This window comes from Mesorhizobium sp. M0296 (assembly GCF_040321675.1).
Lineage (GTDB): Bacteria > Pseudomonadota > Alphaproteobacteria > Rhizobiales > Rhizobiaceae > Mesorhizobium.
The window spans coordinates 1-110,359 of the sequence record NZ_JAMYRZ010000001.1 but is presented as its reverse complement, the minus strand read 5'-3'; the positions used below and the strand labels follow the sequence as shown (position 1 = coordinate 110,359).

At 62.1% G+C, this 110,359-nt stretch carries 109 protein-coding genes, 1 tRNA gene, 1 pseudogene and 1 riboswitch (1 of these 112 cut by a window edge); of the genes and pseudogenes, 54 read left to right on the top strand and 57 right to left on the bottom strand.

Annotated elements, in window-relative coordinates; translation table 11 throughout:
• Positions 1–1,009, top strand: the 3' portion of a protein-coding gene (locus NKI97_RS00555) for an ABC transporter ATP-binding protein (RefSeq protein WP_352743791.1). The gene continues 74 nt to the left of window position 1, outside the view; the window shows 1,009 of its 1,083 coding nt (coding positions 75–1,083); the start codon falls outside the window, past its left edge; its stop codon occupies positions 1,007–1,009.
• A gap of 22 nt (positions 1,010–1,031) precedes the next feature.
• Here the strand turns inward: NKI97_RS00555 and ugpC are convergent, their stop codons facing one another.
• The 4 genes from ugpC to ugpB form a co-directional block, all read right to left on the bottom strand.
• Positions 1,032–2,099: a sn-glycerol-3-phosphate ABC transporter ATP-binding protein UgpC gene (ugpC, locus tag NKI97_RS00550; protein ID WP_352832116.1), complete on the bottom strand. Its 1,068-nt coding sequence runs from the start codon at positions 2,097–2,099 to the stop codon at positions 1,032–1,034.
• Positions 2,100–2,106: 7 nt separating this feature from the next.
• Positions 2,107–2,955, bottom strand: a complete 849-nt coding sequence (ugpE, locus tag NKI97_RS00545; RefSeq protein ID WP_352832113.1) for a sn-glycerol-3-phosphate ABC transporter permease UgpE — start codon at positions 2,953–2,955, stop codon at positions 2,107–2,109.
• 8 nt (positions 2,956–2,963) lie between these two features.
• Positions 2,964–3,848 carry a sn-glycerol-3-phosphate ABC transporter permease UgpA gene (gene ugpA / locus NKI97_RS00540; protein WP_023677936.1) on the bottom strand — a complete coding sequence of 295 codons (885 nt, stop codon included), beginning with the start codon at positions 3,846–3,848 and terminating at the stop codon, positions 2,964–2,966.
• An 81-nt stretch (positions 3,849–3,929) separates the two neighbouring features.
• Complete coding sequence (gene ugpB / locus NKI97_RS00535) at positions 3,930–5,240, bottom strand: sn-glycerol-3-phosphate ABC transporter substrate-binding protein UgpB (RefSeq protein ID WP_352832110.1); 1,311 nt, start codon at positions 5,238–5,240, stop codon at positions 3,930–3,932.
• 306 nt (positions 5,241–5,546) lie between these two features.
• Here ugpB and NKI97_RS00530 point away from each other — a divergent pair, with 306 nt between their 5' ends.
• The gene (locus tag NKI97_RS00530; RefSeq protein WP_352832109.1) at positions 5,547–7,979 is read left to right on the top strand and encodes a bifunctional diguanylate cyclase/phosphodiesterase; all 2,433 of its coding nucleotides are present in this window, start codon (positions 5,547–5,549) and stop codon (positions 7,977–7,979) included.
• Between the two features lie 2 nt (positions 7,980–7,981).
• Here the strand turns inward: NKI97_RS00530 and tlpA are convergent, their stop codons facing one another.
• Positions 7,982–8,665: a thiol:disulfide interchange protein TlpA gene (gene tlpA, locus NKI97_RS00525; RefSeq protein WP_352832106.1), complete on the bottom strand. Its 684-nt coding sequence runs from the start codon at positions 8,663–8,665 to the stop codon at positions 7,982–7,984.
• A gap of 35 nt (positions 8,666–8,700) precedes the next feature.
• On the opposite strand from tlpA, the gene argH reads away from it, so the two are divergent.
• The 3 genes from argH (at position 8,701) to lysA (ending at position 11,663) form a co-directional block, all read left to right on the top strand.
• Positions 8,701–10,101 carry an argininosuccinate lyase gene (gene argH / locus NKI97_RS00520; protein ID WP_352832104.1) on the top strand — a complete coding sequence of 467 codons (1,401 nt, stop codon included), beginning with the start codon at positions 8,701–8,703 and terminating at the stop codon, positions 10,099–10,101.
• Positions 10,102–10,172: 71 nt separating this feature from the next.
• Positions 10,173–10,379, top strand: a complete 207-nt coding sequence (locus NKI97_RS00515; RefSeq protein WP_023677931.1) for a hypothetical protein — start codon at positions 10,173–10,175, stop codon at positions 10,377–10,379.
• 15 nt (positions 10,380–10,394) lie between these two features.
• Positions 10,395–11,663, top strand: coding sequence for a diaminopimelate decarboxylase (lysA, locus tag NKI97_RS00510; RefSeq protein ID WP_352743783.1), 1,269 nt, complete (start codon positions 10,395–10,397; stop codon positions 11,661–11,663).
• A 10-nt stretch (positions 11,664–11,673) separates the two neighbouring features.
• Here lysA and NKI97_RS00505 read toward each other — a convergent pair whose 3' ends face one another.
• Entirely contained in the window at positions 11,674–11,976 is a 303-nt protein-coding gene (locus NKI97_RS00505; RefSeq protein WP_352646661.1) for an ArsR/SmtB family transcription factor, read from the bottom strand.
• A gap of 63 nt (positions 11,977–12,039) precedes the next feature.
• Here NKI97_RS00505 and NKI97_RS00500 point away from each other — a divergent pair, with 63 nt between their 5' ends.
• Positions 12,040–12,981 (top strand): threonine/serine dehydratase, encoded by a 942-nt coding sequence (locus NKI97_RS00500; RefSeq protein WP_352832101.1) that lies wholly within the window; start codon positions 12,040–12,042, stop codon positions 12,979–12,981.
• 212 nt (positions 12,982–13,193) lie between these two features.
• Positions 13,194–15,809 (top strand): TIGR02302 family protein, encoded by a 2,616-nt coding sequence (locus NKI97_RS00495; protein ID WP_352745410.1) that lies wholly within the window; start codon positions 13,194–13,196, stop codon positions 15,807–15,809.
• Between the two features lie 72 nt (positions 15,810–15,881).
• Here the strand turns inward: NKI97_RS00495 and NKI97_RS00490 are convergent, their stop codons facing one another.
• The gene (locus tag NKI97_RS00490) at positions 15,882–16,739 is read right to left on the bottom strand and encodes a LysR substrate-binding domain-containing protein (protein WP_023677927.1); all 858 of its coding nucleotides are present in this window, start codon (positions 16,737–16,739) and stop codon (positions 15,882–15,884) included.
• A 223-nt stretch (positions 16,740–16,962) separates the two neighbouring features.
• Between NKI97_RS00490 and NKI97_RS00485 the strand changes: the two genes are divergently transcribed.
• Positions 16,963–17,913, top strand: a complete 951-nt coding sequence (locus NKI97_RS00485) for a DMT family transporter (protein ID WP_352832098.1) — start codon at positions 16,963–16,965, stop codon at positions 17,911–17,913.
• Positions 17,914–17,931: 18 nt separating this feature from the next.
• On the opposite strand, the gene NKI97_RS00480 is transcribed toward NKI97_RS00485, so the two are convergent.
• The 3 genes from NKI97_RS00480 to NKI97_RS00470 all read right to left on the bottom strand — a co-directional run bounded on the left by NKI97_RS00480 (position 17,932) and on the right by NKI97_RS00470 (position 19,518).
• Positions 17,932–18,303: a response regulator gene (locus NKI97_RS00480; RefSeq protein ID WP_352452458.1), complete on the bottom strand. Its 372-nt coding sequence runs from the start codon at positions 18,301–18,303 to the stop codon at positions 17,932–17,934.
• Between the two features lie 196 nt (positions 18,304–18,499).
• Positions 18,500–19,042 (bottom strand): hypoxanthine phosphoribosyltransferase, encoded by a 543-nt coding sequence (hpt, locus tag NKI97_RS00475; RefSeq protein WP_254816654.1) that lies wholly within the window; start codon positions 19,040–19,042, stop codon positions 18,500–18,502.
• A gap of 185 nt (positions 19,043–19,227) precedes the next feature.
• Positions 19,228–19,518: a hypothetical protein gene (locus NKI97_RS00470; RefSeq protein WP_352452459.1), complete on the bottom strand. Its 291-nt coding sequence runs from the start codon at positions 19,516–19,518 to the stop codon at positions 19,228–19,230.
• 236 nt (positions 19,519–19,754) lie between these two features.
• On the opposite strand from NKI97_RS00470, the gene ftsE reads away from it, so the two are divergent.
• From ftsE to NKI97_RS00455, 3 genes are all read left to right on the top strand, one after another.
• Entirely contained in the window at positions 19,755–20,414 is a 660-nt protein-coding gene (ftsE, locus tag NKI97_RS00465) for a cell division ATP-binding protein FtsE (RefSeq protein WP_352832094.1), read from the top strand.
• Positions 20,407–21,390, top strand: coding sequence for a cell division protein FtsX (locus tag NKI97_RS00460; RefSeq protein WP_352452460.1), 984 nt, complete (start codon positions 20,407–20,409; stop codon positions 21,388–21,390). The genes ftsE and NKI97_RS00460 overlap by 8 nt, the downstream gene beginning before the upstream one ends.
• A 262-nt stretch (positions 21,391–21,652) precedes the next feature.
• A complete protein-coding gene (locus NKI97_RS00455) occupies positions 21,653–22,243 on the top strand; it encodes a YdcF family protein (RefSeq protein ID WP_502898855.1) in 591 nt (196 codons plus the stop codon).
• 29 nt (positions 22,244–22,272) lie between these two features.
• Here the strand turns inward: NKI97_RS00455 and NKI97_RS00450 are convergent, their stop codons facing one another.
• Positions 22,273–22,893 (bottom strand): pyridoxamine 5'-phosphate oxidase family protein, encoded by a 621-nt coding sequence (locus NKI97_RS00450; protein ID WP_352540196.1) that lies wholly within the window; start codon positions 22,891–22,893, stop codon positions 22,273–22,275.
• Between the two features lie 131 nt (positions 22,894–23,024).
• On the opposite strand from NKI97_RS00450, the gene NKI97_RS00445 reads away from it, so the two are divergent.
• Positions 23,025–23,933: a LysR family transcriptional regulator gene (locus tag NKI97_RS00445; protein WP_352832091.1), complete on the top strand. Its 909-nt coding sequence runs from the start codon at positions 23,025–23,027 to the stop codon at positions 23,931–23,933.
• A gap of 107 nt (positions 23,934–24,040) precedes the next feature.
• Positions 24,041–24,841 (top strand): lysophospholipid acyltransferase family protein, encoded by an 801-nt coding sequence (locus NKI97_RS00440; protein ID WP_352832088.1) that lies wholly within the window; start codon positions 24,041–24,043, stop codon positions 24,839–24,841.
• 27 nt (positions 24,842–24,868) lie between these two features.
• Here the strand turns inward: NKI97_RS00440 and NKI97_RS00435 are convergent, their stop codons facing one another.
• Both NKI97_RS00435 and NKI97_RS00430 read right to left on the bottom strand, forming a co-directional pair.
• Positions 24,869–25,489, bottom strand: coding sequence for a LysE family translocator (locus tag NKI97_RS00435; protein WP_352832085.1), 621 nt, complete (start codon positions 25,487–25,489; stop codon positions 24,869–24,871).
• A gap of 78 nt (positions 25,490–25,567) precedes the next feature.
• Positions 25,568–26,515, bottom strand: coding sequence for an aldo/keto reductase (locus NKI97_RS00430; protein WP_352832082.1), 948 nt, complete (start codon positions 26,513–26,515; stop codon positions 25,568–25,570).
• Between the two features lie 345 nt (positions 26,516–26,860).
• Here NKI97_RS00430 and NKI97_RS00425 point away from each other — a divergent pair, with 345 nt between their 5' ends.
• A complete protein-coding gene (locus NKI97_RS00425) occupies positions 26,861–27,841 on the top strand; it encodes a quinone oxidoreductase family protein (protein WP_352745399.1) in 981 nt (326 codons plus the stop codon).
• A gap of 45 nt (positions 27,842–27,886) precedes the next feature.
• On the opposite strand, the gene NKI97_RS00420 is transcribed toward NKI97_RS00425, so the two are convergent.
• Positions 27,887–28,420 carry a gamma-glutamylcyclotransferase gene (locus tag NKI97_RS00420; protein ID WP_352452467.1) on the bottom strand — a complete coding sequence of 178 codons (534 nt, stop codon included), beginning with the start codon at positions 28,418–28,420 and terminating at the stop codon, positions 27,887–27,889.
• Positions 28,421–28,534: 114 nt separating this feature from the next.
• Here NKI97_RS00420 and NKI97_RS00415 point away from each other — a divergent pair, with 114 nt between their 5' ends.
• On the top strand, positions 28,535–29,536 hold the full coding sequence (locus NKI97_RS00415) for a DUF2125 domain-containing protein (RefSeq protein ID WP_352452468.1): 1,002 nt from the start codon (positions 28,535–28,537) through the stop codon (positions 29,534–29,536).
• Between the two features lie 133 nt (positions 29,537–29,669).
• On the opposite strand, the gene NKI97_RS00410 is transcribed toward NKI97_RS00415, so the two are convergent.
• Positions 29,670–30,605 carry a prephenate/arogenate dehydrogenase family protein gene (locus NKI97_RS00410; protein ID WP_023677912.1) on the bottom strand — a complete coding sequence of 312 codons (936 nt, stop codon included), beginning with the start codon at positions 30,603–30,605 and terminating at the stop codon, positions 29,670–29,672.
• Between the two features lie 6 nt (positions 30,606–30,611).
• A complete protein-coding gene (gene hisC, locus NKI97_RS00405) occupies positions 30,612–31,721 on the bottom strand; it encodes a histidinol-phosphate transaminase (protein ID WP_352832078.1) in 1,110 nt (369 codons plus the stop codon).
• A 138-nt stretch (positions 31,722–31,859) separates the two neighbouring features.
• Positions 31,860–31,937, top strand: a riboswitch (SAM riboswitch).
• Positions 31,938–32,029: 92 nt separating this feature from the next.
• Between hisC and metX the strand changes: the two genes are divergently transcribed.
• Complete coding sequence (gene metX / locus NKI97_RS00400; RefSeq protein ID WP_352832075.1) at positions 32,030–33,199, top strand: homoserine O-acetyltransferase MetX; 1,170 nt, start codon at positions 32,030–32,032, stop codon at positions 33,197–33,199.
• Between the two features lie 115 nt (positions 33,200–33,314).
• Complete coding sequence (gene metW / locus NKI97_RS00395) at positions 33,315–33,929, top strand: methionine biosynthesis protein MetW (RefSeq protein ID WP_023677909.1); 615 nt, start codon at positions 33,315–33,317, stop codon at positions 33,927–33,929.
• Between the two features lie 25 nt (positions 33,930–33,954).
• Here metW and NKI97_RS00390 read toward each other — a convergent pair whose 3' ends face one another.
• Positions 33,955–34,275, bottom strand: a complete 321-nt coding sequence (locus NKI97_RS00390; protein ID WP_352452471.1) for a DUF1330 domain-containing protein — start codon at positions 34,273–34,275, stop codon at positions 33,955–33,957.
• 236 nt (positions 34,276–34,511) lie between these two features.
• Between NKI97_RS00390 and NKI97_RS00385 the strand changes: the two genes are divergently transcribed.
• Together NKI97_RS00385 and NKI97_RS00380 are read left to right on the top strand one after the other, a co-directional pair.
• Positions 34,512–35,258, top strand: a complete 747-nt coding sequence (locus NKI97_RS00385; RefSeq protein ID WP_352452472.1) for an SDR family NAD(P)-dependent oxidoreductase — start codon at positions 34,512–34,514, stop codon at positions 35,256–35,258.
• Between the two features lie 42 nt (positions 35,259–35,300).
• Positions 35,301–36,326 carry an RNA polymerase subunit sigma-70 gene (locus tag NKI97_RS00380; protein WP_352832072.1) on the top strand — a complete coding sequence of 342 codons (1,026 nt, stop codon included), beginning with the start codon at positions 35,301–35,303 and terminating at the stop codon, positions 36,324–36,326.
• Positions 36,327–36,344: 18 nt separating this feature from the next.
• On the opposite strand, the gene NKI97_RS00375 is transcribed toward NKI97_RS00380, so the two are convergent.
• The 3 genes from NKI97_RS00375 to NKI97_RS00365 all read right to left on the bottom strand — a co-directional run bounded on the left by NKI97_RS00375 (position 36,345) and on the right by NKI97_RS00365 (position 39,958).
• Positions 36,345–37,151 (bottom strand): DUF1194 domain-containing protein, encoded by an 807-nt coding sequence (locus NKI97_RS00375; RefSeq protein ID WP_352451214.1) that lies wholly within the window; start codon positions 37,149–37,151, stop codon positions 36,345–36,347.
• Positions 37,152–37,227: 76 nt separating this feature from the next.
• Positions 37,228–39,060, bottom strand: coding sequence for an ABC transporter ATP-binding protein/permease (locus tag NKI97_RS00370; protein ID WP_352451213.1), 1,833 nt, complete (start codon positions 39,058–39,060; stop codon positions 37,228–37,230).
• A 127-nt stretch (positions 39,061–39,187) separates the two neighbouring features.
• The gene (locus NKI97_RS00365) at positions 39,188–39,958 is read right to left on the bottom strand and encodes a class I SAM-dependent methyltransferase (RefSeq protein WP_352451212.1); all 771 of its coding nucleotides are present in this window, start codon (positions 39,956–39,958) and stop codon (positions 39,188–39,190) included.
• Between the two features lie 98 nt (positions 39,959–40,056).
• Here NKI97_RS00365 and gloB point away from each other — a divergent pair, with 98 nt between their 5' ends.
• Positions 40,057–40,824, top strand: a complete 768-nt coding sequence (gene gloB / locus NKI97_RS00360) for a hydroxyacylglutathione hydrolase (RefSeq protein ID WP_352451211.1) — start codon at positions 40,057–40,059, stop codon at positions 40,822–40,824.
• Between the two features lie 21 nt (positions 40,825–40,845).
• Positions 40,846–41,274 (top strand): cupin domain-containing protein, encoded by a 429-nt coding sequence (locus NKI97_RS00355; RefSeq protein WP_352451210.1) that lies wholly within the window; start codon positions 40,846–40,848, stop codon positions 41,272–41,274.
• Between the two features lie 5 nt (positions 41,275–41,279).
• Here NKI97_RS00355 and NKI97_RS00350 read toward each other — a convergent pair whose 3' ends face one another.
• The 3 genes from NKI97_RS00350 to NKI97_RS00340 are packed head-to-tail and all read right to left on the bottom strand — an operon-like array spanning position 41,280 to position 43,669.
• A complete protein-coding gene (locus NKI97_RS00350; protein ID WP_352832069.1) occupies positions 41,280–41,948 on the bottom strand; it encodes a lysoplasmalogenase family protein in 669 nt (222 codons plus the stop codon).
• Positions 41,948–42,835 carry an aromatic amino acid exporter YddG gene (yddG, locus tag NKI97_RS00345; protein WP_352451208.1) on the bottom strand — a complete coding sequence of 296 codons (888 nt, stop codon included), beginning with the start codon at positions 42,833–42,835 and terminating at the stop codon, positions 41,948–41,950. The genes NKI97_RS00350 and yddG overlap by 1 nt, the downstream gene beginning before the upstream one ends.
• A 42-nt stretch (positions 42,836–42,877) precedes the next feature.
• Positions 42,878–43,669 (bottom strand): DUF3108 domain-containing protein, encoded by a 792-nt coding sequence (locus NKI97_RS00340; RefSeq protein ID WP_352451207.1) that lies wholly within the window; start codon positions 43,667–43,669, stop codon positions 42,878–42,880.
• Positions 43,670–44,281: 612 nt separating this feature from the next.
• Here NKI97_RS00340 and rpmB point away from each other — a divergent pair.
• The 3 genes from rpmB to NKI97_RS00325 all read left to right on the top strand — a co-directional run bounded on the left by rpmB (position 44,282) and on the right by NKI97_RS00325 (position 46,071).
• Complete coding sequence (gene rpmB / locus NKI97_RS00335; protein ID WP_006328411.1) at positions 44,282–44,578, top strand: 50S ribosomal protein L28; 297 nt, start codon at positions 44,282–44,284, stop codon at positions 44,576–44,578.
• A gap of 82 nt (positions 44,579–44,660) precedes the next feature.
• A complete protein-coding gene (locus NKI97_RS00330; protein ID WP_352832066.1) occupies positions 44,661–45,341 on the top strand; it encodes a queuosine precursor transporter in 681 nt (226 codons plus the stop codon).
• Positions 45,342–45,396: 55 nt separating this feature from the next.
• Positions 45,397–46,071, top strand: coding sequence for a polyamine aminopropyltransferase (locus tag NKI97_RS00325; RefSeq protein ID WP_352451205.1), 675 nt, complete (start codon positions 45,397–45,399; stop codon positions 46,069–46,071).
• 57 nt (positions 46,072–46,128) lie between these two features.
• On the opposite strand, the gene NKI97_RS00320 is transcribed toward NKI97_RS00325, so the two are convergent.
• From NKI97_RS00320 to NKI97_RS00295, 6 genes are all read right to left on the bottom strand, one after another.
• Entirely contained in the window at positions 46,129–46,614 is a 486-nt protein-coding gene (locus NKI97_RS00320) for an SRPBCC family protein (protein WP_352832063.1), read from the bottom strand.
• Complete coding sequence (locus NKI97_RS00315) at positions 46,611–46,979, bottom strand: ArsR/SmtB family transcription factor (RefSeq protein ID WP_352451219.1); 369 nt, start codon at positions 46,977–46,979, stop codon at positions 46,611–46,613. The genes NKI97_RS00320 and NKI97_RS00315 overlap by 4 nt, the downstream gene beginning before the upstream one ends.
• Before the next feature lie 188 nt (positions 46,980–47,167).
• On the bottom strand, positions 47,168–48,193 hold the full coding sequence (locus NKI97_RS00310) for an esterase-like activity of phytase family protein (RefSeq protein ID WP_352745362.1): 1,026 nt from the start codon (positions 48,191–48,193) through the stop codon (positions 47,168–47,170).
• Positions 48,190–50,088 (bottom strand): cobaltochelatase subunit CobT, encoded by a 1,899-nt coding sequence (cobT, locus tag NKI97_RS00305; protein WP_352743737.1) that lies wholly within the window; start codon positions 50,086–50,088, stop codon positions 48,190–48,192. Before cobT ends, NKI97_RS00310 begins: the two co-directional genes overlap by 4 nt.
• An 11-nt stretch (positions 50,089–50,099) precedes the next feature.
• Positions 50,100–51,086 (bottom strand): cobaltochelatase subunit CobS, encoded by a 987-nt coding sequence (gene cobS / locus NKI97_RS00300; protein ID WP_352451201.1) that lies wholly within the window; start codon positions 51,084–51,086, stop codon positions 50,100–50,102.
• A 123-nt stretch (positions 51,087–51,209) separates the two neighbouring features.
• The gene (locus NKI97_RS00295) at positions 51,210–51,839 is read right to left on the bottom strand and encodes a J domain-containing protein (RefSeq protein ID WP_036238769.1); all 630 of its coding nucleotides are present in this window, start codon (positions 51,837–51,839) and stop codon (positions 51,210–51,212) included.
• 133 nt (positions 51,840–51,972) lie between these two features.
• Between NKI97_RS00295 and NKI97_RS00290 the strand changes: the two genes are divergently transcribed.
• A complete protein-coding gene (locus tag NKI97_RS00290; RefSeq protein WP_352832059.1) occupies positions 51,973–52,275 on the top strand; it encodes a BolA family protein in 303 nt (100 codons plus the stop codon).
• Positions 52,276–52,278: 3 nt separating this feature from the next.
• On the opposite strand, the gene NKI97_RS00285 is transcribed toward NKI97_RS00290, so the two are convergent.
• From NKI97_RS00285 to NKI97_RS00270, 4 genes are all read right to left on the bottom strand, one after another.
• On the bottom strand, positions 52,279–53,049 hold the full coding sequence (locus NKI97_RS00285; RefSeq protein WP_352832558.1) for an alpha/beta hydrolase: 771 nt from the start codon (positions 53,047–53,049) through the stop codon (positions 52,279–52,281).
• Between the two features lie 76 nt (positions 53,050–53,125).
• The gene (locus NKI97_RS00280) at positions 53,126–54,022 is read right to left on the bottom strand and encodes an HlyC/CorC family transporter (RefSeq protein ID WP_352745351.1); all 897 of its coding nucleotides are present in this window, start codon (positions 54,020–54,022) and stop codon (positions 53,126–53,128) included.
• On the bottom strand, positions 54,019–55,161 hold the full coding sequence (gene aroB / locus NKI97_RS00275) for a 3-dehydroquinate synthase (protein ID WP_352832056.1): 1,143 nt from the start codon (positions 55,159–55,161) through the stop codon (positions 54,019–54,021). Before aroB ends, NKI97_RS00280 begins: the two co-directional genes overlap by 4 nt.
• Positions 55,158–55,760 carry a shikimate kinase gene (locus tag NKI97_RS00270; RefSeq protein ID WP_352457618.1) on the bottom strand — a complete coding sequence of 201 codons (603 nt, stop codon included), beginning with the start codon at positions 55,758–55,760 and terminating at the stop codon, positions 55,158–55,160. Before NKI97_RS00270 ends, aroB begins: the two co-directional genes overlap by 4 nt.
• Before the next feature lie 158 nt (positions 55,761–55,918).
• On the opposite strand from NKI97_RS00270, the gene NKI97_RS00265 reads away from it, so the two are divergent.
• From NKI97_RS00265 to NKI97_RS00245, 5 genes are all read left to right on the top strand, one after another.
• Positions 55,919–56,068: a hypothetical protein gene (locus tag NKI97_RS00265; protein WP_023677884.1), complete on the top strand. Its 150-nt coding sequence runs from the start codon at positions 55,919–55,921 to the stop codon at positions 56,066–56,068.
• A complete protein-coding gene (locus tag NKI97_RS00260; RefSeq protein ID WP_352832053.1) occupies positions 56,065–56,982 on the top strand; it encodes a site-specific tyrosine recombinase XerD in 918 nt (305 codons plus the stop codon). The genes NKI97_RS00265 and NKI97_RS00260 overlap by 4 nt, the downstream gene beginning before the upstream one ends.
• A gap of 99 nt (positions 56,983–57,081) precedes the next feature.
• Positions 57,082–58,032, top strand: coding sequence for an acetyl-CoA carboxylase carboxyltransferase subunit alpha (locus tag NKI97_RS00255; protein ID WP_352451195.1), 951 nt, complete (start codon positions 57,082–57,084; stop codon positions 58,030–58,032).
• A gap of 212 nt (positions 58,033–58,244) precedes the next feature.
• Entirely contained in the window at positions 58,245–59,570 is a 1,326-nt protein-coding gene (locus NKI97_RS00250; protein WP_352832556.1) for a L,D-transpeptidase family protein, read from the top strand.
• Between the two features lie 5 nt (positions 59,571–59,575).
• Entirely contained in the window at positions 59,576–59,851 is a 276-nt protein-coding gene (locus NKI97_RS00245) for a sulfurtransferase TusA family protein (RefSeq protein ID WP_352745344.1), read from the top strand.
• Positions 59,852–60,045: 194 nt separating this feature from the next.
• Here the strand turns inward: NKI97_RS00245 and NKI97_RS00240 are convergent, their stop codons facing one another.
• The gene (locus NKI97_RS00240) at positions 60,046–61,173 is read right to left on the bottom strand and encodes a CobW family GTP-binding protein (RefSeq protein WP_352745341.1); all 1,128 of its coding nucleotides are present in this window, start codon (positions 61,171–61,173) and stop codon (positions 60,046–60,048) included.
• Positions 61,174–61,177: 4 nt separating this feature from the next.
• Complete coding sequence (locus tag NKI97_RS00235) at positions 61,178–62,356, bottom strand: D-alanyl-D-alanine carboxypeptidase family protein (protein ID WP_352451217.1); 1,179 nt, start codon at positions 62,354–62,356, stop codon at positions 61,178–61,180.
• Between the two features lie 270 nt (positions 62,357–62,626).
• On the opposite strand from NKI97_RS00235, the gene NKI97_RS00230 reads away from it, so the two are divergent.
• On the top strand, positions 62,627–63,790 hold the full coding sequence (locus NKI97_RS00230) for a M20 aminoacylase family protein (protein ID WP_352832050.1): 1,164 nt from the start codon (positions 62,627–62,629) through the stop codon (positions 63,788–63,790).
• A 72-nt stretch (positions 63,791–63,862) separates the two neighbouring features.
• Here NKI97_RS00230 and NKI97_RS00225 read toward each other — a convergent pair whose 3' ends face one another.
• From NKI97_RS00225 to NKI97_RS00210, 4 genes are all read right to left on the bottom strand, one after another.
• A complete protein-coding gene (locus tag NKI97_RS00225) occupies positions 63,863–64,006 on the bottom strand; it encodes a glycine zipper domain-containing protein (protein WP_352832047.1) in 144 nt (47 codons plus the stop codon).
• A 41-nt stretch (positions 64,007–64,047) separates the two neighbouring features.
• Positions 64,048–64,338: a hypothetical protein gene (locus NKI97_RS00220; protein ID WP_352832045.1), complete on the bottom strand. Its 291-nt coding sequence runs from the start codon at positions 64,336–64,338 to the stop codon at positions 64,048–64,050.
• Positions 64,339–64,473: 135 nt separating this feature from the next.
• On the bottom strand, positions 64,474–65,004 hold the full coding sequence (locus NKI97_RS00215; RefSeq protein WP_352754600.1) for a hypothetical protein: 531 nt from the start codon (positions 65,002–65,004) through the stop codon (positions 64,474–64,476).
• Between the two features lie 121 nt (positions 65,005–65,125).
• A complete protein-coding gene (locus NKI97_RS00210) occupies positions 65,126–65,452 on the bottom strand; it encodes a DUF1330 domain-containing protein (protein ID WP_023677873.1) in 327 nt (108 codons plus the stop codon).
• 173 nt (positions 65,453–65,625) lie between these two features.
• Between NKI97_RS00210 and NKI97_RS00205 the strand changes: the two genes are divergently transcribed.
• From NKI97_RS00205 to NKI97_RS00195, 3 genes are all read left to right on the top strand, one after another.
• Positions 65,626–66,318 (top strand): winged helix-turn-helix transcriptional regulator, encoded by a 693-nt coding sequence (locus tag NKI97_RS00205; protein ID WP_352832042.1) that lies wholly within the window; start codon positions 65,626–65,628, stop codon positions 66,316–66,318.
• 47 nt (positions 66,319–66,365) lie between these two features.
• Positions 66,366–66,442 (top strand) — tRNA-Arg (locus NKI97_RS00200).
• Between the two features lie 1,064 nt (positions 66,443–67,506).
• Complete coding sequence (locus NKI97_RS00195) at positions 67,507–68,895, top strand: UDP-N-acetylmuramoyl-tripeptide--D-alanyl-D-alanine ligase (protein WP_352451188.1); 1,389 nt, start codon at positions 67,507–67,509, stop codon at positions 68,893–68,895.
• Between the two features lie 374 nt (positions 68,896–69,269).
• Here the strand turns inward: NKI97_RS00195 and NKI97_RS00190 are convergent, their stop codons facing one another.
• The 5 genes from NKI97_RS00190 to NKI97_RS00170 all read right to left on the bottom strand — a co-directional run bounded on the left by NKI97_RS00190 (position 69,270) and on the right by NKI97_RS00170 (position 77,070).
• On the bottom strand, positions 69,270–70,475 hold the full coding sequence (locus NKI97_RS00190) for a TadE/TadG family type IV pilus assembly protein (RefSeq protein WP_352574895.1): 1,206 nt from the start codon (positions 70,473–70,475) through the stop codon (positions 69,270–69,272).
• Between the two features lie 175 nt (positions 70,476–70,650).
• The gene (locus NKI97_RS00185) at positions 70,651–71,076 is read right to left on the bottom strand and encodes a hypothetical protein (protein ID WP_352451186.1); all 426 of its coding nucleotides are present in this window, start codon (positions 71,074–71,076) and stop codon (positions 70,651–70,653) included.
• Between the two features lie 714 nt (positions 71,077–71,790).
• Positions 71,791–74,097: a CapA family protein gene (locus tag NKI97_RS00180; protein WP_352745327.1), complete on the bottom strand. Its 2,307-nt coding sequence runs from the start codon at positions 74,095–74,097 to the stop codon at positions 71,791–71,793.
• 311 nt (positions 74,098–74,408) lie between these two features.
• Positions 74,409–74,873 (bottom strand): hypothetical protein, encoded by a 465-nt coding sequence (locus NKI97_RS00175; protein ID WP_352745324.1) that lies wholly within the window; start codon positions 74,871–74,873, stop codon positions 74,409–74,411.
• A gap of 46 nt (positions 74,874–74,919) precedes the next feature.
• Positions 74,920–77,070: an ATP-grasp domain-containing protein gene (locus tag NKI97_RS00170; protein WP_352745321.1), complete on the bottom strand. Its 2,151-nt coding sequence runs from the start codon at positions 77,068–77,070 to the stop codon at positions 74,920–74,922.
• 576 nt (positions 77,071–77,646) lie between these two features.
• Here NKI97_RS00170 and NKI97_RS00165 point away from each other — a divergent pair.
• The 9 genes from NKI97_RS00165 to NKI97_RS00125 all read left to right on the top strand — a co-directional run bounded on the left by NKI97_RS00165 (position 77,647) and on the right by NKI97_RS00125 (position 89,338).
• A complete protein-coding gene (locus NKI97_RS00165; protein ID WP_352745318.1) occupies positions 77,647–79,290 on the top strand; it encodes a hypothetical protein in 1,644 nt (547 codons plus the stop codon).
• Positions 79,291–79,386: 96 nt separating this feature from the next.
• Positions 79,387–80,994, top strand: a complete 1,608-nt coding sequence (locus NKI97_RS00160; protein ID WP_352832037.1) for an ATP-binding cassette domain-containing protein — start codon at positions 79,387–79,389, stop codon at positions 80,992–80,994.
• Positions 80,991–82,316, top strand: coding sequence for an HlyD family type I secretion periplasmic adaptor subunit (locus tag NKI97_RS00155; protein WP_352451180.1), 1,326 nt, complete (start codon positions 80,991–80,993; stop codon positions 82,314–82,316). The genes NKI97_RS00160 and NKI97_RS00155 overlap by 4 nt, the downstream gene beginning before the upstream one ends.
• Positions 82,317–82,386: 70 nt before the next feature.
• A complete protein-coding gene (locus NKI97_RS00150) occupies positions 82,387–82,575 on the top strand; it encodes a hypothetical protein (protein WP_352832035.1) in 189 nt (62 codons plus the stop codon).
• A 92-nt stretch (positions 82,576–82,667) separates the two neighbouring features.
• The gene (locus NKI97_RS00145) at positions 82,668–83,765 is read left to right on the top strand and encodes a cupin-like domain-containing protein (protein ID WP_352451178.1); all 1,098 of its coding nucleotides are present in this window, start codon (positions 82,668–82,670) and stop codon (positions 83,763–83,765) included.
• A 530-nt stretch (positions 83,766–84,295) separates the two neighbouring features.
• Positions 84,296–85,135 carry a D-alanyl-D-alanine carboxypeptidase family protein gene (locus tag NKI97_RS00140; RefSeq protein ID WP_352745311.1) on the top strand — a complete coding sequence of 280 codons (840 nt, stop codon included), beginning with the start codon at positions 84,296–84,298 and terminating at the stop codon, positions 85,133–85,135.
• Positions 85,136–85,686: 551 nt separating this feature from the next.
• The gene (gene dctP, locus NKI97_RS00135) at positions 85,687–86,805 is read left to right on the top strand and encodes a TRAP transporter substrate-binding protein DctP (protein WP_352451176.1); all 1,119 of its coding nucleotides are present in this window, start codon (positions 85,687–85,689) and stop codon (positions 86,803–86,805) included.
• Between the two features lie 109 nt (positions 86,806–86,914).
• A complete protein-coding gene (locus NKI97_RS00130; protein ID WP_352745305.1) occupies positions 86,915–87,964 on the top strand; it encodes a TRAP transporter small permease subunit in 1,050 nt (349 codons plus the stop codon).
• Positions 87,965–87,967: 3 nt separating this feature from the next.
• A complete protein-coding gene (locus tag NKI97_RS00125; RefSeq protein WP_352451174.1) occupies positions 87,968–89,338 on the top strand; it encodes a TRAP transporter large permease in 1,371 nt (456 codons plus the stop codon).
• 168 nt (positions 89,339–89,506) lie between these two features.
• On the opposite strand, the gene NKI97_RS00120 is transcribed toward NKI97_RS00125, so the two are convergent.
• Positions 89,507–89,629, bottom strand: coding sequence for a hypothetical protein (locus tag NKI97_RS00120; RefSeq protein WP_352832030.1), 123 nt, complete (start codon positions 89,627–89,629; stop codon positions 89,507–89,509).
• A 71-nt stretch (positions 89,630–89,700) separates the two neighbouring features.
• Between NKI97_RS00120 and NKI97_RS00115 the strand changes: the two genes are divergently transcribed.
• The gene (locus NKI97_RS00115) at positions 89,701–90,696 is read left to right on the top strand and encodes a hypothetical protein (RefSeq protein WP_352451216.1); all 996 of its coding nucleotides are present in this window, start codon (positions 89,701–89,703) and stop codon (positions 90,694–90,696) included.
• Between the two features lies 1 nt (position 90,697).
• A complete protein-coding gene (locus tag NKI97_RS00110) occupies positions 90,698–92,173 on the top strand; it encodes an FAD-dependent oxidoreductase (protein WP_352832027.1) in 1,476 nt (491 codons plus the stop codon).
• A gap of 24 nt (positions 92,174–92,197) precedes the next feature.
• Here NKI97_RS00110 and NKI97_RS00105 read toward each other — a convergent pair whose 3' ends face one another.
• Together NKI97_RS00105 and NKI97_RS00100 are read right to left on the bottom strand one after the other, a co-directional pair.
• The gene (locus tag NKI97_RS00105; RefSeq protein ID WP_352451172.1) at positions 92,198–92,668 is read right to left on the bottom strand and encodes a YbhB/YbcL family Raf kinase inhibitor-like protein; all 471 of its coding nucleotides are present in this window, start codon (positions 92,666–92,668) and stop codon (positions 92,198–92,200) included.
• 49 nt (positions 92,669–92,717) lie between these two features.
• On the bottom strand, positions 92,718–93,155 hold the full coding sequence (locus NKI97_RS00100; RefSeq protein WP_023677864.1) for a DUF2267 domain-containing protein: 438 nt from the start codon (positions 93,153–93,155) through the stop codon (positions 92,718–92,720).
• A 279-nt stretch (positions 93,156–93,434) separates the two neighbouring features.
• Here NKI97_RS00100 and NKI97_RS00095 point away from each other — a divergent pair, with 279 nt between their 5' ends.
• Positions 93,435–93,914: an Hsp20/alpha crystallin family protein gene (locus NKI97_RS00095; protein WP_352471471.1), complete on the top strand. Its 480-nt coding sequence runs from the start codon at positions 93,435–93,437 to the stop codon at positions 93,912–93,914.
• Between the two features lie 87 nt (positions 93,915–94,001).
• On the opposite strand, the gene NKI97_RS00090 is transcribed toward NKI97_RS00095, so the two are convergent.
• On the bottom strand, positions 94,002–94,430 hold the full coding sequence (locus tag NKI97_RS00090) for a CBS domain-containing protein (RefSeq protein WP_023677862.1): 429 nt from the start codon (positions 94,428–94,430) through the stop codon (positions 94,002–94,004).
• A 296-nt stretch (positions 94,431–94,726) separates the two neighbouring features.
• Here NKI97_RS00090 and NKI97_RS00085 point away from each other — a divergent pair, with 296 nt between their 5' ends.
• The 5 genes from NKI97_RS00085 to NKI97_RS00065 all read left to right on the top strand — a co-directional run bounded on the left by NKI97_RS00085 (position 94,727) and on the right by NKI97_RS00065 (position 100,735).
• Complete coding sequence (locus NKI97_RS00085) at positions 94,727–95,443, top strand: phosphoribosyltransferase (RefSeq protein WP_352471473.1); 717 nt, start codon at positions 94,727–94,729, stop codon at positions 95,441–95,443.
• 11 nt (positions 95,444–95,454) lie between these two features.
• Positions 95,455–96,132 carry a dienelactone hydrolase family protein gene (locus NKI97_RS00080; protein WP_352451169.1) on the top strand — a complete coding sequence of 226 codons (678 nt, stop codon included), beginning with the start codon at positions 95,455–95,457 and terminating at the stop codon, positions 96,130–96,132.
• A 122-nt stretch (positions 96,133–96,254) separates the two neighbouring features.
• Entirely contained in the window at positions 96,255–96,755 is a 501-nt protein-coding gene (locus NKI97_RS00075) for a DUF6496 domain-containing protein (protein ID WP_352451168.1), read from the top strand.
• A 310-nt stretch (positions 96,756–97,065) separates the two neighbouring features.
• Positions 97,066–98,013 (top strand): arginase family protein, encoded by a 948-nt coding sequence (locus tag NKI97_RS00070; RefSeq protein WP_352832022.1) that lies wholly within the window; start codon positions 97,066–97,068, stop codon positions 98,011–98,013.
• A gap of 190 nt (positions 98,014–98,203) precedes the next feature.
• Positions 98,204–100,735, top strand: coding sequence for an NAD-dependent epimerase/dehydratase family protein (locus NKI97_RS00065; RefSeq protein WP_352832019.1), 2,532 nt, complete (start codon positions 98,204–98,206; stop codon positions 100,733–100,735).
• A gap of 512 nt (positions 100,736–101,247) precedes the next feature.
• Here NKI97_RS00065 and NKI97_RS00060 read toward each other — a convergent pair.
• The 5 genes and pseudogenes from NKI97_RS00060 to betI form a co-directional block, all read right to left on the bottom strand.
• Entirely contained in the window at positions 101,248–102,042 is a 795-nt protein-coding gene (locus NKI97_RS00060) for an inositol monophosphatase family protein (RefSeq protein WP_352451165.1), read from the bottom strand.
• A 155-nt stretch (positions 102,043–102,197) separates the two neighbouring features.
• Complete coding sequence (locus NKI97_RS00055; protein ID WP_502901445.1) at positions 102,198–102,311, bottom strand: SDR family oxidoreductase; 114 nt, start codon at positions 102,309–102,311, stop codon at positions 102,198–102,200.
• Between the two features lie 50 nt (positions 102,312–102,361).
• Positions 102,362–102,553, bottom strand: a pseudogene (locus tag NKI97_RS00050) (aspartate aminotransferase family protein); the annotation flags it as partial.
• 12 nt (positions 102,554–102,565) lie between these two features.
• Positions 102,566–103,864 carry a flavin monoamine oxidase family protein gene (locus NKI97_RS00045; RefSeq protein ID WP_352451164.1) on the bottom strand — a complete coding sequence of 433 codons (1,299 nt, stop codon included), beginning with the start codon at positions 103,862–103,864 and terminating at the stop codon, positions 102,566–102,568.
• 76 nt (positions 103,865–103,940) lie between these two features.
• Positions 103,941–104,657, bottom strand: a complete 717-nt coding sequence (gene betI, locus NKI97_RS00040) for a transcriptional regulator BetI (protein WP_502895733.1) — start codon at positions 104,655–104,657, stop codon at positions 103,941–103,943.
• 113 nt (positions 104,658–104,770) lie between these two features.
• Between betI and NKI97_RS00035 the strand changes: the two genes are divergently transcribed.
• The gene (locus NKI97_RS00035; protein WP_352451221.1) at positions 104,771–104,989 is read left to right on the top strand and encodes a hypothetical protein; all 219 of its coding nucleotides are present in this window, start codon (positions 104,771–104,773) and stop codon (positions 104,987–104,989) included.
• Positions 104,990–104,991: 2 nt separating this feature from the next.
• Complete coding sequence (locus tag NKI97_RS00030; RefSeq protein ID WP_352451162.1) at positions 104,992–105,252, top strand: hypothetical protein; 261 nt, start codon at positions 104,992–104,994, stop codon at positions 105,250–105,252.
• Positions 105,253–105,294: 42 nt separating this feature from the next.
• Here NKI97_RS00030 and NKI97_RS00025 read toward each other — a convergent pair whose 3' ends face one another.
• From NKI97_RS00025 to NKI97_RS00010, 4 genes are all read right to left on the bottom strand, one after another.
• The gene (locus NKI97_RS00025; protein WP_352451161.1) at positions 105,295–106,353 is read right to left on the bottom strand and encodes a dipeptidase; all 1,059 of its coding nucleotides are present in this window, start codon (positions 106,351–106,353) and stop codon (positions 105,295–105,297) included.
• Between the two features lie 188 nt (positions 106,354–106,541).
• The gene (locus NKI97_RS00020) at positions 106,542–106,841 is read right to left on the bottom strand and encodes a GNAT family N-acetyltransferase (RefSeq protein ID WP_352451160.1); all 300 of its coding nucleotides are present in this window, start codon (positions 106,839–106,841) and stop codon (positions 106,542–106,544) included.
• Entirely contained in the window at positions 106,834–107,469 is a 636-nt protein-coding gene (locus NKI97_RS00015; protein ID WP_352451159.1) for an alpha/beta hydrolase, read from the bottom strand. Before NKI97_RS00015 ends, NKI97_RS00020 begins: the two co-directional genes overlap by 8 nt.
• Before the next feature lie 10 nt (positions 107,470–107,479).
• On the bottom strand, positions 107,480–108,412 hold the full coding sequence (locus NKI97_RS00010) for a VOC family protein (protein ID WP_352451158.1): 933 nt from the start codon (positions 108,410–108,412) through the stop codon (positions 107,480–107,482).
• 224 nt (positions 108,413–108,636) lie between these two features.
• Between NKI97_RS00010 and NKI97_RS00005 the strand changes: the two genes are divergently transcribed.
• A complete protein-coding gene (locus NKI97_RS00005) occupies positions 108,637–110,214 on the top strand; it encodes an alkaline phosphatase family protein (protein ID WP_352451157.1) in 1,578 nt (525 codons plus the stop codon).
• The last annotated feature ends 145 nt before the right edge of the window (positions 110,215–110,359 follow it).

Here is a 110,359-nt window from a genome sequence, read left to right as displayed (position 1 = left end):
CGTGGCCAGCGGCAGCCGTACGGCAATCGTCGGGCCGTCCGGTTGCGGCAAGACCACCTTGCTGCGGCTGATCGCCGGCTTCGAGGCGCCGGACCAGGGCCGCATCGTGCTTGATGGCGAGGTGCTGGCCGATGGCGACACGGCCGTGCCGGCGCATCGCCGCGGCATCGGGCTGGTGGCGCAGGACGGCGCTCTATTCCCGCATCTGAGCATCGCCGCCAATATCGGCTTCGGCATGGGGCGTCACGAGGAAAAGCGCAGTGAGCGCATCGCCGAGCTCGCCTATGTCGTCGGGCTGGACAAAGGTATCCTGAAGCGCCGTCCGCACGAACTCTCCGGTGGCCAGCAGCAGCGCGTCGCGCTCGCCCGCGCCATGGCCATGAAGCCGCGGCTGATGCTGCTCGACGAGCCGTTCTCGGCGCTCGACACCGGCCTGCGCGCCTCGATGCGCAAGGCCGTGGCCGAGCTCCTTGAAACCGCCGGCATCACCACCATCCTGGTGACCCACGACCAGGCCGAGGCGCTGTCATTCGCCAGCCAGGTCGCGGTGATGCGCGACGGCAAATTCTCGCAGGTCGGCACGCCGCGCGAGCTCTATTTCAAGCCGAAGGACAGGATGGTCGCCGAGTTCCTTGGCGACGCCATCGTCCTGCCGGCAAGGATCGCCGATGGCTTCGCCATCTCGCCGCTCGGCCGCATCGCTGTCGACAGCTCGGAGCGGCGCGACGTCGCCCGCATCATGCTGCGGCCGGAGCAGGTGTTGCTGAAACGCACATCGCGTGAAGGCATGTCCGGCACGCCGGACATGCTGTTCGGCGAGGTGACGGATTCGGAGTTCGCCGGCTCGATGTGCACCATCGCGGTGCGTCTGTTGAACAGCCCCGATCCGCCCGACGCCGCCGCCATCGGCAATACGCCGTTGATCCTGCGCAAGCCGGGCATGGACGCGCCGGCGATCGGCGAGATCGTCCGGCTGACCGTGTCGGGCAAGGCGCATGTGTTTGCATGAACGGTTTTGCGCAAGGCCGACTTCAATCGACCCGTTTGCCCGCCTGATCGAACCAATGCAGCTTTTCGGACCTGGCCACGACGCGCAATTGGTCGCCTGGCTTGGCGCTGGCGCGGCCTGAGACGCGCACCACGATGCGGCTGCCGGCTGCCACGCAATGGAGAAAGCTTTCGGCACCGACCGGTTCGACCGCTTCCACTGTTGCCGGCAGCGCGAGCGCGCCGGCCGGCGCCTCTGCCGCGAAGGTGATGTCGGCGTCCTCCGGACGAAAGCCTAGTGTCACTGCCTTGCCCTGTCGAGGCGCCAAGCCAATCACAGTACCGTCCGCCAATACCGAGCTTGGGGAGGCCCCTGTGAGCGCCAGCAGATTCATCGGCGGTGAGCCTATGAACGAAGCGACGAAGGTCGAGGCCGGTTTCTCGTACACATCAAGCGGCGCGCCGGTCTGCTCGACCAGGCCGGCGTTCATGACGACGAGGATGTCGGCCAGCGTCATCGCCTCAAGTTGGTCGTGCGTGACATAAACCGAGGTGACGCCAAGCGAGCGCTGCAGATTCTTGATCTCGATGCGCATCTGCCCGCGCAATTTCGCATCGAGGTTGGACAGCGGTTCGTCGAACAGGAAGACCTTCGGGTTGCGCACGATGGCGCGACCCATGGCGACGCGCTGGCGCTGACCGCCGGAAAGCTCGCGCGGGCGCCGGTCGAGCAGCGCCGAAAGCTCCAGCACCTTGGCAGTCGAGCGTACCCTGCTGTCGATCTCGTCATTCGGCGTGCCGCGGTTGCGCAGGCCATAGGCCATGTTGTCATAGACCTTCATATGTGGGTAGAGCGCGTAGTTCTGGAACACCATGGCGATGTCGCGCTCGGTCGGGCCAATGGCGTTGACCACCTTGCCGTCGATGGCGACTGTACCGGCAGAAATCGTCTCCAGCCCGGCGATCATCCTCAGCAGCGTAGACTTGCCGCAGCCGGAGGGGCCGACCAGCACGCAAAGCTCCTTGTCGGGAATGGCGATGGAAACGCCCTTCACGGCCTCGACGCCGCTGGGATAGATTTTCCTGACATCCTTCAGATCCACGGTCGCCATCGGCTTCTCACTTTTCGGATTCGACCAGACCGCGCACGAACCAGCGTTGCATCAGCACGACCACCAGGATCGGCGGCACGATGGCCAGCATTGCCGTGACCATCACCAGGTGCCATTGGGTGTCGGCATCGGCGAAGGAAACCATCTTTCTCAGCGCGATGACGATGGTGTTCATGTCGTTGCTGTTGGTAACGAGCAGCGGCCAAAGATACTGCGTCCAGCCATAGATGAAGAGGATCACGAACAGCGCGGCGATGTTTGTCCGCGACAGCGGCACCAGAATATCGAAAAAGAAGCGCCATGGCCCGGCACCGTCGACACGCGCCGCCTCGACCAATTCGCCCGGTATGGTCATGAAGAACTGGCGAAACAGCAGCGTTGCGGTGGCCGAGGCGATCAGCGGGACGATCAGGCCGGCATAGGTGTCGATCATGCCGAGATCGACCATCACCTTGTAGGTCGGCAGGATGCGCACCTCGACTGGAAGCATCAAGGTGATGAAGATCAGCCAGAAGAAGGTCATGCGCAGCGGAAAGCGAAAGAACACGATCGCGTAGGCCGACAGGATCGAGATGAAGATCTTTCCCACCGCAACGCCGAGCGCCATGATCGTGGTGTTGAGGAGCAGCCTGCCGACGCTGACCCCGCCGATACGACCGATGCCGCCGAACAGCGCCTCGCTGTAATTGTTCCATAGCTGGCCGCCGGGCAAGAGCGGCAGGGGCGGCCTGAGGATCGTTTGCAGCGTGTGCGTCGAGGCAACGAAGGTGTAGTAGATCGGAAAAGCCACGATCGATATGCCGAGGATGAGCACGGCATGGGCGATGAAGGTGCGGAGCGGGGACTGGCCGATCATCGCTGCCCTCAGCCGTAATGGACTTTGCGTTCCACATAGCGGAACTGGATCGCTGTGAGCGCAATGACGATGGCCATCAGGATGACCGACTGCGCCGCCGAATCGCCCAGGATCAGATTGACGAAGCCGTCATTGTAGACCTTGTAGACCAGCGTCTCGGTCGTCTTGCCCGGCCCGCCGCCGGTGACGGCATGAACGATGCCGAACGTGTCGAACAGGGCATAGACGGTGTTGACGACCAGCAGGAAAAAGGTTGTCGGCGCAAGCAGCGGGAAGACGATGGTCCAGAAGCGCTTGGTTTCGCCGGCGCCGTCCATGGCCGCCGCTTCGATCAGCGTTTTCGGCACCGCCTGCAGGCCGGCGACGAAGAACAGGAAGTTGTAGCTGATCTGCTTCCAGGCAGCAGCCGACACCAGCAGGATCATGGCGTGGGTGCCGTTGAGTAGCGGGTCCCATACGATGCCGAGGCTTCTCAGCAAATAGGCCAACGAGCCGATCGAGGGATTGAACAGGAAAAGCCAAAGCATGCCGGCAATCGCCGGCGCCACGGCGTAAGGCCATATCAACAGTGTGCGGTAGAGGCCTTTGCCGCGCACGGCCTTCTCGGCCATGACCGCGAGCAGCAGGGCGACAACCATGGCAACGATCGCGGTCGCAAGAGAGAACACTACGGTGACCTTGATCGAGTTGAGGTAGGCCGGATCGGCCAGCACCTTCCGGAAATTGGCAAACCAGACGAACCTGCTCTTCAGCCCGAACGGGTCTTGCCTGAGCATCGACTGGTAAAGCGCCTGACCGGCCGGCCAGTAGAAGAAAACCAGGGTGATGGCGAGTTGTGGCGCCACCAGCAGGTAGGGCAGGATCTTGTTGGGAAAGACGACGCGTGGAGACAGGCTGATTTCCCTCGCTATCCAGGTATCGCCCACGCGAGCCCGCGTGGGCGATATTCCAACCGACTAACCGAGATAATCCCGTCAGTTCTCCAGCGATTCCTTGATCGCGACGTTGCCGCGCGCGACGGCATTGTCGAGCGCCTGCTGAGCGGTTTGCTGGCCAGCCAGCATCTTCTCCAACTCCTCATTCTGGATATCACGCACCTGCGGCAGATTCGGCAGGCGCACGCCCTTCGAGTTGTCGGTCGGCGCCTTGCCTGTCATCTGCAGGATGGGTGTCTCGCGGCCGGGGTTTTTGTCATAGAAGCCTGATTTCTTGGTCGCCTCGTATGCGGCGAGCGTCACAGGCAGGTATCCCGACTTCTGGTGCAGATATTCCTGCACATCGGTCTTGGACAGATAGGCAAAGAAGGCCGCGACGCCCTTGTATTCCTCGTCCGACTTGTTGCCGAACACCCACAGGCTGGCACCGCCCGGCGTCGTGTTCTGCGGGGCACCCTTGGCGTCACTGTCGTAAGGAAGCTGGCCGATGCCATAGTTCATGCCGGACTTGACGATATCGCCGAGGCCGCCCGACGATTCGGTGAAGATGCCGCATTCGCCGGCGAGGAATATCTGCTTGGCTTCGGAGGTGCGTCCGCCATATTTGAACGTGCCGTCCTTGGCCAGGTCAGCGAGCGCCTGGAAGTGGTTGACGAAAATCGGCGCATTGATCTTGAGTTCGACATCACCGCCGGCGAGGCCATTCTGCTGGGTAGCCCAAGGTACGTCATTCCACGCTGCGAAATTCTCCAGATGGATCCAGGTCAGCCAGGTCGAGGTATAGCCGCAAGGGGCGGCGCCACTCGTCTTGATCTTCTTGGCAGCTTCCCACACCTCGTTCCACGTCTTGGGCGGATTGTTCACGTCGAGGCCCGCCTTCTGGAAGATGTCCTTGTTGTAGTAGAGGATCGGCGAGGAAGAGTTGTAGGGGAACGATAGCATGGTGCCGTCCGGCTTCGAATAATAGCCGACGATGCCGGGCAGATACTGGCTCTTGTCGAAAGTCATCCCGGCGCCGGTCATCACATCGGCCACCGGCTTTATCGCACCCTCGGCCGCCATCATCACGCCGGTGCCGACGTCGAACACCTGGAGGATATCGGGCGCCTGTCCGGCGCGGAAGGCAGCGATGCCCGCATTCAGCGTCTCCGGATAGGTGCCCTTGAACACCGGAACGAGCTCATAGTCGCTCTGGCTTGCGTTGAAATCCTTGGAGATCTTGTCGACGACCTCGGCGTTGGCGCCGGTCATGGCGTGCCACCAGCTGATCTGCGTGACGGCGAAGGCGGAGGTGGTGGAAAGCAGGGTCAAGGTGGCGGCAACACCGGCAGCGAAGCCGAAGAACTTCATGTTTCATCTCCCGTTTGTCATTGGCGAAAGGGGCGCTTCCGCAAAGCCAATATGTGGCGCTGATGACAATCGGACAACGGTTTTGTTGCGGATCAATGAACATCGTTTCCGACTGAAGTGCGCTCGCTACCGAAAGCGCGGCGTCAGGGGACTGCACCACCGCCCCTCTCGGCAGAGCGGCATACATCTGTCTGGTTTCCCCCGAAAAGACCCGCCTCATGACCCGCGGGTTAACCATTCGTTAAAATCTCCAAGGGCTAATCAGTCACACCTCCCCTGTTTTTTGGCAGACCGAGTGAACCCAGGATGCTGACGGTCTATAACTGTATTGTAAGTCAGCACGACCTGAGACTGGTCGCACTTGCCGCCCTCGTCTGCGGCATTTCTTGCTTCTCAGCAGTTAATCTCCTTAAGCATGTCGGCCGATCGACCGACCGAAATCGGCTTGTCTGGCTGATGATCGCCGCAACTGCGACCGGGTTCGGCATATGGGCGACGCATTTCATCGCCATGACTGCGTTTACGCCGGGAATACCTAACGCATACAATCCGGGATTATCCGCCTTTTCGCTTGCCGCCGCCGTCATCCTGACCGCGCTTGGGATGTGGGTTGCCACCTTGCGCCGCGGCATCGACCATTTCCTCGTCGGCGGCGCCATTCTCGGTGGCGCCATCGCGACGATGCACTACATCGGCATGGCGGCATTCGAGGTGGAAGGCCGGATCGTGTGGAACCTGCCCCTTGTCGCGATATCGCTTCTGGCCGGCGGGACGCTCGCGGCACTGGCGCTTCTTGTCGTCTTGCGTCGCCCGTCAGCGCTCGCCACTCTCGGCGGCGCCGCGCTTTTGACGCTGGCCATTTGCAGCTTGCATTTCATCGCAATGGCCGCAGTGTCGATCTTTCCGGATTCCTCGATTGAAATATCCGAACATTCCATCGAGCCCATTTCCCAGGCCTTTGCCGCAGCGGTCGCCAGTCTGGTAATCCTTGTGCTGTCAGGTGCCGCGCTGTGGATCGATCTGCGCATTCGCCACCAGAAGCTCGAGGCCGATCGCATGCACGATCTCGCCAATGCGGCGGTGGAAGGTCTGATCGTTTGCGATGGCACCCGCATCGTCAGCGCCAATGACAGTATGGCGAAGCTGACCGGCACCGCGACAGCCACCCTGAACACGATGCAACTCGGCGAGCTTTTCGACGGACAGAGCGCAGCCGATATGTCCGGCTTCGGCGAACAGGCGCAGGAAGCGAAATTAAGGGGCAGCGACGGCGCGAGAATTCCTGTCGAGCTGATCGCCAGGAAGATCACGTACTGCGGCAGGCCTCATACGGTGCTTGCCGTTCGCGACATCCGGGAGCGCAAGAAGGCGGAAGAAGAGATCCTCCGCCTCGCACATTTCGATCCGCTTACCGGGCTTGCCAATCGCCGGAGCTTTTCTTCCCGGCTCGAAGCGGAAATCGCTTCGATGGGTCGTGGCGGCAAGGATGGGTATCTGGCGCTCCTGCTGCTTGACCTCGACCGGTTCAAGCAGGTCAACGACCTCTACGGCCACAGCGCCGGTGACGCGATGCTGCAGAAGCTGGCGCACTGCATTTCTGGCATCCCGCGCCACGGACAGATGCTCGCGCGTCTCGGCGGCGACGAATTTGCCATCATAGCTCCGAACCTGCCCGACCCCCTGGCCGCAGGCCGCATAGCCGAGGACGTGCTGGCGGCGATCCGGGAGGAAAACAGGATTTCAGTTGGCTCCGGCCTTGTCTCGGCCAGCATCGGCATCGCCTTCTTTCCGCTGGATGCCGAAGACCAGGCCGGCCTGATCAGCCATGCCGACACGGCACTCCATCGCGCCAAAACCGAAGGCAGGGACACTTACCGGTTTTTCGAGGTAGCCATGGGCACCGCGGCCCGCGACAAGCGCGTGATGGAGCATGAATTGCGCCAGGCGATCGCCCGCAAGGAGTTCCATCTCGTCTACCAGCCGCAGAGGGAAATCCGCAGCGGCAAGATGATCGGCTTCGAAGCCCTGGTCCGTTGGCAGCATCCGGAGCGGGGTGATATTTCCCCGGCCGTTTTCATCCCAGTGGCAGAGGACAGTGGCGCTATCGCGCAGATCGGCGACTGGGTGCTGACGACGGCCTGCAACGATGCTGTTCGTTGGACAAACCCGCTGATGGTCGCCGTCAATGTCTCCGCCGTGCAGCTTCACAATCCGAATTTCAGCCGCAAGGTGCACGACGCACTAGCGAGATCCGGCCTGACACCCGGCCGGCTCGAACTGGAGATCACCGAAACGGCTTTGGTGAAGGACATGCCGCGCGCATTGGCAACCTTGAGGCAGGTCAAGGCGCTTGGCGTGCATGTGGCCATGGACGATTTTGGCACCGGCTATTCTTCGCTGTCCAACCTTAGCGCCTTTCCCTTCGACAAGATCAAGATCGACGGGTCGTTCATCAAATCGGTCGATAAGAACGGCCAGTTCGCGGCGATCGTCCGCGCGGTGCTGGGGCTTGGACGCGGCCTCGGCCTGCCGGTCCTGGCAGAAGGCATCGAGACGCCGGGTGAATTGCAGTTCCTGGACGCCGAGGCTTGCGAGATCGGGCAAGGCTACTACCTCGGCAAACCGGCTCCGATCGAGACATTCGGGGAACTGACGGGCGTGGCCGCTCCGGCAATCCGCACCGCCAGCCGACGCGGCGCAAGCATTGCCGTGCTCAAGCCGCGCCTGCGCACGGTCTGAGCCTATCCCGGCTGAAGCGCCGCCTCGACCAGACGCTTGGCATCCGGCCCCGACCATTCGGCCGGGCCATTCATATGGGCGATCAGGCAGCCTTGCCCATCGATCAGCATGGTGACCGGCAGACCGAGCGCCAGGCCGCGCGTCTTGACGTCGTTGAACAGCGCCATCGTGGCATCGCGATAGTAGCCGAGCGACTTGACGCCGGTGTCCTTCAGGAACTTCTTCGGTTTGGCATCGTCGCCGGCATCGATGTTGACGGCAACAACCTGAAACGCATCGCTGCCCATCTCCTTCTGCAGCGCATCGAGCGCCGGCATTTCGGCGCGGCAAGGTGCGCACCATGTCGCCCACAGATTGAGCAGCACCGTCTTGCCGGCATGATCGGCGATCGTCGTCGGCTTGCCGTCGGGGCCGTTGAAGGCAAGGCTTTTCAGCGATTGCGGCGGATCCGCCGGCAAAAGCGCGGCAACCTGGCCGGTGGCAGCGGCGGCGATCTTCTTGGCACGGTCGGTCTTGGCGGCGCAGGCGACGTCGTCCTTGCCGCCGCCGGCGGCCACTTGCGCGGGCGCCTTGTTGCCAGAACTGCTTTCCCTGACATATACCGCGACCGCGCCGGCCAGCACGCCCGCAACCAAAGCGGCGAGGATGAGACGCAAAGCCGGGAAAAATCTATTGCCGTCTGCCATTTTTGAAAAACTGCTCCGGAGCACGGGTTATAGCGATGAACGAAAAGAAGGCCAGCAACCAGATGTGGGGCGGACGTTTTGCCTCGGGTCCGGCCGCAATCATGGAAGCGATCAACGCGTCGATCTCGTTCGACCGCAAACTCTATGCGCAGGATATTCGCGGCTCGATCGCCCATAGCCAGATGCTGGCGCAAACGGGCATTATTTCGGCGGCCGATCAAGAAAAAATCGCTCACGGGCTGAACACGATCCTCGCAGAGATCGAGGCCGGCACCTTCGAGTTCTCGACCAGGCTGGAAGACATCCACATGAATGTCGAGGCCCGTCTGGCCGATTTGATCGGCCCCGCCGCCGGCCGCCTGCATACCGCCCGCTCGCGCAACGACCAGGTGGCGGTCGACCTCAGGCTGTGGGTCAAGGACGAATGCTTTCGTGTCGCCGAGGCGCTGAAGGGCCTGATCACGGCGTTCCTGGATCGGGCCGAGGAGCATGCGGCAACGGTGATGCCGGGCTTCACCCACATGCAGGCGGCGCAGCCGGTGACCTTCGGCCACCACTGCATGGCTTATGTCGAGATGTTTGCACGCGACCTGTCTCGCGTCCGCGATGCGATTGAGCGGATGGATGAAAGCCCGCTCGGCGCCGCCGCCCTTGCCGGCACCAGCTTTTCCATCGACCGGCACCAGACGGCGAAGGCGCTTGGCTTTCGCGAGCCGATGCGCAATTCGCTCGACAGTGTTTCGGACCGCGATTTCGCGCTCGAGTTCCTGGGCTTGGCGGCGATCTGCGCGACGCATCTGTCGCGGCTGGCCGAAGAGATCATCATCTGGTCGACGCCGCAATTCGGCTTCGTCAGGCTGTCGGATAGTTTCTCGACGGGTTCGTCGATCATGCCGCAGAAGAAGAATCCCGACGCTGCCGAACTGGTGCGCGGCAAGACCGGCCGCGTCACCGGGCATCTCGTCGGCCTGCTGACGGTGATGAAGGGCATGCCGCTGACCTATGGCAAGGACATGCAGGAAGACAAGGAATCCGTCTTCGACGCGGCCGAGACGCTCGACCTGATGCTGGCGGCAATGACTGGCATGGTGCGCGATATGACGGTGAACACTGCCGCGATGAAAAATGCGGCCGGCGCCGGCTATTCGACTGCGACCGATCTCGCCGACTGGCTGGTGCGCACGCTCGGCCTGCCGTTCCGCGAGGCGCACCATCTCACTGGCCGGGCGGTGGCGCTGGCCGAGGACAGGAAGATCGGGCTCGACAGGCTTTCGCTGGAGGATCTGCAGTCCATTCACCCCGGTATCAGCGCCGACGTGTTTTCGGTTCTTGCCGTGCAGAATTCTGTAAAGAGCCGCACGAGCTTCGGCGGCACCGCGCCGTCCGAGGTGCGCAAGCAGATCCGCTACTGGAAAAAGCGGCTCGCCAAGGCGTAAGACGCGGGGTGCAATGGCCGCAAAACTCGGCTAGAAGCGGCTGCGGGCAACAGTTTCGGACGGATGGCACGATGACCGGAAGCAGGATTTTGGTGACGCTGACGCTGCTGGCGGCAATGGCCACCGTAGCGGCCTGCGGCAGGAAGGCTGCGCTCGACACGCCGTACGCGGCAGCCGTGCAGGCCCGCAAGGACGCCGAGAAGGCCAAGCAACCTTTGCCGCCGGAGCCGGAAAAACCTGTCGAGGACAAGAAATTCATCCTCGACCCGCTGCTCTGATTTCGGACCAATCTCGTGAACCATTTCGACTACCGCGACGGCGCGCTGCATGCCGAGGACGTGGCGATATCAGACATCGCCGCCAGCGTCGGCACGCCGTTCTACTGTTATTCAACGGCGACGCTGACCAGGCATTTTCGCGTCTTCACCGAGGCCTTTGCCGGGCTCGATGCTCTCGTCTGCTATGCCATGAAGGCGAATTCCAACCAGGCCGTGCTGAGGGTGCTGGCAAGGCTCGGCGCCGGCGCCGACGTGGTCTCGGAGGGCGAATTGCGCCGCGCTTTGACGGCCGGCATCCCGGCAAGCAAGATCCTGTTTTCGGGCGTCGGCAAGACCGCTCGCGAAATGGATTTTGCGCTCTCGGCCGGCATTCTCTGTTTCAACGTCGAATCCGAACCGGAGCTGGAGCTGCTGTCGGCCCGCGCCACCGCGCTGGGCAAGATCGCGCCGATCTCGCTGCGCATCAATCCGGATGTCGACGCCAGGACGCACAAGAAGATTTCGACTGGGAAGGCCGAGAACAAGTTCGGCATTCCGTGGCAGCATGCGCGGAAGGTCTATGCGCGCGCGGCTGAGCTGCCGGGCATCAAGGTCACCGGCATAGACACCCATATCGGCAGCCAGATCACCGAATTGCAGCCCTTCGACGACGCCTTTGCGCTGCTGGTGGAGCTGGTCGGCGCCTTGCGCTCCGACGGTCATGCCATCGAGCACATCGATGTCGGCGGCGGCCTTGGCATTCCCTACCGCGTCGACAACAACCCGCCGCCTTTGCCCGATGCCTATGCCCAGATCGTCAGGAAGCATGTTGCCAAACTTGGGCTGAAAGTGACGTTCGAGCCAGGCCGGCTGATCGTCGGCAATGCCGGCATCCTGGTCTCGCAGGTGATCTTCGTGAAGGAGGGCGACGCCAAGAACTTCCTCGTCGTAGACGCCGCGATGAACGACCTGATCCGGCCGACGCTTTACGACGCTTTCCACGACATCAGGCCGGTGGCGCAGCAGCCGGCCGCTGCACCACGCATGAAGGTCGACGTCGTTGGCCCGGTTTGTGAGACCGGCGACTATCTCGGGCTCGACCGTGACCTGCCCCGGCTGAAATCCGGCGACCTGATCGCTGTCTCCACCGCCGGCGCATATGGCGCCGTTCAGGCCGGCACCTACAATACCAGGCTGCTGGTACCGGAAGTGCTGGTCGACGGCGACCGCTTCCACGTTGTGCGCCCGCGCCAGACCTATGACGAGCTGATCGGACTGGACTCGGTGCCGGACTGGTTGGAGTAGAACTCTGCAGCTACAGCCGGTGCTGAATGAGCGCCCTGGTCTCGGCGATTCTGTCCTCATTCCGGCGATAGAATATCCACTGCTTGATGCGCTTGCTGCGCAAAAGCCCTGCCTGGGTGAGCACGCGCATATGCTCGCTGAGCGTTGCCTGGGTGATCCCCAGCTTTTCCGCGATCAGCAGCGCGCAGACGCCGTCCTCGACCAGATCGCCGTCCGTCTGCGACGGAAAATGCGCTCGCGGGTCCTTCAGCCAATCGAGGATCTGCAGCCTGCGCTCGTTGGCGATTGCTTTGAAGACATCGATCTCTTGCATTTAGGCACTTTGCCAAGTTACTAAGTTATGTCAACTCTGAATGTCAACTCTGGGAGTGAAACCATGCTGCACGGCCACACGATCACACGCGAGCGCATTGCGGCGATAGAACCCCGCATCCGGCCCTTCGTGCGCCACACGCCGGTGCTGCGCGTCGACATGGCAGATTTCGGCCGCCCGCCTCTGCCTGTCGACCTGAAGCTTGAGTGCTTGCAGCATTCCGGCTCGTTCAAGGTACGTGGTGCGTTCACCAATCTCCTCGAACGGCCGGTTCCTGCGGCCGGCGTCGGCGCCGCATCGGGCGGCAACCACGGTGCCGCCGTCGCCTATGCCGCCATGCGGCTCGGCCACAAGGCGACCATCTTTGTTCCCGAAGTGAGCCCGCAGGCCAAGCTGGACCGCATCCGCGGCTACGGCGCCGAGCTGATCGTCGGCGGCGCCCGTTATGCCGAGGCGCTGGCCGCCAGCGAGAGCTTCGCCGAAAAATCCGGCGCGCTGCAGATCCACGCCTTCAACCAGGAGGAGACGCTGGTCGGGCAAGGCACGCTCGGCCTCGAGATCGAGGCCGACCTGCCGAAGCTCGACACCCTGCTGGTCGCCGTCGGCGGCGGCGGGCTGATCGGCGGCATCGCCGCCTGGTTTTCCGGCCGCATCAGGATAATCGCGGTCGAGCCGGAGGGTGCGCCGACGCTTCATCGCGCCTTCGAGGCGGGCCGACCCGTCGACGCGCCGGCTGAGGGCATCGCCGCCGATTCGCTCGCGCCAAAGCGTGTCGGCGAAATGATGTTTCCTATCGCCGAGGCATTCGTCGAGCGCTCGATCCTGGTCGGCGACGACGACATTATCGCCGCCCAGGCGGCGCTGTGGGACCGCGTGCGAATCATCTCCGAGCCGGGCGGTGCGGCCGCCTTCGCGGCGCTCCTGTCCGGCCGCTACGCACCGGCTGCAGGCGAGCGCGTTGCCGTACTGGTCTGCGGCGCAAACGCCAATCCGGCGAAATTCTGACAATATCCGGGGCATTATTGTTCACGTTTTGGGGAACCGCCTCGCCTTCGCCGTGTTTGTTGGTATCCTTAGGGAGATGTGCATCCGCTTGGACGCACGAAGTACGCGCTAAGATTTTAGGTCTTCGCATCGTGCTTCCCGAAAATCGACTTTTCGGGCCCATGCGATAGACTCGTGAGGCCTGGGCTATCCCGCCCGGCCAGGAAGGGCCGATGACACAACGACCCATTTTCACCAGCGATCGCAGTCTGGCCAGGCGCCTTGCCTTGAGCCGGCTGGGGACGCAGGTCTCGATAATCGTCGAACGCGGCTGGCCATTGCTGCTGCCACTGATCATCGTCGCCAGCCTGTTCCTCAGCATTTCGTGGCTCGGCCTGTTCCCATTTTTGCCCGATCTGGCGCGGATCGGTCTTATCACGGCATTCGGTGTCGCAGCGCTTGCCGCACTCTATCCACTGCGTTTCTTCCGCACGCCATCCAGTGCCGAGGTCGACCGCCGCATCGAGGCGGCCAACCGATTGCTGCACAGCCCGGTGCAGGTCCAGACCGATCGCCCGAGCGGCAAGGAAAGCATTTTTTCGCAAGCCCTGTGGCGCGAGCATCAGCGGCGCATGGCGGACCGGCTGGGCGAGCTTGGCGGCGACGTGCCGCGCACACGCGTGCCGGAACGCGACCCGTGGGCGCTGCGCGCCGTTGCCGCGCTTTTGTTGGTCACTGCCTTTGCCTTCTCCTTCGGGCCATCGGGCGGCAGGCTGAGCGACGGTTTTGTTGCCCGTGCCGCCCGCGACGTCGTGCCGCCGCGCATTGACGCCTGGGTGACGCCGCCGGCCTATACCGGCAGGCCGCCGGTATTCCTCAACGCCCCGGTCCTGGCCAACAACGCCACTCAAGCGCCGCCGACCTTCACGGTTCCGGAGGGCAGCGATGTGTCGCTGCGCGTCACCGGCGGTTCGGGCGAGGAAACGCTGAGCTACGCCGACACCGGCGGCAACACCCGCGCCATCGATCCGACCGGGCCGCAAGCCGCCAAGACTGAGGCAAGTCCGGCAACGCCTTCCACCGTGCGCCAGTTCAGCGGCAAGTTAACGGCCGACGGCACGCTGACGCTGCAGTCCAGCGACGGCGAGCTCGGCCGCTGGGCCTTCGCCATAATTCCCGACAAGCCGCCGCAGATCCGCTTTGTCGGCGAGCCGAAGCGCGCCGTCAACGGCGCCTTCGAACTCAACTACCAGATCGACGACGACTATGGCGCGGCCTCCGCCAAGGCGGTTTTCGCATTGGCCGATCCGCAAGTGCCCAACGCGCATCCGCTCTATGGCCCGCCGGAAATGCCGCTGACGTTGCCGCGCCGCGGCGGCAAGGCCAATGCCGCTAAGACGACGAAGGATCTGACCGACCATGTCTGGGCAGGTGGCAACGTCAAGCTGTCGCTTGTCGCCACCGACGGTGCCGGACACACGGCGACCAGCGAAACCAAGACGCTGGTGATGCCGGAGCGGCCATTCTCCAACCCGTTGGCGCGGGCTGTGGTCGAGCAGCGCCGCATACTGGCGCTCGACGCCTATGCCAAGGACCGCGTGCTCGACCTGATGGATGCAATCACGCTCAGGCCGGAAGACACGTTCGACAACATGGCGCACTACCTCGCCATCATGAGCGCCCGCACCCGGCTGAAGATGGCAGACAGCGACGACCAGTTGCGCGACGAGGTCGCTTACCTCTGGGAGATCGCGCTCGGCATTGAGGAAGGCAATCTGTCGGCGGCCGAGAAGCGGCTGCGCCAGGCGCAGCAGGCGCTGCAGGATGCGATCAAGAACGGCGCCAGCGACCAAGAGATCGAGAAGGCGATGAAGGAACTGCGCGAGGCGATGAACCAGTTCCTGCAGGAATTCGCGGCGCGGGCGCAGCAGAATCCGAATGCGCCACAGATGCAGCAGAACGGTCAGGAACTGCGCAAGAGCGACATCGACCGCATGATGGACCAGATCGAGAACCTGGCGAAATCCGGCAATCGCGACCAGGCGCAGCAATTGCTGTCCGAGTTGCAGGACATGATGAACAATCTGCAGGCAGGCCGCCAGCAGCAAGGCGGCCAGCAAGACAGCGAGATGCGCCAGCAGATGGACAAGCTGGGCGAGATCATGCGGCGCCAGCAGGAGATGATGAACGACACTTTCCGTATGGACCAGATGCAGCGCGGCCAGCAACAGCGCGGGCAGAACCGCGACGAGCAGCTCGGCGAGAACGGTGAGCCAGGCCCGATGGGCGAAGAGGGCAAACCCGGCCCGGGTGACGACCGCGATCCGCTCGGCCGGCCGAAGCCGATGACGCCGCAGGAATTTGCTGATGCGCTGAAGCAATTGCAGGAAGGCCAGGGCAAGCTGCAGGGCGAGCTCGATCAATTGAGGAAGAGCCTCGAAGGCATGGGCCTCGACCCCAATGAGGGGTTTGGCGAGGCCGGCAAATCCATGGGCAATGCCGAACAGGCGCTCGGCGAGGGCGAAGGCGACCAGGCCGTCGGTCACCAGGGCCGCGCGTTGGAAGCCTTGCGCAGGGGCGCCAAGGACATGATGAAGCAACTGCAGGCGATGCAAGGCGACCAGGGCGGCAACGGCCAGGGCGGACGCCAGCAGAATGCCGACCGTGACCCGCTCGGGCGGCCCCGCACCAGCGAGGGTCCCGATGACGGAAGTTCGGTGAGAGTGCCCGACGAGATCGACGTGCAGCGTGCCCGCCAAATCCTGGAAGCGATCCGCAAGCGGCTCGGCAATGCACTCAGCCCCGATATCGAGCGCAGCTATCTGGAGCGGTTGCTGGAGCTGAAGTAAAGCTGCCCCCAATATTCGGAAGATCGCCGTGCGGTCCGTGGAGGCCGCCACCGCCGGACTGAGCGGCACGTTTTAACGGTTGGTGAACGCCTCGCGGATCGCCTCTTCCATGCCGTCGATGGCCTCGCCGGAAGCGTTGGGATTGCGCCGCAGCACCACATTCGAGGAATCGATGTCGCCGAACCCGTCGGCAGCCGTAAGCTCGCGGCAGCCGGCCGGGATGTTGCTGCGCGAGATCGGCGCAATCGCCAACCCGGAGGTGACGGCGAGCCGCAGGCCGCCATTGGTATCGCTGGTGTAGGCGACACGATAGGCGAGACCGCGCTGTTCCAGCGACTTTATAGCGAAATCCTTGCACCAACCGGCACGGTTGTAGAGCGCGATCGGCACCGGCCGCTCCTCATGCATGTGATGCAGCTCCGACGTCACCCATACGGTCGGGTCATGCATCAGCACCTCGCCGCCTGACAGATCCTGCCATTCGAACACCACCGCCAGATCGAGCTCGCCGGCGGCGAGCGCCGCGATCTGCGCACCGGAATGCGCGTAGCGGACGGTGATGTCGACCTGAGGATGGCGCTTGGCAAAGGCGCCGAGTGCCCGCGACAGGATCGCGTGGCCATATTCCTCCGGGATACCGATGCGCACCGGCCCGCCAAGCGGCGCCGCGACCATCGATGCCGCCGTCTCGTCGAGCAGTGAAACGATGCGCCTGGCGTTGGCGATGAGTTCGCCGCCGCGCTGCGTCAACGCTACACCGCGCGACCCGCGCTCGAACAGGCTGTCGCCGATCATGCCTTCGAGCCTCTTCATCTGCATCGAGACCGCCGACTGGGTGCGGCCGGCTCGCTCCGCCGCTTTGGTGAAATTGCCGGTGTCGGCGACTGCCACGAAGGTGCGCAACAGGTCGCTGTCGAGATTGGGTCGCATGTGCCCGCCATAAGAAAATCTGATTGCTGGCATCATTCCAATTCGTTTGCAACATGTCAAACGGCGGATGATAGTCGCCTTACCCATTGGATATGCGGCCGCGAAATCGGCTGCGGACCAATCAAAAGTCCTCACTCGTACCCGCTGCCCGAAACGGTGGCGGGTTCTTTTTACCCGGATGCAGGCCTGCTTTCGGCCGCGCACGCGGGAGACAGGAGCGCCTATGCAGAATCGGCTTGTGCTCGGCATCCTCAGCCTCTGTCTCGGCGTGCTGGTCTTTTCGCTGCAGGACCCGCTGGTCAAGGCGGTGTCGAGCCACTATCCGGTCACCGAGGTGATGGCGATCCGCTCGATCGTCGCCCTGCCGATCCTGGTTTTCCTTGTCCACGCCGATGTCGGATTGCAGGCGATCCTGTCGAAGCGGTTCGGCATGCTGACGATGCGCGCCTTCATCCAGTTCACCTCCTATACGGCCTACTACCTGGCAATCGCCGCCCTGCCGCTGGCTGACGCGGTGGCGCTCTATTTCATGGCGCCGCTGTTCATCATGGCGTTGGCCGGCCCCTATCTCGGCGAACGCGTGTCCTGGCAGGCGCTCGCCACCGTCCTGGTCGGCATGCTCGGCGTGCTGGTGATGGTGCGCCCGGGCGCCGGCTTGTTCGACTGGGCAGCGCTGCTGTCGCTAGGTTCGGCTCTGCTCTACGGTTTCTCGCAGCTGATGGCACGCAAGATCGGCGACACCGAATCCTCGACTGTCATGGCTTTCTATCAGAACGGCGCTTATCTGGTCGGCGCCGCCTTGGTGGCGGCATTGTTTTGGCTGGCAGGCATTGACCACGCCGTGCATCCGAGCCTCGAATTCCTCGTCCGGCCATGGGTCTGGCCGGCGACGCCGGATCTCCTCAAGATGGGGGCATGCGGCTTCGTTGCCTCGGCCGGCATGATCCTGCTGTCGCAGGCCTACCGGCTGGCGCCCGCCAACAGCGTCGCCACCTTCGAATACACCGGTATCATCTGGTCGCCGCTATGGGGTTTTCTGTTCTTTGCCGAAGTGCCGCGACCAGCGACGGCGGCAGGCGCAGCCCTCATCATCGGCGCCGGCCTGTTTGCGCTCAATGCCAGCCGGCGCCGGAGCGGCGCGCCAGCCATTACGGCGACCTGCGACCCCGCCTGAAGGCGGTCGGCCTTGGGCTTAGGCGAAGCAGGCGAGCGCCTGTTCGACGCGGGCGCGGATTTCAGCCAGCGTGAACGGCTTTTGCACGACGTCGAGAATAATGCCGTCCAATTCCTCGGCGCGCTCGCGCTGGTCGGCATAGCCGGTCATCAGCATGATCTTCATCGCCGGGAACTGCGCTGCTGCCGCCTTGGCCATCTCGATGCCGTCTATTTCCGGCATGCGGATGTCGGACAGCACAAGGTCATAGCTCCCTTGCGCCGCCCGGATCAGAGAAAGGCCATGTGCGCCGTCGGCGGCAACAGTGACATTGTGCCCGGCGCGTTCGAGCGCGCGAGCGGCGAGAGTGCGGACGGATTCATCGTCCTCGACGATCAGGAGCTTTGCCATGGGCAGGATATTTGGCGAGGAAAAGTTGATGTTTCCTGAAAGCCAGGAAGGCCATGAGGCCTTTTCAAAATTCGCTCCGGCGAGGCATATGACGTGGCTTTCGAGAACCGGAGCGGAGCGGACATTCAAGTCCGTGAGCACCGGAAGCGCAGAAAACCGCGTCAGATGACCGCCGGAGTAGAATTTTCAAAAGGCCTCAGGCGTCGCCCTTGACGATGCCGACGAACGGCAATTCGCGAAACGCGTGGGCGACGTCCATGCCATAACCGACGACGAAATAATCGGGGCAGTCAAAGCCGACATAGTCGGCGTTGAGTGTGGTCTGGCGGCGCATGCGCTTGTCGAGCAGCACGGCGATGGCACAGCTCCTCGCGCCGCGCGACAGCATGAGGTCGCGGGTGAAACTCAGTGTCTTGCCGGATTCCAGAATGTCGTCGATCAAAAGCACATCGCGGCCGGCGACCTCGTTGTCGATGTCGCGCAGCACCCTCACCTCACCGCTGGTCGTGCCGGCGCCATAGCTGGAGATGAAGATGAACTCGACCTCCGGCGACAGGCCGACATCGTGCATGGCACGGATAAGATCGGCGGCGAAGATGAACGATCCCTTCAGCACCGAGATTACCAGAAGGTCGTGGTAGTCGTGCCCGGCGATCTCCTTGGCAAGTTCCAGGTTCCGCCGCGCGATGGCGGACGCCGAAAACAGGACTTCGATGTCCTTGCCGCGCACAACTGGCATTGGCTGCCCTTCCAGAAATGATCGCCTTGTAGGCGAAGCCGACCGAAACGGTCTTCAATCTGTTTCTAGGCATGTCGAGCCGGCTGGCAAGGCCAAATCTTTCGCAGGACGCCCGCGAACGGTCGGGTGTCCGCAGCGCGTCGCGGATCGTTTATCTGGTGACCTGTTGATTTTCTGGCGCCGCTCTAACGAACCAGCGCATGGCCGCCCGAAATCCAGAAGGCGGCAAAGACGGCACCGACGCCGACAATCCAGAAGATCGGCCCACCATGCACCCACAACGGCCGTTCGACGGCGGTTTCGGGCTTGCGCAACATGTCCATGCCTTCGATCGAAGGCATGGAAATCATGCGCGCAGGCGGTGGCGCAAAGTCTGGACGTGTAAAATGGCGGGGCAGCACCTCATAGTCGGCATCGATGACCTCGGCGGTCACGTCGCGCATGATGCGTTCCGGCTCGGCGGCCGGATCGGTCATGATTTCGCCGGAAACCGGGCGCGCGGTTCGATCCTCAGCCATCATGGCCCAACACTACCGCACCTGTTCGCTGTTCGTTTCTTTTGGGTAAACGGAAATGGTTAACGCTTCCCCACCGGAACCCCTGTGACTCGCTCGAAAAGCCCCCAAATTAACCGTCGGTTAACCATGCCGGCCGATGGTCTTTCCACAGAAAGGGCTGGCATCTTGCCGCCGAGAATTTCAGGTCGTCGAAAGTGATCCGCTTCGAAAATGTCGGCCTCCGCTATGGCATGGGTCCGGAGATTCTCCGCGACATCTCCTTGCACATTCCGGAGCGCTCCTTTCAGTTCCTGAGCGGACCTTCAGGCGCCGGCAAGACGACGTTGCTGCGGCTTTTCTTCATGTCGCTGAAGCCGACGCGCGGCCTGATCACCATTTTCGGCAAGGACCGCTCGCGCATCTCGCGTACCGAATTGCCGCATCTGAGACGACGCATCGGCGTGGTGTTCCAGGATTTTCGCCTGCTCGACCATATGACCACCTACGAGAACGTGGCATTGCCGCTGCGCGTGCGCGGCCGCGAGGAGGCGACCTATCGCACCGACGTCACCGAGCTGCTGAAATGGGTCGGCCTCGGCGAGCGCATGCATGTGCTGCCGCCGGTGCTGTCTGGCGGCGAGAAGCAGCGCGCCGCCATCGCCCGGGCGTTGATCGAGCAGCCCGAGATCCTCCTCGCCGACGAGCCGACCGGCAATGTCGACCCGCCGCTGGCACGACGCTTGCTGCGGTTGTTCATCGAGCTCAACCGGCTGGGCACCGCCGTGGTGATCGCCACACACGACCTCGGCCTGATGGAACAGGTCGACGCACGGCGAATGATCCTGGCCGGCGGAAGGCTGGACATCTATGACTGAGCTCTCCGTCGAACATTTCGAGGGTCACGACGCCGCGGCGGCAAAGCCCCGCGTCCAGCGCAAAATGGCGCCGATCGTGCCGGCGCAGAACATCGCCGGCCGGGCGCTGGTGCTGGTCATCGCCATCATGACGTTTCTGTCCTGCCTGACGTTTGGCGCAGTCACGCTGGTGCGTGACACCGCCTCCGTCTGGGAGAACCAGATCTCGCGCGAGGCGACCATCCAGATCAAGCCGGTCGACGGCCTCGACATGGAGGCCGCACTTGCGCTGGCCTCGCAGATCGCCGGCGAATTCCCTGGCGTGAAAAGCGCCCGGATCGTCGACCGCGAAGCGACGGCCCGGCTGCTCGAGCCTTGGCTGGGCTCGGGCCTGAACATCGATGAGCTGCCGGTGCCGCGCTTGATCATCATCACCATCGAGGAGAATAGTCCGCCCGATTTCGCCGCACTGCGCGCGGCGATCACGCCGAAGCTGCCGAGTGCCTCGCTCGACGATCATCGCACCTGGGTCGACCGGCTGGTTGCCATGGCCCGCACCACGGTAACGATCGGTATTGCAGTGCTGGCGCTGATGCTGTCGGCGACGGTGCTGACCGTGGTATTCGCAACGCGCGGCGCCATGGCCGGCAATGGCCACATCATCGAGGTGCTGCATTTTGTCGGCGCCGAGGCGCGCTTCATCGCGCGCGAATTCCGCCGGCATTTTCTGGTCACCGGCATGAAGGGCGCCGCGGCAGGCGGCGCCGCGGCGATCCTGGTCTTCATCGTCTTCTCCTGGTGGTCGTCACGCAACATGGCAACGCCGCAGGCCGACCAGGCGACCGCCCTGTTCGGCAATTTCGCCATCGGCTCGGCGGGTTATCTCGGGGTCGCTGTCATGGTGCTGGTGATCGGCGCGCTGACGGCGGCAACCTCCCATTTCACCGTGGTTACCTATCTCAGCGACATCGACATTCGCCAGCCGGACGCCGGCTAAAGGAAAGATCGATCACGGATGAAAACGCATCGTCACGAAAATTGCATTTTTTTCCTACCAAAGGCCGTATTTCGGGATTAACCATTTCATGATGGACGTTCGGGACTCGACCGATACCGCTGGATGCATGCCAGTGCTGGTTGCGCGCCCGCCTGTATTCGCCGAGCCTGATGAATTTGCCAAGCCGGATCAGTTCGCCGAACGTGGGCGGCTGCTGGCAGCCCGCTCCTTGCGCATCTCGGCTCTCCTTCTGCTCGCCTTTATGGCGCTGTTTGTCGCCGGCTTCGGCTGGTTCGCCAATACCGTCAGCCGCCTGACTACGCCCGCCAATCCGGCAAGGGCCGACGCTATCATCGTGCTGACCGGCGGCCAGTCGCGCCTCGACGCTGCGATGGGCTTGCTTGCGTTAGGCAAGGGCGAGCGGCTGCTGATTAGCGGCGTCCATCCCTCCGCCAGCCGCCGCCAGCTTCAGGCCGCGACCGGCGGCGACAAGAGGCTGTTTTCCTGCTGCGTCGACATCGACCGCGCCGCGCTCGACACGATCGGCAATGCCGAGGAAAGTGCCAAATGGGTCGAGGACCATGCCTACGGCACGGTCATTCTCGTCACCAACAATTATCACATGCCGCGCAGCCTGCTGGAAATGGGCCGGCTGCTGCACGGCGCCAGGCTCGAACCCTATCCGGTGGTCAACACCAACCTCGAGAATGGCGGCTGGCTGACCAAGCCAGAAGCGCTGCGCGTGCTGTTCACCGAATACAACAAATACCTGCTGGCGCTGGCGCGCGGCATCATGCCGGTGAAGCAATCGCCCAACGGCGTCACGCTGGCCGACGCCGCGGGCGGAAACTGAACGGCACCGGCACTTTTATTCCCTAGCTCTTATTCCCTGGCTGCAGCATCTGATCGCAAGCGTGCGATCTCCTGTTCGAGCCGTTCGATGCGCTTGTCGCGTTCGCCCAGCGCCGCCGCCACGTCGGCCGCTTCGAAACGCTGCGGGATGTGCTGCGAGCAATTTGAATCCCAAGCCGAAACCGTAAACAGGATAACCTGCTCGGGTCGCGCCTTATAGTCTTGCGGCATCAGCTTTGCCGTCAGCTCGGCATCGCCCTCGACGACGCGCGCCCTGCCCCAGATCTTGATGCGCTGCCGGTGCGCATAATCGATCAGGAATAGGAAAGCCTGTGGGTTGTCGCTGAGGTTGCCCTGGGTGATGAACTGCCTGTTGCCGGAAAAATCGGCAAAGCCGATCGTCCGTTCGTCGAGCACCGTGAGGAAACCGGCAGGCCCGCCGCGATGCTGGATGTAAGGCTGCCCGTCCGCATTGGCGGTCGACAGAAAGACGCTGGTCTGCGCCTCGATGAAGGCGGCGAGATCGGGCGTGATTGCCGCCTGCCAGCCGCCACGCTCCTCGACACGGGCATAGGCCTGGCGCGAGCCCTTGCGCGCCTGAATCGCCTTCACCGTCGGGGTGAAAGCAACATCGCTGGTGTGGGCGTTCATGGAAGCCTCCTCAAGCGCCAAGCTGCGCTGTATTGCTAGTCAGGAAATAGGTCCTTCCATCTTCGAGATGCAGATGCCATATCTGCAATCTATCCTTCCGTTTTTCGGGAGGGCAAATTTTCGGGAGAGCTATGGATCGCCTCCAGTCCATGTCGCTTTTCGTTGCCGCGGCGGAGACAGGCAGCCTCTCGGCTGCCGGGCGCCGCTTCGGCATTCCGCTGACGACGGTCAGCCGCAAGGTTTCGGACCTGGAGCGGCATCTGAAGACACGGCTGTTGAACCGCTCGGCGCGGCAGCTGTCGCTGACCGATGCAGGCCATGCCTATCTCGCCGCCTGTCGTCGCATTCTCGACGAGGTCGGCGAGGCCGAGCGAATAGCCGCCGGCGAATACAATGCCCCGACCGGCGAACTCATCGTCACTGCGCCGATCGTCTTCGGCCGCCTGCATGTGCTGCCGGTCGTCACCAGCTTCCTCTCCGTCTATCCTGAGGTAGGTGTGCGGCTGACACTCGCCGACCGGATAACCCAGTTGGTCGAAGAGCACATCGACCTCGCCATCCGCATCGGCGAGCTTGCCGATTCGAGCCTGATCGCCACCCGCCTGGGTTCAATCCGCCGCGTCGTTTGCGCGAGCCCGGCCTATCTCGCCGAGCACGGCACACCGAAAACGCCGCAGGAGCTTGCAGCACACAGTGCCATCACCTTCGAAGGGCTCACCGCTGCCAGTTGGACCTTCGCCACCGGCAAGACCGAATTCGCCGTGCCGGTCCGCTCCAGGTTACGGGTCAACACGGCTGAGGCAGCGATCGATGCGGCGATTGCCGGCGTCGGCGTGACGAGGCTGCTTTCCTACCAGATCGCCGCCGCAGTCCGGTCGGGTACGCTGCGCCCGGTGCTTCAAGAGTTTGAGCCAGACCCATGGCCGGTGAGCCTCGTCCATGCCGGCCAGGGGCTACTGCCGGTGAAGCTGCGCGCATTCCTCGACTTCGCCGCCCCGCGCCTGAGACAGCGCCTGCTGCAGGCAGCGTGGCAAACGTGACGAAGACGGCCCATCGCAACGCCGGGCCGATCGCCCGCCTCGCAGCGTTTCCTTTTTGCCGGCGCTTGGTGTAACCAACGCACACCTCCTCACCGGGCACTTGCTGTATGCTGTATTTCCGCTCGCTGGCGTTCAATCTCGCCTTCTACCTCAATTTGATCGTCCAGATGATCCTCTGGACCCCGTATTATTTCCTGTCGCCACGCCATCGCGCCTGGTTCGTGCCGAAATTCTGGTCGCGCACCAGCATGTGGCTCTACGACAAGATCGCCGGCACCAGAAGTGAGATCACCGGCCAGGAAAACCTGCCTGACGGCTCCTTCATCCTGGCGCCGAAGCACCAGTCCTTCTGGGACACGATCGCTTTCCTGCCTTATCTCGACGATCCCGTTTACATATTGAAACGGGAGCTGACCTGGATCCCGTTCTTCGGCTGGTACATTTTGAAGATGCGGATGATTCCTGTCGACCGCGGCAGCCGCTCGAAGGCATTGAAGACGGTGATCGCCGCGACCAAACAGGAATTGGCGCGCAATCCGCGCCAGCTGATCATCTATCCCGAGGGCACCCGCCGGGCGCCGGGCGACGAACCGGTCTACAAATACGGCATCGTCGAACTCTACGCGCAACTTGGCATTCCGGTGGTGCCGGTCGCTCACGTCGCCGGCCTCTATTGGCCGCGCCGCAAATTCCTGCGCTATCCCGGCACGATCAAGGCGCGCTTCCTGCCACCGATCCCGCCCGGCCTCGGCAAGGACGAATTCATGCAACGGCTGATCGGCGAGACGGAGGCCGCCTGCGACCAGCTCCTCGTCGAAGCGTCGCAGACGCCGAACCCGCCGCCGATGCCGCCGACGGCGGTGAAACGGCTTGGTGAGCTGGACGCGAAACCTGAATTGAAAGGCTGAGACACCCGCCGCGGATGCCAGAAAGGCTCACGGCAAGGCAGCCAGGGCGGCTGTTGCAACCAGCGTCACGGCAAACACCAGATTGATGATCCGCGACGCCAGCGGTTTGCGCAGCAAACGTGCAAAAGCCGCGCCGGCGAGAAGCCACAAGAGATGAATGGCAACAATCATCAAGGCGAGGACCGCCAGCTTGGCTGAAATAGCAAGACCGCCGGCGCCGGAAGACGCGCCGGCAAACACGGCGGCAATCGCCACATAGGCTTTCGGATTGGCAACGGCCAGAAGGAACCCGCCCAGGAAAGTGGGAAGCGCCGCCCCACCAATGCGTGCCGCCAGTGGCGGCGCCGTCGCAATCTTGAACGCCAGATAGAGGATGTAGGCTGCTGACGCGACCGCCAACAGCGCTGCGAGCTTCGGCAGCGCGGTGAGAACGGCCATGATGCCCGTCGCCACCACCGAAAGCACGAGGACCGTCCCGACAACGATTCCCGAGGCATAACGGAGCGAATCGCGCAGGCCGAATGCGGCGCCGATCGCGGTGACACTTATCGTCGCCGGCCCCGGGCTGCCCATAACGATGGCCGATGCCAGCACAAGCGCCAGCAATTGCTGCCATAGCTGCTGATCGAGAAGACCCTGTCCGGCCATGCGGCGTCCCTGCATCCTGCGACGATGCAGGGATGGTAGGGCAAGGCAGCGGCGCCGGTCTTGAACGATCGTGCGCGGCTATGGGCTGGCCTTGTCGAGCTCGGCGATATCGTCCGGGCTGAGCTGCAACGACGCGGCACGCACCAGGCTGTCGAGCTGGTCGAGCGTCGTCGCGCTGGCAATCGGAGCGGTGACGCCGGGCCGTGCCATGACCCAGGCAAGCGCCACTTCCGCTGGCTTGGCCGAGTGTCTGGCTGAAACGGCATCGAGCGCTGAGAGAATGCGCATGCCGCGGGTGTTGAGATAGCCTTTCACACCGCCACCGCGCGGGCTTTTGCCGAGGTCGGCCTCGCTGCGGTACTTGCCGCTCAGAAACCCCTTGGCGAGGCTGAAATAGGTGATGACGCCGATGTCCTCGGCCGCGCACAGATCGCGCAGCGGACCATCGAAGGACGAGCGGTCGTAGAGATTGTATTCCGGCTGCAGCACCTCGTAGCGCGGCAGGCCGCGCAGGCTTGCTACGTCAAGTGCGGCCCGCAACTGGGCGGCGTCGAGGTTGGAAGCGCCGGCATAACGGATTTTGCCCTTGTCGAGCAGTTTCTGGTAGGCGCCGAACGTTTCCTCATAAGGGGTCGCCGGGTCGGGCCAGTGCGACAGATAGAGATCGACGCTATCGACCTGCAGCCGCTTCAGCGAGGCGTCGATGGCCTTTTCGATGTAGGCGGCGGACAGATCCCTCTTGCCCTGCCCCATATCCGAACCGACCTTGGTGACAACGACAACCTTGTCGCGGTTGCCGCGGCTTTTCATCCATTTGCCGATAATGGTTTCGGATTCGCCGCCCTCGTGGCCGGGAATCCAGCGCGAATAGGAATCGGCCGTGTCGATGGCGTTGAGGCCAGCGTCGACAAAGCGGTCGAGTAGGTCGAACGAGGTTTTCTCATCGGCGGTCCAGCCGAACACATTGCCGCCCAGAACCAAAGGCGCGATGGATAGGTCGGTGCGACCGAGACGACGTTTCTGCAAGGCTGATCTCCATGGTGATTCATGCTGGGGCGGGTGGGAGCCGCCGACCGGGCTAACCTATGTCGCACCGTGGCAACGTCAAACGCATAGCCTCTTTTCCAGCCCGCCGCCGCTTCACAAAACCGCGACCCGCCGCGCCGTGTCGGGCTTCAAGACGCTGTCCCGAATTTCCAAACCAGTACCCTCTGAGGAAACAATCTGGCAAGTTTAGCACATAGATTGTCAAATCTGCCAATTCAGACCTTTGCCGGCCGGCCATAAGTTCCGCCGCGCCGACGCAAGTCTCGGCACGGTCTGGCCCGGGCTCAGACTGTTGGCCCAGGATCGTTTGTTGTGGAGACCGGCATGAAAGCAATTGTATTTGACGCCATCGGCTCGCCCCGCGACGTGCTCTATGTGGATGACCTGCCGATGCCGCGGATCGGCGACGGCGAGGTGCTGGTCAGGATGGTCTCGGCCTCGATCAATCCGGGCGACTTCCTGTTTATCCAGAACCTCTATCCCGAACCGAAGAAGCCGCATTTTCCCCGGCAGATCGCGGGAAACCATGGCGCCGGCATCGTCGAAGCCGTTGGCGCGAACGTCTTGCTGGAACCGGGCACGCTTGTCGCGTTCGGCTACTATGGCAGCTGGGCCGAGTACGCGGCCATTCCCGCCGAATGGCTGATCCCGTTGCCTGCCGGCTATCCTGTCGAACGCGCCGGGCAGATGGTGAACCCCATTACCGCGTGGGATCTGCTGGTGGATTCCCGCGTGCGGCCTGGCCAGTGGCTGGCTGTCACGGCCGGCTATTCGTCAATTTCGACAATGGTGATGCAGTTCGCCCAACGACGCGGCATCAACGTCATCGCGCTTGTGCGGCGCTCGCACCAAAGCTTCGATCTGAAGACGCTTGGCGCCGCCGCCATTCTTGACCTTTCTGACTTGAAGGCAAGTATCCGGGAAGCGGTGATGGATATCACCGGTGGCGCCGGATTGAACGGGATTATCGACAATGTCGGCGGACCTGTCAGCGGCGAATTGATCCGCACCCTGGCGCTTGGCGGACAGATGGTGATCAATGGCGGCATGAGTGCCGAGCGCTTCGAACTGCACAACTTCGATGTCTTGCTGAGCGGCGTCGAGATCAGGGCGAATATCTATCGCTATTTCTTTTCGCCGCCTGCCGAAGCCGACCGGCCTGTGCTACGCGAGGTTATCGACACCTTCGGCCAGCCCGGCTTCCACGTTCCTGTCGGCGGTCTCCACGCGCTGACCGAGTTCAAGCTTGCCGTGGCAAACAGTCTGGATCGCGCCGATCTTGGAAAACAGATTTTCAGGATGTAGCCCAGACCACGACACCGAAAACATCATGGTCAACGATAAAAGAAGCTACGTCGCGATCCGTCTTGTCACCTCTTCCAGCCAGTGGTCGCTGATACCCAGTGCTTCAAGGTGCTCCAGCGTGCTGAGCACGTAGTCCTCATTCCTCCCCGACTGGCCGACGGCGCCGCGAACGACGGTCGCCGCCTCGGCCGGGTCGAGCGCACCGGCATATTGCTCATGGCTGCGGTCCACGACATAGGCGATGGCTTCGACCGTCCCGCTCCCATCCGTTTCACTCTTGTCGAGGCGAACGCTGAGCACACGTTCGAGATAGACGTTGGTGACCAGCTCGCGTTCGCGCAGATAGGTAATGACCTCGTTGCGCAGCTCGCCTGGAACCCGGAACGCCAGCCCGATGCAGGAGCCTCCGCGGTCGAGGCCGAGCACCAGGCCCGGCCGTTCGCGCGTGCCGCGATGCACGAAAGAATAGACGCAGAGCGAACGGCGGTAGCCATGCAGGCGCGCGCGCCGCGTCTCGACATGCGCGAATCCCGGTCGCCAGATCAGTGAGCCGTAGCCAAAAACCCAAAAATCGCCCATATCGCCAAGCCTGATTGTGACGACCACCTCACCGGTGGTGTTTCAGTCCGTCTGCCTATTGGTGCCGCAAGCGACAGCCCACCCGTGCCACCCCGCGTTAACGAAAGCCGCAGCATGACGTCAAGTGACGAGCGCCCGCCGCCCAGCCAACGTCGCCGCCTGTTGTGGCTTGCCGCTTTCATTCTCGTGCTGTTCGGCATCTACAGCGCGGGCTGGTTCTACCTGGCGGACCTGGTCGAGAGCGCAACCAAAAAGGCGGTCGCCGACCTCGACGACAAAGGCATCAAGGCCGACTGCGCCAATCTCGCGGTCAGCGGCTATCCCTTCAGCTTCACCGTTTCCTGCGACAGCCTGGCTTACGAGGACGACAGCCGCAACGTCGCGGCATCGACAGGCAAGATCAACGCCGCCACGCAGATCACGCGGCTTCTGTCGCCTGCCGCCGAGCTCAGGGGGCCGCTCAGGACCTCAGTTCCCGGCATGACCCCGCTCTGGATCGACTGGGATGATCTGCGGGCCGACATGAAGCTGTCCTGGCCGCTGCCGAGGCGCCTCTCGCTGCAGGCAGAAGGCCTGTCCGGCCAGACCGATCCGGCAGACGACACCGATCCCGTCTCGCTGTTCAGCGCCGGAACCGCCACCGGACAATTGCGCCCAAACGGCCCGGACATCGACTATGCCGGCAATTTCACCGATCTTGAAATCGACGCGGCGGCCATCGACGGGCGCGTCTTGCCGCCGCTCGACGGCAGCGGCGACCTGACGCTGAAGAACGGCGTCACGCTGATCAAGGCAAATCCGAAGAGCCTGCGCGGCCAGGCGGCCGAAATCCACAAGCTCGATCTGTCGTCCGGAACTGCGCGCATCACCGTTTCCGGACCGCTGTCGGTCGATGACGACGGTCTCATAAATGCCGACCTGACGATCAGGCTCAATGATCCAAAGGCCGTGGCGGCAATCCTCGCCACCGCCATCCCCGAGCAGAAGAAACAGATCCAAACCGGCTTTGCCGGACTGGCGCTGCTCGGCAACCAGCCGTCGATGCCGCTGAAGATCGTCAGGGGCAAGGCCTCGCTCGGCTTCATCCCGCTCGGCAAGATCAAGCCGCTCGACTAGAGCAACTCCAGGAAAAGTGTGAAACGGTTTTCCGTCCGGAATTGCGCAAAACAAAGAGATAGAGCGGTTCGGCGTTTCTGTGAAACGATGAACCGCTCTAAGCCGGGCCGGCCTGCGATCGGCCTGCCGCGGCTTATCCCTTCGGCGGGTGTTCGACTGCCTGGCGGCCGAAATCCGGTACGTCGATGTCCTGGCCGGCCTCGATAATCGAGCGGCGGACGGCGCGGGTGCGGGTGAACAGGTCGAACAGTTTTTCGCCGTCGCCCCAGCGGATCGCCCGCTGCAGCGAGGACAGATCCTCGGAAAACCGCGCCAGCATTTCGAGAATGGCGTCCTTGTTGTGCAGGCAGACGTCGCGCCACATGGTCGGGTCGGACGCCGCGAGACGGGTGAAGTCGCGAAAGCCGGAAGCCGAGTATTTGATGACCTCGGACTTGGTCACCGACTCCAGATCGTCGGCGGTACCGACGATGTTGTAAGCGATGATATGCGGCAGGTGCGAAACGATGGCCAGCGTCATGTCGTGATGCTGCGGGTCCATCGTGTCGATGTTGGAGCCGCAGCGGCGCCAGAATTCCGAGAGCTTTTCCAGTGCTGCGGGATCGGTGCCGGGCAGCGGCGTGAAAATGCACCAGCGGTTCTCGAACAGTTCGGCAAAACCGGCGTCCGGTCCCGATTTTTCGGTGCCGGCCAAAGGATGGCCGGGGATGAAGTGCACGCCATCAGGCACGTGCGGCTGCATCTGCGCGATCACCGACGCCTTGGTCGAGCCGACATCGGTGAGGATGGCGCCCTTCTTCAGCGCAGGCGCGATCTCTGCGGCGACCGTGCCTGAAGAGCCGACCGGCACCGAAACGATAACCAGATCAGCATCGCGAACCGCCTCTTTCGCATCCGTCGTATAGGTGTCGCCAAGGCCGAGTTGGCTCGCGCGTGCCAGCGTCGCGTCGCTGCGCGTCGAAATCGCCACTTGGCCGGCGAGTCCCTCGCGGCGGATGACGCGGGCCAGCGACGAGCCGATCAGGCCGATGCCGACCAGCGCGATCTTTTCGAACATCGGTGAGGTCATGGTGTTCTAGCTTTTCAGGAATGTCGCGAGTGCTGCGACAACGCCGCGATTGGCCTCTTCGGTGCCGATGCTCATGCGCAGCGCGTTCGGAAAACCGTAGCCGGAAACGCGCCGCAATATGTAGCCGCGCGCACTGAGGTAGTCGTCGGCGGCCGCCGCCGAATGCCTTTTGTCCTCGGGAAAGTGGATGAGGATGAAATTGCCGACGCTCGGCGTCACCCGCAGCCCGAGCCCGCTTAGTTGCTCGCTCAGCCAGGCTAGCCAGGTCTCGTTGTGCGCGACGCTGCGTTCGATATGGGCGCGGTCGTGGATCGCCGCGATGCCGGCCTCGATCGCCGTCGCATTGACGTTGAAAGGCCCGCGCACGCGGTTGATCGCGTCGATGACGTGCATTGGCGCATACATCCAGCCGATCCGCGCCCCGCCCAGGCCCAATTTGGAGAAAGTGCGGGTCATGACCACGTTTTCCGCGCTGCCCACCAACTCGACGCCGGCTTCATAATCGTTGCGCCGGACATATTCGGCGTAAGCTGCATCCAGCACCAGAAGCACGTTTCGCGGCAGGCCGGCATGCAGGCGGCGCACCTCCTGGAACGGCACGTAGGTGCCGGTTGGATTGTTTGGATTGGCAAGGAAGATGATCCTGGTGCGCGGCGTCACCGCAGCGAGGATCGCATGGATGTCGGCGCGTTCATCGGTCTCCTTGACCGTTACCGGGACGGCACCGGCCGACTGTATGTAGATCTTGTAGACCATGAAGCCGTGTTCGGTGATGATGGCTTCGTCGCCGGGTGCGAGATAGGTCTGCGCCAGCAGGCCCAGAATCTCGTCGGAGCCGTTGGAGCAGACGATGTTCGCCGGGTTGAGCCCGTGCACCTCGGCGATCGCTTCCCTCAGGCGCCTGGCGCTGCCGTCGGGATAGACCGCGAGCTTGTCGGCGACCGCGCGCGCGGCCTCTATCGCCTTTGGCGAAGGACCGAGCGGGTTCTCGTTCGCCGACAATTTATGGACCTTGGCGACACCTTCAGGCGCCGCGCTCTTGCCGGGCACATAGGCTTCGATGTCCATGATGCCGGCGCGGGGCGTTGGACGTGTCTGATCCGGTGTCTGGCTCATTCCATGAAATCCGTCGAGGATGCCTCCATCGGGAGGCCGCAGCGGAAATACAAGCCGTGGCCCGGAATGTCGAGGGGCGGCAATTCGGGATCAAGAACTTGCCGTTGACGAACCCACGCGCGAGTCATAGAAGAGCATCGACAGTTCCGTGGTGATTTGGCCGGTCGGCTTGCAGCCACGTTAAACAACTTGCTAAAGGGCCGTTTGCATCTTGTAACCGGCTTTGCGAAGGCATGGCCGGTTTTTTGTTGCCCGGGCTGGCTGTTGCCCAGACCGGCGGACAACGGAAGGCCGGGCAAGGATATGTAATGGTCGCTTTGCGCGCTCGAAAAACCAACAACGAGGCCGACCAGCCGTCGAGCCCGGTGTTGCGTTTCGGCGCCGACAAGCCGCTCAAGCTCGACGCCGGCACGCTGCTGTCGCCGTTCCAGATCGCCTACCAGACCTATGGCGCGCTCAACGATGCGCGCTCCAACGCCATCCTCGTCTGCCATGCGCTGACCGGCGACCAGCACGTCGCCAACACTAATCCGGTGACCGGCAAGCCGGGCTGGTGGGAAGTGCTGATCGGTCCCGGCAAGATCATCGATACCGACCGTTTCTTCGTCATCTCGTCAAACGTCATCGGCGGCTGTCTCGGCTCCACCGGCCCCGCCTCGACCAATCCCGCCACCGCCAAGCCCTACGGGCTCGACCTGCCGATCATCACCATCCGCGACATGGTGCGGGCGCAGTTGATGCTGGTCGAGCATTTCGGCATCGAACAGCTGTTCAGCGTGCTGGGCGGCTCGATGGGCGGCATGCAGGTGCTGCAATGGGCCTCCAGCTATCCGGAGCGCGTCTTCTCGGCGTTGCCGATCGCCACCGGTGCCCGCCATTCCTCGCAGAACATCGCTTTCCACGAGGTCGGCAGGCAGGCAGTGATGGCCGACCCGGACTGGCATGGCGGCAAATATTTCGAGCATGGCAAGCGGCCGGAAAAGGGGCTGGCGGTGGCGCGCATGGCCGCCCACATCACCTATCTGTCGGAAGCAGCGCTGCACCGCAAGTTCGGCCGCAACCTGCAGGACCGCGAAGCGCTGACCTTCGGTTTCGATGCCGACTTCCAGATCGAGAGCTATCTGCGCCATCAGGGCATGACCTTCGTCGACCGCTTCGATGCCAACTCCTATCTCTACATGACGCGGGCGATGGACTATTTCGATCTCGCCGCCGATCATGGCGGCCGGCTGGCCGATGCCTTCGCCGGCACCAAGACGCGCTTCTGCCTGGTTTCGTTCACCAGCGACTGGCTGTTCCCGACCGAAGAGAGCCGCTCGGTCGTGCACGCGCTGAACGCGGCCGGCGCTTCGGTCTCGTTCGTCGAGATCGAGACCGACCGCGGCCACGACGCCTTCCTGCTCGACGAGCCCGAACTGTTCGCCGCCATCAAAGGCTTCATCGCCTCGGCCGCCCGGGCAAGAGGGCTCGGCGCATGACCCCAAAAAGTTGCAGGCTTTTCGGATCAGGACCATGCGCCAGGCATCAGCGCATGACCCCGAAAGGTTGCAGACTTTTCGGATCAGGATCATGCGCCAGGCAGGAGCCGAACGCATGAGCGTCAACCGCGCCCAGCGCGTCGACCTCGAAGTCGTCGCCGATCTCATCCCGCCGCAGTCGCGGGTGCTGGATGTCGGTTCCGGCGACGGCCTGCTGCTCGAATTGCTGCAGGCGACCAAGAAGGTCGATGGCCGCGGGCTGGAGCTGTCGCAGCGCGGCGTCAACGAATGCGTGGCGCGTGGCCTGTCGGTCATCCAGGGCGATGCCGACAAGGATCTCCAATTCTATCCCGACAAGGGCTTCGACTTCGTCGTCTTGTCGCAGACCTTGCAGGCGACACGCAATCCGAAGCTGGTGCTCGACGAACTGCTCCGGATCGGCAACCGCGCCATCGTCTCATTCCCGAATTTCGGCCATTGGCGGGTCCGCTTTTCGTTGCTCTTCAACGGCCGCATGCCGGTGACCAGGGACCTGCCCTATTCCTGGTACGACACGCCGAACATCCATTTCTGCACCATTCGCGACTTCGTCAATCTGTGCGACGAGCTTGGCGCGACGGTGGAAAAGGCAACCGCGCTCGACGCCAACGGCCAGCGGATCGGCTTCTCGATGCCGTGGTGGTTCTGGAATTTCTTCGGCCAGCAGGCGGTATTCCTGCTGAAACGATAAGAGCCAATCGTGGCAGATCGTCCCTCTATTCGAGAACGTCGGTGGCCTTGTGGGGGTGCTGGACGCCGTCGACGAAGACCACGTCGGACTGGGAATTGCCGGTGCGCAGCGGCAATATCTCCTGATAGGCGGGCGAGTCGTACCATGCACGTGCCTGCTGCCGGTTGGGAAACTCGATGACTATGAGATAGCCCGGCCAGGTGTTTTCAACGACTTCCACCTCGCCTCCGTGCACCACGAAGCGGCCGCCAAACGGTTCCAGTGTGGCATCGATCTTGTGCAGGTACTCGACGATCTGCGGCCCCGGCGTGACCTGGCGCATATGGGCGACGGCGTAGGCGGTCATGGCGTAATCTCCTTGTGGTCGAAGGCCGGACAACCGGCTTGATGGGAGCAGTTTGCCGAGACGTAGTACGCTGGTCGATTACCCCAGAGGTAATGACACTGAATACAAAAACCGACGCGCGGCTGCCGTCACCTGAAAGATATTTCCGCCTGGCACCGATGATTTTGGCACACCTGCGCTGTCCTTATCGATGAGCGCGCCTGGATGGTCCGGCGGCCGGGAACGAGAGGTGATCCATGGGATCGTTGCAAAATCAGAATGTCGTCGTCGTCGGAGGCAGCCGTGGTGTCGGCCGCTCGATCGCGGAGGCCGCCCTCAAAGAGAAAGCGACGGTGCTCGCCGTCGCCCGCGGAAAACAGGCCCTGGCGCAATTTGCCTGGGAGGTCTCGGGCGTGAAGACGCTCGCGGTCGATGCTACGGTGGACTCCGCCCCGGATAAGGTCTTCGCCGCGCTTGAGCCGGACGTGCTGGTGATCTGTGCAGGCGCGCTGGCGCCTTCTGCGCCGGTGCATGAACAGAACTGGAAGGCGTTCTCGGCAAATTGGGACACGGACGTCAAGGCGTCGTTCCTGTTTTGCCGGGCCGCTCTGCGGCGTCCGCTCAAGCCGGGGACCCGGATCGTTCTGATCTCCAGCGGCGCAGCCTTGACCGGCGGACCACCGAACGCCGGCGGCTATGCCGGCGCAAAACGCATGCAGATGTTCCTGGCCGGTCATAGCCAGAAGGAGGCCGACCGGCTTGGCCTCGGCCTGCGCTTCATGGCGCTCGCGCCGATGCGCATCATGCCGGAAACCGGCGTGGGCAAGGCCGGCGTCGACAGCATAGCGGCCTATATGGGCATCCAGCCGGCGGACTTCATCGCCGCCATGACCGACATGCAAACGCCGGCCGATGTCGGACGGGCGGTGGTCGCACTCGCCACCGGCCAGCCGCAAGGCAGTTCCTTCATGGTGAGCGGTAGCGGGCTTGCCCCGGCCGCCTGAGGGGCGCGTAATGCAACGCTCGCTCGTAACCGCACAAGCCACATGACAGACGCTCAACCACCTCTGGAACCAGCAGGCCAGCCGATCCTCGATCGGCTGGCCTTCGAGAAGGTCACGGCCGCGCATCGCCGCGAGCTCAAGCTGCATTGTTATCGCATGATGGGTTCGCTGCACGAGGCCGACGACCTCGTCCAGGACACGTTGCTTCGCGCCTGGCGCGCAAGATCGGAGTTCGACGGGCGAGGTTCGGTTCGCGGTTGGCTTTACATGATCGCGACCAACGCTTGCCTCAACGCCATCAAGGCGAGGTCGAGGGCGCGTCGCATTCTCCGGGAACCCGGACGGCCGCCCTCGCACGGGGCGGCCATAGGCGGGCCGGTAGCCGACATCGCCTGGCTGGAGCCCTACCCCGACGCCGAGCTTCCCGACGTTGCCGGCAGCGAGCCAGGTCCGGAAGCCCGTTACGAGAGCCGCGAGGCCGTCCAGCTCGCCTTCGTCGCGGCGATCCAGGATCTGCCGCCCAGGCAGCGCGCCGCGCTGCTGCTTGCCGACGTCCTCGGATGGTCGGCCGTCGAGACGGCGCGTTTGCTGGGCGGATCGACGGCTTCGATCAACAGCGCGTTGCAGCGCGCCCGCGTAACGCTGGCGGCGCGCTATCCTCAGGGACGGCCGGCCAGCCGATCACGGCCCAGCCCCGAAGAAGGCCTGCTTCTCGAACGCTACATGCAGGCCTGGCAGGCCGCCAATCTCGACAGCTTGATCGAGCTGCTGCGTGAGGACGCCATCTATACCATGCCGCCTTGGCGTGAATGGTATCAAGGCCGCGAAGCGATCCGCGGTTTCTTCGAGACCGTCTGGCCGAGGTTTGGCGGCTTCCGCTCGCTGGCCACCCGCGCCAATGCCCAGTCGGCGGTCGGGGTTTATTCCCGCAGCCACGATGGCCCTGAATGGCGGGCCCATTCCCTGCATGTGTTCGACGCAGCCGAGGGCGGGATCGCTTCCTTGACGATCTTCATAGGGCCGCTCGGGCCATCTCTGTTCCCGGCCTTCGGCCTGCCACCAGCCTAGCTTACCCCTGGGCCAGCCTTATCGGTCGAGTTCCGGGAAATATGGGTCCGAGAAAAACCTTCGGTCGCGCTCGCCTTGCAGGCAGTCGATCGGTGCGTCGATGCGGATCGTCCTCGGATCCAGCTTGGGATACTCGATGCCGCTGACCTCGAGGATCAGTTTGCGGCGAGTGGCGGTGGCGAATTCGGAAGCAGCATAGATCGGCAGCACGAACGAGCCCGGCCCGCCGGTAACGCATTCGGCATAATACCGGTCGAGATGGCTGAAGGTGGGTGACGGGCTGATCAGGATCGGCAGCCCGTTGATGACGATACCCTTCGCCAGCGCCGCATCGCGTGCCGTTGTGACCGGCAAGCCGGTGTTGTTTGGGCCGTCCCCCGAGACGTCGATGACGCGGCGTTTGCCGGTGAAGGCCGTGCCGTTGAAAAGCTCGGCGCCGAAAGCCACAGCACCGGAAATCGAGGTGCCGCGAAAGCTCCTGAACGGGCGGGCCGCGATCTTGTCGGCGAAAGCGTAGGCGCTCTCCTTGCTGTCGACGACCTGCCAGGCAATGACCGCATCGTCGCGGATGGTGCCGGCCCATTCGAAATACGCGATGGCGATGCGGCCGAAGGTGCCGGCACGCACGGCGTTGATGAAGTCGGGGTGGCGCAGCGCCGCGACATAGCCGGCGCGCTGCAGGGCAAACTCCCTTTCATCCATCGACTGCGAGATGTCGACGGCCAGCACCAGCTCGACATCGACGGCAATTGCATTGGCCGGTGCGGCCGCAGGTGCCGCCGGGGTGCAGGCCAGGCAGGCGAGCAGGGCGAGAGCGTCAAGCATGGCCGATCGGAACGTTCCCATCTGAAACGATCGCGACAGTTTTTCGCCGCGATCGCGGCGAAATAAAGCTTGCCTTCTATTTCTTTCGGCCAGCCGAAACGACAACCGGGGGCGGTTCGATGGCACCTGCCCTGATACGGGCCGGCTTGAGTGGCGGCTGGCCGGCATCCTTGACGATGGTCAACGCCCGCCGGAAGAAGCGGGCATTGTGCTGGCCGCGGCCGATATTGAGGATCGCGGCGTCGGGAAGGCGCTTCTCCAGCATCGACAGCACTTGCCTCAGCGTTGGGCCGTCGAACGCGTCCAGCGCCTCGTCGATGATCACCCATTTCGGCCGTCGCAAGGCCAGCCTGGCAAAGGCCAGCAGACGCTGCTCGTCGTCGCTGAGCTCACGCTCCCAGCGCGCCGAGCGATCGAGCGAGGACGACAGGCGTTGCAGCCCGACATCGGCCAGCACCTCCGAGATCTCGGCATCGCTCGCCTCCGCCGCGCCGTCTGAATGGTTGAGCACCTCGCGCAGCTTGCCGAGCGGGAAATAGGGGGTACGCGGAACAAAGATCGGCGCTTCTCCGGCCGGCATGCCGATCCGTCCGCTGCCCCATGGCCACAGACCGGCAATGGCCCGGAAGAACAGCGTCTTGCCGGCGCCCGGATCTCCGGTGATCATGACCCGGTCGCCGGCGCGGATTTCGACATGCGGCTCGGCAAGCTTGGTGCATCCCTCCGGCGAGGCGACCTCGAGTTTCTCGAAGGTCAGGCTGCCGTCCGGGTTTTCGCCGAACGAAATGCGCCTTTCCGTATGGTGCAGCGCGTCGGTGTCGCCAAGCGCGATGCGAAAGTCGGCGACCCGCATCAGCGTAGCGCGCCAATCGGCGATGCCGCCGATATTGTTGATGAACCAGCGCAGCGACGAATGGACCTGGTTGAAAGCGCCGACGGCCATCATCAGGCCGCCAAAGCTGATATCGCCGGCGAAATAGACCGGTGAGGCGACCAGGATCGGTGCGACGACAGTGATCCAGCCATAGGTGTCGGTAACCCAGGAAAGATTGATCTGGGCGCTGTAGATGCGCCGCATGGCGCCCAGCACCATGCCGAGATCGAATTCGAGCCGGCGCCTGGCATCGGCCTCGCCGTGCGCCAGCGCGATGGCATCGACATTCTCGTTGACGCGAACCACCGAGGAGCGCAGCTCCGCTTCACGCGTATAGCGATCGTTGTTGAAGCGGATCAACGGTCGCCCGACCAGCCAGCTCAACCAGGAGGCGGTGCCAGCATAAAGGATCGCCGCCCAGACCATGTAGCCGGGTATGGCCAGCAAATGGCCGCCTATGTGGAAGACGAAGCCGGAAGACAGCGACCACAGGACCCCAACGAACGAGGCAAGCAGGATGCAGGACTGCAGCAGGCCGATGCCAAGACCGGTGGAAAGATCGGAGAGATGCCCGGCATCCTGCTGCAGGCGCTGGTCGGGATTGACGCCGATGGCGCCGGCATGGGTCAGCCGGAAGGCACGCGCCGGCCGCATCCATTCGTCGATCAGGTCGAGCGTCAGCGCCTCGCGCAGCTTCAGGCGGAGCATCTGGTCGAGCCAGGTCTGGCCGACATTGAGCACCACAAGCCCGCCGGCGATGCCGGCAAAGACCAGAAGCTGATGCAGGAAAGCCGGCATGTCGCGCCGCGCAAGCGCGTCGTAGAAAGGCTGGTTCCAGCGATTGAGCAGAACCTGCCCGATTGAGCTCGCCACGATGACGGCGACGATGCCGATCGCTGCCCAAAGCAATTGTTTTCGCACTGGCGAGCTGGTCAGTGCCAATTTGATTGTTGCCAGCTGCTCACGCAGGCTGCTGGCTTCGATCGACGTGGCAAGCTTCTGGGCGCTGGCCTCGACATCCGGACGATCATCCATCGGTTAAATCCTTGCATTCGGAGCAATGCCAAACCGGTCATAGGATCGGCCGCACGGCCTTCAATCGGACAGCAAACCTGATATCGTCAGATAGGCGTGAAAAAGCACGTCTCGGATCACGAACGCGTCATCCTGGCGGTGCCGGGTGTTCGGCCCGCGACAGCCGGCCAAGCGTCGGCGCGCCATGCGGCGAGAGAACCGGCACGAAGACGCGGCGGGACGCGCGCTGGGCAACCGGCACGCCTTGATAGAGCCGCTTCTGCGCCTCGACGACAATAACGCCCGAAAAGATCGGCCAGAAGCGCCGGCCGGCGCGTTCCAGCACGTTATGGAACTGCATCATGAAACGTCGCGGCGACGGCGGGAAGAACAGCGCATCGGACCACGCCGCCGGCGTGAAATTCGCTTCGCGCAGCAATTCGGTCAGCTGGCCGCGCGAGAACGGTCGGCCATTGCCGAAAGGCGTATGCTCGAAGCGTGCCCAGACACCGCGCCGGTTGGGCACGACGATGACGACGCGGCCGGCCGGCGACAGCACCCGCCAGATCTCGTTCAGCGTCTCGCGCGGGTTCTCGACATGTTCGAGCGAATGGACGAGCAGCATGCGGTCGATGCAGGAATCGACCAGCGGCAGTTCCTCATCGAAGACCAGCGCGGTCGCCGTCGGCCCGGTCGCCGGCCAGACCACCGCGCCCTGTGTTGCCGGCATGAAGGCAAAGACACGCTCGGCATCGCTGCCGAAGCGTTCCAGCCACGGCAAGGTATAGCCGAGGCCGACCAGCCGCTCGTTGGGCACGACGGCCCATATCGAGGACAGCGCCATGGTGATCGAGCGTTCGGCCAGGCGGCCGAGCGTGGTTGAATAAAACGAACGGAGATCGACAATGTCTGAATGCATGCGCGGAACGGTAGCTTCGAAGCAGTCCAAGTTCAACAAAGGCAGATGACATCGGCTGGCAGGCGCCCTATGTCTGCGGCAATAAAGGGAGAGATGCGATGCCGGTCGAGATCGAACAATTCATGTGCCGCAGCGACAATTTCGGCGTGCTGGTGCATGACCCGAAAAGCGGTCAGACGGCGCTCATCGATGCGCCCGAGGAGGCGCCCATCCTGGCGGCGATCAAGCGCACCGGCTGGACCCCGACGATGATCCTGACCACTCACCACCATCTCGACCACGTCGAGGCCAATCTGGCGCTGAAGGAGCGCTTCAAGCTGCGCATTGTCGGGCCGGAAGCCGAAAAGGCAAAGATTCCCGGCATCGACGAAACTGTCGAGCAAGGCTCGGTCGTCCATCTCGGCGACGAGCGGATCGAGGTCATCGCCACACCCGGCCATACCGCCGGCCATGTCACCTATCATCTGCCGGCGTCGAAAGTGGCTTTCGCCGCCGACACGCTGTTTGCGCTCGGCTGTGGGCGGCTGCTCGAATGCAAGCCGCCGGTGATGTACGAATCCCTGAAGAAGCTCGCGGCGCTGCCGGCCGAGACGGTTATCTATTGCGGCCATGAGTATACGCTGGCCAATGCCCGTTTCGCGCTCACCGTCGACCCGACCAATTCGGCGCTGAAAGAGCGCGCCGCCAAGGTCGAGGCGCTGCGCGCCGACGGCAAACCGACGCTGCCGACGACGATCGGCGAGGAACTGTCGACCAATCCGTTCCTGCGCTGGCACGATCCGGCGATCCGCAGGCATCTCGGCCTGGAGAAGGCCTCGGATGCCGAAGTGTTCGCCGAGATCCGCAAGCGCAAGGACAATTTCTGAGCGGCGCCAGGAGCTAGGGTCATGACCAGTTCCGCCGAAATCATCGCCCTGCTCGGCCTGAAGCCGCATCCGGAAGGCGGCTGGTATGCCGAGACCTTTCGCGACGGCGCGGAAGGCGCCCGCGGCCATTCGACGGCGATCTATTTCCTCCTGGAGAAGGACCAATTGTCGGCCTGGCACCGGGTCAGGGACGCGGCGGAGGTCTGGCACTTCTATGACGGCGCGCCGCTGGCGCTGTCGATACACCGAGAAGGCGGTCCCGTCATCGAGGAGATCCTCGGTACGGCACTTGCCGCGGGCGAGCGGCCGCAGATCGTCGTGCCGGCAGGCTGGTGGCAGTCGGCGCGCAGCCTCGGCGAATGGACCCTGGTCGGCTGCACCGTGGCGCCGGGTTTCGATTTCGCCGCCTTCGAACTCGCCGAACCAGGCTGGCTGCCGGGCACGCCCTAGGCACCTTAGCCCAACAGGAAACCCAGCGTGACCGCCAACTGGCCGACGTAATACAGCACCCAGACTGCATGGCGCACCCAAATGCGGTGCGGCGAGATGGCGGGCAGCAGGAACTTTTCCGCAGCGAGCAGCCCGTCGGACAGCATGAGCAGGACGACGCCGACGACGACCCAGACGCTGTTCAGGGTGAGCGCCGCAATGCCCATGGCAAGCAGTGCCGCGGCATGGATGCCAATCGGCAAACGCAAGGCCGGGCCGATGCGGCGCCAGAGCGCGAAAACCATCGCCAGCGCCAACACGGCCATCGCCAGGGCGATAATTCCTCGCCACGGTTCGGCCGAGAGCAGCCCGAGGCCGCTGCCGGCGCGCAGGAACAGCACGACGTAAAGCACATGCGCGGCAAGAAAACTGGCCGTGCCGCCAAGAAATGCCTTCTCGCCGTCGCGCGACAGGAAGGCGTCGCCGATGGCACTGGCGCCCAGCGCGGCGACGAGCAGCCATGGGCCGCCCTGCTGCGCGACCAGCACCGGCAGCATCGCCACCGCCAATGTCCTTGCCGCCGACCGCGAAAGGCGCGGCGGCATGCCGAGGCTGAACGCGTAAATCACCGCCGCCGCCAGCGAAAACAGCAGCGTCGCATTGGCATTGGCATCGATGCCGCCGGAAAACGGCATCAAGCGTTTGCCTCGCTCGTAGCCCTCTTGCGCAGCAACAGCGATTTCGCCGCCAGTGCCGCGCCGCCGGTGATCAGCACGCAGGCGGCGAGGATGCGCCATGACGGCTCGGCGAAGCCGGCGGCGATCAGCACCAGGGTGGACAGCAGCGGCGCGGCATAGCTCGCCGCCCCCAGCACCTGGATGTTGCCGCGCTTGACGCCGATGTCCCAGGCATAGAACGCCGCCCCCACCGGCATCAGACCGAGGCCGAGCACGGCCAGCCACTGGCCGGCGCCGGCGGGCAGCACCGTCTGTTCAAGCAACAGATGGCAGATGAGCGAAAGGGCCGCGGTGGCGGCGCAGAACCAGGTGACGATGCTGGTCGGCACCGACGGGAAGCGTCGCGACAACAGCGAATAGGACGACCACAGCACCGCGCAGACGCCGGCCATCGCGTAGCCGAAGGCATAACGCGCGTCGAAGGCAAGCCCGCCGCCCTTGGTGACGATCAGGACCGTGCCGGCAAGGCCGAGCAGCGCGCCGGCGACGTGGTTCCAGGCCAGCCGCTCGCCCGGCATCAGCGCCGACCCCAGCACGATCAGCAGCGGCCACAGATAGGCAATCAGGCTGGCCTCGACGGCCGGCGCATTGCGCAGCGCGGTGAAATAGAAGAAGTGGTAGCCGAACAGGCCGGCAATGCCGATCACCCAGACCTGGCGCGGTATCTTCGCGGCCCCGTCGGCTGCCGGCATGAACAGCCGGGCAACCAGCCCGACGCAGGTGCCGATCGTGAAGGTGATTGCTGAAAGCAGGAACGGCGGCACGGCGCCCGAGGCATCCGTAAGCAGCGCCAGCAGCGCCCACATGGCGACCGCGCAGAAGCCGATCAGTGTTGCGCGCGCCATACCCGTCGCCCCCTGCCCATCGTTGGCGGCGCACCATCACGCCTATTCGTTTGCTTCGAACCGCTCTGCGCTGATCGTCAGCGGGCCGATTTGCGTGCTGACCGTGGCGCGGATCGGCGCATATACGCCGCTTTGGCCGACCGGTGCAAACGTCACCATGATGCGGCTGCGTTTCTTCAGGTAGTTCAGCGCCTTGCGGTTCTTGCGGTAACCGGCCACCGGCTCGAAGCCCAGCCTGCAGGTGACCGTATCGCCCTTGTAGCCGGCCACCGAGATCGACCCTTTGGACTCGTAGGTCAGTTTCAGATCGGCACGCATTTCGCCGTCATAGAGCTTCACCGTGCGCCCGCAGACCTGGTCGAGGCTGTCGGCATGGATGACGGTGGCGGCCATCGGATCGAGGACCGATACGAGATGGCTGCCGGCCAGCGGTATCCAATTCTCGGGATTGCGCTTCTTCGGCTCAGGCACGACCTTGGTCGAGGTGACGACGCCGTTGGCAAACTGGATGTCGATCATCGATGCCTTCTTGCCGGACGTGTAGTCGGCGTGGAACGCTTGCGGCTGCAACTGCTTGCCCGAAATCTTGCCCTTCGACGAGATCGTGCCTCGCGTGTCGTCGAACAAAGTGGCGAGCCCGGCGGCGGAAACGCTGCCCTCGATCGAATAGGTGTCGCCCTCGTAATGGCTGGAGAATTTCGCCTTGGCCACGGAGAGGCCGAGGAACGACACCGAATATTCGCCCGTGAAGGATTGCGGCTCAGCGGCCGAAACCGTCGTCGAAAGCGCGACGGCCATCAGCACGACCAGGGCATGGAGGAAAGAACGAGGCATGGCGGGTCCTTGATTGTCGACCGGACGGGGCGGCTCCGGTCTGGCATGTCCCTGTGCGACCGCTTATAGGCTGAATTCCGGCCTTAATGTGAAAGGCGCCGTCGGCAGGCAACGTTGGGGCTGGTCGACAGCCAAAATAAAAAACCCGCCTCGGCGGGCGGGTCGTTGGAGCCAATTAGCACCATACCGAAATTAGTAGCATAGCTGCCGGCACAAAGCAAGAACAAAATGTGGCCACCTGGAAAATCGCTACAGGTTTGCGCAGCCCCTCATCGCCCTGCCGGGCACTTCTCCCCGTATAGGGACGGGGAGAAGGTCGCCTTGCAAAGGGTTTCGCCAATTTGCGAAGTTGCAGAAGCGCCGAGCCTGCGGCCAAGCCCCTTCTCCCCGTCACTATACGGGGAGAAGGTGCCGGCAGGCGGATGAGGGGCAGCGCCGGCATCGGTCATCTTTTGATTGATTCCCTTGGCACTAACCAACCCCAAGCTTGACGCCTCGGCGAAATGCAACTATGGAACGCCAACTTTTTCCATAAGGCCGCCTGACCGAAACCGCGCGCCACCCGGCGCGGGTCGAATGTTTGGCCAGGACCGAGAACCGAAGGTTAGAACCATGTCCCGCACCTGCGAACTCACTGCCAAGGCAGTCATGTCCGGCAACAATGTGAGCCACGCCAACAACAAGACCAAGCGTCGCTTCCTGCCCAATCTCGTCAATGTGACGCTGATCTCGGAAGCGCTGAACCAGAACGTGCGCCTGCGCATTTCGGCCAACGCGCTGCGTTCGGTCGAGCATCGCGGCGGCCTCGACGCCTTCCTGGCCAAGGCCGATGCCAAGGAATTGTCGCAGCGCGCCCGCCTGTTGAAGAAGCAGATCGCCAAGAAGCTCGCCGAGCAGCCGGCCGCCTGAGTTTTTCGGCGGCAGCCGCCTTCCAGGGCGCGGTCCGAACTCCGGATCGCGTTCCGCTGGTTCCATTACCCAGGATAAAAAAATGATTTTCCTCTCGCGGTACCTGCCCTTCGTGGCGGCCATGGCGCTCGTCGTCGTGGCCTCGAACATCCTCGTGCAGTTCCCGATGCAAGGCGCAATCGGCGGGCTGTCGCTGGCCGACATCCTGACCTGGGGCGCCTTCACCTATCCGTTCTCCTTCCTGGTCACCGATCTCGCCAACCGCCGCTATGGGCCGGCGGTGGCGCGCAGGATCGTCTTTGTCGGCTTCATGACAGCGGTGATCTGCTCGATCGTCATCTCACCGCTGCTGTTTCGCCACGGCCTGATCGAATTCGAGACCGCCGCCGACCGGCTGGTGCGCATTGCCGCGGCGTCGGGTGCCGCCTTCCTCACCGCGCAGTTGCTCGACGTCACCGTGTTCAACCGGCTGCGCCGGCAGAGCTGGTGGCGCGCACCGATCGTCGGCACGCTGGTCGGCTCCGTTTTCGATACGGTGGTGTTTTTCACCGTCGCCTTCGCGGCGGCGTTCGCCTTCGCCGGGCCCAACGACGGCTTTGCGCTGGAAACCGCGCCGCTGATGGGCGTGCTGCCGGTCGAGACGATGCGCTGGGTCTCCTGGGCGCTCGGCGATCTCAGCGTCAAGCTGATCATAGCGGTGGTGGCGCTGATCCCCTACCGGCTGCTTGCCGCCCGCTGGAGCCAGCCGGCACTGGCAGCATGATCCCGAAAAGTGGGAACCGGTTTTCGGACAAGATCATGCTCAAAGACTATCGAGCATGATCCCCTGGCTTCAACTGGACTCGGCAAAAACGCCTGACGGCGGACAGGAACTCCGCCTGAAGCGGCGCGGCGGCGAATTCTCGATCATGCTTGGCGCGAACGAGCTGATGAACAGCCGGCTCAGCGGTTCCGAAGAGGCGCTGGCGAAACTGTCCTGCCAAAGGATTGCCGGCCGCCGGACCCCAAACATCCTGATCGGCGGCCTCGGCATGGGCTTTACCTTGCGCGCGGCGCTGGCCGAGCTTGCCGACGACGCCCAGGTCACCGTTGCCGAACTGGTGCCGGCGGTCGTGATTTGGGCGCGCGGCCCGATGGCCGAGCTGTTCGGCGGCTGCCTTGACGACCCGCGCGTCAGCATTCGTGAGGCCGATGTCGGTCAGCTCATCCGATCGCAAGCTTCGGCCTGGGACGCGATCCTGCTCGATGTCGACAACGGCCCCGAGGGCATCGTCTACAAGGCCAACGATGCGCTCTACAGCGCAGCCGGCCTGATCAGCGCGAGAGCAGCTCTCAAGCCCGGCGGTGTGCTGGCGGTCTGGTCGCAGGGCCCTGACGCAGGTTTCACCCGAAGGCTCAAGCAGGCCGGCTTCACGGTCGAGGAGGTCAAGGTGCGGGCTCACGGCAAGCGCGGCGCCCGTCACATCGTCTGGCTCGCGAGCAAGGGGCAATAGGCCACCTCGCAATCCGGGCGGGCCTTGTTGGACGCCGCCCGGTACGCCGGCGAACCTCTACCTCGCCTTCTGAAGCTCGGCGGCAAGCGCCTGCAGCAGCCCGCGCGTGCCCTCCTCGCGCCCTTGCGCTGAATCGACGCCATCGAAGAACGCACCCTGTTCGGTATAGGTCAGGCGGGTGCCCTCGCCGGAAGGTGCAAGCTCGACCGTGGTGAGCGACGCCGACAGCGGCTGCGCCCCGACCGCCATCCGGTATGAAAATACGATGCGCCGGTCAGGGACGATGTTCTGGAACTGCGCATCGAGCCTGATCTCCGGGCCGCCCTGGTAGCTGAACCGCGAAACCTCGCCGCCGCCGACACGGAAATCGAAGGTGAATTCGGCGATGGTGAAGCCGTCGCCTTCGACGCGCCAGCGCCGCACCGTCGCCTTGTCGGCAAAGGCGAAGAAGACGCGCTCGGGCGATTGCGGATAGGTCCGCTCGATCGTGAAGGTCGAATGGATGACGGAGTGCTCGTCGTTAACCGGGGCAATCTGGTTCATTTCTTGTCGTCCTTTTCCTGCTCGTGGAGTGTTGCTTTCGATTGGTCAGTCTCCGCCAGGATCTGGCCGAGACGGTCGAGCTGGCGTTCGGCCGGCGTACGGCGCGCGGCGATCCAGTCGGCAAGCGGGGCTAGCCCGCCGGGCTCGATCCGGCAGGTGCGCACGCGCCCGATCTTTTCGCTGCGGATCAGCCCGCACGCTTCAAGCACCTGGAGGTGCTGGAGCACGGCGGCGAAGGTCATGCCGAACGGCTCCGCCAACTGGCTGACGGTGGCCGGCCCGCGGCTCAGCCTTTCCAGGATTGCCCGGCGCGTCGGCTCGGCAAGAGCCCGCAGGATGCTGTCAATCTCGGAATACTTAAGCATGGACTTGAGTATTTCGCCGATGACACAAATTGTCAAGTCACGACTAAAGTATTTTTGCAGATGGTGAGAGCCGGCTGGAAAACCCGCGACGCGGGTCATTGCCAGGGGAAATTGCAAGGGAAATTGCCTGCGCTGCAAAACGGCGCGGAAACGCCAGCGATGCTGTCAGCCAGCAGGCCGGTCGCGCGTCAATCCTCGTGCAGCACAAATTCCAGGTAAAGATTGCGCTGCAGGATCGAGTGGTTGTCGTCGGACATCAGCGCCACGATCAGCGCGCCATCGTCGCGGGTCCAGACGTCGAGCGCTTCCATGTTGTCGATCTGGTAGCCCATGTCGGCTTCGAGCAGCACCGGCCCGTCGGCGACGGCGCCCTTCTCGACGCTTTCGCCATAGATGCGCCGCAGCCGCATCTTGACGCCGCCGGCCATCGAAAAACTGCGCTCCAGAAGCAACAGGTCGCCGTCCGGCAGGAAGGCGCCGTCGGTGATGTCGAAATCGCCATTGCGCTTGACGGTGAAGACGCCCTTGCGCGGCCCTTCGATGATCGCGGCAAAGATGTTGCCGGTCTTGTCGAGGCTCTTTTCCGACACCACGACCAGTCCGCCCGCGTGCTGCCCGTTGAGATTGGCGCGGGTGACGGTCTCAAAGCCGCGATTGCGCCGAAGTTCCCAGGCCGGAATCAGGAAGTCCAATTGCCTGAACGGCGCCTTCATGTCGTCCGGATCGATCTTGAACTCGGCGATACGGTGATCGCGCTCGAAACCGACCGTGGCAATGCCGTCCTTGACCGCGAGGCCTTCGGCATCGACCGCCCATTTCTCGTCGATCGGCTGGCCGGCCGCATCGACCATCTGCTGCATGCGAAAATTCTGGATGCCGGAAGGCCGCTTGTCGGCATCGTGAACGAGGGTGCCGAAGAACCAGAAGCCGGTGTCGGCGACGCCGATGAAATCGCTGCCTGGCTTGAGGAACCGAAGCGCCGACAGCGCGCCGAAATCGCGCGTCGGCGAGGTCATTTCGAGCCCGCCGACGAATTCGAGCGGCCCGAACTGTTTTTCGTCATTGCCGATGCGAAACTGGGTTATGGGCCGGGCCGAGATTTCGGCCGGCTCGACCGAGGCCGGGCCGGCAGCGACAGCCGGGGCCAAAGTGATGCCGAACAACGCAATGGCGGCCAAAAGCTTCTGCCAAAAGCCGCCGCGGGAAAAAATCATCCGGCGCGCCGCATGCCGCCGCGCCGCGTGTCGCGCACGGTTTCCTCGGCGAACAGCGAGGCCAGCTGCTCGGTCATGGCGCCGGCCAGTTCTTCGGCATCGACGATGGTGACGGCGCGGCGATAGTAGCGGGTGACGTCGTGGCCAATGCCGATGGCCAAAAGCTCGACCGGCGAGCGCGTCTCGATGAGCTCGATGATGGCGCGCAGATGCCGCTCGAGATAATTGCCCGGATTGACCGACAGCGTCGAATCATCGACCGGCGCGCCGTCCGAGATCATCATCAGGATCTTGCGCTGCTCCGGCCGCGCGATCAGCCGGTTGTGCGCCCACAGCAGCGCCTCGCCGTCGATGTTTTCCTTGAGCAGGCCCTCGCGCATCATCAGGCCGAGGTTGCGGCGCGCCCGACGCCACGGATGGTCGGCGGATTTGTATATGATGTGGCGCAGATCGTTGAGCCGGCCGGGGTTCGGCGGCTTGCCTTCCTTCAGCCATTTCTCGCGCGCCTGTCCGCCCTTCCAGGCGCGGGTGGTGAAGCCGAGGATTTCGACCGAGACGCCGCAGCGTTCCAGCGTGCGCGCCAGGATGTCGGCGCAGGTCGCGGCGACGGTGATCGGCCGGCCGCGCATCGAACCCGAATTATCGAGCACCAGCGACACCACCGTGTCGCGGAATTTGGTATCGCGCTCCTGCTTGAAGGACAGAGGCTGCATCGGGTCGATGACGACGCGCACCAGCCGTGCCGGATCGAGATAGCCTTCTTCGAGGTCGAAATCCCAGGAGCGGTTCTGCTGCGCCATCAGGCGGCGCTGCAGCCGGTTGGCCAGCCGCCCGACGACGCCGGAAAGGTTGGCGAGCTGCTTGTCGAGGAAGGCGCGCAGCCGGTCGAGTTCCTCCTCCTCGCACAGTTCCTCCGCACCAACGGTCTCGTCGAAGGCCGTGGTGAAGACCTTGTAATCGATCTCTTTCGGCAGATTGGTGAAGGGGTTGTCGTTGCGGCGCGCCTCGCCGGGCGTCTCCGCATCGGCGTCGTCATCGTCGGAGAGATCCTCGGCGGTAGCGTCGGAGGCTTCCGTCTCGGCCGATTGCTCGTCGTCCGACGATGCCTCGGTATCCTCGGACTGCGACTGCTCGGAGCCGGAATCGTCTTCGCCGCCCTCCTCGCTCTGCTCCTCGCCTTGCGGTTGGTTTTCGTCGTTGTCCTCGGAGTCTTCCGTCTCCTGGTCATCGCCGAGCTCCTCGGCCATTTCCATGGAGGCGAGCATCTCGCGCACCACGCGGGCGAACGCCTGCTGGTCATCGAGCTTTGCCGACAGCCCGTCGAGATCGGCGCTGGCTTTTTCCTCGACCCAGGGCCGCCAGAGATCGACCAGCCGTTCGCCGCTTTTCGGCACAGTGCGGCCGGTCAGCTTTTCGCGCACCATCAGCGCCAGCGCTTCCTCGATCGGCGCGTCGGCCTTGTCCTTGACGTCGACGAGGTTGGTCCTGGCGTATTTGTCCTCCAGCATCGAGCCGATATTGTCGGCGACGCCCTGCATGGCGCGGCTGCCGATCGCCTCCACCCGGGCCTGCTCGACCGCGTCGTAGATGGCGCGGGCCTGCTTGCCTTCCGGCGCCAGCCTGGTGTGGATGCGCGCATCGTGGCAGGCGCGCTTCAGCGCCATGGAATCGCCGAGCCCGCGGGTGATGGCGATGTCCGCCTTCGATGCCTTCTTCGGCAATTCCGGCAGCCGGGCGCGGCTGCCGGCCAGCGCCGGCCGGTCCTTGGCGAAGCCGACCTCGAGATCCTTGTCGCCGGCGATGGCGCGCATGCAGACGGTGACGGCGCGCTTGAAGCTGTCGTTCTCAGCGCCGGTCTTGGATTTGTTTCGCGTGTTGTCGCCCGGACCCGCCATCGAGACTCTGCTTAGCCCAGCACCACATTGGCAGCCGATTCCGGCAGATCTTCGCCGAAGGCGCGCTGATAGAACTCGGCGACCAGCGAGCGTTCCAGCTCGTCGCATTTGTTGAGGAAGGTCAGCCGGAACGCCATGCCGATATTGCCGAAGATTTCGGCATTCTCGGCCCAGGTGATAACCGTGCGCGGGCTCATAACCGTCGACAAATCGCCGTTGATGAAGGCCGAGCGCGTCATGTCGGCGACGCGCACCATCTTGTTGACGATCTCCTTGCCCTTGCCATCGCGGTAGTGCTTGGCCTTGGCCAGCACGATGTTCACTTCATTGTCGTGCGGCAGGTAGTTCAGCGTGGTGACGATCGACCAGCGGTCCATCTGCGCCTGGTTGATCTGCTGGGTGCCGTGGTAGAGGCCGGTGGTGTCGCCCAGCCCAACCGTGTTGGCGGTCGAAAACAGCCGGAAGGCCGGGTGCGGGCGGATGACCCGGCTCTGGTCGAGCAGCGTCAGCCGGCCCGACGATTCCAGAACGCGCTGGATGACGAACATCACGTCCGGGCGGCCGGCATCGTACTCGTCGAAGCACAGCGCGACATTGTGCTGATAGGCCCAGGGCAGGATGCCGTCGCGGAATTCGGTGATCTGCAGCCCGTCCTTGACGACGATGGCGTCCTTGCCGACGAGGTCGATACGGCTGACATGGCTATCGAGATTGACACGCACGCAGGGCCAGTTGAGGCGGGCGGCGACCTGCTCGATATGCGTCGACTTGCCGGTGCCGTGATAGCCCGACACCATGACGCGGCGATTGTAGGCAAAGCCGGCGAGGATCGCCATGGTCGTGTTCTTGTCGAACAGGTAGTCCGGATCGATGTCGGGCACGTGCTCGCTCGTCACCGCATAGGCCGGCACCACCATCTTGGAGTCGAAGCCGAATGTCTCCTTCACCGACACCGTGGTGTCGGGCAGGTTGGCGATGTCGCGATCGACCTTGTTCATCTCTATCAACGTCTCCACAAGCGAAACGCCGCGTTTCGCCGGCAATCGATTTTGTTCGGGGGCGGTCTTAGAGCCTTTTCCAACCTTATGAAAGTTGGAAAGCGACACGAACCGTAAGGTCGCTCAGCACAAACCTGCCTGCTTGAGCACGCGATAGGCCTGGAGCACATCGCGGAACCGGTCTTCCGAACCTCTGTCGCCGCCATTCGCATCCGGATGGTGGCGTTTCACAAGTTCCTTATAGCGCGCCTTGATATCCTTGCCAGTTGCCTTTGTATCAAGGCCAAGCGTTTCCAGTGCCTTGGCCTCAAGCGGCTTGGCCTTGCGCTCGCGTGCTTCGCGCGGGTCCTTGGGGCCTTTGAACAGGTCGAACGGATCGCGCATGCGATTGTAGTAGCCGGCGCGACCGGAGCGCGCCTGGGCAAAGTCCGGCGAGGAGCGGGTCGAGGCGCCGTTGACGCCCATTTTCCAGGTCGGCCGATGGCCGGTCATGGCTTCCTTCTGGAAGCGCGCGATCTCGGTGTCGGGAACGCCCGAGAAATAATTGAAGCCTTTGTTGTACTCGCGCACATGGTCGAAGCAGAACTGGAAATACTCGCCTTCCTTCATCCGTCCGACCGGGGCACGGTGGGTACCGGCCTCCTTGCAGCCATCCCACTGGCAGATCGGCGAACGCGACTTCAGCTCCGCGTCCTTCTCCGGGCGGATGCGAATCTTCTCGAAATATTTTGGGTACGGCTTCATCTCACCCATTTATGGGCTGTTCGCTGATGCGAAACAAGAATTGACATTTTCGCGATGATCGCCCTAACCGCTGAATCGCGGCATAAAACCGGCGAATTGCGAATTTTGTGCGATGACATAGATGTGGTGAAGGGAAGCGGCGATGTCCATACAGGCAACGATGGAAGATAAGCTGAAAAAGGCGTTTTCGCCGGAACGGCTGGACGTCATCAACGAAAGCCATCTCCATGCCGGGCATCATCATGTGGATTCCGGCCATCACGCCACCTTCGACGGCACTGGCGAGACGCATTTCCGCGTCCGAATCGTCGCGCCAGCCTTTGCCGGCATGAGCCGCGTCGCGCGTCACCGCGCAGTCAACGATCTGCTGGCCGAGGAGTTGAAATCCGGCGTCCACGCCCTGGCGATCGAGCCGGTGGCGCCCGGTGAAAAGACCCGCTGGTAAATTTCAGCCGAGGCTCGCCCTCAGGAAAGCCATCACCGCGGCGGTCAATGCATCGCCGTCGGTGCCGAAGTCGCGATTGATCGACATGTGCGAATAGGCGCTGCCGTCGAACAGCGTGATCCTGGTTCCGGTGGCGCGCAGACGCCCGGCGAAGGCCTGCGCGTCCGCCGCGCGGGCTTTCGCCCGCGAATGGGCGATGAAGGTCGGCGGGTGCTTGCGGCCTTCCACATAGGTGACAGGCGACAGCGCGCGCCACTGCGCCGGATCGGGAAAGGCGCGGGCATAGACCCCTGCCATGCCGCCGCTTCTGGCCAGCGCCTCCAGATCGTAGGCCCTGGTGTCGTCGAGAACCAGCGCCGCGACGCCGGGCAGGCCGCCGCGCAGCCCGGTCAATGCGACGAGATGGCAGCCGGCCGAATGGCCCATGGCGACGATCCGGTCCGGATCGCCGCCATGCCTGGCGATGTTGGCGCGGACGTAACGATAGGCCAGTTCGACATCTGCCGCCTGGGTGGCGACGTCGGCTTCAGGCAGCATCCGGTAGTCGATCGAGACGAAGCCGAAGCCATTGTCGAGCAGGAAACCAGGCTTGGAATTGACATTGTTGCGGTTGCCGACCCGCCAGGCGCCGCCATGGACGAAGAAGACAACCGGCAGGCCGCTTGCGCCATCGCGGGAATAGATGTCGAGCTTGGCCGGCCCATAGTCGAAGGTTTCGGGCGACGGCGAACGCAGCCGCAATGCCGCCGCCTGTCCCGGCAGCAGCGCCGCCATCGACGCCAGAAGCAGGCTTCGCCGATCGATCGTCACCAACTCCTGACTGCCCACGGCTGCCACAAGGTGCGCACTGTCATTCTCCAAGCATCGCCGGCTTGATCCTCAGCCGCGCGATACGGTTCTTGTCGCGCTTCATGACGACGAAGCGCTTGCCGTGAAACGTAAAGGCCTGCTTTTCGTCCGGGATCGACTGCGCCTCGTGGATGACAAGGCCGGCGATGGTGGTGGCTTCCTCGTCCGGCAGGTTCCAGTCGAGCGCCCGATTAAGGTCGCGGATCGGCACCGTGCCGTCGACGACGACGGAGCCGTCGGCCTCCTGCTTGACGCCCTGGATGTCGATGTCGTGCTCGTCGGCGATCTCGCCGACGATCTCCTCGATGATGTCTTCCAGCGTCACCAGCCCTTCGACCTCGCCATATTCGTCGACGACGATGGCGAAATGCGCCTTGCGGCGCAGGAAGGCATTGAGCTGCTCCTGAAGCGTCGTGGTGTCGGGCACGAACCACGGTTTCGACGCGATCTTCATCACGTCGATCCTGGAAAAATCGTTGCCGACCTCGTTCAGCGCGCGCAGCAGATCCTTCGCGTGCAGCACGCCGACAATGTTGTCGAGCGAACCCTTCCACAACGGCATGCGGGTGTGCGGGCTCTGCAGGATCTCGCGAACCACCGCTTCGGGCGGGTCGTCGGCGTTGACGGAGCGCATATTCGTGCGGTGGACCATGACGTCCGACACTTCGAGCTCCTCGAGGTCGAACAGGCCGCCGATGCGGGCGCGGTCCTCGCGCACCGCCTGGCCGTCGCGACGGAAATCGTCGACGGCGCCGCGCAGTTCCTCGCGCGCCGAGCGCTGCGGCTCGATGCGTTGCAGCTCGTAGCCGAAGGCGGCGAGCAGGCGCCGGCGCAAGACGAAGCCCAGCAGGCCGAGGCCGGCGAGCACGGCAGCCGCGATCCAGCCGGCCTGGCTCATCCCGGGCGGCTTTCCTGCCGACCCGGATGGTTCTCCCGGAGGAACGCCAGCACTTCCGAGGCCGGCACATCCCGGGCGATAAAGGCCTGGCCGATGCCGCGCGTCAGGATGAAGGTCAGCTCGCCGCGCGACACCTTCTTGTCCTGGGTGGTGAAGGAGAACAGCGTCTCGGCGTCGGGCAGTTCGCCTGGAATGTCGGCCATGCGCCAGGGCAGACCGACGGCGCGAAGATGCGCCTCGACACGCGCCGCGTCGTCGGGGCTCGCCAAATTGAGCCTTGACGAAAAGCGGTGCGCCAGCGCCATGCCGATGGCGACGCCCTCGCCATGCACGAGCCTTGCGCCGTCATAGCCGGTCGCCGCCTCCAGCGCATGACCGAAGGTGTGGCCGAGATTGAGCAACGCGCGGTCGCCGGTCTCGAACTCGTCGCGGGCAACGACGTCGGCCTTGGCACGACAGGCCTCGGCGATGGCCGCAGCCCGCTCCGGCCCGCCGACAAACACTTGACGCCAGTTTTCTTCCAGCCAGGCGAAAAACTCGGGCCGGTCGATCAGCCCGTATTTGGCCAGTTCGGCATAGCCGGCGCGAAACTCGCGGATCGGCAGCGTGTCGAGCACTTCGGTGTCGGCCAGCACCAGCCTCGGCTGGTGGAATACCCCGACCAGGTTCTTGCCGCGCTTGCTGTTGATGCCGGTCTTGCCGCCGACGGAGGAATCGACCTGCGCCAGCAGCGAGGTCGGAACCTGTACGAAGTTCATGCCGCGCCGCGCGATGCCGGCGGCAAAGCCGGCGAGGTCGCCGACGACGCCGCCGCCGAGCGCGATGACGACGTCGCCGCGCTCCAGCTTGGCGGCCAGCACGCCGTCGACCACCTCTTCGAGATGCGCAAAGCTCTTGGTCTTTTCGCCTGGCGGCAACGTGATGACGGCATGTTGGATGCCACCGCTTGCCAGGCCGGCCGCAAGCGTCGCGAGATGCGCGGCCGCAACGTTTTCGTCGGTGACGACCGCCGCCCGCGTCCCCGGCAGACAGCGCGAAATCTCGGCGCCGGCGCGTGACAGCAGGCCGGGACCGATCAAAATATCGTAGGCACGCTCGCCAAGCCCGACTTCGACAGAGACCGTTGCATCAGCGCTCACGACCGCACCTCGTCAATATCGGCAACGCCGAGATGGCCGCGCAGCGCGTCCACCACTTCGGCGGCAATGATCTCCTTGCGGTCGTCGCGGGTCGGCACGACGACATCGGCCGCGGCATAAACCGGGTAGCGTTCCGCCATCAGCCGTTCCAGCACGGCGCGCGGATCGGCGCTTTTCAGCAGCGGCCGGTTCTGTTTCTTGGAAACGCGCTCCATCAACAGGTCGATCTCGGCTTTCAGCCAAACCGAAACGCCATGGCTGGCGATCGCCTCGCGCGTCTGCGCGTTCATGAAGGCGCCGCCGCCGGTCGACAGCACCTGCGGCCCGTGCTCCAGCACACGCAGGATGACGCGCTGCTCCAGTGCTCGGAACTCCGCCTCGCCATAGCGCTCGAACAGGTCCGGAACGCTCATGCGCGAAACAGTTTCGATCTCCTGGTCGCTGTCGATGAAGGGCAGTGCCAGCATCGCCGCCACCTTACGGCCGATCGCCGTCTTGCCGGCGCCCATCAGCCCGACAAAGACGATGGAACGGCCGCCCAGCCGGCCGAGCAGCGCGGCATGGCTCTCGCCCGGAGGATTTGCTGGTAGCGCGTTCATGCTTCTAGGGCCTCTTTGGCGGCGTATCGACATCAAAAGCCTGTTTGCGTCAAGCGCGGCGCAACCTGGACTATGGGCTTCACCCTTGAATTGGCCGGATTGGCGTCTCATAAGGGCACAGGGTTGGAAATGCAGAATAAGACGACGGGCGAAAATTAATGCCAACACTGTTTCGCTTTGTCGTGACGCTCGCGATTCTGGCCGGCATTGTCTATGGCGCGATGTTCGCCCTGGTCATGTTCGTCGAGCCGAGAAAGGCGGAAATGAGCGTGCGTATCCCTCCGGAAAAGCTCAATCCCAAAAAATGAACAGCGCCGCCCGCATCGAAGCTTTCCTGGAGATGATGAGCGCCGAGCGCGGCGCCGCCGAAAACACGCTTTCCTCCTATCGCCGCGACCTCGAAGACGCTTCCGCCGGGATCGGCGGTGGGCTTGCCGCTGCCACCAGCGCCGACATCCGTGCCTATCTCGACGACATCGCCGCGCGCGGCTTTGCCGCCACCTCGCAGGCACGCAAATTGTCGGCGATCCGGCAGTTCTTCAAGTTCCTCTACGCCGAAGGCCTGCGGGGTGACGATCCGACCGGCACGCTGGACAGTCCGAGGAAAGGCCGGCCGCTGCCTAAGACGATGAGCGAGGCCGATACCGGCCGGCTGCTCGACCGCGCGGCGCAGGAGGCGGTGGACCCCTCCATGCATGACGGCGACAGGCTGGCGGCGCTGCGCCTGCACGCACTGGTCGAGGTGCTCTACGCCACCGGCTTGCGCGTTTCGGAGCTGGTCGGCCTTCCCGTGACGGTGGCACAGCGCGACGACCGCTTCTTCATGGTGCGCGGCAAGGGCAACAAGGAGCGCATGGTGCCGCTGTCGGCCAAGGCGCGCGCGGCGATGCGGACATGGCTTGCCGCACGGGCAACGGTGCCGGCTTTTGCCGACAGCCCGTTCCTGTTTCCGGCCGCCGCCGACAGCGGCTATCTCTCGAGACAGGTCTTTGCCCGCGAGCTGAAAGGGCTTGCCGCGCGGGCCGGCATTGCCACGGCGAAGATATCGCCGCATGTGCTGCGCCATGCTTTCGCCAGCCATCTGCTGCAGAACGGCGCCGATCTCAGGGCCGTGCAGCAGCTGCTCGGCCATGCCGATATTTCAACGACGCAGATATACACGCATGTGCTGGAGGAGCGGCTGGTGCGTCTGGTCAACGATCATCATCCGCTTGCCGACTAGGCGTCATGTCGCTATGTGAGAACGACGTTCCACCGCGCCCAGCCTGCATTTTCAGGCTTGCGTCAGTCATTGCCTTCCGACTTGCCGGTCCGCCCAAGAATGTACAATTACCTCGATTTCGAAAAGCCTGTGCAGGATCTCGAAGGCAAGATCCTTGAGCTGAAGAAGCTTGCCGAGAACGGCGAGGCGGTCGATGTCGGCGATGAGATCGCCCGTCTCGAAAAGCGCTCGCGCGATGCGCTGCGCGACGCCTACAAGGCGCTGACGCCATGGCAGAAGGTGCAGGTGGCGCGCCATCCGGACAGGCCGCATTGCATCGACTACATCAAGGGTCTGCTTACCGATTTCACGCCGCTCGCCGGCGACCGCAATTTCGGCGAGGACCAGGCGATCGTCGGCGGCTTCGCCCGCTTCCGTGGCGAGCCGGTGGCAATCATCGGCCAGGAGAAGGGTTCCGATACGACAAGCCGGCTGAAGCATAATTTCGGCTCGGTGCGGCCGGAGGGCTACCGCAAGGCGGTGCGGTTGATGGAACTCGCCGACCGCTTCCAAATCCCGCTGCTGACGCTGGTCGACACGGCCGGCGCCTATCCGGGCGTCAACGCCGAAGAGCGCGGCCAGGCGGAAGCCATCGCCCGCTCGACCTCGGCCTGCCTTGGCCTGAAGGTGCCGTCGATCTCGGTGGTGATCGGCGAAGGCGGCTCGGGCGGCGCCATAGCGATCGCCACCGCCAACCGCGTCTACATGCTCGAACACGCCATCTATTCGGTGATCTCGCCGGAAGGCGCCGCCTCGATCCTGTGGCGCGACACCACGCGGTCCAAGGACGCTGCGACCAACATGAAGATCACGGCGCAGGATCTGTTGGAGCTGAAGATCATCGACGCCATCGTCGCCGAGCCGCTCGGCGGTGCCCATCGCGCCCCCGAAACGGTGATTGCCGCCACCGGCGACCTCATCGCCAGGACGATGAAGGAATTCTCCGGCGCCAACACCGACTTCCGCGAGCATCGCCGCGAGAAATACCTGGCGATGGGCCGCAATCTGTAACGTCCGGCAGGCACGCGGCCCGAAATGTGGCGGCGTGAACCAGTTTTGCCACAAAAATGCCGCCGCATTCGGCTCAGTGGGGTTGCCGTAAGGGGACGCGCCAGCATGATTGCGGTAAGGAATTTTCAAGGTTAACGGGCTTAGGGTCCGTCAGTGGTCAGTTTAGCAGCCGCGGCATCCGCGGCGCAGAGATGAAGACGATAGCCATATCCATGTTTGCCAAGCTTGCCCGCACCGGAGTTCTGATCGCTGCGATCGGCGTCGCCGGCTGCAATGACGCTTCGATGAAGGATTTTGCGCCGCAAGCCAACAAGCCGCTGCCGGACAAGATCCTGGCCGAGATGAAAGCCAAGGGCATGGTCCGCACCTCCTCGGTGATGGCCCGCATCTTCAAGGAAGAAGGCAAGCTCGAAATCTGGAAGGCCAAGACCAACGGCCGCTACGACCTGGTCGCCAGCTACGACATCTGCAAATGGTCGGGCAAGCTCGGGCCGAAGTTCACCGAAGGCGACCGCCAGGCGCCGGAAGGCTTTTACACGGTCCGCCCGGCACAGATGAATCCGCGGTCGAATTACCACCTGTCCTTCAACATCGGCTACCCGAACGCCTATGACCGCGCCAATGGCCGCACTGGTTCCAACCTGATGGTCCATGGCGCCTGCTCGTCGTCTGGCTGCTATTCGATGACCGACGCGCAGATCGAGCAGATCTACGCCTTCGGCCGCGACGCCTTCCAGGGCGGCCAGACCGAGTTCCAGATCCAGGCTTTTCCGTTCCGCATGACCGCAGCCAACATGGCGCGCTATCGCAACGACCCGAACTACGAATTCTGGAAGATGCTGAAGGTCGGCTACGACAATTTCGAGGTCACCAAGGTGCCGCCGAAAGTCGACGTCTGCGAGAAGCGCTACGTCTTCAACCAGGTAGCGGCCGACGGCTCGCCCTTCAATCCGACCGGCGCTTGCCCTGCGACCACCCAGCCCGATTCGCTGAAGAGCGCCATCAACGCCTATCAAAGCACCTATGAGGCGGCCTTCAACGGCGCCGTCAAGGCCAGCGTGCCGGCACCCAAGCCGACCATCGCCGGGATCAAGGAAGCCAGCATCGTTTCCGACTGGTCGAAGCGGCGTGCCCGCGGCGAACGCGTTCCGATCGAGCCGCCCTCGCTCAACCCGGACGGCACGGTGGCCGAAACGGCGCGCATGGGCCGCATCGATTCGCCGGCGGGCCGCAAGATGGCGGCGCTCGACGCCGAAAAGGCCGCCAAGCAGAAGGCCGAGGAACAGCGGCTTGCCGCGATAGAAGCGGCGAAGGCCGCGAAAGCGGCAGCCAAGGCACAGGCCTTGGCCGAGAAGGAAGCTGCCAAAGCCCAGGCGCTCGCCGAAAAGGAAGCTGCCAAGACCGCCGCCGAGGTGCCTGTCGCCACCGCCACCGTAGCGCCATCGGACGCCGCCCCGGCAGTCGAAACGCAGGCTGCGGACGCCGAAAGCACGGCGACAAGGTTGAAGAAGAAGCTGCTCGGCATGTTTGGCGGCTGAACTTCATGCTTGAGCAAGACGATGGGGGACAGGAACACAGGCCCTCAACCAGCCCCGCCGCCGTCTACGACCTCAAAGGCCTGAACTGCCCGTTGCCGGTGCTCAAGGCAAAAAAGCGCCTGGCCGCAATGCAGCCGGGCAGCCGGCTGTGGCTCGAAACCACCGACCCGCTCGCCGTCATCGACATTCCCGCCTTCTGCGCCGAGAGCGGCCATCGGCTGATCGAGACAACGGCGATGTCAGGCGGCCACCGCTTCCTGGTCGAGCGCGGGATCGGCTGAGTCTCGACTTAGCTCGTTCTGGCGAAAGCGGCTGAGCGGGATAATCTCCCCCCTTGAGGGGGAGATGGCCGGCAGGCCAGAGGGGGTTGCCGCGCGTGAAGCGCCAACCTTTTCTTTCGTCCCACAGGGGGTCGCGCCAGCCGAGGCGACCCCCTCTGCCGCCTTCGGCGACATCTCCCCCTCAAGGGGGGAGATCACGATCCGGCAATAGCCAGCGGGTTGCTTTCCAGTGCTGCGCGATCCGGCGTGTCGATCGACGGCCGGTTGGTGAAGGCGGCGAACAGCCGCCGGACATAGTCTTCGGGCATGTCGAGCGTGATCAGCACCAGTCTGGTGCCGCGCTGGCTGTCCGGCCAGGCCGGCAGTTGCACCGGCGGATGCAGGATCTTCTGCACGCCATGGATAACCAGCGGCCGCGACGGGTCTTCGGCAAGCTCGATGACGCCTTTCATCCGCAAAAGGCGCTCGCCATGCGCCGAGCGCAACAGATCGAGGAACATCTCGATTGCCGAAAACGGCACCGGCCCGTCATGAACCAGCGAATACGAACGCACGCGGGAATCGTGCCTGTGGTCATGGTGATCATGGTCGGCATGGTCATGCCCGTCGTGATCATGCCCGCCGTGGTCATGCCCGTCGTGGTCATGGTCGTGGCCGGCTTCTTCGCCGAGCCAACGCTGCACATCGACGGATTTGGTGGCCGGATTGTAGAGGCCGCTATCGAACAGGGTCGCGGTGCTTGCCTCGCCCGCGTCAAGCACCACGGCGCCCGGGTTGAGCTGCCTGAGCCGCGCCCGCAACGCCTCGACATCGCCTGCATCCGTGGTCAGGTCGGCCTTGCTGAGCACGATGCGATCGGCGACGGCCACCTGCTTCACCGCCTCGACATGGGCATCGAGCGTCGCATTGCCGTTGACGGCATCGACCAGGGTGATGACGCCGTCGAGCCGGAAGGCCTGGACCAGGGCCGGGTGTGCCATGATCGACTGCAGTACGGGGGCGGGATCGGCGAGCCCGGTGGTCTCGACGATGACGCGAGCAAGCCGGTCGATGCGGCCGGTCTGCAGGCGGTCGACGAGGTCGGCCAGCGTGTCGACCAGCCCGCCCCGCACCGTGCAGCAGAGACAGCCGTCGGAGAGCTGGATGATGCCGTCGGAGGCCTGCTCGACCAGGAGATGGTCGATCGCCACCTCGCCGAACTCGTTGATGATGACGGCGGTGTCGGCGAGCGCCGGATCCCGGAGCAGCCGGTTGAGCAGCGTCGTCTTGCCGGCACCGAGAAAGCCGGTGAGCACCGAAACGGGGATCGGGAAGCCGGCCATGCGGCTAGTTCAGCGCCTTGGCCGGCTGCTGGACCTGCGCGGCGGTGGCGGATCCGGCCACAACTGGCTCGGCGCCGGCCGGCGGCGCCCGGTCCGGCCGCCATGTCGGCAGCGGCACGTCGGCATATTCCTGCCCGGAGGCGTCGAGCATCGCCTTCGGCTTCGGCCCCGTGGCGCCGCCGAGGCCTACGGCGATCAGCGTCGGTACATGGTCGAGCTTTTCCTGATAGGGCGATTTCGGCACGTCCTTGCCCTTGTCGCCGACCGCGGGGGCGGCTTCCGACTGCTCCTCGACCGGTTTCTTCTTGCAGATTTCGTCGTTCATGTCGTTGGCCGACATGGTGTCGCCATAGGCGGGCAGCGCCGCGACCGTCAGCCAGCTCGGCGCCGGGGTTGCAAAACCCTGGTCGAGCAATTTTGCCGCCGCCTCGGCGCGGGTGACTGCCGATCGTTCGCCGAGCACCACGGCGACCAGGGTGCGGCCGTTGCGGGTCGCCGAGCCGATCATGTTGAAACCGGACGAGCAGACGAAACCCGTCTTCATGCCGTCGGCACCCTGATAGCGGCCGATCAGCAGGTTGTAGTTGGAGATCGCCTTCTTGCCGACGGCAAGGCCTTCGATCGAGAACCAGGGGGCATATTGCGGAAATTCCTTGCGAATCGCCATCACCAGCAAAGCGAGATCGCGCGCTGTCGTATACTGGTCCGGCGAATAGAGCCCGTTCGGATTGACGAAATGGGACCCGCTCATGCCGAGCCTCTGCGCTTCGGCGTTCATGCGTTCGGCGAAAGCCGCTTGCGAACCGCCGATATTCTCGCCGACCGCCATGGCGATATCGTTGGCCGATTTGACCAGCATCATCTTCAGCGCATTATCCAACCGCATCACCGAGCCCGGCTTGAAGCCCATCTTGCTCGGCGGCTCGCCGGCAGAATGTTTCGTTACCTTGATCGGCGAATCGAGCTGGACCTCGCCCGCGGCAATCGCACGAAACGCCACATAGGCGGTCATCAGCTTGGTCAGCGAAGCCGGGTACCAGCGCCTGAACGCCTCCTGGTGCTGCAGGATCTTGCCGCTGTTCAGGTCGAACAGGATTGTCGGATTGGCCAAGGCAGGCCCGGCCAGCGACGCAAGCACCACCGTGCCCGCCACCAACAGTTTGAGGAAATGCCTGTAGCGCATCATGAAAACCGAAATAGCCTCTTGCCGCAGTCCCACCTGGCTCCGTAAGATTTCGTTACACGATCGCCAGGATAATGGTCCGGCCCTCTGTTCCCGGACCACAGTCGCGGTGCTATTTACTCTATGTGACGTCAACATGGCAAAGTGCTGCCGATCACAATGTGGAAGCAGCAGCACAATGCAAAGCAGCGTGCATGGTTGCAAGGCAGCAGGCACAATTGCAAAGCAGCAGGCCAAGACCGCCTGCTCCAACAGCGAAATGGAACCATCATGCCGATCCTGAACCGAGCCGCCGAAATGCAGGACGAGGTGGCCGGCTGGCGCCGCCATTTGCACCAGACGCCGGAGCTGAATTTCGACGTCTTCAAGACCGCCGCTTTCGTCACCGAGAAGCTGAAGGCTTTCGGCTGCGACGATATCGTGACGGGTTTGGGCAAGACCGGCGTCGTCGGCATCATCCGCGGCCGCCACGGCGAAGGCTCGACCATCGGCCTGCGCGCCGACATGGACGCGCTGCCGCTCAACGAGATCACCGGCAAATCCTATGCCTCGACCGTCCCCGGCAAGATGCACGCCTGCGGCCATGACGGCCACACCGCGATGCTGTTGGGTGCCGCCAAATACCTCGCCGAAACACGCAATTTCGCCGGTTCCGTCGCGGTCATCTTCCAGCCGGCCGAAGAGGGCGGCGGCGGCGGCAACGAGATGGTCAAGGACGGCATGATGGAGCGCTTCGGCATCTCCAAGGTGTTCGGCATGCATAACATGCCGGGCCTGCCGGTCGGCCAGTTCGCCATCAGGCCGGGTCCGATCATGGCGGCGACTGCCGAATTCACCATCACCGTCAAGGGCCGGGGCGGCCACGCGGCGATGCCGCACGGCACCATCGATCCGATCGTCATCACCAGCCAACTCGTCGGCGCATTGCAGACGATCGCCTCGCGCAGCACCGATCCGGTCGAGGCGGTGGTCGTCTCGGTGACGAAATTCCACGCCGGCGACGCCTATAACGTCATTCCCGAGACCGCCGAGATCGCCGGCACCGTACGCACGCTGAAGAAGGAAGTCGCCAAGAAGGCCGAAGAGCGCATCCGCGCGCTTTGCCAAGGCCTGGGCGCTGCCTTCGGCGCGACAATCGAGGTTGATTACAATGCCAATTACCCCGTCACCTTCAACCATCCGGAAGAGACGGTCTTTGCCAGCGACATCGCGGCCGACATCGCCGGCGACAGCCATGTGCACCGCGCGATCCAGCCGGTGATGGGCGGCGAGGATTTCTCCTACATGCTTGAAGCGCGGCCGGGCGCCTTTATCTTCATCGGCAATGGCGATACCGCCGGCCTGCACAACCCAGCCTACGACTTCAACGACGAGGTCATCCCGCACGGCATGAGCTATTGGGTGAAGCTGGCGGAAACAGCGCTGGCGGCGTAGCCATTCGGCATCGGCGGTGCAGCAACCGCCGCACCTCTGGGCGGCAAAACCGGGCAGGACATGTTCTGCTGGTCACTTCCGGCCGGACGACTTCCGGGCAAGGCCGAAGGCAATGCCCAGAGCAATACCTATACCGATGCCCGCAACAATGTTGTCCAACACGACGCCGATAGCCACGCCGGTCACGACGCCGAGTGTGAGGTGTTTGGCATCCATTATGCCCGGTCATGTAGCGTGGAAGGGAAGAGCCGCAACCGCTACGGTCCGCTCTTCGGATCCTCGACCTCCAGCGCCTCCATGACCGGCGCCAGCTCATTGTCGCCGGCAGCCTGCGGCTCTTCGCCTGTCCTCGCCTTCTTCAGGGCTGCCTCGATCGCCTCCTGGATATTGCCGAGCTCGTCTTCGCGAACCTCGTGGCCATAGCCGGCAGCGTCGGCATCCTGTTCGAATTGCTGCGCCAGGACGGCGACGCTCACCTCGCTCTCGGCCGGCAGATTGCCGACATTCTCCTGCAGCCAGGTTTCAAAGAACTCTTTGGTGGCGCTCATGCGGTCTCTCCTTCGGGACACTAAAGCGCGCCGGCATCCCGAAAGTTCCGCTATCTGAGCCGTCTTTGCACCCGTTGCCGGCTGCCACGCAATTCAGCGCGGCCAGGCGGCGTTGGCGCCGCCTGGCTCGGCTGCTTACTGGCTGGCAGCAGTCGTCGGTTCGCACGACACGTTCGGGTTCATATCCGCGAACGCGCCGGTCGGGTTGCCCTTCCAGGCCCAGACATGCAGCTCGTAGAACGGGCCGAGGCCATAGCGGTTGGGCGCGCTGTTGAAGTTGAACAGATGTCCATCGAGCGAGGCCGGGCCTTTCGACGTGATGTATTCGACCGCGATCAGTTTTAGCGTGCCGTCGGCCATCGGCTCGTACATGACGGCTTCAGGCTTGGCGACATCGACCGCGTCGTCCTTGAGGTAGCCGGGATTGACGTAATGGATGCCCATGGCGCCGCCGGTGATGCCGCTGGCGCAGGGGATCGGCGCATAGCCCTCGGCGGTCGCCGCCGCCACATTCTCGAAGCGGCTGTTGGCGGCGCGTACCTTGTCGGCCAGCGGATTGGGACCGGACGCGGGCGCTGCCTGATGCGCCTGCGCCAACGCAGTGCAGGCCGACAGCAGCGCCGCGGCAGCGAGAAGTCTATTGCGAAAGTTGATTGTCATAGTCATTCCATTCTTCTTGAAAAGCACAGCCCGGCTGGCCGCCGGAGGTAAGGAGGTCCGGCAGGTGGGCGCTGTGGCTGTTGTTGCTGGGAGATCCCTGTCCCGATGCGACGAATGCAGGGGAAGATCATCCCTTCGGCAGATACGGGATGGTTCCGGCCAGATCGGAGTTGTCGATCAGCTGGAAACGGCTGTCGCTGCCGCCCTGACGGGCCGAAACGAACGGCGCGTAGGCAGGATCGTCGGTGAAGGCGCGCGCCGCTGCCTCGGTCGGGAACGCCATCAAGGCGATCAGCGTCGTGTCGAGCGGCTTGCCTTCGAGCGTCTTCACATTGCCGCTGCGCGACAGATATCTGCCGCCGTGCTTGTGAACGAGGTCGTGGACCGACGCGGCATAGGCCGGCATCCACTTCGGGTCCCTCACCTTGATGTCTGCGATAACGTAAGCGGTCATGGGTCATGTCTCCTGGTCGTGCACAGGGGTATCCCGTGCAGCGGCCAAGGCTCGCATGGCAAGGGTCGCGCCAGCCAGTCCGCGATCTGTACTGGTGTGGTACAGTTTCTGTACTCGCCGTGCCGCCGGAGAAGGCCTATGATCCCGGCTGAGTTTGAGGGGAAGGCAACATCATGACCCAATCCGGATACAAACAGTTCTGCCCGTTATCGATGGCTGCCGAGGTGCTGTGCACCCGCTGGACCATGGTTCTGCTTCGCGAATTGGTGGCGGGCTCGACCCGTTTCAACCATCTGCGCCGCGGCGTCCCCAAAATGTCGCCGACCCTTCTGTCGCAAAGGCTCAAGGAGCTCGAACTGGCCGGGATCGTCGAGCGCAAGGAGGTGCGCGGCGAGAAAGGCATCTTCGAATACCGGATGACCGAGGCAGGCAGGGATTTGCGGTCCGTCGTCGAGGCGATGGGCTTTTGGGGGCAGAAATGGGTCGAGTCGCGGCTGTCGCTGAAGAACCTCGATCCGTCGCTGCTGATGTGGGACATGCGGCGCAATCTCAACGCGTCGCCGCTGCCCGACGGGCGCACGGTGATACAATTTCTGTATCAGGAGCTCCCCGCCTCCAAACGGTCGTGGTGGCTGATCGTCGAGAAGCACGGCGAGGTCGACCTCTGCTGGTACGACCCGGGCTTCGATGTCGATCTCTACGTCTCGACCGACCTGCACACCATGACCGAAATCTGGATGGGGCTGATCACCGTCGAGAAGGCAGGGGCGAAAGTCATCTTGACAGGAGACCAGGATATCGCCCGTAAAATGCAGACCTGGCTGGGCCTGAGCCCGTTCGCGGTCGAACCCAAACGAGCGGCCTAGCTGCCTCTTGGCGAAACGATCCGAAGCGGTTATGTGTCGGGCGCGATGGTCCCGTAGCTCAGTAGGATAGAGCGGCAGATTCCTAATCTGTAGGTCACAGGTTCGATTCCTGTCGGGATCACCATGTTTTTCAAGTACTTAGCGAACCGCCGCCGTACTTTTTTTGCAGGATTTTTGCGAAATAAGTACGGCGAATTTCGCAGACCTTCAGACTTTGGGCACACATATTCCAAGGGCGAAGCGGCCCAAAACCGCTGCGAAGCGCGGCGCTACGATGCCTAAATCGAGGTATGTAATCGTTGTTCCCAATCAACTTGCCCGTTTTTCGACGCACCGAGACGACGGACGGCAGCCGCTACCGACCGTCAGCGTCGACGTCTCCTTGGCGGCGCCGAAAGGTCTCGCTACTTCGTCGTCCAATCGAGACCGCGGCGAGTAAGAATGCGAACATCGGCATCATCGATCACGAGGTCGAACTCGTGTGTCCATCCGTCCCCTTGGGGCGGATTGTCCACCAAAGTTCGCATCATAGGGGGAATGGACGCGCCCGGTCTGGCGGCTAGAGGAACGGAACGCTATCATTTTATTATATTAGTAATGACGCATGAAATGGCCTACTATTCGCTTTACCCGGCAGCGCCACTGGCAGCCGGTAGGCCCGGCGGCCCGCAGGTAACCCCGATCGGCTGTCGGCCTGTCCCCATGAAAGTTACGCGCGGTGGCGACCAACGTGAGACGAGATCGAACCAACAACCCCGCAACCGGCATCAAGGGCAAGCGCCACGGGCCGCCGGCCAACGACGAAGCAGGATATTTCGAGTTCTGCCCCGTTTGTGGCCAGACGTTCGACAAGCGAAACCTTGGCGAGGTGCTGCATCACTGTCTCCCCGACCATGAGCCGTTGAACTCGATGAATAGGTGACCAGCGTTCGAACAGATGGTTTCGCTCATCCAAGATCGTGATCGGTCCCAACCAGACGATCTCAAAAGTGATTGCGGATGTGGTCGTTAAAGTAGCGGGCTTGGCGAAGGCCGCTTTGAACCCGGCAAAGGTCTCCGGTGGTACCCGGAACCATTGCACATTGGGCGGAATTGGCTGAAAGTGATCGAACCACAGGACGGGGGTGTCGGACGGCCACGCATCCAGGCGGCCGAGGCGCGGATCGATCGGCGGAAACAGGGGGAGAAATGCACCCTTGGACGAAGGCTGAGCTTGCGGAGATCACTGGAGGCATATGGGAAGGCGACCTGCCGGAAGGCTGGACGACCGACTGCATAGCCTTCTACGACGCACTGATCGGCCCCGGCGCGCTCGTCATCCCGCGCGTTGGCACCTACCGTTACGGCGTACACCCCAGGAAGATCAGGCGCTTCAGGCGACAGGGGCTCGCGCTCCTCGCGGACCGAGAGTACCGGCCCAACTTCGAAGACTTGCCGTTGCTCCGGGTGGCTTCGGTCCGCGTCGCCATGAAGTATCTCGCCGAGCGAGCGCGGTCTGCTTACGGCGGACGCCTGATCGCGGTTGGCGGCAGCGTCGGCAAGACGAGCACCACGGCGATGATCAACGTCATTCTCACCGCAGCTGGTTATCCACCTTTTCCGGGCGAAAACTTCAATACCGTCTCCGGCGTGCTCGGCCTGATCGCCAACCTTCCTGATGGCATCCACGCTATCGAGGTGTCGATTGGCTTTTTTCGGCGGCTCCTTGAGGTATCTGCGCTCAAGCCGCATGTCGCTCTTATCACGACGATCGGCGACGCCCATCTCGAAGAGTACGGCTCGCGGGAGGCCATCGCCAAGTTGAAAGCCCGCCTGTACGATGTCGCTGAGGGCGGCACATCGATCGTCCCCCGGGATTCCGAGCATTTCGAATATCTCCGAGCCCGCGCGCTGTCGTTCGGGGCGAAGGTCGTGTCCTTCGGTGAACATGCTAAGGCCGACTACCGGCTCGTGGACTATTCGCACGAAGATCAACTGGTGCGTGCGGTCCTGAAGGGCCGGGATTTCGCCTACAAGCTAGGTAATCCAGGGCGGCACATGGCAGTCAACAGCCTCAGCGCGCTGGCGGCTGTCGATTCGCTCGGCCTTGATCTGGGAGCTGCGACCAACGCGCTCGGGGAGGTGCAGGCCATCCACGGACGTGGCGAAGTCATACGCATCGTCCTCGCGTCCGGCGAGGTCCATGTCGTCGATGAGGCCTACAACGCGAATCCGACATCGGTGGCCGCCGTGCTGGCGGCACTCGCTGAGGGGAAGCGCGCAAGTGGGGGCCGAAAGCTTGCCCTTCTTGGCGACATGCGGGAACTCGGGCCACGATCGGCCGAATTTCACGCCGGTCTGGCGGAACCCGTTCTCGCGGCCGATCTGGATATGGTGATGACGGTTGGGACGCAGATGACATATCTCCGTCGTGCCCTGCCGGAGTACCTCCTCGGCCCACACTTCGCGACAGCAGACGATGTGTTGCCCGAGCTCGCCACTATCCTGCGCGCGAAGGACCGCCTTCTTGTGAAAGCTTCGAATGCCATGGGTCTGCATGAAGTTGTAACTCGCTTGCGCCGGCAATTTGGACGCTAGTCCGCCGCGATATAGCATCGGTGTTTGAGATCGAGAGTGCCCGAAACGTTGAGATTCGTCGAATTTCGCTTTTTTTGGACCAAAGCAGAAAAATTGACCGGAGATCAGCTCCGCCCATGACTGGTTCCACTACCAAACAGTCTCAGGCACTTGGCGGAAAATTGTTTGCCGCCTGATTCGATCTGTGCTGCCCCCGGGTGACCAGGGTAGCGCCGGCTGGACGCCGCCAACCGAAGTGCTGCGCACAGTCATGCCCGCTCGGTCATTTCGGCCATGCATATAACGGCAGTCGCCGGGAATGGTTGGTTGGTCCGAGCCCAATGCAGCAACAACAAAGATATAGCCCTGTGCCGAGCACTGACATCAGTATTGCTTCAGCGAAGGAGCACTATTCCTAAGTCTCCAAGGCCTTTCGGCGGAGTCGCACCATACCAGTCCAGGGCCACACTCGAGTTGCCACTATAGAAAAATTGCCACGCAACAATCCAACCTGAGTTGGCAGTCGACTTCAGGTCTGTTGTCCCTCTCATCCGAAAACGATGATGGGGCAGGTAGATAGCCCCTTCAATTAAGTAGTTTTTGTTTCCGGACAATGAGACCGTCGGCACAGAGGGCGTAACTGTGCGTGACCCGAAGATAGCGATGCCAGCGTAAATGCCGCTCGTGGGAGCCGAAATCCTTACGCCACCTTTGCCTGCTGACTGAATAATGCTTGACTCGGAGTCAACGAATATCGTGACTTCGTCGCCCGAGAGATTCACATGGCTGCCGATGCTCACTGTTGCGTTCTGAAAATAGTGAACTCCGGGAGAAAGAACGACATTTCCATCGAGATCGATGTTTCCACAGAACACCCGGCCGGCCGGAATGGTAACATCGGTCAGCATCTGATCACTGTAGTCGCAGCCGTTCGGTGGAACGGGCTGCGGTAGATCGACAAGGGGGTCTGCAAGTTCGGGTTGGTTGGTTTTCGGGATGATGGTGTAACCGCCGCCTTGGTAATTGCCCACTATAGAGATTTTTCTGGCGACAATCTTTCCGGTTCCAACGTGCCTCAGTGCCCTTGGACTGGAGGAATTCACTTGGATACCGCAGTTTGGCACCGAAAGCCCCCCGGAACCCATTACCGTCAGCGCTCCATTTGAGGCAGGATCGAGGACATAGAAGCAATAATCCGGCGCGGCTTTTCGGGCCGTTGCCGCCGCGTGAAGGTTAATGCTCCGAATTCCAGCAAGACTCATGAAAGCGGTTGGCATTCCAGCTGAGATTTCAACCGCCGCCTCTCGCGTCCCAGCAGAAGGAGTGGTGATGCTCACCCCAACGACAGCGCCGGTCACGAAGGAGCCATTGGCCAGCGCCCAATTCTTCGCGGCCTGGACGGCTGCTTCGTTTCCTCCATCGCTCTCGACGGCAACAAGAGCCGCCGAATCGGCTATCTCTTGCAGCTTGGATCTCCAGGAAGCGGCGTTGGTAAAGTCAATGCTAAGGCCGAGGGCCAAGCCCAGTGGCACCACCATTAAGGCCATCGCGACGGCAAAGTTCCCCCGTTTTTCGGGCGGCAGATCTTTCAGTCTCCGCATCCAGAAGCCCTCTCTTAAGAGCAACTTAGACCGAAGATGGTTTAGAATTTACTAAATTAGAACAACAAAACGCAGCGGCAATTCACGCTCGGCAAAAAGGCGATGCAAGCTGTCTCGCTGCTCATTGAGCTGAGTGAAACGCGGCAGACCTTGAAGTCAGCGATGTGCTAATTCTTTACTTAAGGCCGAAGACTTGCTGAGCCTGGTCAGACTGCAACAAGTCGCGTGCCGAATGTCCGACACCCGGCAAAATCACGAGACGCCAATTGAAAGGCCACCCGTTAGCGGTCGCGACAGCTTGCGCCAGCTCAAAAGTGAACTGCCCCCGATCCAAACGCGTCTCTCCTTGGCGCATAGCAGCTGCGCTTTCGTTTAGATCGACATCGCCAGTGTCGTCTTCTCCAAGATAGATCGTTAGAGGCAAAGCCAGATAGGCCTTCAACTCCTGAGAGGCTTGATCCGGCGTATAGACGCAACCCGAGGAGAGACATCCCAGCCCGTAGGCTGCCGCCTCTGCTAGGGAGGGCAATACGTAGGTCGACGGATTGGCTACGACCACTCTCTTGGCATCCGACAAGGCAAATGCTGCAACACGCGACATGAATTGACCTCCCGCCGAGTGCCCAAAAAGGTAATACTGGGCAGTCGGCAGCCCCTCTCGGGCCCTCGCCCAGTTTACCAAGCCCTTCACGTACCAGACAGTCCACCTGTCCCGAGGTTGAATTGTGCCCGAGTTGACAATGCCTCCCCGCTGATAGCTCCAGCCTGGGAACCTTTCCAGGTCGAAAAGCGGCGCCATAACGATCAGGCAATTTCGATCCGCAAGAGGCTGCGCGTAGTCTCGGTAGGATTCGGCCGTTCGGCTTAGTCCATGGAACACGAACAGGATCGATGGATTGGAACAGTTCTTCGGATGATAGGTGTATACTGTCAACTTTATGCCGTTAATAGTTGCTGAGGTCGTACCTTTGCCGACCTTCCAGGCAAGTACTTGGCCTGAATACGTCAGACTACAGCTTAAGACGACTGCCCCTAACAGACGGATTAGAAATCGCACCTGTCGCTCCCATGGACGATCCCGCAGGGATGACATATCCCATTAGCGGCAGCTAAACAAATCAAAACCGGCTGAGCAGTAAAGAGTTCGTTTCTCCACGTCTGGTCCTCGCAATGTTCGCAAGCGACGCCTCCGCGGCACCTCCTGCGTGACAGGGTATCGGCTCCTTGTTTTGTCGGCACGTATCGCTCGCGCCGCCATTGCGATCGAGGAACCCAGTGCAAATCCGCGTACGGCATACGCATGAGCTTCGGAGCCTCACGCCAGTGCAGGGATGGCCAATCTAAGGCATCTGTCTTGAACGGCTACGACAACATCGGCGAGTCCAGGCGACAACGCCAGCAACCGATCGATTGTCGCGCGACCGGCTGCTCCTCCCATTATCTTTGGTTGGTAGTCGAGGCGCGGATCTCTGTTTTGAACGTAAACTGGATAAATATCTAAACAGATCTGCTTCGCACCAAAGTGGAAGCAAGGCAGAATGGACTCCCCTTTGCTGTTTCCGGACCCAAATGCAAAATTGCCGACACTGTATAATATCGGCCGACCATTATAAATCTCGATCGGCTGAAGGATGTGGGGATGATGGCCGATGACTGCGTCCGCACCCAGGTCGATAAATAGCCGTGCTTTCATGCGGTCTTGCTCGGTAGGTTGGCGCTGGTATGGCAAACCCCAATGTACCATCACGGCGATCCGATCAACCAGTGGACGAAGTTGGGCCAGATCACGCTCGACGAATTCGGGCACATCTTGTGCTGAGCCTGGAAGTTCGCCACGAGCCGCTGTTCGACGGTTCCAGTAATATCCGAGAAGTCCGATGCGGATATCTGCGCCATCAAAAATCGCGGGGTGGTAAGCAGTGCTCTGGTTCCTACCGCCACCGTACGGTTGGATATACTGTCGCTCTAACGTGGCTAGCGTCTCAACCACGCCACCCCGACCGCAGTCTTGAATGTGGTTATTCGCGACAGTCATGGCAGCGAAGCCTGCACGACGTAAGACAGAGGCTGACTTGGGGTCGACTTTGTATGAGTAGTTCCGAGTGGTACCTGCTTTCTCAGAAATGGTGGAGAACGGCCCCTCAAGGTTTCCCGTTATCAAAGCGCAGCGTCTAAAGATCGGCCTGACCCAGGCGAAGGCATAGTCTGGGCCAAACCTGCGGATACGATGACGCATCCGCATCCCGGTCATCACATCTCCGACCGCCGCCAAATGGTACGGAGCGCTGGTGGACGAAGAGAGGAACTGTTCAAGTTGGTCCGGGTCGATGAGATCGATGTCATCCGGAATTATGACCTCTGAAAACTTCTCGCGAATTTTTACAACATGGCGCCGGACTTCTTCCGATTCACCGAGGCGGTAGAGGGGTGGCTGAACGGAGGGTGCCAACAATGTCTCAACCGCTGAAGAACTAAAGCCGATCCCACGCTTCTCAAAAACGCTTCGGATCAGCGTTTCGTAACGGCTGCTGAATCTCATTCGGTCTGCATGAAGCAAACACGAGGCAAAGTTCTCCGGAAGTGACCTGAGGGCACGCGTTCGAATTCCGGAAGGAGCATACGGGCTATCAGAAAGTCGTCCCAGCGCCAAAAGGGCAGCTACAACTAACGAAATGCAAGTAAGTTCGTCTCCCGGAAAAGCCTTGTGTAGGTCCCACATTGTCGCCGCTATGACTTGCGCGACCAGCGCCTCCGGCGGTGGCATCTCGGCATCGTCCATACGCGAATCATTGGCAAGAGTATCCGATGGTACGAACTCGGCATCATGACGGAGGTGCCAACACCATACGTAGGGAGTCGACAGCATCGCGGCCGCAAAGTATGCGCTCAAGGCGTACTCAAGGGGACCAGGCCTACTGAAACTGGCGCGCGGTGCATGCAGCCTGTCAGCTTGGATGTCAGCGGTATGGCGCACCACGTGAAACCCGAATGCCTGATATATGAAACTGGCATTGTGCGAGGGGTCGCACAGATAAGCACCGCCTGAAATTCGTGGAAGCCACCCTTCCGCTGTGACTGCACGCCCCGGGCCGAACAGCAATTCCCCACAGAGGGGGATCGAAAAATCATCGAGATTTTCGATTTTTGCTGGATATCGGTATTTGGTCCCTTTGACCGGCACCAACCTAAGCAGATCCCCGTTAACTCCCCCTTGTTTCGGCTGGTGCGCATTAACGATCGCTCTGACCTTCGGCAACGGGCCCTCGCCGAGTGAACGCAGTACTTCGTTCACTCGATGAGCTATCAAGGAGACGTGGTAGTAGACGTTGACCTGGCCGAAGCGTGCCGCGGCCTCACAACCTTCCTGTTCACCAAGAATTCCGCCGCCGAAAGGCTTGAAAACATAGTTACCGTGCTTGTCGGGCAGTGCTTCGCCCATCTCACCCGTGGGCCAGTGAACATCCGTGGCTGGATGACTGATTACGTCCACGTACCGCCCACGCAGCCCTTGCCTCCCCGTGTTTTGGCAAAGATAAGGCAGTTCGACCTCGGTTGAATGCACCCGGCCGCCAGTAAAATCTGAATCGCAACGCTCCCAGACGTAAACAGATCCAGTCGCCATCTTTTTCCCCAAAGCTACTGCTTCTTCTGCGAACGCTGAGACGCAAGAATTCACAAGTCTTGCGCTCCGCAATCCTGCGAACCTTTCGCCGACGGTTGCTGAAATTGATCGAAAGGACATGCCGTCGGTTGCCCTGAGGCCAACTCTCTACAGGGCGTGGAGATTGTCCTTCAACATGCTCTGAGGCCGCATTTTCGCTCCATGGTGGGAAGCTGGATCCGAGTCTGCAGCCCAGCTTCCGGCAGCGTTTTGGCCTCACTTCGCCTGCCCCTGAAGGGGGCTACACAAATCAATCTCCTGACGAGGCACATCTATCCGATGCTTGCGACCGGCTTTTTCTTCTCTCCGCTTATTCGAGCTGCCTTACTGAGGCCGCCTGCTGAACCGTTATTCTCACCCGATCCAGCGAGCTCTTGCCGAGCACTCTCCAATGCCTTCGCCGCAGATCCCTCCTTAATCACCTTAAGTTCTTCCGTGACCGTATTTGATTTTATGAGACGCCACTTGTCGAGGGAGGCGGCGCGCACGAAGCCGTAAGCCGATGGCATACGGACCATCAGCCAGCCTAGCTTCAACAATTCCTCCGTGAAGCCTCTCACGAACGCCGCCCCACCGACACGCCGTCCAGTCAGGCGCCTGAATGTCTTGTACGACATTCTTGCACGGGTTCGCGGCTGTCCCGCTTTGTTTGTGGTGCGTTTCAAAGTCAAAGCAACGAGTGTCGCCGCATCACTTAGCGAAACACTCGGTGTTGCAATCGGCGAAACAGTGTTCATAACCTTACTCTCCTTAGCTTGAGCAGAATCGATAAACTCATCACTGCTATCGAACGTCGTTCGTCTCGGGCCGAACTGAAGGAAACGGGGCCACTTCATCGAACCAGCCATCCTTTTTTGCCAAATACGACATTGCCATTGCGTGCATGGCAGACCTTATTTGCTGTGGCCGCGACTGAGACATAGATGCGAGGGGTTCCGCGGCTAGCTCACCAGATCTCGACAAAAGCGCCATTTTGGCACCCGATCCGTCAGTGCTCCATCTCAAAGTTAGAACCAAACCACCACTCTGTAGGTGCCGACGTAGGTCGGTATCAGTATCAGGCTCGGAACTGACCAATATTAGTCGTGTGGTCGGCAAGGTCGACAGCGCACGGCGGGGCCATTCATCTTCGCTGTTGACAATGAAATAGCCCTGGTTTCCGCACTGCAACACTCGCTGAGCGAGATCTTCGAGAACTGTACCATTGTCTGCATCCGTTCGAGTCATCGAGACCGCACGGCAAGCACCCAGACAAAGACCGCTCGCCCAAAGTCTGTCCGGAGAGGCCGCATAAACCAGGGCTTCCAGGAACGGGTCTCTGGCCAGCATTTGCGGGGTTGTCCGCCGCCCAAATTCCTGGGGTACAGTGTTGATGTAAGCGCCTCTTTTCGACAAGAGACCAACTCTTCGCCCTTCCGCCTGGAACCGATGATCGATTGCTGTCGCCACCGCACCAGTGTGTCGATCGCCGATGACGAGTACGGTGGCAATTTCCGAAGAGCCCGGCTCATTGTACATATTGGCCAAGATTATCTCACTCACATCTCTCGAGGTCCCCGCTCGCGGCCAAAGATGAAACTCGATCCCCGGCCGTGCATTTACCTCGATGACAGTACACCCGACCTCTTTGTATGATCTTGCAATATCGGGCATGATGAGATCTATCCCGGCAATGTTAAGGCCGATGACTCTCACGATGCGCTCGCACAGTTGCCTGTTATCTGGATGAACGGAGTTTGTAACATCGACCGGGACGCCTCCACGGGCGAGGTGGCCGGTAGGTCGGAGAACCAAAGGCTGCCCGGAAATTGGGACGGACTCCAGCGTAAGACGACGCAAGGCTAGGTGCCGTAGCAGCTCATCGTCAATCTCTACAGGAGAAAGACGTCTCCCGTCTCTGTCGGGTTCTCGGTTCAAATCATGAATCAGGTCAACTATCGTTTTTTCACCGTCGCCAACGACTTGGGGGGGGCAACACATGACCGCCGCCACGAGATGATAGTCAACGACTGTCGCTCGAAATTCCGGGCCGGCTATGAACTGCTCAACCAAGACGCCAAATCGCTCTGACTGAGTGACGTCGTGCGCTATATCGAATGCAGCCTCAACTGCACGGCGTCCCCGCAGTTTAACCGAGACTCCCCGCCCCTGATTTCCCTGAACCGGTTTGACCACGACGGTCTTACCCAGCTGTTTGGCGGCAGCGACGGCCTCAGGTTTGGTGCGAACGGTAATCTGACGGGGTACTGGGATCCCCGCTTGCGCCAAAAGTCTGTTGCCCAGCCTTTTGTCCAAGGCCACCTTCGCCGACGCAAACGATGTAGAACCCGATATCGTCGAGAACAGCTGCTTCTGGTGCTTGCCTTGGCCAAGGCGAAGGTGGTTACGGGCAATGAATTCGAATGGGATGTGATTTCTCTTAGCTGCAGCTACAAGCACAGCGGTCGAATTTGAAAGACGTCGTCTCTTCGCCCTTTCCAGGTTTAGCTCCCGAGTCTGAGCGTATTTCGCTGCCCCGTCCTCGCCTCGCGCCGCCTCACCTATCGCTTCAACGACAGCCGAAGCAGCCGCGCGCGACATCTGCGGGTCATCCGACTCCCAAACGATTGCAAGATGGCTTTCGGACGGATCGCCTATTAGCGACGCCGTCGGCGAAAACGAATAGAAATTCATCGCGCGGCGAAGCTCAAGATCAGCGGACAGGATTGCGTCGGCAATGTAGCGAGGGACCAAAGCGTTTTGTGCACAACCGGGAAACATTTCGGACAGCGCTGAGCGAGCCAGCGCAGTAAAATCGAAGATGCAAGAAACCGCTAGCCGCCCGATATTCAGGGTTAATTTGACCACCGTGTTCGTGCTATGCACATTAAGTCCCGATAGCACCTTAAAACTGACAATCTCAATTTGTCCCAGCTCTTCAGATAGGCTGACCATAACCCCACTTTTGACCCCGGATGTTCACGCTCCGCCTGCTTTTCGACCGTCTCCCACAATACAGACTTCCTGACCACGCTTCCGCTGCAGCCACTTCAAATGCATCTCGAAACGGGCACCGCATCGATGGGCATGAGCGGCTTCGGCAAGACCCGATGTGAACGGGCGAAGATGTGGCGCATTCCACCACATTTAAGCACGCTTTATATCTGATCCCCCGCGTTCAGTCGGCCTAAACGCTACGGCCGCAGCATCCGGAAGTCGCGTTCTTATTCTCTTGAAAGACCAGTGGATTTCCCGCCGGCCTGATCCGGACAATGCAGTTGGATGGTATGTGGCCTCGCGGGGAGATGTCGTCATGCATTCGAATGGCAGAGATCCAGACATTATAGTGTTAATAGCCGTTAAAAGTCGTCAGCTTGGGTATGTATTTTAGGCATCTAATACTAGTTATCTAATCATATTGGTTATTGGATAATCGATTGCAAACGGAGAGGAGTATAGAAAGGAGCTTAATCTTATACCATCGAACAGAAAAGACTTCTAAATGCCATCCAAATGTAAGTTGGGGGGTTCATGTCCGTTTCAAGAATTAAGCGCGGGCGCCTGAAGGGAGCTAAACGAGCATTCGCCACCCGCCGGGTCGCCGCATCTCACATGCGCACACTCGTCACCGGACCTATACAGCCCGTCGCTGGCGATCTTGTTTTGGCGCGTGTTGATGAACTCGGCAATCACAGCAGACTGGAGCTCATCTGCGGGCGAAAGGCGATCATGTTTCGCGGAGATGAGATAATCCTCTGTTATGGAAACAGGTACGCTCCTGACCAGTTCGAGGCTGTCATAGGCCCTGATCTGGGGCCGTGCGACTTGGTAGCGGGGGGCGGCATCGCGGCATGTGAGCTTTCCAGGCATGCTCGCATGCTGGCGCCAACCAAGATCACCCCTCTCGGCCTGATTGGCGACAAATTCGGTCGCCGGCTAAACGTGTGGGATTACAAGGTCAGCTCCGACGATTTGCCCCCTTCCCTGCCGATTGTTCTGTCGCTTGGGACGTCAATGAACGCCGGCAAGACATTGACGGCAACGTCATTGGTCCGAGGGTTCAAAAAGGCGGGACTGAAGGTCGCGGCACTGAAAATTACAGGAACTGGCTCGGGTGGCGACACTTGGATTGTGCGGGATGCCGGAGCCGACATCGTTCTTGATTTCACAGATGCCGGATTTGCAACGACGTATTTAGCCCCGGTAGAGTTGATTGAGAAGGGCGCGTTCCGCCTACTGAACCATGCCGCTGAAAATGGATGTGACGTCGCTGTTATTGAGATTGCCGATGGGCTGCAGCAGAAGGAAACTTCCGAGCTAATTCTGGCTGAATCTTTTCGGAGCATGGCTCTTGGCGCGATTTTCGCTTCCTACGACGCGATGGGAGCAAAGTATGGAGTTGATACCCTCCGCGCTGCTGGCCACAAGGTACTTGCAATTAGTGGCAGGATCGGCCGATCGCCGCTCGGTGTGAGGGAGGCTGAAGAAGCCACTGGCCTGCATGTCTATTCCCCATGGGAGCTCCAGGATGGGGCACTCAGCCCCGTTCTAAAGGCTCGCGCTTCTGAAAAACTGGCTAACGGACAGGCCAATAATCCATATCTACGGCGTATTGCTGATTCCCCAAATCCAATGACGGCACTCGACCAGGGTCGAGCCTACTCTTCCCAGCTGCGAATTGATTTTTTAGGGAAGCTCGCGCACGAACTGATTCTGGCAGAGTTGGGAGAAACACCTGGCCCCGGAAGGCCTGCCAGTGACAGCAGGGCGACATGGCCGAGTCCCTTTGGGAGCGTCTCGGTCACGTTGCCCGAGTTGCTATCGCAAAGCTCGAACCCCGCATTTATGTCGATCCAGGCGCCCGCTGAGTTGATTGAAGCGGCAGTGCTGGCAAAAACCCGTGGAGCCCTCAAGTCATCTCTGGGCAGCCTGGTCCAAGCCCTCGGCTGCCCTCCCCTGTCCGCCACCCAAATGTACAACCTCGTGAGCGGAGCTTGGTCGATGTTCGAGGCAGTTGATCACGATGAACGCCTTTGGGCAGCAAATCGGCTTCAGCCAAATGTTCTTGCGGGACCTGCTTTGAGCCCTCATGACGATTTGGATGGGATGATCATGAATTTCTCGGGAATTTTCAACGAGGACCCCGACCAGCATGCCCCGCTTGGACGGGCGTGAAAGACGGTGTCCTTGCTGAGAACACGAGGTAGGCGGCGGTACAGCGCCCCCCTCAGCGAAATGTGGCGAAGGTCGATACCTGGCCTTGCTGCGGTTGTGGGTTTTGGTGTCTGTATCAATGCGCTCCGATTTGCTGGGCCGCTTTATTTTATACAAATACTCGACCGGGTCATTTCCAGCCGGAGCGTGGAAACCCTCGTTATTCTGACCTTGGCCGCCTTGCTCGCTCTGGTAACTGGCGTCGTGCTGGAAGCCATTCGTCATCGTATGCTTTCCCGCTGGAGCGTTTGGATCGAGCACCACTTGACCAGCCAGTCCGTGAAAGCCGGATTGACGGCAGGCGTCCCCAATCCGCCGCTTCTGACCAGCATCGAGAAAGTCTCCAGCTTTGTTGAGCGAGGGCTAGCTGCTTGGCTGGACGTGGTCTGGGCTCCCGTTTTCCTGTTATGTGTATACTTGATCCATCCTGTTCTCGGCCTGATCGCGTTGGCAGGCATGGCTTTGCTGACAGGCATGGGCCTGCTCAAAGAAAAGATCACACAAGAGCCCCGCCAAGCTGAACGTGAAGCTGCCAAGCAGGCGAAAGAGGTATTGATCTCAGCGGAAAGGCACAAAGACGTAGTCGGCGCCTTCGCAATGGCCGACGCGATCGCCGGTCGCTGGGGTAGGAACAGAGTAGATGGCTTTTTGCAGCGGGAGCGGCTTAATGCCAGAGGATCGAGCCTTGATGCAGCGATCCGGGCGCTGAACCGTTGCGTTTACATAGTTCTATTGGCATCGGGCATCTGGCTGTTCCTGAACGATTCGGCGTCCCTCGGAGGCGTATTTGCAGCCCGGCTCATTGCCAGATTTGCTTACAGAATGGTGGAAAAGGCAGTTCGGGAGCTCAGAAGCCTCAGGGAAGCGCGGGAGGGATACTCCAAGATCAAGGCGGAGCTTGCCAAACCGTTGGACGTAGAGCCGTCTCTGCTTCCTGGAACGCCGCAAGGCTCGTTAGTTCTCGATCAAGTTACATTCAGGCATGCTGGATCGCGAGCAGACGTATTTAGGAAACTGTCGCTTTCTCTGGCTCCTGGGGAATTGCTGCTGGTCATAGGACGTGCAGCCACCGGCAAGACGACGCTTTCTCGTCTTCTCATTGGTTTGCTCAAGCCCCGCACCGGCCAGATCCGCTTGGGAGACATGGACATAACCAGGCTTCCGGATAATGTTAGAGTTGGAGGCATCGGCTATTTACCTCAGCACGTTGAACTTTTCGAGGGAACCGTCGCGGAAAATATCGCGCGGTTTCAACAAAGTTCTATCGACGACGTGGTTTCCGCAGCAAAAATAGCTGGGATACACGAAGTTATCATTCGTCTGGGCCAGGGTTATGACACTTTGCTTAACGACTCGGTCGGCCTGTCCGGGAGTGAACGGAAGCGAGTAGCCCTTGCCCGCGCGCTCTTTCGCGCGCCGAGACTTATTGTCTTGGACGAGCCATTCGCCAATTTGGACGCTGCCTCGAAGAAGACCCTCGAGTCGGCGGTTAGGCTTATGAAGGATGCGGGAAGCTCGGTAATTGTCACCATATCCGGACAGACCAACCGTCTTGCCGGATTAGTTGATAGGTCGCTGATCCTAGGAAGTCGATCGCCTGAGCTCACCGAAGGTTCGGTTCCTCCCGTTCGCTTCGGGAAAACTGAATTGCGGAGCGTTAAATGATAGCTTCGCTCGCCCGTGACACCGAACGCTCCGGCACCCAGCAAGCCGAGGATCCGCCGCCGTTTGGTAGGCGTTTAGTGATCTCTGGTTTCGCGATTGTCGCTGCCTTCTCGACCCTGACCGGCATGTGGCTTGTCGCGGCACCTATCCAGGGTGCGGTCTTGGCCACCGGGGTGGTGAATGTCGCGTCAAACGTAAAGACAGTTCAGCACCTCGAAGGCGGCATCATATCAGAGATATTGGCTCAAGAAGGAGATCGCGTGTCGCCAGGCCAGGTGTTGATACGATTGCAAAACACCGCTTCGGCGGCTGCTGCAAATGAAATCAAGGCGCAGTGGTACGAGGCGAAGGCTACGGAAGCGCGCTTGGTCGCGGAAAGAGATGGAAAGGACTCGATCGAAATTCCGCCTGAATTGAAAGCGTCCGGCAAATTGGCAGCGGATGCTGTTTCCGGGCAGGAGAGTGTCTTTCGGACACGTCAAAACCTCTTCAGAGAGCAGCTCTCCCTGCTGCAGCAAGCAACCGGAAGCATGGCGAAGGAGATAGAGGGTTTTGAAGGGCAAGTGGTAGCGGCTACCCGGAAGCTCGAGCTGATCGAGGAGCAATTAGGTGATGTGCGCAGCCTGTACGAAAGGAAGTTGGTAGTCAGGACGCGCCTTGTAGATTTGGAAAGAGAAAAGGCGGACGTGGGAGGTGCCCTAAGCGGGTATGTAGCGTCGATCGGCGCGACCCAGCAAAAGATGGAGGAGACGAAATTCAAGATTGCCGAACTTAGCGCCTCGACGACGGCCGATATCGTCGAGACACTAGGAGAAACCCGCGCCAAAATTTACGAATACGAGCAGCGAATGGCCGCTGCTGATGACGTGGCGACGCGTACCGAGATACGTGCTCCTATCGGAGGCACCATAGTGGGACTTAAGGTCCACACGAATGGAGGGGTCGTAACGGCGGGAGAGCCGCTGATGGACATCGTCCCTCAGGAGGATAGCTTCGTTGTTGTGGCAAACGTTGACCCCCTCGACGTCGATCAGGTGAAAGTGGGGCTGCACGCGACGGTGTGGCTTAGCGCTGTGAACAGACGTTACCAGCAACCGATGACCGGTGACGTTCGCACTCTTTCAGCTGACCGGCTAATTGACCCTCGGACCGGTCAGGCTTTTTATTCAGTCCGAATTGTTCTGAGGCCGGAGTCTTTGAAGCCTGGAGCATTGCAAGCTGGAATGGGCACACAGGTCATGATCGAAACTGGAGCGAGGTCAGCATGGGAGTATCTCAGCGCGCCGGTCTATGCCGCTATGGGACGTGCTCTTCGTGAATAAAGAGAACGAGCAATAGACAAAGACTTTTACGCTCCCGTTCAAGTATAATTTGGGGCGAGTATCGAGTATTATGTCTTCTTCCAGTCGCGGCCACCAGTCGACGCGTCGCCGCCGCTCGGCCCTGTCGACGCCGCGCATGCGCAGGCCGAACTCGACATTCTCGCGCACGGTGAGGAATGGAAACAGCGCCAAGCTCTGCCAGGCCATCGGCGTGTCCCGCTGCCAGGTGACGGCTTTCGTCGATCGGCACGGCCATTGAACACCATAGTGTCTGGATCGCTGCCGTTCGAATGCACGACGACATCGCCCCCGACAGCCACATATCATCCAACTGAAATAAGAGTGGAAACCATGGCCAGCAACGCCAAACTCGCTGAATCAGCTGGCGAAACGCCGAAGCTTAACATGAAACCGATCGAGGAGATTGACAGCAAGCAAATCTCCACGGCAATCCGACAAAATCGGCCGTTTGTTGTTCGAGGCTGGGTTGCAGCCTCCGACGGTTGGGGATTGGATGACCCCAAATGGGCGCGGCATACCGGGCAGGTTACGGTGGTTCCAGGGGACGAGACCACGGTTTCCACTGCATCCTATGTCTTACGCAAGAGCGGGATGACACACGAAATGACCTTCCGTGAGTTGTTCGAGCGGATCCTAGGCCAGGGGGAATGGCAACCACTGATCGATGCAAACGAGCGCTACTACATGTTTGGCGGGAAAGTCCCGAGCAGTCTTCTGGAGGCATTGCCTTGGCCAAGCGACCTGGAGTTCGTTGGCTCGTCTCCCTATGTTGCTTCCGAAGGGGTTGCCGCCAAGGCGCATTATGATCATTGGTACGCATTCCTGGTGCAGCTACACGGGACAAAAGCCGTAAAAATGTTCCCCCCTTGGGATTATAGTTTCATCTATCCGCAGCATGAAAAGACGGCCGACAAGCCCAGGCGGGCGCTTGTGGATTTGAATAATCCCGATTTTGACCAGTTCCCGTTGTTGAATCAACTGCATGGAGAGATTGCCGTACTGAATGCAGGTGACGTTTTGTATATGCCGGTCGATTGGTGGCATGAGGTTGAAACCGAGGGATTCTCCGTCAGCATCAACCGGCGTTTGAGACGGAGTGCGCTGGACTGGGCCGGCGCTCTGCTTGTATTCGGCTATCAGGTCCTGCAAGGCGCATACCGTTACGGCATCGAACCGATTCCCAGCCACGAAATTAAGACTCTGGCCAAGCATGCCTATGTTGAGTGGAAGAGCGACACCGGCAAAACGGAATATGATCAATGGTGCGCATTCCTGGCGCAGTTGGGGCGGGACCAAGCAAAGGCGTTGCGGATCCCCGAAGATCTCGGAGTCCTCATGGCGCGGTGTTTTCAGACCGAGCAAGACCTAACGAAGGCAGAGTTTGAGGCGCTCTCGCATCCCGCGGCTGGACTACCTGTTCGGCATTGACCTGCATCCCGGATTTCTGACCGTTCTGAGCTGGAATTTTCCACTGAGTTGAAGTTTTCGGAGGTGCAGATCGCCTTCATCCTGCGACAAGCTGAGGAGGGGACGGCGGTTACGTGACGGTTTGGCTGAGCGCTGTGAGCAAACGTTACCAGCAACCGATGAGCGGTGACATTCGCACTCTTTCAGCTGACCGACTAATGACCCTCGGGCCGGTCAAGCTTCTATTCAGTTCGAATTGTTCTGAGACCGGAGTCTTTGAAAGCAGCGCCTGTAGCATTGCAAGCTGGGATGAGCACACAGGTCATGATCGAAACTGGAGCGAGGTCAGCATGGGAGTATCGCGCCGGTCTCTGCCGCCATGGGGCGTGCTCTTCGTGAATGACCAGAGGACGCGGCGGAGGACGCGGCACCACACGAAACACCACCGGATGGGCAAATCAAGACTAGCCTCTGGAGACGCGTAGACATCACCAACGTCCTGTTTGCGTCGACTGAGCTCGGGTCATTGCAGCTGCGGGAGGCATGCTACCATGCTCAAGTGCTACCATGTTGACCGGACCCGCCGCGAAGTGCTGAACTCCATCGCGCTCTCAGCTCAAGCTGCGATAGTCCTGAAGATCCCATCCGCAGGAGCTCCTCAAGCGGTGTTTGAAAAGAACCCGCAGGGCTCTTTCCCCCCTGCCTCCCTCACAAAGCTAGTGACCACCATCACAGCGCTCAATGTGGCATCTCGGTGCGAACGTTCCTTGAACACCATGATGGAGATGATCGTAGAGGACAAAGCAAAGGGGTCGGGCAAAAACATTAACGTGGGTGATCGCTTTTCCTTTCAGGATGCGATCGCAAACATGATGCTGCCGTCCTCCAACGTCACGGCCAACGTCGTGGCACGGACTTTCGGCCAGCTTCTGATTGATATCGAGGAAAACGAGGCAAGCTCTGTTCCTCGTTTCGTTCAGGAGATGAACGCGACGGCCGCCAGTCTCGGAATGACCAATTCGACTTTCGTTAATCCGCATGGGCTCTATGCCCCGGCACAGATCACAACCTGTGCGGACATAGCGAAGCTCCTGGTGGATGCGATCGAGCGCCCAGCGATTTCGAGTGTGTGGGGCCGCGCCACCTACAACATGACGATCATAGGGCCGAATGCTAGAACCCAACAAATCACGTCGTCTGTAAAAATGATTGAAGGCGACGATGTTCTGGGTGGCAAGACTGGAACGCTCCGGCCCAAGACCTATAACCTTACCATCTATTCGCAGACGACCTCGGGGGCGAAATTAGCCTCGGTCATACTCTGCTCTCCTTCGGATGATGCCCGCTATGCGGATATGCGGCTTCTCTTGAGCGCTTTGGATGAGGTGTGATGTGACGAGAAATCGAGCATGATAGGGGATGCTCAGCCCACCCGAGCTGCGGCGAGTGGCCGTCATGACGAAACTACTAGCAGGTTGTTGAAAATCTGTTTCGTTCCCTGAACGTCTCGCATTCATGTCCTGGTCCTCTCGATGGGCCAGAACGAACTTCAAACCGCATTAGATCAGAGGGGCAAGGTCAACCTGGCCAATGTTTCGGCTTGAGAAGCAGGGACGGAAGCCGCACCGAGCTTCGTATAAGCCGAAGGAACGCCGCGTTGACTAGCCGATAACCCACTAAAACCGTGGATTTATTGAAACCGCACGAGCATATTGCGGGTCGGGCGCGCAGTGATTGAAAATCATCGCGCCGCGCTATGTTATTTGCAAGCTGCGCGCCAGTTCCTTTCGCTCTCGTTAGCGGCCTTGGCAATTCAGCCACAACCGATGCGGAAAGGGGCAGCTCTGGTCCCGCAAGAAAGGGGCATCCGTTGTGTCATTGAATTTTACGTTTTGAGACCGGCGGCGGGCCCAGGTCCGCTTGCCGAACAGGGAGGAAGACAATGGACGGAGAATCGCATTCCCAATCAAGGCGAAGATTTCTGAAGACGAGTGGACTTGTCACTGGGCTAACGGCGACGGCGCTTACCGCTCCCTGGGTTCGAAAGGCCGGAGCCGCTGACACGATCATCTGGAAGATTCAAACCTCGTGGCCGGCGGGTGTCGGACTTGAAACTTTCCAGAGCTGGTGTGGGACCATCAAGGAAAAGACCGGAGGCCAACTCGAATTTCAGCCGTTCAAGGCAAAGGACATCGTTGGTGACTTCGAACTCCTCGACGGGGTGAAGAACGGCGTTCTGGAAGCGATGAACTCGTTTTCACTTTACTGGGCCGGTAAGCTTCCCGCTGCGGCGTTCCTCTCCTCTTACACGATGGGGCTACGCTATCCGCACGAATGGGACATCTTTTTCTATTCGAAAGGTGGTCTGCAGGCCGCGCGCGACCTTTATGCGAAACAAGGTCTTTACTACGTCAACCGCATTCACCACGGCCCGAACATCATCCACTCAAAGACACCGATCCGCTCGATCGAGGATTTCAGGGATCTGAAGCTGCGCGTACCGGGCGGCATGATCGCCGAGACATTCGCGAAAGCGGGCGCCAAGACGACGCTGCTGCCGGGGGGCGAGGTATTCTCCGCACTGGAGAAAGGCACGATCGATGCGGCCGACTACACTGGGCCGGCGGTCAACTGGGCGCTCGGGTTCCAGCAGGTGACCAAGTACATTTCCATGGGCCCAGCCGGTCTGATGTCCGTATACCAGCCCGTCGATCTGATGGACTTTGCCGTCAACATGAATGTCTGGAACCAACTCCCGGACAACCTCAAGAAGTTCGTGGAAGACGAAATCCAAGTCTATTCCAATGTCCATTTCGGGGCCATCCAGAAGGCCGACATGGAGGCCTGGCAGAAATTCCTGGATGCCGGCATTGAAATCAATCGGCTTGGACCGGAGGACCTCCAGAAGTTCCAGGAAATCGCGGTGCCAATCTGGTTCGAGTGGGCCAACAAGGATAAGGACGCGGCGCGCATCTTCAAACTGCAGCTTGAGGTGATGGAGAACCCGACCGTCGGTTACGTGACGCCGGACATGTATCAGGGATTGTCGATCAACCTCTGAGGCTCTCCGCGCCCGTCCTGTCCGGGCGGGCGCACTCTCCTGCAAGAGGCAGTCGCCGATGCCCTCACTCACATTTGTGCTGCCGCACTGGCTATACTGGTCAAGCCTCGTGCTTTTCCCGCTCGTTGCGGTCTTCCTTGTCCATCGCGAGCGGGCACAGCGCGATGCCGGCCGTCCAAATCTCTTTCTTGCTTACCTGTTCCTGGTCACTGCAGGCTTCCTCGGCATGCACCGGTTTTATCTGAAGAGCAGGTGGGGATTCATTTTTATCCCGCTGTTCATTGCAGTGCTTTGGACGAGCGCCCAGGTACGCGACGGACGTGAGGCAGTGTCGCTCGCGCGATCCCAGAGCGAACACGCCGAAAGGCTGTTGCCGCGTGCCAAGGCAGATGTCGCAGCCAGCAAAGAAGGCGCTGCCGATCGCCTGGCGAAAGCTGAGGCAGACGCCACGGTGGCGCGCGATAATCTGAGCGCCGCCGCCCATGGGCTCGAGCGCGCCAACAGCATCGGCCGAATTGCCGGACTTCTGCTTGGTCTCGCTCTCGCAGGCGACGCCCTTCTAATACCCGGTCTTGTGCGGCGCGCCCGCACCCGTGAGATCGAGCGCGCCGCGGCCGACCATCCGCTCGTAGTCGATGTGCCAGCCACGCCCGTCAAGCAACCGCTCGCGTTGTTCCAGCCGGTCGACTGGCTGGTACGCGTGACGGGCGAGTTCGTCGCGTATTGGTCGGTTCTCGCAGTGGTGGCGTACTACTACGAAGTGGTGGCCCGTTTTGTTTTCAACTCACCGACCAACTGGGTACATGAAAGCATGTTTCTTATGTTCGGCATCCAGTACATGCTGGCAGGCGCCTATGCCTACCGTGACGAAACGCATGTCAGGGTAGACATCGTCTACAGCCATCTCTCCGAACGCGGTCGTGCTGTCTGCGACATCATCACCTCGGCCTTCTTCTTCTTGTTCACCGGCACCATGCTGGTCACAGGATGGCGATTTGCGAGCGATGCCACGGCGGTTGGCGAACGCTCATTCACCGAATGGGGCATCCAATACTGGCCGGTAAAGCTCGCGATCCCCGTCGGGGCAGCGCTCCTGTTGCTTCAGGGTCTATCCCGGCTGATGCGAGACATCGCCACTGCATTTGGAAGGGTCGGCTGAGCGATGGGCCTCGAGCTTCCGATCCTGTGGCTCAGCATATTGATGTTCGGGGGTCTGGGCGTACTTTTGCTGCTCGGATTACCGATGGCCTTTTGCACCGGCAGCCTTGCCGTGCTTTTCCTCTTTCTATTCGGCAATTCGGCCATGCTGAACATGCTGCCGTCTCGGGTCTTCCCGTTCATGACGGATTATCAGCTCTCGGCGGTGCCGCTTTTCATCTTCATGGCCGCGATTCTCGAGAAGGCGGGCATCATCGAGGAGCTGTTCGATGTCGTCTACAAATGGCTGGGCGGACTCAAAGGCGGGCTCGCATCGGCCACGGTGATCTCCTGCACGCTGCTGGCCGCGATGGTCGGTGTCGTCGGGGCGACGGAAGTGACGATGGGCATGATCGCGCTCCCGGCCATGCTGCGCCGCAACTACGACGCCAAGCTCGCCTGCGGCTCGCTTCTTGCTGGCGGGACCCTAGGCATTCTCATACCCCCTTCCGTCATGGCGATCGTCTATGCCGTCGTGGCGCAGCAGTCGCTGGGCGAGCTTTTGATCGGGTCGGTATTTCCCGGGCTGCTGCTGTCCGGGATGTACGTCGCCTACGTGACGGCGCGCTGTTACATCGACCCCAAACTCGGCCCGGCGTTGCCGCCGAACGAGCGCATTGACTTCGCCCAAAAACTCAAGCTTTTGCGCCGGACGTTCATGCCGATACTGCTGATCCTGCTTGTGCTCGGGGTCATCTTCATGGGCATTGCCACGCCGGTCGAAGCCGCCGGCATCGGTACGTTCGGGGCTTTCATCGTCTGCGCCGCACATCGGCGCCTGACCTGGGACACGATCCGGGAGGCCTGTGTCGCGACGCTCAAGGCCACGGCGATGGTCATGTGGATATTCTTCGGCGCCACCATGTTCGTCGGTTTCTTCATCCTGAAAGGTGGGCAGAACTTCGTAGCCGAATCGATACTCGGAACAGGCTTGGCGCCTTACGGCGTTCTTGTTCTGATGATGATCATTCTGTTCGTCCTGGGCATGTTTCTGGACTGGGTGGGCATTCTCCTTCTCACCGTACCGATATTTCTGCCCATCCTAAAGCCACTCGAATTCGGCGGCACGTTTGGGCTAGCCGGTGTGGCTCCTGAAGACGTGCCACTGTGGTATGGTGTCATTTTCATGGTCAACATGCAGATGGCGTTCCTTAGCCCGCCTTTCGGCTATTCGCTGTTCTATCTGAAGAGCGTTGCGCCGCCGGAGATCTCGATGGCGACGATCTTTCGATCCGCAGTCCCCTTCTTGTGCCTGCAGGCGATCGGAGTGGGACTATGCATCGTGTTCCCCTCAATCGTCGTCTGGCTCCCGAAGGTCATGTACGGAGCCAATTGACCACATTTGCGGCTTGCCGACACCGAGGATCAGTCGAATTTGATAGCTTTTCGCTTGAACGGCGTCACCTTTTTGCCTTCCTTTGCGCGTCGTCATGAGATCGCTTCTTGAAACAATCCTGGCTGCGAGTGCGGGTTTATCGCACTCGACCAGTCTTGGTTATCTCGCCTACGCCGCCCCGGGAATGCCGCCCCATCTGTCCTTGCCGAGATGGCCAAGGAACCCGCCGCCGATCAGATCGTTTCGCGATAGATCAATCGGACGAGGAGAGACATGCTCGAAATTCTGCATGCTCACAATCGCGGGACACCGAACACGGGCCGGCTCTGCCAGTTCGGGGCTTGGCGCGATGCTGCGTGACGATGCTGCGTGACGTCGATTATGTCCTGCAAAAACTCGACTGGATGCGCGCCGAAGGCATCTGGCCCAACGGCTTGCGATATCTGTGGACCGATGCATTCGGGGTCGTGCTCTACGTCTCGCTTTATGCGGAAACTGGCGAAGAGCGCTGGCTGGGCGAAGCCGAGCGGCTGGTGGCCGATGTCGAGCGTGTGCTCGGCCGCCGGCGCGGACTGAGGATCGGCGAAGCGGCCGATCGCGACGGCCAGTATTTCCACTATCTGGCGATGTGGCTGTTTGCCCTGGCGCGTCTCGGCGATCTGAAGCCGGAATACCGCAAGCGCGGCATTACGCTGGCGCGGGACATTCACCCGGCGTTTGTGGTCCCCGGCCGCGGCGTGATCTGGAAGATGCAGGAGGATTTGAGCGGTCCTTACCCCGGCTACGGCCTCGGCAGCATGGATGCCTATGACGGCTACGTCTCTTACCGAATGCTCGACGACGAGGAACTGGCGCCCGAGATCGCGCAGATGCGTGACCTGATGGTGCGCGATTGGCGCAGCCTCGACATCGACCAGGACCTCGGCCTCGGCATGATGCTGTGGCTCGCCCATTTCTTTCCCGACGAGCCGTGGGCCGAGGCCCAGACGAGGCGTTCGCTGCGAACCCTGGAAACGATGTGGGTCGACCCGCCCGGTTATTTCAGCCGCGCGCCATGGCTGCGCGATACCAAGTTCGCCTTCACCAATTACGGCGTTTCGCTCGGCCTGCAGGCCGCCGGTATCTGGCCGGGGCGTGTCGATAGGCTGAACGCCTTCTTCGAGGACTGGCGCTCCGGCGACGAATACGACCGCGAGGCGATCACCTGGGTGATGGCCTGCACCTCGCATCTTCCCGGTGCTTTTCTGACCCGGGGTGGCGAGAGAACGATTGAAAGCGACGAACCTCGGGAACGTTCCTCTGCCGGCGCGGTTGTCGATGAAAGTGCATCGAAAAGCAAAAGCAAGGAACGCGGTTGAAATGGCCACTCTCTTGGGAAAACCGGGGAGCTGTTGGGTGGCGACGGCCACCTCCACGAACTATCCCCAGCTCGAAGGTTTGGTCCGTGCGGACGCCGTTGTCGTGGGGGCTGGAATCGTCGGGCTGACGACGGCGCTTCGGCTTTGCGAGACGGGCCGGTCGGTGATCGTCTTGGAAGGCTTGCGGACAGGTGGCCAGGTGACCGGCCGCTCGACGGCCAAGATCACCACGCAGCATGCGCTGATCTATCGTCATCTCATTGACAGCGTAGGCCGGGACCTGGCGCGGACCTATGCCGATGCGAATTCCGCCGGCGCCAAACAGATCCGCGATTGGGTTCGCGAGTACGCCATCGCCTGCGATCTCGAGAGCAAGGACGCCTATAGCTACACCTGCAGTGAAAGCCGGCGCGCGGAGATTGCGGCCGAGGCGGAGGCCGCGCGCCAGGTCGGGCTGGAGGCCGAGATCCTCGACCGCGCGCCGCTGCCTTTCGTAACGGCCGCCGCGCTACGGTTCCCCGACCAGGCGCAGTTCAATCCGGCGATGTATCTGGTTGGCCTGGCGGAAGCGGTGACGGCCCGTGGCGGTCGGATCTTCGAAAACAGCCGCGCCACCTCGATCGACGAGGCAAGCCGCTGGCGCGTCGTCACCGATGGCGGCGCCGTTGATGCCGGGCACGTCGTCGTCGCCACCAACATGACGGTGAAGAGCCCCGTCGGCATGGCGAACCGGACGCAACCGCGCTGCCACACCGCCATGGCCTTTCGGATCGACGATCCCCTCCCTGTCGACGGCATGTTCATCGGCATCGACGACCCGACGCATTCCATCCGCACGGGCCGTGATGCCGAAGGGCCACTGCTGGTCACGCTCGGCCCCAAGTTCAACACCGGCTGGGACGGCGACGTGGCCAAGCGGTTTGTCGAACTGGAAAACTGGGCAAGAAAGAACCTTCCGGTCGGCGACGTCGCGTGGCGCTGGTGCAATGAGGACTATGATACGGCCGACAGGATCCCATATGCCGGCGAACCCGATCCCGCCAAGGCCGCCGGCTTCCACATTGCCACGGGCTTCAACGCCTGGGGCATCACCAACGGGACGGCCGTGGGCGCGATGATCGCCGACCTGATCTGCGGCCGCCCGAGCCCATGGCAACAACTCTACGATCCGGCCCGGCCCTATCCTGAGGCCTTCCACAAGAACGGCCGCAGTCAATCGATCGTCTCGAGCACCCACGACATTGCGCCTGGTATGGGCGGCATGATCGTCAGGGGAGACGAAAAGATTGCGGCGTGGAGAGACACCGAAGGCGCACTCCAGGCGGTTTCGGCGATTTGCACCCACAAGGGCTGCACCGTAACCTGGAACAATGCGGACCACACCTGGGATTGTCCCTGCCACGGCTCGATCTTCGCCGCCGACGGTTCGGTCATCCACGGCCCTGCCCGAAAACCGCTTGCCCAGATTACATTGTGAAGGCGGCGACCGACACGGCCCGCGTCACGCCGGCCGTTCGTAGGTTCCGACCAGCTCCGTCTCCTCCAATGCGTGTTTCTGGGCTTGCTTCCAGACCTGATGCACGCCCGCCTGTCCTGGTACGCTGAGGCTCGGCACATCGAGCGCGGCCAGCAGGAAGTGGTAATGGTGGACGCCGTGCCCTGCAGGCGGCTGCGGACCATCGTAATACGCATTGCCGAAATCGTTGGTGCCTTGCCTGAGTGCCGACGGGCCGGGCTTGCCGTCTTCGGCCTCGGCTAGTCCCCCGGTATCCGGCGGGATGTTGAACACCGCCCAGTGCCCGAAAATCCCGCTTGGTGCATCGGGATCCCGCACGACAAGAACAAGGCTCTTGGTGCCATCCGGGACACCGGACCACTTCAGCGGCGGCGAGACGTTCTGGCCGTCACGCGCATATTTTTCGGGAATTCTTCCGCCTGCCCGGAACGCCGGGCTGATAAGGGTGAGTGGCATTGCTATTTCCCCAAGGAGGTTGCGACCGAGAAGCCCGCGCCTGCGCCGTTCACGCCGCTTGCTGAGCTTCGGCGACGCGTCTTATCTCGCCCGGCAGGGATTCCCAGACCTTGTGCATCTGTCCTTCTCCGACGTGATGGGCGAGTACCTTGGACACGACCCTGAATGCATCCTTGGAATCGACCGGGCGGGTAAATTCCAGCTCCGCCTTGATCTTGGCCAGAAACTCGTCGAGCGACCGCATCTTCTCGGGAGCTTTGGAAGGCTGATATTGGTCATAGAAGGCGCCGCGCACCAGGATCGGCAGCTGCGAGCCGAGGTGGGCTGCAAGATCCGGCTGCATACGGTCGCGCAGGGCGTGCAGCACCGCTCCGAGAACGTGCCAGGCGACCTGCCGATCCGGTCCAATCTCGTCCATGATCTCGTCGAGCCAGATGTTCGTGGTCTGCAGTGTCTTGTCGAATACGTCGAGTCCGGTGGCGTTCATCGAGATCCTCCTTCCGTTCAAATCCGACTAGGTGATGTGACCAAACAGCCGTACCTGCCCGTTGTTCCCCCATGCGCATGTCCTGATGCGCATTTATTGTCGGAGGTCCCGTCTGTTGTCGGCCCGTCATGAGGGGATTCGGGCCGGCTTTTTTGCCGCTGTTTTTCGACCACCTTTCTTGGCCGGCACCGGAACATCCTCATGGGTGGACGAGTTTTGTTTGCCGTCGCCGATCACATGGCGACGAGTGATGCAGACACAAAAAACAGGAGAAGAACCATGGCACATCACGATTTGGCGCCCCGGACGCCATCGCGCAGCCTCTACCCATCCGCGCGCGACCCGCTCACGTCATTCCACCGGCAGATTGACCGCCTGTTCGACGACTTCTTCGCGCCGATGGCCGAAGCGACTACGGCCGGCGATCTTTGGCCGAGCGTCGACGTACATGAAACAGACCAAGCCTATAAGGTCACCGCCGAATTGCCGGGGCTCGAGCAGAAGGACGTTGAGCTCAAGCTGCGCGAAAACACCCTCTTTATAACGGGCGAGAAGCGTTCGGAGCACAAGGAAGGCGAAGGCGGCCGCACCTACAGCGAACGCAGTTATGGCCGGTTTCAGCGGACCATCCCGCTGGAAGCGGAGATCGATGCCGACAAGGTGCAGGCCACTTTCAGAAACGGCATTTTGGCTGTCGAGCTTCCGAAGAACCCCGCTGCAAAGGACAAGACACGCCGCATAGAAGTGAAAGCGCGATAGTTGCCAAACTGAAGGCTGCCTGAGCAGGCGGCGTTCAGCCCAGATGGAGAAGAACGGCGAGCACGGCGGCAACCGCCCAGCGAGCGTCTAGCGCCGGGGATCGTCCGTTGCCTCGGAAACGCCTTCGAGAGCGATTTTGGCGGCTTCCTCATCGGTCCGCCCGAGGTCGGCCAGGGCGATGACGCCGACGAGGCGCTTGTCGTGATTGATCACCGGAAGACGACGCACCTGATGCTTGGCCATGATCTTCGCCGCATCGGTGATATCGGCGTCATCGAAGCACCAATAGACATGCTCGGACATGACCTCGCGAACGGTCGTGTTGCCGGCTGAGCGCTCCTCGGCGACGCCGCGCATCACGATGTCGCGGTCTGTCACCATGCCGACCAGCCTGTCATTCTCGCCGACCGGAAGGGCGCCGAGATTGTCGGCCCGCATTTTCCGGGCGGCATCCCTGATTGTCGTGTTCGGGCCGACCAGTTCGGTCCGACGGCTCATGATCTCCTGAACTTGCATGGGATCTTCCTTTCCCTGATTGCTGAGGCAACAAGTCGCCAGACGGACCTGTTGCGACGCATCGCTAGATTGCCAGCTGGCCGGACGAGGCATGTACGGATCACTACTTCGATCTTCCCGATCCGCGCTGAGGCGCGTGCCGGTGCCGGCACCTCGCGATCGAAACTATTCTTGGAACGTCCAGGCAGCGAGCGAGTTCCAAAATGGTACCGGTGCCGCAGCCATCCCACGGAATGTGGACGCAGGCTGGTGAAAAAACATCCGCCGGGAAAACAGATGCACGCGGATTGAAGGTCATGGCTATCATCTTTTCAGATCGCCGCGAGGCCGGGCGGCAACTCGCCGGGGAACTCGTTCGCTTTGCCGGCCGCGACGATGTGATCGTATTGGCGCTGCCCCGAGGCGGCGTGCCGGTCGGCTACGAGGTCGCGCAGGCACTCAAGGCACCGCTCGACGTCTTCGTCGTGCGCAAGCTCGGCGTCCCCGGCCACGAGGAACTGGCCATGGGGGCGATCGCGCCCTCAGGCGTACGTGTCCTGAACGACGAAATCGTCAACGGTCTCGCGATCCCGCCACATGTCATCGACGCGGTCGCTGCAAGGGAGGAAAAAGAGCTTCTGCGCCGCGAGCACCTCTATAGGGACGGGCGACCCCCACCGCAGTTGAATGGACGAACCATTATCCTCGTGGATGACGGGCTTGCGACCGGATCGACCATGCGGGCCGGGATCAAGGCGCTGCGAAAAAACCACGCCGCCCATATTGTCGCGGCCGTTCCCGTCGGTAGCCCCGACACTTGCGACGCGATGCGGGCGGACGCCGACGAGGTCGTTTGCGCGACGACACCAGAGCCGTTGCTGGGTGTCGGGCGCTGGTACGTGGATTTCTCGCAGACGAGCGATGAAGAGGTCCGCGCGCTCCTCGCCAGGTCCGGGCCCAAGCCCGCCGCTTCCGAAGAGGAATTGGCTGGGCGCGCGGGCGCGGGTCCGGCGCCTGGCACCAGATCGACATAGCGGAGATGGATATGGACCGGGATAGCGAGCACGTCGTGCATGTTCCCGCGGGACCTGTCACGCTTGAGGGCAATCTTTCGTTGCCCTCGGATGCTCGTGGCCTTGTGCTCTTTGCCCATGGCAGCGGAAGCAGCCGCCACAGCCCGCGCAACCGCTACGTGGCAGGAAGGCTGAACGAGGCGAACCTCGCCGCCTTCCTCATCGACCTGTTAACGGCCGAAGAGGAGCGGATCGACCAGGTCACGGCCGAGTTGCGCTTCAATATCGGACTGCTCGCCGAGCGGCTGGTCGGCGTCACGGATTGGCTCGGCGCCTCGCCGGAAACATCGGGGTTGCGTCTTGGCTATTTCGGCGCGAGCACGGGCGCCGGTGCCGCCCTGGTGGCGGCGGCCGAGCGGCCCGACCAGGCCGCGGCCGTGGTTTCGCGTGGTGGCCGGCCCGATCTTGCAGCGCACGCCCTGCCGCGCGTCCGGGCGCCGACCTTGCTCGTCGTCGGAGGCGCGGACAAGCAGGTGATCGCGCTCAACCGCTCGGCGCTGGCGGCGCTCCACTGCGAGAAGGAGCTCGCCATCGTCCCTGGCGCGACGCACCTGTTCGAGGAGCCCGGCGCCCTGGACGAAGTCGCGGGCCTGGCGAGCCGATGGTTCTTGCGCCATCTGATTTCGGACAGATCGGCGTCGACGTCCTGACAGCTGGGGCTTGGATCACCAGTCCCGGGATCATTTGCGTCCTCAACGCGTTATGATCCTCATAAGACCGCGCGCAGCTGCAACCCGAATGGCTGTCGCAACCCGTATGAGGGAGAAAGACAATGCCGGACAAGAAAACCATCGAGAAGGCCCGAAAGGACAAGCGCGAGGGCAAATCGCCGAGCACACAGGCCGGCGAGTTCGTGCACGAGGAGATCGATAAAATCCGCCGCGGCGAGCACGGCGCGCGCTCGACCCAGCAGGCCATCGCCATCGGGCTTTCCGAGGCAAGACGCGCAGGCGTAGACCTGCCCCCGCCCAAAAAGGGCAAGGTGAAGGAGAGCACGCGCAAAAGCGCCGAATACGCCTATGAGGCCGGCCAGGGTGAACGCACGCCGAAACGCCGCCCGCGGGTCTCGAAAGCCGTCTCCAAGGTGCTCGAGCACGAGCCGAGGAGTACGGCGTCGCACGAGGCGCTGGCGCAGCAAGCCAAGCGTGCGGCCTCGCGCCGGACGGCTGAGGAGCGCTCGGCCGCTGCCAAGAAGGCCGCCGAGACGAAAGGCGCCAGCGGAAGGAAGGCGGCGGCGCAGAAGGCCGCCAGAACGCGCGCGCACCACGCATAGTTCAAAGACGGCAGTTCGCCTCCTGGAAATCCGATATGGCCCAAGCGACCGGTATCGAGATCTGCCCCGGCAGCGCGGGACAACGCCGCTGCCCAAGGCGAACCTGCATCCGCGGGACAACATCGACTTCGAAATCACCGCTGACGAAACGGTGGCGCTGAACGAGCAATACGCGTCACTCGCGACGCTGCCTGACGCGTGACACCAACCGGAGGTACACGGCGGCAAGGGCAGCGGGAGACCGATCAGGAAAGCGCAGCCTGTTTCTTGAGCATGATGCGTATCGCCCATAACGCGGAGAACTCTGATCATGACCTCAGCTGCCAGCACGACAATGCCGCGAGACACCACTCAGACGAGACATATCGCTTTGCTCGGCGCGCCCTCTAATCTTGGGCTGATGCCGCAGGAGGGTAAGCCGGAGCCCGGCGTGTGGAAGGCGCCGGAGACACTTCAATCGCTTGGTCTCGCCGACCGTTTAGGCGCCGGTCCGTTGCGCTCGGTTCGGGCTCCGTCTTATCGGCCTGAGGTGGATCCTGCGACGGGCGTGCGCAATGCCCAGGCCCTGCGCCAGTATTCCAAGACGCTTGCCGAAGCGGTCGACGAGGAGCTGAACTCGGGAGGGTTCCTGCTCATGCTCGGCGGCGATTGCCGTGTGTTGCTTGGCCCTGCGCTCGCGCTACGGCGTCGTGGCCGCTACGGCCTTATCTTCTTCGATGGGCACACCGATTTCAAATTGCCGGATACCTCGCCGTCAAAGGGAGCCGCGGGCATGGATTTGGCCTTCGTGACCGGCCATGGCCCGACGCTCCTGACCGATTTCGGCGAGCACACTCCTTTGGTCCGTGAGGCCGACGTAGTCGCGTTTGGCTATCGCGATGTGCAGGACCCCGCGACTTACACGTGCAAGGCCGTCTTCGACACCGATGTTCACCGGATGGATTTGGCTGAAGTGCGGCGGCGCGGCTTCGCCGATGCGGCACGCATAGCGCTTGACGCGGTCGCAGGGCAGGACATCGAGGGTGTATTCGTTCACTTCGATGTCGACGTGCTGGACAGCGAGATCATGTCGGCTGTCGATACGCCGGAGGCCGGCGGTGTCTTGCCCGACGAAGCTGTCGAAGCCCTTCGCACATGGTGCAACGATCCACGCGTGATTGGGATGGAGGTGACGATCTATGATCCCGACCGCGATCCGGATCGTCGCTGTGGCGAGCTGCTGATCGACATTCTGGTCGCTTCCCTTCGCGGCCGGTAGACCAATGGGAGTCCTGCACTTGTGCACAAATGCAATCCGCCGGCACGAATGGCCGTCGGTCTGACGGATCGCCGCGCGCACCCATTCTGTGGTGCTACCTCATCGGGAACCGTTCTCAACGAACATGGTTCGGAGTGTGCGACCGAAGCATTCGGCTTCTTCTACCCGGCTATCGCCAAGGAGATTCGCCATGACCGGCAAAACCCGTCCCACCGTCCTGATCACAGGCAGCAGCGGGTTTCTGGGCCAGGCCATCGCTCGCGGCTTGATGGAGCGCTACGACATCATCGGCCTTGATGTTGCCAGACGATCCTTGCCCAGCGTCGAGACGATCGAGATCGACCTTACCTCGGACGCGAGCGTGGCGAAGGCACTGGCCGAGGTGCGCGAGCGGAGCGGCGGCCGCGTTGCCTCGGTGATCCATCTCGCGGCTTATTACGACACGACCGGCGAGGATAATCCGAAATACGGCGCGGTGACCGTCGAGGGAACGCGCCGGCTGCTGAACGCGCTGAGGGGGTTCGAGACGGAGCAGTTCGTGTTTTCGAGCACGCTGCTGGTGCATGCGCCGAGCCCGGCAAAGGGCGCCAGGATCGACGAGCGATCGCCGATCGATCCGGCCTGGGCCTATCCGAGATCGAAGGCCGAGACCGAGACGCTGATCCAGAAGGAGCACGGCGACATCAAGGTTGCGATCCTGCGACTGGCGGGTGTCTATGACGAGGATTGTCACGCGGCCTTCATCGCCCAGCAGATCGCCCGCATTTTCGAGCGCATGCCGACCGCCTATCTTTTCACCGGCGACATCACCACCGGCCAGCCCTACCTGCATCTGGACGATCTCGTCGACGCCGTGGTGCGCACTGTCGACCGGCGCAGCCCGCTTCCCGACGAGACCGTACTGCTGATCGGCGAAGAAGAGACGCCGTCCTACGACGAGATGCAGAAGCAGATCGGGCAGCTCCTGCATGGCGAGACCTGGCGGACCCTGTCCCTGCCGAAAGAGGTGACGAAGCTCGGCGCCTGGATGCAGGAGAAGGTTCTCGACCAGGAGACCGACATCAAACCATGGATGATCGAGAACGCCGACGATCACTACGAGATCGACATCTCCCGCGCCAGGCGCCTGCTTGGCTGGAACCCGCGGCACCGCCTGACCGCTACCTTGCCGGAAATGATCCGGCGGCTGAAGGCGGATCCTACCGACTGGTACAAGAAGAACAAGCTTGAACCGTCGGCGGCCGTCGCTTCCGCGCCCGAGCTCGACCAGGCCGCCGAACGGCTGCAGCGCCCGCTCGAGCGCTCGGACGACGAGGTCGAGGCGGAAACCGAACGCCACCGGGCCGCAACGCTCTGGGCGCCGCTGACCAACGTTGCGATCGGGCTGTTGCTCGTGGCGTCGCCCTTCACGCTCGGCCTGTTCGATCCCGCTTCAGCACCGATTCCGCCGGCGCTCGGACATGAGATCTCCTCGCCGGAGACGCGCGACGGCAGGCTCGGCATCAGTGAGATTGTATCCGGCCTCGCCATCCTGTCGCTGGCGCTCGTCGGCATGCGCCGGCGCTGGCACGGGCTGCAATGGATCACCGCCTCGATCGGGGTTTGGGTGATGTTCGCGCCGCTGCTGTTCTGGACCACCAGCGCCGGAGCCTACGCGACCGACACGTTGGCCGGCATGCTGATCGTCGCGTTCGCGGTGATGATCCCGCCGACGCCGGGTATCAGCCGGCGTGCCCTTGCCGCCGATGACGACCGCCCGCTCGGCTGGAGCTATTCGCCCTCCCTCTTCACCCAGCGCATTCCCATAATCGGCCTCGCCTTTGTCGGCCTGTTCGTCTCGCGCTATCTCGCTGCCTATCAGCTAGGGCACATCGACAGTCTTTGGGATCCGTTCTTCGGCCCGGGCGAGACGCCGGCCGGCAATGGCAGCGAGGCGGTGGTCACCTCCTGGGTCTCCAAGGGTTTTCCGATCGCCGATGCCGGGCTGGGCGCCTTCGCCTATGCGCTGGATATCCTCGCGGGCGCGATCGGCGATCGCCGCCGCTGGCGCACCATGCCGTGGATGGTGCTTTTGTTCGGCTTGCTGGTCGTTCCGCTCGGCGTGGTCAGCGTCGGCTTCATCATCATCCAGCCACCGCTCATCGGAGCGCTGTGCACGCTCTGCATCGTCCAGGCTGCCGTCACCGTCGTCCTCATCCCTTATTCGGTCGACGAGGTGCTGGCGAGCTGCCAGTATCTTTGGCATGCGAAACAAGCGGGAGAGCCGTTCTGGCGCACATTCTGGTGCGGAGGTCCGGCACTTTCGGAGGACCAGACGCCAACGCCGGATCTCGACCGGCCGCTATCGGCAGTGGCGCGGGACTTCGTCACTGGCGGTGTGAATTTCCCCCGGACCCTTGTCGCCAGCACACTCGCCGGCACCCTGCTGATGATCACGCCGCTTGTCTTCGGCACCAGCCCGCCGCTCTACTTCAGTGACCATGTCACCGGCTGCCTGGTCATCATGATCGCCGTTACGGCGATGGCCGAGGTGGCGCGCGCCGTCCGCTTTGTGAACATAGCGCTTGGAGCCTGGATCGCCCTCTCTCCGTTCATGCTCGCCGGCGGCGCGGCGGCGAGCCTCGCCAATCTGGCGATCGGAGCGCTGCTGGTCGGGCTCAGCCTGCCGCGCGGCACGCGCAGCGCTGCGCATTATGGCGGCTGGGACCGGGCCATCGTCTGAGAATGTTCGGCGGCGCAGGACGGTCGGCCAGGTGGCTGCAAAGATTGATCCGCATCAACCTGTCGAACACATCGAGCGGGAAGTCGGCGAAAGGCGCAAAGGCGGCCGTACCCTTCCAACTTGAATTTTCCGCGTATCTGCATTTCACAAGTCGGCAAATAAATTAGGGAGGAATTTCAGCATGATAAAAGGGCAATTCTCTGCGCCGGCATCCTCGCCGCCGGTATGTGGGCCGCGTCGTCATCGGCGTCCGCCGAAAGCCTGACCATGTCTTGCGGCGTTGACGAGGTCTGGTGCCAGCAGACGGCGCGGGCGTTCGAGGAGAAGACCGGCATCACCGTCAATATGACCCGCAAGAGCGCTGGCGAAATCTGTGCGCAATTGCGCGCCGAGGCCGCCAACCCAAAGGGAGACATCTGGTGGGGCGGAGCCGGCGATCCGCATCTGCGGGCAGCCGAGGAGGGCCTGACAGTGGAATACAAATCGCCGCTGCTCATGCGGACCGGTTCTGATCAAAGCTTGAAGGATTGCACGCAGAGCTGGCGGACCTGGGCGAACACGCCGTTGCCGGCGCAAATCACCAGCGCGCCGTTTTCCAGCACCGTCTTTGGGTCGGGCTTGACTATAGTGCCGCCGGCTTCTTCCACCAGCAGCATGCCTGCCAGGCAGTCCCAGGCGTTCATATGCTCTTCGACATAGCCGAGCAGCCTGCCGGCGGCCGCATAGGCGAGCATCAACGCGCCGGATGCGTTACGGAAAAACACGCCGCCCTTTGAAAACAGCAAGCCGATGAGCGTTGCGACGTTCTGAATTTCGACGCGGTTGGAAAAGCCGGTGCCCAACGAGCCGTCGGTCAGGCTGGTGGCCGCGCTTGCCCTGATCGGCTTGCCGTTGAGAAAAGCGCCGCCGCCCTTGCGGCAATGGAACGTTTCGCCGGTAGAGGGCTCGTGGATGACACCCACGACAGTGTCGCCGTCCTTGGCGCAGGCGATGACCACACACCAGGCCGGAATGCCCCGCACGAAATTCGCGGTGCCGTCGATCGGATCTATCACCCAGACATGCCCGCTCGATCCGGTGACCGAGGCATGCTCCTCGCCGACAATTCCATCGGTCGGGTAAGCGGCTTTCATTGCCGCACGGATGAACAGCTCGACCTCGCGGTCAGCCTGCGAGACCATGTCCTGATGACCTTTGCTCTCGATGGCGAGGCTGTCGAGGTCGCGAAAATACTTCAGGCCGAGCGCGCCGGCGCGCCGCGCGAGGTCGATGGCGAACTGTTCGCGCGTTGCTGTGTCGGGTGTCATGAGATCCTTGGGATGGCGAATGTGATCTGAGGAAAATACCCCAGCCAAAGAAGCTTAGCGGTGAAGCTAAGAGCGTGCAAATGACGAGCCCTGCCTTTTGCGGGGCGGCCCCGAGGCCGACCGGTCTTCCATGCGCCCGACAGCGACAGTCGCGCTCATACGGGTCCGGTCATGTCGCCTTCGATATAGATGATCTGGCCGGTCATGAAGCTCGACGCGTCGGAAACCAGGAAGATCGCGGCACCGCCCAGTTCATCGACCTCGCCCACCTTGCCAGCGGCCGACCAATGCCACGGCTGAGATTGCCGGCGATAAACGCCTATCCCCGCCAGACATCTTCGCGGCGCAGATCGTCCATCGCGCGCGAAATGCCTTTGCGCAGGATCGACACCATATCGTCGATCTACTGGCGCTTGATGATTAATGGCGGCGACATCACGCACATGTTGATCAGTAGCCGGACCAACAGGCCGAGCTCGTGGCAATGCGCGTCGATGCCAGTCGGCACCTCGATCCGCCTCGCTTATGACCCTGAGGCTCTGCTGGCGATAACCTGAATAATTTTTTGCGCAGCAGTGCGACCGGCGACGATCGCGCCCTCGACATAGCCCGGAAATGACGGCGACAGCTCCGACGAGGCAAAATGCACCGGCGGGGCGCCCGCCCGGATAATGCATTCGGCATCCGTTGCCGCCGCATCGACGATCGAATCGCTGTAACCGCCGCCGCTCCAGTGATCCTCGGTCCAGTCGCGATAGCTGAGAGCGGTGACGCCGGCCGCCTCGATACCGAGCGCATCTTGCAGCTTTGATGTCACCGTAGCGCGTAGCGCCGCGCTGTCCATATCCCGCCAGCGCTGCGCCAGCGGCCCGCCGATGAAGACGACAAGTGCTGCATGATCCTCGTCCTTGCTGGCATCGCAGGCAAAAAGTCCGTGCGGCTCCCGCCACATCAGCATGCCGCTCAAGCCCCTGTCGCGCCAGAAAGCCTTGGGATAGCGCACAAGCATTTTGATAACTGCGCCGCTTTCCCAGACGCCGAGGGCTCTCTCCAGCGCAGCCGGCAGCGGTGGCACGAAATCGACTCTCGAGGCCATCATCGGCGGTAGCGCGACCAGTACCGCTCGTGCCTCGGTCACGCCGGCAGGCGAAACGACGCGAACCCCTCCCGGGCCGTGCTCAATAGCCTCGACGGCTGTATTCAGCCGCAGTCGATCGCCGAGATCCCGCGCAAGATCATCTGCCAGCGAATGCATGGTTTCGCCCACGAAATACTGCAGCTCCGACACCTCGTTGGTGATGCGGCGATCATTGTCGATCAAGTACCACAGCGGCAGCCTTTCCATTGCCAGGCACCACAGGCCCTCGATCATCGACCGAAAGGCGGCCTTGGCATCGTCGGGATCGTTCTGGCGATCGAGCCATGCCGCCACTGTCAAGCCGGCGATGGCCGGGTCGGTCGGTGCGATCGCGTTCATCCGCTCGCGCATTCGCATCGCGGTGCCGTAAGTGCGCCCGGCTTGCGCCTCGCTCATTCGCGGCTGCGTGACGAATTCGCCTGCGACATGGGTCTCGACCAATGTCTTGCCGCGCGCTCGCACCAGCGCCATTAATTCCGGCATGTCTTCGCACAAGAACTGGCCGCCGCTGTCGATCCGCTCGCCGAGCCCGTTCTGCACGGCTTCGACGCGGCCGCCGACACGGTCGCGGGCTTCGAGCAGCACGACATCGATGCCGGCGTGGTTCAATTCACGCGCGGCCGACAGGCCGGTGAAGCCGGCGCCGACGATGGCCACATCGGCTCGTTCGATCTTGAACTTCATTGGCCGGCCTTGATCTTCTCGAATGTCAGGGGCCGGATCATTGTCTTCATTGCTGGTCCACCCTCTTTTTGATGGTTCATGCCGGCCTGGCACCGCGGGCTGCTGAGTTCGGATAGTGCTTGGGGAATGCCGCAGACAGGAACTCGTTCGCGGCCTGCAGCGCCGTCTCGCGTGTGGCGTCCTCGGTGCCCATCATCAAATGCAGCCACAGACCATCCAGCATGGCGCTGAGCGCCAGCGCCATGACTTGGGGCTCATAGGCATAGAAGCCGCTCTGCTTGAGCGCCGCGCAAAGATCGATGAATATGTTCTGGTAGACGGCATCACGTGCGCTGCTCAGCGCCTGATATTTCGGTCGCGATTTGGCCTCGCCCCAGAAGGCACACCAAGCAGCCAGCTTGCGCTTGTTGCAGATCGAGCGGTTGAAATCGGCTGCCACCAATGCCTGCAGCTGGCGGGCGGGATCATCGCCGGCCCTTTGCAAGGCGCTGCGCCAATGCGCCGAATACTCGTCATGCATGTATTGCAAAGTGGCGACGAGCAGCTTCTCCTTGCTCTCGAAATGGAAATTGACGATGCCGCGCGACAGGCCGGCGCCGTCGGCGACGTCGGCCATAGTCGTTTCCGAATAGCCGCGCTTGGCCAATGAATCGATAGTCGCTTCGATCAGTTGAACCTGCCTTGTCTCTTTCGACGCTTTGCGGCCGCGCTTTTCGGAATCGCTTTTTCGCGCCGGTTCGAGGAGGGCTTCGCGCGCCTCTGTTGTCTTCATCGGGGTGATGGTCTCCAGCATCGCCGGCTAGCCGACCGGCATCGGCCGCGAAGATCAGTGGGACGGTGTTTGCCACTGTCAAGCACCTTCTGCATGGCTGCCCATATTCGAATGTTCTCGTCGAGATTGCATCCTTGGAGAAAACGTCGTCGAAGGCACCGTCGGCGAAGGGCAGCAGTCCCGGCGATGCAAACCAGATCAGCGCCGCCGAGCCCGCCTGCAGCGGACCTTGGCTCGAGATCCACGCCAGGCGCGAGCTGCAATATCAAAAGCTGCTGAAGCGTGCCAAACTGGTGCCGCGGCTGGTCGTCAGGCTCGGCCGCCGCACTGCCAATCCGCCTGCGGATTTCTAAATATGGCCGACGACACCGACAGTCCCAAACTCGACGCCGAAGCCGCCGAACAGTGGCAGCTGATCAACACACCGCTCGGCGAAAAATGGTCGGGCCGCACCCGCTATGCTGCGGCCATGTTCTTCTACAAACGCGGTGAGATGAGCGCTGAAACGCTGGAGGCCTACCGTATTTGTGCCAGGCTGGATTCGACCGATCCGCTGCCGATCATCCGCGACCGCGGCATTGGCCCGGACTGGCTTAAACGCATGGGTTTCGAATAGTCGGCCTCCAAATCGCATTCCGGTCAAGCCGGCATCACCCGCTTAGCCGATGGTCTTTTCCAGCATGCCGAGCCAGTTGCGATAGGCGATCTTCTCGATCAGCGCGCGCCCGAAGCCGCGAGCCGCGAAAGCGTCGAGCAATCTTGGCAGGCCGGCAACGTCGCCTATCACGGCCGGGATCATGGCGCCGTCGAAATCCGAGCCCAGGCCGACGCCGTCTTCGCCCAGCGCCTGCAGCAGCGAATCGACATGGCGCACCATGATGTCGAGACTGGTGTCGGCGTTCATCCTGCCGTCCTCACGCAGGAACCCGGTGGCGAAATTCAGCCCGACCATGCCGCCGGAGTCGCGGATCGCGCCGAGCTGCCATTCGGTGAGGTTGCGCGAATGGCCGCAGATCGCGTGCACGTTGGAATGGGTCGCGACCAGCGGTGCGTCGCTGATCTCGACGACGTCGCGGAAACCTTTTTCGTTGAGATGCGAAAGATCGATCATGATCTTCAGCTGGTTGCAGGCTTTCACCAGCGCCTTGCCGGCATCGGTCAGCCCCGGCCCTGTATCGGGCGACGACGGGAAACGGAACGGCACGCCGTGGCCGAAGGCATTGGGACGGCTCCAGACGATACCGAGCGAGCGCAGGCCGGCTGCGTGGAGGACATCGAGCAGGGTGAGCTCAGGGTCGATCGCCTCGACCCCTTCGATGTGGAAGACCGCCGCGATCGAGCCTTGCGCCATCGCCTTCCTCACATCGCCGGCGCTGCGGCAGACAGTGAGCGCCGAAGCCCGCTCCAGCCTGAACAGGATCGAGGCCATCGCTATGGTGGAGTTGAGCGCATCGGCGCGCGGAACCTCGGGCGGCAAGGGCTCGCTGTCGCTCGGCGCCAGCGGCACCGCGCCGCGCTTGGATTTCTCGACAGGCGGCGGGAAGATCGCGAACATGCCGCCGGCAAATCCGCCTTTCTTCGCGCGCGGCAGGTCGATATGGCCACTCGGCGTCCCCTCGACGAACAGCTTTTCGACGTCCGCATCCTTCGACTGGTAGAGCCTGAGCAGCGTGTCGTTGTGGCCGTCGAAGACGGGAACGAGATCGGATTCGGTCATGGAGGGCCATTCGGTTGAAGTGGTCGGGCCGCGGACGGCGAGCCGGTTGTTGCCAATACTTAGGCAAGACGGGCGCTCTGCGCAAATCCCGCATGTTTGCCTTAGGTTTGTACGCCGCCAATGGTCGAAGGGGCACGCGGTAAAGCCGCGCACCCTTTCTCCTGTCATTCATCGAGGGGCTGTCTCTATTACCGCTTCAGCACGTCCGCCCATTCCGGATGGCGGCGGAACTGAGCATTGGCGAACGGGCAAAGCGGGATGATCGTCTTGCCCGCCGCACGTGCATCCTCGACGGCACGGGTGACGAGGCGAAGTCCCGCGCCCTGGCCGCGAAATGCATCCGGCACTTCGGTATGGTCGATGATGATCTGGTGCTCGCCGACCTTGGTGAAGGTCATCTCCGCCTCGGCGCCGCTCGGCCCACGCAGGAAGTAGCGGCCCTTCGAGCCGCGGTCCTCCAGCTCGATCTCCGGCAATAGGTCAGACATGGCTTGCGGTCCTTTCATCCGGCGCTACGGCGAACAACTGCCGCGCCGCCTCGATCTCGCTCGGCCGCACCTCATGGCCGCCGTCATGCCACTCGACTGTGACATCGGCACCATCGGCGCGCAAATAGGCTTCGAGCCGCGCCGTCAAATCAGGCGGACAGATCGGGTCTCGCCTGCCGGCGGTGACCAGGATGCGGCTGCCGTCAAGGCTGCCCTTGACCTCCGGCTCGAACGGGATCAGCGGATGCATCAGCACCGTTGCGTCGAACAGCGAGGGTTCGGCAAACAGCACCGAGGCCAGGATGTTGGCGCCGTTGGAATAACCGAGGCCTAGCACCAAAGATGGCTTTGCCGCCTCGACATGTGCCTTGACGAAGCCGGCCATCTTGTCCGTCGCTCGCGTGAGATCGCCCATGTCGTAAACGCCCTCGCCGGTACGGCGAAAGAAGCGTGCGGCGCCTTGTTCCGAGACATCGCCGCGCGGGCCGACGATCGTCGCTTGCGGCGCAAGATCGCGCCCAAGCGACAGAAGCTGATCCTCGTCGCCGCCAGTGCCATGGAAGACGAAGAGCAACGGTCCGCCCAGCGAACCGGGCAGCACCTTGTGAATATACGAATCCTTGCTCATAACCCTGCCCTCAGTCTTCCAGTTTCTGCAGATGCTGCTCGAGATAGGGCCGCAAATGCTGGTGTTGCGACGGCAGTTTCAGCGCCTCGCCGAGATGGGCGGTATCCTCGTCGCGGTCGAAGCCCGGCTCGTTGGTGGCGACTTCGAACAGCACGCCCCCCGGTGTGCGGAAGTAGATCGCCCAGAAATAATCGCGGTCGATCACCGGCGTCACCTGATAACCTGTATCGAGGAGTGCCTTGCGCACTTCGAGCTGCTTGGCGCGGTTCTCGACGGCGAAAGCAACATGGTGGACCGAGCCGGCGCCGAGATTGGCGAAGCCGGCCCCTGGCAGCGATTCGATATCGACGACGTCGGCGCCGTTGCCGTTCTTCACCGCCAGCCGCCTGATGTTGCCGGACTTGTCGACCTCCTCATAACCCATGAATTTCAGCAGCTCTTCGGTGGCGCCGCCATCTTTCAGCCTGAGCGACACCGAGTGAAAGCCGCGGATCGCCACGTCGGTGGGAATGCCACCCTTGGCCCATGGCGCACGGTTGTCCGCTCTGTCTTCGACCAGCGCAAACCCGTCGCCGTCGGGACCGGCGAACGCAAGACGCTTCTCGCCGAACGTCTCCTCATGGGACAGCCCGGTGACACCTTGCTCGGCAAACCGTTTCTCCCAATAGCCGAGCGTGCCCTCGGGCACCGAGTAAGCGGTGTTGCCGACTTCGCCGACTCCATGGCGGCCCTTGCCGATGTTCGGGAACGGGAAGTAGGTCATCACCGAGCCGGGTGTGCCGACCTCGTCGCCGTAATAGAGGTGGTAGACGTCGGGTGCGTCGAAATTGACGGTTTTCTTGACCCGCCGCAGGCCGAGCGTCCCGGTGAAGAATTCATTGTTCTGGCGCGCATCGCTGGCCATCGAGGTGACGTGATGCAGGCCCTTGACCTGGTCGAGCATGTCTGTTGCTCCTTCCCTTGTGCTGGTGCGGCCCTTGCCGCTGTCCACGCAAATATGAGCATCCGCCTCCTGGCCGCAAAGGCGGCAAACACAGAATGGACTGTGCTGTTAAAGTGAACGACGAAGCAGGTTTTGTTCACCATTCGGCAAACTAGACCGGCTTGCATACTCGCCGAAATTGCGCTCCATGAGCGACGCATGTAGCCAGCGTGAGGATACAGCGGTTGAGTGGAAAACGCCCCAACATTCTCCTGATCACCTGCGACCAATGGCGGGGCGACTGCCTGTCAGCTGCTGGGCACAAGGTGGTAAGGACGCCGAATGCCGACGCGCTGGCTGCCGAGGGCGTTTTGTTCCAGAAGCACTATGGCGGCGCCGCACCTTGCTCACCGGCACGCGCCTGCCTCTACACCGGCCTTTACCAGATGAACAATCGTGTCTGCCGCAACGGCACACCGCTCGACGCCCGGCACGGCAATATAGCGCTCTGGGCGCGCGCCCTCGGCTATGATCCGACGCTGTTCGGCTATACCGACACGGCGCGCGACCCGCGCACGCTGGCGCCTGGCGACCCGCAGCTGAAAAGCTATGAAGGCGTGCTGTCCGGCTTCACCGTGCGCCAGCTTCTGCCTGAGCACCAGAAGCCCTGGCTGTCATGGCTCAAGGCGCGCGGCGTCGATGCCGGTGCCGGCTCCCCCGCCATTCACCGCCCGGCGGGCGAAATCCTGGAAAACGACGGCGCGATCAGCAACGGTCCGCCAATCTATTCGAAGGACGAGACGCCGTCGGCCTTCCTGGCCGGCGAATTCATCCGCTGGCTCGGCGAGCAGGAGCGCGATGCCCCGTGGTTCGCGCATCTTTCCTTCATCAGCCCCCACCCGCCCTTCATCGTGCCGGCGCCTTATAATGCCATGTACGATCCGGCCATCGGTCCAGCTTTTGACCGCGCGGAAAGCTGGCAGGCCGAAGCAGCAAGCCACCCTTATCTCGCCTATGAACTTGACCGGCAGGAACGGTCGAAATTCCGTCCCGGCTCGGAGGGCAAGGTGCGCGACTGGGGCGACGATAATTTTCGCCGCATCCGGGCGCTCTATTACGGCATGATCTCGGAGGTCGACGCGCAGCTTGGTCGCGTCTGGCAAGCGGTCAAGGCGGCCGATGCATGGGACGACACCGTCATCGTGCTGACCTCCGACCACGCCGAGATGATGGGCGACCATTTCATGCTGGGCAAGGGCGGCTTCTTCGACTGCAGCTTCCATATTCCGCTGATCATTCGCGATCCGCGCCGCCGCAAGGCTGCCGGCAGCAGCGTCGACCGCTTCACCGAGGCGGTGGATTTGGCGCCGACCTTGCTTGAGCTCACTGGGCTCGAGCTCACTGGCGGCGAAGTGCTGCCGCATCTCGACGGCCGCTCGCTGGCGCCTTTCCTGGACGCAACGGAGCCGGACAATTGGCGCGATGCGGCGCATTGGGAGTTCGATTTCCGCTCGATCGCGGATGGTGATGCCGAACGGTATTTCGGCGTCGGTCCGCGTCAGTGCAATCTCGCCGTCGTTCGCACGCAAAAATTCAAATATGTGCATTTCGGCGGAGGCCTGCCGCCCTTGCTCTTCGACCTGGAGAAGGATGCGCGCGAGTTGACCAATGTCGCTGACGACCCAGCCTATCTGCTGGCACGGCTGGAATTTGCCGAGAAGTTGCTCGCCTGGCGGGCCGAGCATCTCGACCAGTCTTTGGCGCTCGCCGAATTGACGGACAATGGCGTTGCCGGCCATGTCGCCGGCTTCCCCTCGAGATAAGCAAAGCCCGCGCCGTTGCCGGCGCGGGCGTGTGTGTAGGCCGGTGCGCAGCTTAGCGCATGATAATGCGCTGTTTGTCGCGATTTTTCGCATAAGAGGGCTTGTGAAAGGGGGCCTGCGCCTCAAGCTGCGCCGTGGTGGCTGG

What these genes read in the sequence shown, in the direction of transcription:
- NKI97_RS00515 (WP_023677931.1), top strand. Translation starts at nt 10,173, where the DNA reads ATGACCGGAAGCAGGATTTTGGTGACGCTGACGCTGCTGGCGGCAATG.
- NKI97_RS00120 (WP_352832030.1), bottom strand. Translation starts at nt 89,629, where the DNA reads ATGCAGAATTTCGAGCATGTCTCTCCTCGTCCGATTGATCTATCGCGA.
- NKI97_RS00110 (WP_352832027.1), top strand. Translation starts at nt 90,698, where the DNA reads ATGGCCACTCTCTTGGGAAAACCGGGGAGCTGTTGGGTGGCGACGGCC.
- NKI97_RS00045 (WP_352451164.1), bottom strand. Translation starts at nt 103,864, where the DNA reads ATGAAGTTCAAGATCGAACGAGCCGATGTGGCCATCGTCGGCGCCGGC.
- NKI97_RS00025 (WP_352451161.1), bottom strand. Translation starts at nt 106,353, where the DNA reads ATGACCGAATCCGATCTCGTTCCCGTCTTCGACGGCCACAACGACACG.
- dctP (WP_352451176.1), top strand. Translation starts at nt 85,687, where the DNA reads ATGGACGGAGAATCGCATTCCCAATCAAGGCGAAGATTTCTGAAGACG.
- NKI97_RS00260 (WP_352832053.1), top strand. Translation starts at nt 56,065, where the DNA reads ATGAACAGCGCCGCCCGCATCGAAGCTTTCCTGGAGATGATGAGCGCC.
- cobS (WP_352451201.1), bottom strand. Translation starts at nt 51,086, where the DNA reads ATGAACAAGGTCGATCGCGACATCGCCAACCTGCCCGACACCACGGTG.
- NKI97_RS00285 (WP_352832558.1), bottom strand. Translation starts at nt 53,049, where the DNA reads ATGGCGGCGCTGCTGCCGGGACAGGCGGCGGCATTGCGGCTGCGTTCG.
- yddG (WP_352451208.1), bottom strand. Translation starts at nt 42,835, where the DNA reads ATGGCGCGCGCAACACTGATCGGCTTCTGCGCGGTCGCCATGTGGGCG.
- NKI97_RS00140 (WP_352745311.1), top strand. Translation starts at nt 84,296, where the DNA reads ATGCTCAAGTGCTACCATGTTGACCGGACCCGCCGCGAAGTGCTGAAC.
- NKI97_RS00495 (WP_352745410.1), top strand. Translation starts at nt 13,194, where the DNA reads ATGACACAACGACCCATTTTCACCAGCGATCGCAGTCTGGCCAGGCGC.
- NKI97_RS00390 (WP_352452471.1), bottom strand. Translation starts at nt 34,275, where the DNA reads ATGACCGCCTACGCCGTCGCCCATATGCGCCAGGTCACGCCGGGGCCG.
- NKI97_RS00330 (WP_352832066.1), top strand. Translation starts at nt 44,661, where the DNA reads ATGATTTTCCTCTCGCGGTACCTGCCCTTCGTGGCGGCCATGGCGCTC.
- NKI97_RS00165 (WP_352745318.1), top strand. Translation starts at nt 77,647, where the DNA reads ATGTCCGTTTCAAGAATTAAGCGCGGGCGCCTGAAGGGAGCTAAACGA.
- NKI97_RS00290 (WP_352832059.1), top strand. Translation starts at nt 51,973, where the DNA reads ATGTCCATACAGGCAACGATGGAAGATAAGCTGAAAAAGGCGTTTTCG.
- NKI97_RS00245 (WP_352745344.1), top strand. Translation starts at nt 59,576, where the DNA reads ATGCTTGAGCAAGACGATGGGGGACAGGAACACAGGCCCTCAACCAGC.
- metX (WP_352832075.1), top strand. Translation starts at nt 32,030, where the DNA reads ATGGTCGCTTTGCGCGCTCGAAAAACCAACAACGAGGCCGACCAGCCG.
- NKI97_RS00480 (WP_352452458.1), bottom strand. Translation starts at nt 18,303, where the DNA reads ATGGCAAAGCTCCTGATCGTCGAGGACGATGAATCCGTCCGCACTCTC.
- NKI97_RS00505 (WP_352646661.1), bottom strand. Translation starts at nt 11,976, where the DNA reads ATGCAAGAGATCGATGTCTTCAAAGCAATCGCCAACGAGCGCAGGCTG.
- NKI97_RS00295 (WP_036238769.1), bottom strand. Translation starts at nt 51,839, where the DNA reads ATGGGTGAGATGAAGCCGTACCCAAAATATTTCGAGAAGATTCGCATC.
- NKI97_RS00385 (WP_352452472.1), top strand. Translation starts at nt 34,512, where the DNA reads ATGGGATCGTTGCAAAATCAGAATGTCGTCGTCGTCGGAGGCAGCCGT.
- NKI97_RS00490 (WP_023677927.1), bottom strand. Translation starts at nt 16,739, where the DNA reads ATGCGACCCAATCTCGACAGCGACCTGTTGCGCACCTTCGTGGCAGTC.
- NKI97_RS00320 (WP_352832063.1), bottom strand. Translation starts at nt 46,614, where the DNA reads ATGAACCAGATTGCCCCGGTTAACGACGAGCACTCCGTCATCCATTCG.
- NKI97_RS00075 (WP_352451168.1), top strand. Translation starts at nt 96,255, where the DNA reads ATGCCGGACAAGAAAACCATCGAGAAGGCCCGAAAGGACAAGCGCGAG.
- NKI97_RS00235 (WP_352451217.1), bottom strand. Translation starts at nt 62,356, where the DNA reads ATGCGCTACAGGCATTTCCTCAAACTGTTGGTGGCGGGCACGGTGGTG.
- NKI97_RS00150 (WP_352832035.1), top strand. Translation starts at nt 82,387, where the DNA reads ATGTCTTCTTCCAGTCGCGGCCACCAGTCGACGCGTCGCCGCCGCTCG.
- NKI97_RS00070 (WP_352832022.1), top strand. Translation starts at nt 97,066, where the DNA reads ATGACCTCAGCTGCCAGCACGACAATGCCGCGAGACACCACTCAGACG.
- NKI97_RS00105 (WP_352451172.1), bottom strand. Translation starts at nt 92,668, where the DNA reads ATGCCACTCACCCTTATCAGCCCGGCGTTCCGGGCAGGCGGAAGAATT.
- NKI97_RS00175 (WP_352745324.1), bottom strand. Translation starts at nt 74,873, where the DNA reads ATGAACACTGTTTCGCCGATTGCAACACCGAGTGTTTCGCTAAGTGAT.
- NKI97_RS00370 (WP_352451213.1), bottom strand. Translation starts at nt 39,060, where the DNA reads ATGGATGATCGTCCGGATGTCGAGGCCAGCGCCCAGAAGCTTGCCACG.
- NKI97_RS00095 (WP_352471471.1), top strand. Translation starts at nt 93,435, where the DNA reads ATGGCACATCACGATTTGGCGCCCCGGACGCCATCGCGCAGCCTCTAC.
- NKI97_RS00195 (WP_352451188.1), top strand. Translation starts at nt 67,507, where the DNA reads ATGCACCCTTGGACGAAGGCTGAGCTTGCGGAGATCACTGGAGGCATA.
- NKI97_RS00240 (WP_352745341.1), bottom strand. Translation starts at nt 61,173, where the DNA reads ATGGCCGGCTTCCCGATCCCCGTTTCGGTGCTCACCGGCTTTCTCGGT.
- NKI97_RS00210 (WP_023677873.1), bottom strand. Translation starts at nt 65,452, where the DNA reads ATGACCGCTTACGTTATCGCAGACATCAAGGTGAGGGACCCGAAGTGG.
- ugpC (WP_352832116.1), bottom strand. Translation starts at nt 2,099, where the DNA reads ATGGCGACCGTGGATCTGAAGGATGTCAGGAAAATCTATCCCAGCGGC.
- NKI97_RS00185 (WP_352451186.1), bottom strand. Translation starts at nt 71,076, where the DNA reads ATGTCGCGTGTTGCAGCATTTGCCTTGTCGGATGCCAAGAGAGTGGTC.
- ugpE (WP_352832113.1), bottom strand. Translation starts at nt 2,955, where the DNA reads ATGATCGGCCAGTCCCCGCTCCGCACCTTCATCGCCCATGCCGTGCTC.
- NKI97_RS00460 (WP_352452460.1), top strand. Translation starts at nt 20,407, where the DNA reads ATGACTGAGCTCTCCGTCGAACATTTCGAGGGTCACGACGCCGCGGCG.
- argH (WP_352832104.1), top strand. Translation starts at nt 8,701, where the DNA reads ATGAACGAAAAGAAGGCCAGCAACCAGATGTGGGGCGGACGTTTTGCC.
- NKI97_RS00280 (WP_352745351.1), bottom strand. Translation starts at nt 54,022, where the DNA reads ATGAGCCAGGCCGGCTGGATCGCGGCTGCCGTGCTCGCCGGCCTCGGC.
- NKI97_RS00155 (WP_352451180.1), top strand. Translation starts at nt 80,991, where the DNA reads ATGATAGCTTCGCTCGCCCGTGACACCGAACGCTCCGGCACCCAGCAA.
- NKI97_RS00010 (WP_352451158.1), bottom strand. Translation starts at nt 108,412, where the DNA reads ATGCTCGACCAGGTCAAGGGCCTGCATCACGTCACCTCGATGGCCAGC.
- NKI97_RS00445 (WP_352832091.1), top strand. Translation starts at nt 23,025, where the DNA reads ATGGATCGCCTCCAGTCCATGTCGCTTTTCGTTGCCGCGGCGGAGACA.
- NKI97_RS00530 (WP_352832109.1), top strand. Translation starts at nt 5,547, where the DNA reads ATGCTGACGGTCTATAACTGTATTGTAAGTCAGCACGACCTGAGACTG.
- NKI97_RS00340 (WP_352451207.1), bottom strand. Translation starts at nt 43,669, where the DNA reads ATGCCTCGTTCTTTCCTCCATGCCCTGGTCGTGCTGATGGCCGTCGCG.
- NKI97_RS00020 (WP_352451160.1), bottom strand. Translation starts at nt 106,841, where the DNA reads ATGTCTGACCTATTGCCGGAGATCGAGCTGGAGGACCGCGGCTCGAAG.
- gloB (WP_352451211.1), top strand. Translation starts at nt 40,057, where the DNA reads ATGCCGGTCGAGATCGAACAATTCATGTGCCGCAGCGACAATTTCGGC.
- NKI97_RS00440 (WP_352832088.1), top strand. Translation starts at nt 24,041, where the DNA reads ATGCTGTATTTCCGCTCGCTGGCGTTCAATCTCGCCTTCTACCTCAAT.
- NKI97_RS00420 (WP_352452467.1), bottom strand. Translation starts at nt 28,420, where the DNA reads ATGGGCGATTTTTGGGTTTTTGGCTACGGCTCACTGATCTGGCGACCG.
- rpmB (WP_006328411.1), top strand. Translation starts at nt 44,282, where the DNA reads ATGTCCCGCACCTGCGAACTCACTGCCAAGGCAGTCATGTCCGGCAAC.
- NKI97_RS00180 (WP_352745327.1), bottom strand. Translation starts at nt 74,097, where the DNA reads ATGGCGACTGGATCTGTTTACGTCTGGGAGCGTTGCGATTCAGATTTT.
- NKI97_RS00030 (WP_352451162.1), top strand. Translation starts at nt 104,992, where the DNA reads ATGGCCGACGACACCGACAGTCCCAAACTCGACGCCGAAGCCGCCGAA.
- NKI97_RS00060 (WP_352451165.1), bottom strand. Translation starts at nt 102,042, where the DNA reads ATGACACCCGACACAGCAACGCGCGAACAGTTCGCCATCGACCTCGCG.
- hisC (WP_352832078.1), bottom strand. Translation starts at nt 31,721, where the DNA reads ATGAGCCAGACACCGGATCAGACACGTCCAACGCCCCGCGCCGGCATC.
- NKI97_RS00145 (WP_352451178.1), top strand. Translation starts at nt 82,668, where the DNA reads ATGGCCAGCAACGCCAAACTCGCTGAATCAGCTGGCGAAACGCCGAAG.
- NKI97_RS00315 (WP_352451219.1), bottom strand. Translation starts at nt 46,979, where the DNA reads ATGCTTAAGTATTCCGAGATTGACAGCATCCTGCGGGCTCTTGCCGAG.
- NKI97_RS00265 (WP_023677884.1), top strand. Translation starts at nt 55,919, where the DNA reads ATGCCAACACTGTTTCGCTTTGTCGTGACGCTCGCGATTCTGGCCGGC.
- betI (WP_502895733.1), bottom strand. Translation starts at nt 104,657, where the DNA reads ATGCTGGAGACCATCACCCCGATGAAGACAACAGAGGCGCGCGAAGCC.
- NKI97_RS00350 (WP_352832069.1), bottom strand. Translation starts at nt 41,948, where the DNA reads ATGCCGTTTTCCGGCGGCATCGATGCCAATGCCAATGCGACGCTGCTG.
- NKI97_RS00255 (WP_352451195.1), top strand. Translation starts at nt 57,082, where the DNA reads ATGTACAATTACCTCGATTTCGAAAAGCCTGTGCAGGATCTCGAAGGC.
- ugpB (WP_352832110.1), bottom strand. Translation starts at nt 5,240, where the DNA reads ATGAAGTTCTTCGGCTTCGCTGCCGGTGTTGCCGCCACCTTGACCCTG.
- NKI97_RS00125 (WP_352451174.1), top strand. Translation starts at nt 87,968, where the DNA reads ATGGGCCTCGAGCTTCCGATCCTGTGGCTCAGCATATTGATGTTCGGG.
- NKI97_RS00190 (WP_352574895.1), bottom strand. Translation starts at nt 70,475, where the DNA reads ATGCGGAGACTGAAAGATCTGCCGCCCGAAAAACGGGGGAACTTTGCC.
- NKI97_RS00425 (WP_352745399.1), top strand. Translation starts at nt 26,861, where the DNA reads ATGAAAGCAATTGTATTTGACGCCATCGGCTCGCCCCGCGACGTGCTC.
- NKI97_RS00220 (WP_352832045.1), bottom strand. Translation starts at nt 64,338, where the DNA reads ATGAGCGCCACCAAAGAGTTCTTTGAAACCTGGCTGCAGGAGAATGTC.
- NKI97_RS00205 (WP_352832042.1), top strand. Translation starts at nt 65,626, where the DNA reads ATGACCCAATCCGGATACAAACAGTTCTGCCCGTTATCGATGGCTGCC.
- NKI97_RS00170 (WP_352745321.1), bottom strand. Translation starts at nt 77,070, where the DNA reads ATGGTCAGCCTATCTGAAGAGCTGGGACAAATTGAGATTGTCAGTTTT.
- NKI97_RS00450 (WP_352540196.1), bottom strand. Translation starts at nt 22,893, where the DNA reads ATGAACGCCCACACCAGCGATGTTGCTTTCACCCCGACGGTGAAGGCG.
- NKI97_RS00015 (WP_352451159.1), bottom strand. Translation starts at nt 107,469, where the DNA reads ATGAGCAAGGATTCGTATATTCACAAGGTGCTGCCCGGTTCGCTGGGC.
- NKI97_RS00270 (WP_352457618.1), bottom strand. Translation starts at nt 55,760, where the DNA reads ATGAACGCGCTACCAGCAAATCCTCCGGGCGAGAGCCATGCCGCGCTG.
- NKI97_RS00485 (WP_352832098.1), top strand. Translation starts at nt 16,963, where the DNA reads ATGCAGAATCGGCTTGTGCTCGGCATCCTCAGCCTCTGTCTCGGCGTG.
- NKI97_RS00065 (WP_352832019.1), top strand. Translation starts at nt 98,204, where the DNA reads ATGACCGGCAAAACCCGTCCCACCGTCCTGATCACAGGCAGCAGCGGG.
- NKI97_RS00090 (WP_023677862.1), bottom strand. Translation starts at nt 94,430, where the DNA reads ATGCAAGTTCAGGAGATCATGAGCCGTCGGACCGAACTGGTCGGCCCG.
- NKI97_RS00215 (WP_352754600.1), bottom strand. Translation starts at nt 65,004, where the DNA reads ATGACTATGACAATCAACTTTCGCAATAGACTTCTCGCTGCCGCGGCG.
- NKI97_RS00380 (WP_352832072.1), top strand. Translation starts at nt 35,301, where the DNA reads ATGACAGACGCTCAACCACCTCTGGAACCAGCAGGCCAGCCGATCCTC.
- NKI97_RS00325 (WP_352451205.1), top strand. Translation starts at nt 45,397, where the DNA reads ATGATCCCCTGGCTTCAACTGGACTCGGCAAAAACGCCTGACGGCGGA.
- metW (WP_023677909.1), top strand. Translation starts at nt 33,315, where the DNA reads ATGAGCGTCAACCGCGCCCAGCGCGTCGACCTCGAAGTCGTCGCCGAT.
- NKI97_RS00410 (WP_023677912.1), bottom strand. Translation starts at nt 30,605, where the DNA reads ATGACCTCACCGATGTTCGAAAAGATCGCGCTGGTCGGCATCGGCCTG.
- cobT (WP_352743737.1), bottom strand. Translation starts at nt 50,088, where the DNA reads ATGGCGGGTCCGGGCGACAACACGCGAAACAAATCCAAGACCGGCGCT.
- NKI97_RS00225 (WP_352832047.1), bottom strand. Translation starts at nt 64,006, where the DNA reads ATGGATGCCAAACACCTCACACTCGGCGTCGTGACCGGCGTGGCTATC.
- NKI97_RS00085 (WP_352471473.1), top strand. Translation starts at nt 94,727, where the DNA reads ATGGCTATCATCTTTTCAGATCGCCGCGAGGCCGGGCGGCAACTCGCC.
- tlpA (WP_352832106.1), bottom strand. Translation starts at nt 8,665, where the DNA reads ATGGCAGACGGCAATAGATTTTTCCCGGCTTTGCGTCTCATCCTCGCC.
- NKI97_RS00310 (WP_352745362.1), bottom strand. Translation starts at nt 48,193, where the DNA reads ATGATTTTTTCCCGCGGCGGCTTTTGGCAGAAGCTTTTGGCCGCCATT.
- NKI97_RS00470 (WP_352452459.1), bottom strand. Translation starts at nt 19,518, where the DNA reads ATGACCGATCCGGCCGCCGAGCCGGAACGCATCATGCGCGACGTGACC.
- NKI97_RS00375 (WP_352451214.1), bottom strand. Translation starts at nt 37,151, where the DNA reads ATGCTTGACGCTCTCGCCCTGCTCGCCTGCCTGGCCTGCACCCCGGCG.
- NKI97_RS00250 (WP_352832556.1), top strand. Translation starts at nt 58,245, where the DNA reads ATGTTTGCCAAGCTTGCCCGCACCGGAGTTCTGATCGCTGCGATCGGC.
- NKI97_RS00365 (WP_352451212.1), bottom strand. Translation starts at nt 39,958, where the DNA reads ATGCATTCAGACATTGTCGATCTCCGTTCGTTTTATTCAACCACGCTC.
- NKI97_RS00100 (WP_023677864.1), bottom strand. Translation starts at nt 93,155, where the DNA reads ATGAACGCCACCGGACTCGACGTATTCGACAAGACACTGCAGACCACG.
- NKI97_RS00500 (WP_352832101.1), top strand. Translation starts at nt 12,040, where the DNA reads ATGCTGCACGGCCACACGATCACACGCGAGCGCATTGCGGCGATAGAA.
- NKI97_RS00080 (WP_352451169.1), top strand. Translation starts at nt 95,455, where the DNA reads ATGGACCGGGATAGCGAGCACGTCGTGCATGTTCCCGCGGGACCTGTC.
- NKI97_RS00355 (WP_352451210.1), top strand. Translation starts at nt 40,846, where the DNA reads ATGACCAGTTCCGCCGAAATCATCGCCCTGCTCGGCCTGAAGCCGCAT.
- NKI97_RS00115 (WP_352451216.1), top strand. Translation starts at nt 89,701, where the DNA reads ATGCTGCGTGACGTCGATTATGTCCTGCAAAAACTCGACTGGATGCGC.
- NKI97_RS00435 (WP_352832085.1), bottom strand. Translation starts at nt 25,489, where the DNA reads ATGGCCGGACAGGGTCTTCTCGATCAGCAGCTATGGCAGCAATTGCTG.
- hpt (WP_254816654.1), bottom strand. Translation starts at nt 19,042, where the DNA reads ATGCCAGTTGTGCGCGGCAAGGACATCGAAGTCCTGTTTTCGGCGTCC.
- NKI97_RS00455 (WP_502898855.1), top strand. Translation starts at nt 21,653, where the DNA reads ATGGCGCTGTTTGTCGCCGGCTTCGGCTGGTTCGCCAATACCGTCAGC.
- NKI97_RS00415 (WP_352452468.1), top strand. Translation starts at nt 28,535, where the DNA reads ATGACGTCAAGTGACGAGCGCCCGCCGCCCAGCCAACGTCGCCGCCTG.
- NKI97_RS00230 (WP_352832050.1), top strand. Translation starts at nt 62,627, where the DNA reads ATGCCGATCCTGAACCGAGCCGCCGAAATGCAGGACGAGGTGGCCGGC.